An 88,802-nucleotide genomic window follows, 5' to 3' on the forward strand; every position below is an offset into this window, starting at 1 on the left:
TGGGGGGTGAGCCCCCCACCCCCCCCGCTTCCTCTGACGGCGGTTCGCCCGGTGCGGGTGAGCCGCCGTCACCCGTCGGTCCGGCATCGTCGGTGGCAGACCCGGCGAGGCGTACGGAGGGATGCGATGACCACGGCAGCGGCCGTCCGGACCGACGATCGGATACAACGGGACGTGCTCGACGAGCTGGCCTGGGACGCCCAGGTGCAGCCGAACGACATCGGGGTGACCGTCGCCGACGGCGTGGTCACGCTGACCGGTTGGGTGGACGGCGCCGCCCGCAAGTGGGCGGCGCACCGCTGCGCGCAGCGCGTACGCGGGGTGCGGGCGGTCGCCGACGACATCGAGGTGCGCCTGCCCGGCGAGGCGGGGCATACGGACGCCGAGATCGCGATCGCGGTGAGCCGGGCGCTGGAGTGGGACAGCTTCGTCCCCGCCGAGCTGCTGGACGTCACGGTGGCCAACGGGTGGGTGATGCTGCGCGGCGAGGTGGAGTTCGGCTGGCAGCGGCGTACCGCCGAACGGGAGGTGCGCCGGTTGCGCGGCGTACGCGGGGTGACGAACCTGGTCGAGGTGCGCCCCGCCGCCCGTCCGGACGCCGAGCGGATCCGGCGCGACCTGCAGCGGGCGCTGCTGCGGGGGATCGGCACCGAACGGGTGACCGTCGAGCTGGACGGGGACACGGTGATCCTCGGGGGCGTGGTCCGTTCCTGGTGGGAACGGGACGAGGCGGAGCGGCTGGCCTGGTCCGCCGCGGGAGTGCGGGCGGTGCGGGACCGGCTCCTCGTGGGCGGCTGAACGTCCGGCTTGTCCGGTTTAGTCGTGCCGTCACCGGGAAACCGCCATCGATCCCGCCGTGTGGGGTGACCGGCCGGAGCGCATCCGGGTCGGCTGCCCACCTGCGCCACCGACCGACGGGGAGGACTCGTGGCCGTGAACCACCTGACGACCGACCGGGCGGCGGAACGGCCGTTGCGGATCGCGATGGTGGTGCCGCCGTGGCTGTCGATGCCCCCGCCCGGCTACGGCGGGCTGGAACAGGTGGTGACCGGCCTGGTGGAGGCGTTGACCGAACGGGGACACGCGGTGACCGTGTTCGGGGCGGGCCAGGAGCACGGCACCCCCGCCGACTTCGTCTCCACCGTGCCGGAACTGCAGTACGAGCGGCTCGGCGAGGCGCTGCCCGAGCTGGCCCACCTGGCCCGGGTCAACCACCTCGTCGACGCGGCCGACTTCGACGTCGTCCACGACCACACCACGATCGGCCCGCTGGTCGCCGGCCGCCGGGCGGTTCCCACCGTGGCCACCGTGCACGGCAACCCCGTGGGCGAGTACGGCGCCGTGCTCAGCGACACCGACCCGGGCGTCGGGCTGGTCGCCATCTCCCACGCCCAGCGCCGGCTCAACCCGCGACTGCCCTGGGTCGGCACGGTGCACAACGCGATGGACGTCCAGGGCATCCCGCACAAGACCGCGCCCAGCCACGGCCCGGTGCTCTGGCTGGCCCGGTTCAGCCCCGACAAGGGCCCCGACGTCGCCATCCGGGCGTGCCGGGCGGCCGGCCTGCCGCTGGTGCTCGCCGGCAAGTGCAACGAGCCGCCCGAACGTCGCTACTTCGACGAGGCGGTCCGGCCCCTGCTCGGCGAGGACGTCCACGTGGTGCTCGACGCCGACCGGGCGGAGGCGCTGCGGCTGCTGGTCGAGGCCCGGTGCCTGATCATGCCGATCCAGTGGGAGGAGCCGTTCGGCATGGTGATGGTGGAGGCCATGGCAACGGGCACCCCGGTGGTGGCCCTGAACCGGGGGGCCGTGCCGGAACTCGTCCGGCCCGGGGTGACCGGCCTGATCTGCGAGGGCGTGGACGACCTGCCCGACGCGCTGCGTGCCGTGCCCGGCCTCGACCCGGCGGACTGCGTCGCGCGCGTGGCGCAGAACTTCTCCACCGCCCAGATGGCCGCCGGCTACGAGCAGGTGTACCGCCGCTTCATCGCCGACGCGGCCCGGTCCGCCGGGGTCCGGGAGCCGGCCCGGGTGGCCGGGCGTTGACCCCGGTCGACCGTACCTGACCGGCCTCTCCGGCGGCTCGCTCAGCCCGCGCCGTCCGGCGCGCCGGGGCCCGGCCGGCACCGGCACCGGACGGCCGCTTTCCGGCCCGTGCCAGGATGAGGCCATGGCGCGGGGACCGGTGGCGTTCGTGCTCGGGGGCGGGGGAGTCCTCGGCGCGGTCGAGGTGGGCATGCTGCGGGCCCTGTTCCGGGCCGGGATCCGGCCCGACATGGTGCTCGGCACGTCGATCGGGGCGGTCAACGGCGCCCTGGTCGCCGCCGAACCGTCCGAGGCGGTCACCGACCGGCTGGTCCGGCTCTGGGCCTCGCCGGAGGCGAGCGAGGTGTACGGCGACTCGGTGGCCCGGCAACTGCGCCGGTTCGCCGCCCGGACCCACCTGCACTCGCCCCGCCCGCTGCGCAAGCTGCTGGAGAGCGAGCTGGGCGCGGAGACCACCTTCGCCGACCTCCAGGTGCCGTTCCGCTGCTGCGCCGCGAACATCGAGCGGGCCGCCGAGCACTGGTTCGACAGCGGTCCGCTGGTGCCGGCCGTGCTGGCCTCCGCCTCGGTGCCGGGGCTGCTGCCGCCCGCCCAGATCGGCGACCAGCACTACGTCGACGGCGGGATTGTCAACTCCATCCCGATCGGCGAGGCCGTCGCCGCCGGTGCCGGGCGGATCTTCGTACTCCAGGTGGGGCGGATCGAGCGGGAGCTGACCCCGCCCCGGCGACCCTGGGAGATCGCCCAGGTCGCGTTCGAGATCGCCCGACGGCACCGGTTCGCCCGGGAGATGGCGGCCCTGCCCGACGGGGTGGAGGTGCACGTGCTGCCCACCGGCGGGCTGAACCCGCGCGACGACACGCCGTGGGCGTACCGGGACATGGCGGCGGTGGGGCGGCGGATCAGCCGCGCCTACACGGCCTCGCGGCACTACCTGGCCACCCAGGTGGAGCGCTGATGCCCCTGCCGCCGCGGTGGGTGCGTCGAGTGCTCCTGGCCCCCGGCGTGGTGCTGCTCGCCTTCCTGGTGGTGACCACCCTGCCGGTCTGGGCGCTGCTCGCGGCGGCCGCCTCGCCGCTGGTCCCGGGCCGGCTTCGGCCGCTGCGACTGCTCTGGATCGGCTGCGTCTACCTGGTCTGGGACGCGGCGGCGCTGCTCGCGCTCTTCGGGCTCTGGGTCGCCTCCGGCTTCGGCTGGCGGGCCCGCTCGCCAGCCTTCCAGCGGGCCCACTACGTGCTCGCCGGCTGGTTCCTGCGGGTGCTCTTCTGGCAGGCCCGCTGGACGCTGCACCTGAGCATCGACGTGGTGGGCACCGATCCCGACACGGCCCTGCCCGGCCGGCCGGAACTGGTGCTCTGCCGGCATGCCGGCCCCGGCGACTCGTTCATCCTGATCCACGCCCTGGTGAACTGGTTCAACCGGGAGCCGCGGATCGTGCTCAAGGACAGCCTCCAGTGGGATCCGGCGATCGACGTGCTGCTCAACCGGCTGCCCAACCGCTTCCTCGCGCCCGGCCCGGACGGGCGGGGCTCGGTGACCGAGCAGATCGGGCACCTGGCCGAGGGCCTGGACGACGACGACGCCTTCGTGATCTTCCCGGAGGGCGGCAACTTCACCCCGCGCCGCCGGCTGCGGGCCATCGCGCGGCTGCGCGCGCTGGGCCTGGAGCGCATGGCGCTGCGCGCGGAACGGATGCGGCACGTGCTCGCCCCGCAGCCCGGCGGGCTGCTCGCGGCCCTGGACGCCGCCCCCGACGCCGGGGTGATCTTCGTGGCGCACACCGGCCTGGACCGGATGCTCACCGTGGCCGACGTGTGGCGGGAACTGCCGATGGACAAGCGGATCGTCATGCGCTTCTGGTCGGTGCCGCCCGAGGAGGTGCCGACCGGCCGGCAGGAGCGGATCGACTGGCTCTTCGACTGGTGGGCGCGGATCGACGAGTGGATCGCGGCCAATCGGGACGGCGCCGCGTAGGGTGCGCTGGTGGACCAGATCTGCGTGGTGACGACGGTGGTGGACGCGCGGTCGGTCGCCGACGTACTGGCGGCCGCGGCCGTCGCCGGGCGGCTGGCGGCCTGCGCGCAGGTGGGCGGCCAGGTGGACAGCACCTACTGGTGGCGTTCCGGAGTGGAGACCAGCACCGAGTGGTCGGTGCAGTTCAAGACCGCGCCGGACCGGGCCGCCGCGCTGGTGGAGCAGATCCGCGCCAGCCATCCGTACGAGGTGCCGGAGATCCTGGTGACCCGGGTGGACAGCGGCGACCCCGCGTACGCCGCCTGGGTGCACGAGCACACCCGGCCCTGAGTACGCGCACTCTGGGGCGGTGACGGGAGCCGGCCGACAATGGCCGGGTGCACAACACCGGTTACCCCTGTCCCGCCTGCGGCGCGCCGGCCTCCCTCGGTTCCGGCTGCTCCGGTTGCGGGCGACCGCCGTACCCGGCCGCCGCCGAGGTGATCCGGCTCGACCGGGAGATCGTCGCGCTCGGCGGCGAGGTCGAGCGGGCCCGCGCGGCGTACCAGGGGCTCGTCGACCGGCTGGCGGCGAGCCGGCGGCGCCGGGCGGAGCTGGCCGCCGCGATCCGGGCGGAGTTCCCCGGCCCCGCCGCGCGTCCGGTTCCCGCCGCCGTCCCGGCATCCGCGCCGGCCCGCCCGGCACCGGTGTGGCCCGTCGGGGGGCCGGTCGCGCCGGTCCCCGCGCCGGCCGTCGTGGGCGGGGCGGAGACCTCCACCCGGACGGTCCAGAGCCTGCTCTTCGTCCTCGGCGGACTGCTGCTGGGCACCGCGGCGGTGGTCTTCACGGCGGTCGCCTGGGCGGCGGTCGGGGTCGCCGGCCGGGCCCTGATCCTGGCCGCGTTCACCGCGCTCGCCCTGGCCGCGCCGCTGGTGGCGGTGCGGCGGGGGCTGCGCGGCACGGCGGAGACCTTCGCCGCGGTGGGGCTGCTGCTGGTGCTCCTCGACGGGTACGCCGCGTGGACGGTGGACCTGTTCGGGGTGGCCGGCTGGCCCGGCACCCGCTACGCCGCGCTGGTCGGGGGGGCCGGCGCGGCGGTCGCGGCCGGCTACGCCCGGCTCAGCGGGCTGACCGTGCCGTGGTTCGCGGCCCTGGTGACCGCGCATCCGGTGCTGCCCCTGCTCGCCGTCGGGGCCCGGCCGGACGCCGCCGGCTGGGCGGTGGTCTTCGTCGGGGTGGCGCTGCTCGACCTGGCGGTGCTGGTCGCGCTGCGGCCGCGGGGCGGCCCGGCGGGTGGCGCCGCGACCCGGCCCGGCGGGGCACCGACGGTCGCGGCCCCCGGGGCCGGGGCACCCACGCCGGCGGTGGCGGTGCCGGGGCCGACGGTCGCGCCGCCCGGTCCGCCCGTCGCGCCACCCGGTGCGGTGGGCGGACCGGGGGAGCGTCCGGTGGTCATCGCCGGGCGCGTCGTCGCCTGGATCGGGTACGCCGGCGCTCTGGCCGTGGCCGCGAGCTGCGCGCTGGTGCCGCTGGCCCTCGGCCGGGCCGCCGGCACCCCGCTGCTGGCCGGGGGGCCGCTGCTGCTGGTGGCGCTGACGTTGCTCGGCGCGGCGGTGCTCACCGGCGGTCGGGTGTTCCGCGCCGTCGCCGCCGGGCTGCTGGTGCCGGTGCTGGCCGGGGCGGTCGTCCGCCCCGTCGCGGAGCTGGGGGCGGCACCGGTGCTCACGGCGCTGGTCGTGGTGGCGCTGGCCGGCGCGGTGCGGCTGCTGCCCGCCGGCTGGCGGACCGGTCCCCGGGTCGGCGCGCTGCTGGTGGCCGGGGGGACCGCCCAGCTCGCCGTGTTGGGGGCCGTGGTGCTCGCCGGCGGTGCGGTCGGTCGGTCGCTGCCGCCGTGGCACGGCGCCGCCGCCGGGCCGGACATCGCCCGGGGTTGGCAGTTGCCCGTGGTGATCGCGCTGGCCCTGGCGGCCGTGGGGCTGCTGCTGCCCCGGGCCGCCCGGCCGGCGCTGGCCGCGTTCGCCGTGGCGGCCACCGTGCTCGCCGTGCCCGCCGGCTGGCCGTCGCCGTGGCCCGCCGTGGTGGCCCTGGACCTGGCGGCGGGGGTGGGCCTGCTGGCCGTCGGGGTGGGGCGGCCCGGTGCCCGGTCCGGGACGGCGGTGACGGCGGCGGCGTCCGGAGCCCTCCTGCTCGGGCACGGGCTGCTGGTGGGGCTCGCCGCCCCCGGCGGGGCGGGGGCGGCGCTCGCGGTGGTCCTGGCCGCCGGGCTCGCCGTGGCCGCCGCCGGGCGGCGCGGCACGGCCGTCCAGCGCGGGATCGCCGGGGTGTCCCTGGCCGTCGCGTCGCCCGCGGTGCCGGCCGTCGCGGCCGTCGCCCTGATCGCGGCCGGGGCGCCGGCCTGGTGGCAGGCGCGGGCGGCGCTGGCCGCCGTCGCGGTGCTGCCGGTCGGGCTGCTCGCGGTCCGCCGGCACTGGCCCGACCTGCGGGCGTACGCCTCCGTCGGGCTCGCCGTGGCGGTCGCGCCGGTCGGGTTGGTGCCGGTGGTCGTACCGGCCGACGAATCGGTGGCGCTCTACGCCGCCGTGGCGGTCCTGCTGGTGACGCTGAGCGGTGCGGCGCGCTCCGACACGGTCCTGCGGGTGGCCGGCGTCGGGCTGCTGGTGGTCTCCCTCGCCGCCGCCGCGCCGGTGGCGTTGACGGCGCTCCTCGCCCCGTACGGCGGGGTGTCGCCCTGGTCCGGGGCGCCCGCGGTCGAGCCCGTCCCGGAGGCGTTCCCGGTCGGCGTGGCGCTGGCAGCGCTGGCGGTGGCCGCGCTGCTGGCGGCGGGGCCCGATCGAACTGTCCCGGGCGCGGTCCGGCCCGGCGCCGGCGGGTCCGGCGCCGTCGGGGGCGGTGCTGGCACGCCGGGTGCGTTCGGGTCCGGTGCCGGCATGCCGGGTGCCGTCGGGGCCGGCGGCGGAGCATCGGCGCGCGGCGGGTGGTGGCGGGCGGCGCTCGTCGCGCTGCCGTTCGCGGCGACCGCCCTGCCGGTGCTGCTGGTCGCCGCCGGCGCGCCGTGGCCGGTGGCGCCGGCCGCCACGCTGGCCGTCGGGGTGGTCGCGGTGCTGGTCGCCGCGCTGGCCGCGCCGCGCCCGCTGCTCGCCCCGGTCGGGGTGCCGGTGGGGCTGGCGTTGACGGCCTCCGGGCTGCTCGGGCTGGTGGCCACCAGGGCGGGCACGCTCGCCGGCCTGGGCGTGCTGGTGGTGGCGGCGACCGTGGTCGGTGTGGCCGCCCGCCGGGACGACGCCCGGCTCGTCGGTCGCCTGGTCGCGGTCGCCGCCGCGACCGGCCTCGCGGTCACCGCACCGCTGGCCGGCGGGCTGCCGCTGCGGGCGGCCGCGTTCAGCGTGCTCGCCGTCGCGGTGCTCACGCTGGCCGCCGCCGCCCTGCTCGGCGGCCACCGGGCGCCGGTCGGGGCCGCCCCGGCCCGCCAAGGGTCCGCCCCGGCGGCGGTGCTGGACGCGGCCGCCCAGGCGGTGGCGCTGGTCGCGCTGCTGCTCGCGGTCGGGGCGCTCCGGCACGCGGCGGCGGTCTGCGTGCTGTGGGGCGCTGCCGTCGCGCTGCGGGTGCTGCGCCGGGGCGAGCCGGCGGGCCGCCGCTGGGCGTTCGCGGGCATCGCCGGCGGCAGCGAGCTGCTCGGCGGCTGGCTGCTGCTGGCCGCCGGGGGAGTGGCGGTCCTGGAGGCGTACACGGTGCCGGCGGCGGCGCTGGCCCTCGGGGTGGGCGTGGCGGCGCTGCGCACCCGGCCCGGGCTGACCAGCTGGCTGGCGCTCGGCCCGGGGCTCGCGGCCGCGCTGCTGCCGAGCCTGGTGTCGGTGCTGGTGGCGCCGGATCCCCAGCCGTGGCGGCGGCTGCTGCTGGGGGCCGCCGCGCTCGGCACGGTGCTCGCCGGGGCGACCCGTCGCTGGCAGGCGCCGGTGCTGCTCGGCGGGGTCACCCTGGCGCTGCTCGCGCTGCACGAGCTGGTCCGCGGGTGGGACCTGCTGCCCCGGTGGATCTTCCTGGCCGTCGGCGGGTTCGTGCTGATCGGCCTCGCCGCCACGTACGAGCGACGGCGACGGGACCTGGCCCGGCTCCGGGCCGCCGTCGGGCGGATGGGCTGACCGCCGGGTTCCGCGCCCGGCGGCCGGGGGTAGGGCCTTCCCTACCCCCGCTCGGGGGGTGGACAGGGTTACTTAGCGCAACCGTGCTCGGGAGACTGGACGGCAGGGGCGCGCCGGCCGGCGCGGTATCCGAGATCGAGGAACGGGAGCCGCAATGGTGCTCGCAGCGGTGGCGGACCCGCCGGTAAGGCGGGGCAGTGACTACTCGCAGTTGTCCCGGCGGATCAGCGGGGCGGGGCTGCTGGAGCGGCGCCCGGGCCGGTACGTGACGCGGATCGTGCTCACCCTGGGCGTCTTCGCGGCGGGCTGGGTCGCGGTCGGGCTGGTCGGGGACTCGTGGGCGCAGCTCCTGGTCGCCGTGTTCCTGGCCGTCGCCACCACGCAGGTCGCGTTCCTCGGCCACGACGCCGGCCACCGGCAGATGTTCCGCCGGCGCGGGCCGAGCGAGGCGGTGGGCCTGCTCACCGGCAACCTGGCGGTGGGGCTCAGCTACGGCTGGTGGGTCGACAAGCACAACCGGCACCACGCCAACCCGAACCACGAGGACGAGGACCCGGACGTCGGGGCGGGCGCGTTGGTCTGGACGTACGAGCAGGCCGCCGCGACGCGCGGCGTCAACCGCTGGCTCGCCCGCCGACAGGCGTGGCTGTTCTTCCCGATGCTGCTGCTGGAAGGGCTCGCCCTGCACGTGGCGAGCGTGCGGGCGGTCGTCGGGCGGGAGCCGGACGGCGGGTTCCGCACCCCGATGCGGCACCGGAGGGTGGAGGCGCTGCTGCTGGGCCTGCACGCGGTGGGCTACCTCGGCGGGCTGCTGCTGGCGATGTCCCCGGGCAAGGCGCTGCTGTTCGTCGCCGTCCACCAGGGACTCTTTGGCCTCTACATGGGCTGCTCGTTCGCCCCCAACCACAAGGGCATGCCGATGCCGACCGCCGACGACGACTTCGACTTCCTGCGCAAGCAGGTGCTGACCTCCCGCAACGTCCGGGGTGGCCGGTTCGTCGACGTCGCGCTCGGCGGGCTCAACTACCAGATCGAGCACCACCTGTTCCCGAACATGCCGCGGGCGAACCTGCGCCGGGCCCAGCCGATCGTGCGCGCGTACTGCGTCGAGCGGGGCATCCCGTACGCCGAGACGGGGCTGGTGGAGTCGTACCGCCAGGCGCTCGCGCACCTGCACGAGGTGGGCCGGCCGCTGCGCGGCTGAGACGCGCGGCGGGGGCGGCGCCGACCGGCGCCGCCCCCGCCTCCGTGCGGTCGGGCTCAGGAGCCCATGGACTCGATCAGCTCCTGCGGGGCCTCCTGCGTGTCGCCCGCGGCGGGCTTCTTCACGGTGACCGGGGCGCCGAAGTCCGAGTAGGTGGTGGTCATCATGCCCAGCGACTCGTGCAGCACGCTGGTGTCGATGGCGAACTCGACGAGCCGGCCCTGGTCGTCCACCTTGGCGGTGAACGGGACGGCCTTGGCCTTCTCGCCGAGGGCCTTGATGGACGGGTCGTCGGCCTTCGTGCGGGTGTAGTCGAGGGTGCCGGCGTAGCTGCCCGTGCCGGTCTTCTCGACGTCCACCACGCTCTCGATCATCTGCTTCGCGCCGCCCGGGTCGCCCTCGGGCATCAGGTTGAACTGGCCGCTCTTACCGAGCTTGGTGGTGTCCATGTGCAGCCACTTCTTCGGCATCCCCTGCATACCGGTGATCTTCAGGTAGGCGTCGTCGCCGAGCAGCAGGATCCGGAAGGTGCCCTCCGCGCCCAGCTTCATCGTCATGTCGCCGGTCTTGGTGGCCGGGTCCATCACACCGCTGCCGTTGACGACCGCCGACTTCAGTTCCATCCGGACGCTCTGCTGGTTGAGCTTCTGCGCGGCGGCGCTCAGCTCGGCGCGGGCGTCCGCCGGGGCCGAGCTGGCGGGTGCCGCGCCCGTGCCGTTGCCGGCCGGAGCGTCCGCGTCCGTCTTCGTGCCGCACCCGGTGAGACCGAGGCTGAGCGCGGCGACGATAGCGACCCCCGTGGTCGCCAGCCGTCGAGTGTTCATGCTGAGAATCTCCTCTGGCAGGGTGGGCCGGGGCGACGCCGGTCGCGGCCCGGCCGGGCCGCCGGTCAGCCTAACGTCCGCCGTCCACAGCCGCGGATCTATGCCCCGCCCCGCCGCCTGCCGGGTGGGACACACCTCCCGCCGCTGGTCGGCGTCGTTCCGGCCCCTCCCGGTAGGGTCTCCCCATGGCAGACGTGCTCACCGCCGAGGCGGTGCGAGACGAGCTGGGCGGGCTGACGGGCTGGTCGGGAGACCCGACCGGGATCACCCGCACCGTGGAGCTGGCCAGTTTCCCGGAGGCCATCGCGGTCGTCGACCGGGTCGCCGTGACGGCGGAGGAGCTGGACCACCACCCCGACATCGACATCCGCTGGCGCACCCTGACGTTCCGCTGCGTGACGCACTCGGCGCGCGGGGTCACCCGGCGTGATCTGGAACTGGCCCGGCGGATCGACGAGATCGTGGGGAGCGTCCGATGAGATTCGAGATCAGCAAGGTGCTCGACGCCATCGAGGGGCGGGTCTGCACCGACCCGTCGCTGGCCCGGGCCGTCCTCGACCTGGCCGAGGTGATCCGCTACCAGGACCTCGACGGCGGCCGGCCGGCCAGTCTGCTCCGCCTCGGCATGGTGATCGACGCCCTCGCCCGGGAGTTGGAGGAGGACAGCGTCCCCGTCTACGCGGTCGTCCACCGGGCGCTGCTCTCCGACGCCGACCTCACCTCCAACGAGCGGATGGTGGTCCGCCGGTGGGCCGACGACGGGCTGGTCGAGGTGCTCGACAACCCGGGCGACCGGATGGTGGAGGTGGCCGACCTGCTCGGGCTGCCGGTGCTCACCCGGGTGCGGACGGACGGCCTGCGCGGGCGCTACCCGTGGCTGGTCGAGCAGCCCGGCCGCGTGCTCGCCCCGGTGCCGGGCGCCGGCGGGCCGGCCTTCGTCGCCCACGTCGGCGGCGGGCACACCCCGGTCTCCGGCGACCGGTCGCCGGCCGGCGTGAAGCTGCTCTCCCGGCAGTGGCGCTGCCCGGAGCCGGGCTGCGCGCTCTTCGGCGGCGGGGGCGGCGGGTCCTTCGCCGACCTGGCCCGGGTGGAGCGCAGCCCCGCCGCCCAGCCTCCGCCCTCCCTGCGCGGTGGCGCGCCCACCTGCCCGCGGCACGGCGTCCGGCTCGGCGACGCCGGTCCGCGACCGCGCAGCGAGGTCCTGGCCGTCCGCGTCGGCGGGCTGATCCGGCGCCGCTTCGTGCTGACCGAGGACCGGCCGGCGCTGGTCGGCCGGGCGCCCGACCAGGCCGGCGGGATCGTGCTCGGCCAGTGGCTCAACGACGAGGCGCGCCGTTGGATCAGCCGCAGCCACGTCCGGTTCGAGCTGCGGGTCGGCGAGGTGATCGTGACCGACGTGAGCACCAACGGCTCCGGCATCCGGCCGGGCGGGTCGATGGCGGAGAGCGACCGCGTCCCGCTGGCGCCGAAGCAGTCGCGGGTGGTGGCCGAGGGCGACATGGTCGAGCTCTACCCCGGGGTGCAGATCGGCCGGCCCGGCGAGCTTCCCGCCGGCGCGCCGTACACGCCGAACTCGGTAATGGCCGAGGCCCCCACGATGGCGATGCGCCTGCCCCGCTGACCGCCGGCAGACGACGGCGGGCGCCGGGACCGTGGTCCCGACGCCCGCCGCTGTCGTACGGGGTCAGCCGGCCAGCACGGCGGCGAGCTGGGCCACCGCGTGGTCGATCTCCTCCTCGGTGATCACCAGCGGCGGGGCGAGCCGGATGGTGGAGCCATGGGTGTCCTTGGCCAGCACGCCGCGCTCGGCGAGCCGCTCACACGCCTCCCGGCCGCTCATCAGCGCCGGGTCGATGTCCAGCCCCGCCCACAGTCCGCGGCCCCGCACGGCGACCAGGCCCTTCCCGACCAGCGACTGGAGGCCGGCGTGCAGCCGGGCGCCCAGCTCGGTCGAGCGGCGCTGGAACTCGCCGGTGGCCAGCAGCCGGACCACCTCGGTGGCGACGGCGCAGGCCAGCGGGTTGCCGCCGAAGGTCGAGCCGTGCTGGCCCGGCTTCAGCACACCCAGCACGTCGGAGTTCGCGGCCACCGCGGAGACCGGCACGATGCCGCCGCCCAGCGCCTTGCCGAGCAGGTACATGTCCGGCACGACGCCCTCGTGCTCGCAGGCGAAGGTGGCGCCGGTGCGGCCCAGGCCGGACTGGATCTCGTCGGCGACGAAGAGCACGTTCCGCTCGGTGCAGACCCGGCGTACGCCCGGCAGGTAGCCCTCCGGCGGCACGACGACGCCCTGCTCGCCCTGGATGGGCTCGAGCAGCACCGCGACGGTGTTCTCGTCGATGGCGGCGGTCAGCGCGTCCAGGTCGCCGTAGGGCACGACCGTGAAGCCCGGGGTGTACGGCCCGAAGTCGGCGCGGGCGTCCTCGTCCGTGGAGAAGCTGACGATGGTGGTCGTGCGGCCGTGGAAGTTCCCCTCGGCGACCACGATGTTGGCCTGGCCCGGCGTCACGCCCTTGACCTGGTAGCCCCACTTGCGGGCCACCTTGATGCCGGTCTCCACCGCCTCGGCGCCGGTGTTCATCGGCAGTACGAGGTCCTTGCCGCAGAGCTCGGCCAGCTCCCGGCAGAAGTCGGCGAACTGGTCGTGGATGAACGCCCGGCTGGTGAGGGTCAGCTTGTCGAGCTGCGCGTGCGCGGCCGCGACGAGCTGCGGGTGCCGGTGCCCGAAGTTCAGCGCGGAGTAGCCGGCCAGGCAGTCGAGGTAGCGGCGGCCGTCCACGTCGGTCAGCCAGGAGCCCTCGGCGGAGGAGATGACCACCGGCAGCGGGTGGTAGTTGTGCGCGGTCCACCGCTCCGCGTCGCGGACCGCCTCCGGCGTCCGCAGCATGTCCTCGATCACTTGCTCGCCTTTCCCTGACGGAGTCGCAACGTGCAGCACTTCGGCCCGCCGCCGGCCTTCCGCAGCTCGGACAGGTCGACGCCGATGGTCTCGTAGCCCCGGTCGCGCAGCTTCGCGGCCAGGCCGGTGGCCTGCGCGGGCAGCACCACGTGCCGGCCGTCGCTGACCGCGTTCAGCCCGAAGACCTCGGCGTCGGCCAGCGTGGCGTGCACCGCGTCCGGGAAGAGCCGGCGCAGTACGGCCCGGCTGCCGGGCGAGAACGCCTCCGGCAGGTAGGCCACGGTCCGCTCGTCGAGCACGGTGAGCGCGGTGTCCAGGTGGTAGAAGCGCGGGTCGACCAGCTGCATGGTGACCACCGGGTAGCCGAAGACCTCCTGGAGCTGCGCGTGCGAGGCGTGCGCGGTGCGGAAGCCGGTGCCGGCCAGCAGGAAGTCGCCGGCCAGGAGGATGTCGCCCTCGCCCTCGTTGACGTGCTTCGGGTCGTGCATCTCGAAGCCGGCGGCCTCGAACCAGGCGCGGTACGCGGGGGCCTCGTCGGCGCGCTGCGGGTCGCGGAACTGCACGGCCATCGCCTTGCCGTCGATCACCGTGCCGCCGTTGGCGGCGAAGACCATGTCGGGCAGCCCGGGCACCGGAGTGATCTCCTCGACGGTGTGGCCCAGGTCCCGGTAGATCTGGCGCAGCTGCTCCCACTGCCGGACGGCGAGGTCGGCGTCGACCGGGGCCGTCGGGTCCATCCACGGGTTGATCGCGTAGTCGACGGCGAAGTACGTCGGCCGGCACATCAGGAAGCGCTGGCTGGTGGCGTCCATCGTCATTGTCCTGCTCCCAGGGTCGGGCGCGCCCCGGCCATCTTCGGCCCACGGGGCTGGCGCCGTCCGTCAACGCTATGCGGGCCGGGCCGACAGGATCCACCGGTGATGGTTGCGTGGGGCGGACGATCGTTGCGTATGAGGACGTGCAGCCGTCGAATCGTTGCGTCCTGGCGGGAGAGGTCCGCGGTCGCCGCCCGCCCGTCCCCCGGCCGCCCGGGTCCCCGACCCCGGACGCACTTCGGGGGCGGCGAACCGCCGCCCCCGAAAGGATGTGCCCGGCTGGTGAACCACCAGGCTGGTCGGGCGTCGCCGATGAACCACCGGCACTGCCGGCGCACCGCCGGCGAGCCCGACAGTGCCCGCTAGAGGCGGTCCGCAAACTGTGAGTCGAGCCACTCCCGCAGGCGCCCCACCCAGTCGCCGTCGGTGGTCGGCCAGTCGAACTGGCCGGTGATCGCGAGCACGCCCAGGACCACCGCGCCGAGGCCGAACGCGATGCCCAGCAGGGCGTCGGTCTTGCCCGCGATGTGCCGGCGCCGGGTGGCCACGAGACCCAGCACGGCGAGGACCGCGCCGACCGCACCGAGCCCGATGCCGTACCCGGCGAGGGTGCCGGTGAGCACGAAGAGGGCGCCGGCGACACCGACGACCAGGCCGAGCGTGGCGAGCAGGCTGGCCCGGGGCTTCGGGCCGGCGACCGCCGGCCGCTCCGGGGTGCGGTCGGCGACGCCGTCGCCGTCCCGGTCGACGGGGTGGTCCACCCGGCGGTCCCGATCCGTCCCGGCGGCCCGCGCCGCCGCCGCGTCCCGGTCCAGGTCGACCGTCCGGCCGTCGACGGTCCGTTCGAGGGCCGGGTCCGCGTCGGCGATCCGGGGGTTGCGCCGGGTGTCGTCGTCGGCCGGCCGGGCGGTGGCCGCCCGCGCGACCGCGGCGCGCTCGGCCGCCCGCCGCTCGGCGTCGCCGCCCCGCCCGTCGGGTCCGGTTGCCCGACCGTCGGCTCCCGCCGCGGCGCTGCTGCGGTAGGTCGCCTGGTCGCTGTCCCGGGCGGACACCACCGGGCGGTCGGCCCGGCCCGTGTCCTCGGCCCGGTCCCGGGCGCCCGCGTCGTCGTCCGTCGGCACCGGCTCCGTCCGGCGCGACAGGGAAGGAATCTTGACCACAACACACCTCCTGATGAATGCGCGGCGGCCGATGGAGCGGGTGGCGCCCGCGCGGTAACGAACCCGACGTACCCAGCCGCGACCTCCGCGACACCCGGCCGCGCCGGCGCCGGCCCCGTCCCGGCTACCGTTGCCGGCGTGCCCGAGGGACACACCATCCACCGACTCGCCGCGCGGCACGCCGAGCTGTTCGCCGGCGACAAGCTGCACGCCGCCAGCCCGCAGGGCCGCTTCGCCGAGGGCGCGGCCCGGCTCGCCGGCACCGTGCTGGAGGCCACCGAGGCGTACGGCAAGCACCTGCTGCACCACCACGCCGGCGAGCTGACGCTGCACGTCCATCTCGGGCTCTACGGCACGTTCACCGACGGCGCGGGGGAACCGCCGGAGCCGGTCGGCCAGGTGCGGCTGCGGCTGACCAGCGACCGGCACTGGCTCGACCTGCGCGGCCCGGCCGCCTGCGAACTGCTCACCCCACCCGAGGTGGCGGCGCTGCGCGGCCGGCTCGGCCCCGACCCGTTGCGCGCCGACGCCGACCCCGACCGGGCGTACGCCCGGATCTCCCGCAGCCCCACGCCGCTGGCCGCGCTGCTGCTGGACCAGTCGGTGGTGGCCGGCACCGGGCTGATCTTCGTCACCGAGGCGTTGTTCCGGGCCGGGCTGCCGCCGACGCTGCCGGGGCGGCGGCTGCCCCGCGCCGGCTGGGACGCACTCTGGGCCGACCTGGTGACGCTGATGCGGCAAGCCGTCGCGCGCGGCCGGATCGACACCGTCCGCGACGCGCACCTGCCCGAGGCGATGGGCCGCGCCGCCCGGGTCGACCGGCACGGCGGCGAGGTGTACGTCTACCGCCGCCCCGGCGCGCCCTGCCACGTCTGCGGCACGCCCGTGGGCCGGGGCGAGCTGGCCGGCCGCAACCTCTACTGGTGCCCCACCTGCCAACCGGCCTGACGCCCGCCGCGCTCACCCTGAACCGAGCAGCCAGCGGACCACCTCGACCTGTTGCGGGAAGACCTGCCCCTCGCCGATGCTCCACGCCAGCGTCTGCCCGACCGTCCAGCCCCGCACCCGCTCCCGGTCCAGCCCCAGCTCCGCGCTCAGCCGGTCCAGCCGGTGCCGGACGGCGTCCGGCGAGTGCCCCAGCTCCGCCCCGCGCACCAGCGGCACGACGCCGAACTCCCGCTCGCCGGCCAGCGGCTTCGGGTCGATCACCAGCCACGGCTCCCGGGTCGCCCGCAGCACGTTGCCGGCGTGCAGGTCCTGGTTGACCAGCACCTGCTCGCCCTGACTGCCGACGAGGTCGCCGAGGAGCCCGAGCGCCGCGTCGAGGAGCCGCCGCTCGTACGGCCGGCCGGCCCGTTCCCAGTTCGCCGGCAGCCGCTCGCACCACCCGGCGGCCTCCTCGGCGAGCGGGGTGAACGGTGGGCCGGCCGGTCGCCACAGCCGGGGCAGCAGCCCGACCGCCACGTCCAGCGCCGCGTCGGCGGGCAGCTCGTGCAGCGGCGTGCCGGGCACGCACCGCTCCACCAGCAGCGCCCGCCGGTCCGGGTCGTGCGCGAGCAGCCGGGCCGCCCCCGCCCCGGCCCAGTGTCCGAGCGCCGTCGCCTCGTGCACGCTGTCCGGGTCCGGGTACTGGAGCTTGAGCACCGCCGGCGTGCCGTCGGGCAGCGCGGCCGGCAGGGCCAGTGACGCGAAGGCGTACGGGAAGGGGCGTCCCACCCGTAGCTGCCAGCGTTCGACGCACTCCGCCAGCCGGGCCGGCAGCACCGCCCGCCACGCCCGGCCCGCCTCGACCTCCTCGGTCCAGCGCAGCCCGTCGGGGATCTCCAGGTCCACGGCCATCCGGTCATCCTCGGCCACGCCGGCTTGTCGCGTACAACCGCTTCCGGGCCGGGGCCGTCTGGAACAGGGGCTGGGCGGTGCGCTGGAGCTGCCGCTGACGGGCCGCCGGCCTGCCGCTGAACCGGTCCGGGGGCGGTCCCGCACCGCCCCCGGACCGGAGTCGTCACCGCAGCCGGCGGATGTCGCCGTACGCCCGGTAGAAGCCGCCCCGGCCGGATTCGCGGACCTGGGTGACCAGGTAGCGCGCGCCCGGCTCGCGGATGCCCTTGGGGAACTGCACCGACCAGTCCTGGCGGTAGCCGGGGGAGAGCACGTGCACGCGCAGCCGGCCGCGGTCCTCGACGCACTGCACCACCACGCCGCCGTCGACGTCGCTGGTCACCTCGACAGTCGTCCACGCCGCCGGCTCCGGCAGCCGGGGCGGGGCCTTGACGTCGACCACCTCCGGCACGCTGCCGGCCTCCGCCGCCCGGATCGCCGGCTCGCTGGCGTCGACGCACGCCAGGTAGCCGCCGGTGGTGACCACGTAGAGCCGCTCCTCGTGGTACTGCATCGAGTAGGCCGAGCCGCAGCCGGTGCCGAGCTTCCACAGCCGGTTGCCGGCCGCGTCGAAGCAGTAGATCGAGGACTGGCTGTCGCCGGCGAAGACGAACCGGCCGCCCTCGGCCGTGGCGCAGGAGAAGACCGGGGCGTCGCAGCGGTAGGTGCGCTCGGTGCGGCCGTCCTTCGCCAGCCGCACCACCTCCCGGGTGCCGGTGCCGGCGAACACCGCGCCGGGCTCCTGCCAGCCGAAGAGCACCGAGCCGGTGCGGGTGTGCCACAGCTCCTGCCCGGTGCGCCAGTCGTAGCCGGTCACCCCCTGCGAGTGGCCGTGGTAGACCGCGTCGGCGTCGCAGCGCACCATCCAGGCCGACCGGCCGCGCCCCGCCCGGCGCCAGAGGAACTCGTCCTCGTGGTCGACGGCGGCGATTCCGCCGTCCGCGTCGGAGACGCCCAGCACCCCGTCGTGGATGTCGAGCCAGTAGATGTCGATGTCGGGGGCGATCGCGTACGCCACCCGGGGCACCTTGCCGGACAGGTCGTAGACGTTGCCGTCGTCGCACCCCGCGTAGATCCAGGCGTCGTCGGCGACGATGCACTTCACCCCGTCGGGGAGGCGAACCTGGTCCAGCACCCGGGCGTCGTGACCGAGGGTCGTGATGACCCCGCGCTCGTTGCCGACCATGCAGGTCTGCCCGTCGACGAAGATGCCGAAGGCCGGGGCGCCGGAGTCGTAGCGCCAGAGCACCGGGGCGGTGCGGGCGGTGGAGCGGGTGCTGACGATCTGTCGCCGGGAGACGGCGCGCTTCTGCCGGGCGCCGCGCACGGCCGGCGCGTATCCCTTGCGGACCTTCTCGCCGATCTTCTTGGCGGCGGCCGCGCGGGCCCGGGCGTTGTCCGGGTACGCCGTGGTCTTGACCTGGCCCTGGTCGCCGATCCGGCCGTAGCGGACGGTCAGCGCGGCGTCGTCGACCACGACCTCGTAGAACTTGTGCGCGCCACCGTCCACTTCGGACAGTTCGAGGTAGGTCGTCTCCTGCGACAAGGGGGCCTCCGAGGGGTCAGCGACCGGCCCGACGTGGCCGGCGCGGCGACAGCGGGCACACGGTAACCGCCACCCCCGACAAGCTGCCCGAGACAGGGACGAAGCCCTCCTCCACCTCAGGCGGAAAGGTACGCCTACCGATCGGTGGCGGACAGGGCGTCGACGGCCTTGCGGGCGGCGATCAGCACCGGGTCCCAGACCGGGGCGTACGGCGGGGCGTAGCCGAGGTCGAGGGCGGTCATGTCGTCCACCGTCATGCCGTTCCACAGCGCCACCGCGAGCGTGTCGATCCGCTTCGCGGCCTCGGACCAGCCGACGATCTGCGCTCCGAGCAGCCGGCCGCTGGGCTTCTCCGCGATCAGCTTCACCGTCATCGGGCGGGAGCCCGGGTAGTAGCCGGCGCGGTTGGTGGACTGCGCGATCACGGAGACGAACTCGAAGCCGGCCGCCCTGGCGTCCCGCTCGCGCAGCCCGGTGCGCCCCACCTCCAGCTCGCAGACCTTGGTGACGGCCGTGCCGATCACGCCGAGGAAGGTGGCGTACCCGCCGCCGATGTTGATGCCGGCCACCCGGCCCTGCTTGTTGGCGTGGGTGCCCAGCGGCACGTGCACCGGCATCCCGGTGACCCGGTGCACGGTCTCCACGCAGTCGCCGGCTGCCCAGACGCCCGGCACGCCGGCCACCCGCATGCGGCGGTCCACCCGGACCCCGCCGGTGACGCCCAGCGGCAGGCCGGCGGCCTCCGCGAGCGCGGTGTTGGGGCGTACGCCGAGACCGAGGACGACCAGGTCGGTGGGGATCGGCCCCTCGGCGGTGACCACCGCGGAGACCCGGCCGTCGGTCTCCTCCAGCCCGGTGACGGCGAGGCCGGTGCGGATGGTGATGCCGATCGCGCGCATCGCGTCCGTGACCAACTCGGCCATGTCCGGGTCGACGGTGGACATCGGCTGCTCGGCCTGCTCCACCAGCGTGACGGAGAGCCCGCGCTGGATCAGCGCCTCGGCCATCTCCACGCCGATGTAGCCGCCACCGACCACGACCGCCCGGCGCGGCCGGGGCTCGGACTCCAGCCAGGCGCGCAGCGCCGCGCCGTCGTCGAGGGTCTGCACGCCGAACACCCCGCCGGTGTCGGTACGCGCCCAGTCCGGCTTCGTCGGCACCGCGCCGGTCGCGTACACCAGGGTGTCGAACCGCTCGCGGACCTCGCCGCCGCTGCCGAGGTCCCGCGCGACCACCTCGCGCCGCTCGATGTCGATGGCGGTGACCTCGTGCCGCATCCGCACGTCGATGGCGAACTTCTCCCGGAACGTCGCCGGGTCGCGGGCGATCAGCTCGTCCCGCTCGGGCACCAGCCCGCTGATCCAGTAGGGGATGCCACAGGCCGAGTACGACGTGAAGTGCCCGCGCTCGAACGCGACGATCTCCAGATCGCCGCGGTCGCGGCGGCGGCGCGCCTGGGACGCCGCCGCCATGCCCGCCGCGTCGCCACCGATGATGATCAGCCGTTGCGCCACGGGGACCATCCTGTCACGGGCGACCCGCCCCGCGGGTCTGTCGCGCGACGTCGGAGACCACGTCCACGAGCGTGCCGCCGCGGGCGAGGACGGCGCGCTGCCGGGCCGCCCCGCTGCCGTGCCGGCGCAGCCCGCCGACCAGGTCGGTCACCTCGTCCAGGTCGCCGTGCCGCTCCAGCGCCGGGCGCAGCCGCTCGACGAGCTGGTCGAAAAGCTCCCACGCCGGGCGCAGCTCCCCGTCGGTGAGGTCGACGCCGTCGCCCTCCAGCCCGTCGTGCGCCGCCCGCCAGTGCGCGGCGACCAGCAGGTGGTGGTCGGTGCGGATGGCGGGCCGGCCGGCGGCCATGTCGTCCAGCGCGGTCGCCACCATGGCCCGGACCAGCGCGGCGACGAGCACCGCGTCGTCCACCGACGGGCAGACGTCGCCGATCCGGATCTCCACGGTCGGGTACCTGGCCGACAGCCGGGCGTACCAGTAGAGCATCCCCTCGTCGAGCATCACGCCGCTGGCGACGAGCTGCCGGATCAGCCGTTCGTAGTGCTCGTGCGACTCCAGGAACGGGGTGGGCGCCACCGACGGCCAGCGCTCCCACTCGATCGACCGCCAGCTCGCGTACCCGGTGTCCTCGCCCTTGGCGAACGGGGAGTTGACGGTCACCGCGTGCAGCACCGGCAGCCAGGGCCGGACGTGGTTGAGCACCTGCACCCCGGTCTCCGGGTCGGGCACCCCGACGTGCACGTGCATGCCGTTGTTGCCGGGGCCGGGGACCAGCAGGCGGAACCGCTCGACCATCCGGTCGAAGCGCGGCTTGTCGACCACCGGGGGCACCGGCCCGTCCACCGGCCCGGTGCCGATGGCGAGCAGCCGTACGCCGGCCCGCTCGGCGGCGTCGGCGAGCGCGGCTCGCAGCATCCCGAGGGAGTGCCGGATGGAGGAGAGCTCCAGGCCGGGCGGGCTGCCGATCTCGATCTGGCTGGTCTGGAACTCCCGCTCCACCTGGCCGCGCAGCTCGGGCGGCACCTGCTCCATGACGAGGTCGACGGCGGGCACCGCGGCCCCGGTGTGCGGGTCGACGAGCAGGAACTCCTCCTCGACACCCACCGTGAGCAGATCCGTCCCCTCGGCCGCCGCGCTCGGGGCCTCCGCCACCTGGCCGGTCATCGCCACCACCGTCCGTTCGCGCCCGGCCGCGGTCCGTCCGTGCCGGGTCGGCCGGTGGTTACCCACCGTGCCGACGTCCGGAAACGCGGCCCGGCGCGTCGACCGGCGTGTCGCCCGTCGCGTGCGGGCCCGCCCGGCGTCACCGCTGCCGGCGGCAGGCCGCGCGGAGCGGTCGCCGGCGGCCGTCCTCGCCGCCGGGCCGTCACCGTCTGCGGTCGTCCTCGCCGTCCTGCACCATGGCGCGGACCCGGCGCAGGGTCGCGTCCTGGGCCAGGATGGCCTCCCGCCACCGGTCCAGCGTCCGGCGCAGGTCCCAGACCGTGGCCCGGAGCTGCTGCACCTGTTCGCGGGTCGCTTCGAGTTGCGCCCGGGTGACCAGGGCGGTCTCCTCCAGTTCGGCGACCCGGGTGCGCAGCGGCTGCACCAGCGTGAGGGCGGCGTCGGTGAGGGTGTCGGCGGCGTCCGCCTTGAACTTGCCACGCTGCACCACCACGGTCGCGATGGCGGCGAGACCGCCGGCGCCGCCGAGGACCCCGAGGACGGAGAGCAGGACCTGCACCCACTGCGGCGCGCTCGGCGCGGACACGTTCACGTTCCACCTCCGGTGGAGGCCACGCCGCCGCCCAGTCCGGCGGGCTGGGCCGCCTGGGCGGCCCGGGTGAGGGCGCGCAGGTCGCGCACGATCTGTGCGGCGCGCCAGCCCGACCCGATGGACACCGCCCCGACGAAGGAGGTCGCGGCGACCCCCTGCTGCCCGGCGACCACCGCCACGGCGACGGCGTACATGCCGGTGACCGTGCCGAGCATCAGCACCGAGGCGAGCTCGATGCCGAGGGCGGTGGAGAGCCGGCCGGGCCAGAAGATGCCGAGCAGCCCGGCGACGCCGGCGACGACGAGGCCGAACTCCCACCCCACCTGGATGGGACCCGGCATCGCCATCTCCACCGACTGCGGCCGGACCCCCAGGGCGATCAGGAGGACCCCGCAGACGGGGGCGGTCGCCATGACGGCGATCTCGAAGGGCTGGTGCCGCGGGCGGATGCGGGTGTGGGGCACGGCGGCTCCTTGGCGGTGATGGCCCACCACCTCGTCGAGGCGGCCCGTCGGGCCGGGCGGGCGCCCGGCCGTGAGGGGTGTGCCGGGAGGGCCCGCTCCCGCTGGCCCGGTCGGCTCGGCGGCCTGCCCGACGGGTCGGACTGCGCATCGGTGACCGGGAGTGACGACAGGCCGGCGTTGGCTCGTCGATGCCCCAAGTCGTACCACTCCCACGGAGGCTCCGTCCACCCCGGATCTGTCGTAAAACAGCAGGTCAGGGCGTTCGGGAGTCGCCGATCGGGCCGGCCGGCGTGACAGCGGGCCCTAGGCTGGTCGGCGTGCCGGGAGCGTGGCGGATCGTGGTGGGGACGTGGGCGTACGCGCTCACCCACCTGGCCCTGCTCGCCGACCGTCCGGCCGGGCTGCTCGCCGGGGCCGCACTGACCGCCGTCGTGCTGCTCGCCGCCGTGCTCGCGCTGCACGCGGCGGGCCGCGTCGGCGCTCCCCGGGCCGGCCGCGCCGCCGCCCTGCGAGCCCGGGCCCGCCGCCGCCGGGTGCCCCGGCAGGTCGATCCGGACGCCGCCGGGCGTCCCCGCCCCCGGGCGCCCGGGGCCGTTCCCTCGGCCGCGTAGCGCCGCCGCCGCGCGGCCGATTCCGTCGTCACCCGAGGCTCGACGACGCCCTGTCGTCCCGTCGGGCCGTCACCCGGAATCGGAACGAGGGATCACCATGCTCGCCTTCGCACCACTGCACGACGCCGTCGGCGCCGCCGGCCGCGCGCTCTCCTGGCTCACCACCCTGCTCGAACCGCTGGCCGGCGGCGCGGCCACCGCCGCCGCGATCGTCGTCCTCACCGTGGCCGTCCGGCTGCTGATCTCGCCGCTGACCCTCGCGCAGGTTCGCGGGGAGCGGCGTCGCGCGGCGCTCGCCCCCGAGGTCCGCGACCTCCGGCGGCGGTACGCGCACGACCCCGCCCGGTTGCAGGGCGAGTTGTTCGCGCTCTACCGGGCCAACGGCGCCAGCCCGGTCGCCGGCTGCCTGCCGATGCTGCTCCAGGCGCCGGTCCTGCTGGTCATGTACCGGCTCTTCACGACCGCCGACGGCGGCACGGGGCTGCTCGCCGAGCGGCTCGCCGGGGTGCCGCTGGGTCACCACCTCGGCGACGGCCTGGGCGGGGCGGTGCTGCCGCTGTTCGGCGTGCTGCTGGCAGCCCTGCTCGCCCTCGCGTGGTGGACGTCGCGGCGGATGCGGCGTGCCGCGGCCGCGACCGGCACGGTGGCCGGTACGCCGACGGAGGGACCGGGGGCGGCGGTGCTCGGCCGGCTGCTGCCGCTGCTGCCGTACGCGACCGTGCTGGTGGCGCTGGTGCTGCCGCTGGCCGCGGTGATCTACCTGGTCACCACGACCGCCTGGTCGGAGCTGGAGCAGGCGGTGCTGCGCCGCCCGCAGGTCGCGCCGGCAGGCATCGATCGACATTGACATCTGTCGGGTCGGCACGTACAACTCGTGAGAGAGCGCTCTCTCGACCCGTCACCGCAGAGAGGCACGTCCATGACACCTACCCCGGCGGCCCCCGCCGCCCCGCCCCCACGACGCCGGCCGGCCCTGGCGTCGGCCCTGCTCGCCGTTGTCGCCACCACCGCCCTGGCCGGGGTGACCGTGACCGCGAACGCCGCCGTGCCGGCGCCCGCGCCCGGCTGGAGTCTGGTGTGGAGCGACGACTTCACCGGCGCGGCCGGCACGCTGCCGTCCGCCGCGAACTGGATCATCGACACCGGCACCAGCTACCCCGGCGGCCCGCCCAACTGGGGCACCGGCGAGATCCAGACCTACACCGACAGCACCGCGAACGTCAGCCACGACGGCGGCGGCAACCTGCGGATCACCCCGCTGCGCGACGCCTCCGGCCGCTGGACCTCCGCCCGCATCGAGACCGTACGCAGCAACTTCAAGCCCCCCTCCGGCGGCGTGCTCGCCATCGAGGGCCGGATCCAGATGCCGAACGTGACCGGGGCCGAGGCGGCCGGCTACTGGCCGGCGTTCTGGGCGCTCGGCTCGCCCTACCGGGGCAACTACCAGAACTGGCCGGGCATCGGCGAGTTCGACGTGATGGAGAACGTCAACGGGATCAACTCGGTCTGGGGCGTGCTGCACTGCGGCGTGGCCCCCGGCGGGCCGTGCGACGAGTTCAACGGCATCGGCGCGTCCCGGCCCTGTCCCGGCAGCACCTGCCAGTCCGCGTACCACACGTACCGCTTCGAGTGGGACGCCTCGGTCAGCCCGCAGCAACTGCGCTGGTACGTCGACGGCCAGCTCTACCACACGGTGAGCCAGTCCCGGGTCGGCGAGCCGTACTGGTCGCAGATGACCGGCCATGCCGGCTACTTCCTGCTGCTGAACGTGGCGATGGGCGGGGCCTTCCCGAACGGGGTCGCCGGTTCGGCCACGCCGACGGCGGCCACCGTCCCCGGCCGGCCGATGCTGGTCGACTACGTGGCCGTCTACAGCCGGGGCGGCGGCACCACCCCGCCGCCGACGACCCCGCCTCCCGGTGGCGTGCGGGACGCGTACGCGACGATCCAGGCGGAGTCGTTCAGCGCGCAGAACGGAGTGATCGTCGAGGCGTGTGCCGAGGGCGGCCAGAACATCGGCGCGCTGCGCAACGGCGACTGGGTGCGCTTCGACAACGTCGAGTTCGGAGCCACCCCGCCGCGCGACTTCGTCGCCCGGGTCGCCTCCGGCGCGGCGGGCGGGGTCAGCGGCCTGGTGGAGGTCCGGCTGGACAGCCCGACCGGCCCGCCGATCGGCAGCTTCGCGATCGCCAACACGGGGGGCTGGCAGAGCTGGCGCTCGGTGCCCGGCAACGTCGCCGGCCCGACCGGCCGCCGGACGGTCTACCTGACCTTCACCAGCGGCCAGCCCGCCGACTTCGTCAACGTCAACTGGTTCACCTTCCGCCGCTGAGCCGCGGGGAACCCGGGCGGCGAACGCCCGGGTTCCCCGCCCGGCCACCCCTGGACAGAAACAGTTAACAGTCCTAATAATAGGCGTCAATGTTGATGCTGATGGATGTCGTCCGGGTGTGGAGGGTGCTGTGAAACGGTCCAGATCTCTGGTGTTGTCGCTGGTCACCGCCGTGGTCGCGGCGGTCGGAGCGGTGTGGGTGGCGATGCCGGCGTTCGCCGCCGGGGCCACCGCGAGCTTCGTCAAGACGTCCGACTGGGGGTCGGGCTGGGAGGGGAGGTACACGATCACCAACGCCGGCGGCACCACCGTCGACGGCTGGACCGTCACCTTCGACCTGCCGGCCGGGACGACCGTCGGCTCGTACTGGGACGCCCTGCTGACCTCGTCGGGCCAGCGGTACACCTTCACCAACCGGTCCTGGAACGGCAGCATCGCCCCGGGCGCCTCCGTCTCGTTCGGCTTCCTGGGCAACGGGCCCGGCGCCCCGGCCAACTGCCAGCTCAACGGCGCGTCGTGCGGTGACGGCACCACCCCGCCCACCACCGCGCCCCCGACGACGGCGCCGCCGACCACGCCGCCCCCGACCAGCCCGCCGCCGAACACCGGGCTGCCGAAGCACATCCTCACCGGGTACTGGCACAACTTCGACAACCCCGCCGTGGAACTGCGGCTGCGCGACGTGCCCGCCGAGTACGACGTGGTCGCGGTCGCGTTCGCCGAGGCCACCGCCACTCCCGGCGCCGTCACCTTCGCCGTCGACCCGGGGCTCTCCGCCGCCCTCGGCGGCTACACCGACGCGGACTTCTCCGCCGACGTGCGCGCCCTCCAGTCCCGGGGCAAGAAGGTGATCATCTCGGTGGGCGGCGAGACGGGCCGGGTGGCGGTCAACGACGCCGCCTCCGCCGCGGCGTTCAGCGACAGCGTCCACGCCCTGATCCAGCGGTACGGCTTCGACGGCGTCGACATCGACCTGGAGAACGGGCTGAACCCGACCTACATGGCGCAGGCGTTGCGCTCGCTGCGGGCCAAGGTCGGCAGCCGGCTGATCATCGCGATGGCCCCGCAGACCATCGACATGCAGTCCCCGGGCAGCAGCTACTTCAAGCTCGCGCTCGACATCAAGGACATCCTCACCGTCGTGAACACCCAGTTCTACAACTCGGGGGCGATGCTCGGCTGCGACCGCAACGCCGCGTACACCCAGGGGACGGTGAACTTCGTCGTCGCGCTGGCCTGCATCCAGTTGGAGGCCGGGCTGCGTCCCGACCAGGTCGGTCTCGGCCTGCCGGCCGGGCCGGGCGCGGCCGGTGGCGGCGTCGTCGCGCCGAGCGTGGTGAACGCGGCGCTGGACTGCCTGGCCCGCGGCACCAACTGCGGCAGCTTCCGCCCGCCGCGCACCTACCCGGGCATCCGCGGCGCGATGACCTGGTCGGTCAACTGGGACGTGACCAACGGCAACGCCTTCGCCCGCACGGTGGCCCCCCACCTCGCCACCCTGCCCTGACGGCCCGGGTCAGCGGGTGGCGGCGCCGGCGCGGTCGCGGTGGCGGGCGCGCCGGCGGCGGGCCTTCTTGACCGCCCACCAGACGATCATCACCACGAGGACGGCGACGATGCCGTAGTCGAACCAGTCGCTGTACCGCTCGATCTGCTGCCAGCGGGAGCCGAGGGCGTAGCCCAGGCCGACGAAGAGCGAGTTCCAGACGCCGCTGCCCAGCGTCGTGAAGGCGACGAACTCGGGCAGCGGCATGCGGTTGGCCCCGGCGGGGATGGAGACCAGGCTGCGCACCACCGGGATCATCCGGCCGAAGAGCACCGCCCACCGGCCGTGCCGCTCGAACCAGCGGTCCGCCTTCTCCAGGTCGTCCCGGTCGACCAGCGGCAGCCGGTCCAGCCAGCGCTTGAGCCGGTCCTCGCCAGCGACCGCGCCCAGCCAGTAGAGGACGAGCGCCCCCACCAGGGAGCCGGCGGTGGCGGCGAGCACCACCAGCACCACGTTGAACCGTCCCTCGCCGGCCAGGTAGCCGGCCATCGCCAGGACGATCTCGCTCGGGATCGGCGGGATGATGCTCTCCAGGGCGACCAGCAGCGCCACGCCGAACGCGCCGGCGGCATCGATGATCCCCGCCACCCATCCGGTCAGCCCGCCGAGCCGGGTCGGGTCGACGTTCTCGGCGAGTGCCATCGCGATCCTTTCGCCGGGTCCGGGGGATCAGAGTCCTCTACCCCGCGACCCGCCGGTCACACCTGCCCGTGTCCGGAAGCCACGCCGGCTCAGCCCTCCGGGTGCAGCGCCGCGTCGGCGGGCCCCCGCCGCCACCCGGTGAACCGGACCCGCAGCCCCGCCCGGGTGGGGGAGCAGCAGTACGGCCCGGCCGTCGCCACCGCCTCCGGCGGCAGCGGGGCGAGCCGGACCAGCCGCCACGGCTCGCCGCCGGCCCGGGCCCGCACGGTGAGCGCGTCCCGGTCGCGGCTGACCCGGACGGTGACCTCCCGCCCGGCCCACTCCGGCACCGGGGCGACCGACCAGTCGGACACCTCCCGGGTCACCACGGCGCCGACCTGCGGCAGGCCGTCGCTGACCTCCACCCCGGCCTTCACCCAGTTCCGCTCGTCGACGCGGACCAGCGCGCCGGCCTGGTCGAACTGGGCGCCGTAGTCGAGGTGGAAGGCCACCTCCACCGCGTCGCCGACGGGCAGCGGCGCGAGCAACGCCGGGGCGTCGTCGTGCACGAAGCCGTACGAGGTGTGCCGCCACAGGTCGCTGCCCCCGGCCGGTTCCACCAGCAGCTCGCCGGCCGGCCCGTGCTCGACCCGCACCGGCTCGTTCCACCACTCGCCCTCGGCCCAGTCGACCGGCTGCTTCGCATCACCCATGTCGGCGACCGTATCGCCGGTGACGCATTGGAACTAACGCGACGGTCAGGGGGGCTAGCTAGAGTTATAGCTAGCTAGGTAGCATACGACCATGCCGACATCGGAAGTACGGATGACGCTGGCTACACAGCGGGTGCTGCAGGTACTCCTGGACAGGCCTGCCCAGGAGAAATACGGCTTGCAGATCTGCGAGGAAGCCAACCTGGCCAGCGGCACCATCCATCCGATCCTTGCGCGGCTCGAGAAGGTCGGATGGCTGGAGTCGCACTGGGAGAACGTGGATCCGCATCGCGCCGGACGACCGCGCAGGCGCTACTACCGGCTGAGCCCCGACGGTGCGCAGCAGGCCCGTTCCGCCCTAGCGGCAGTCGAGGCCCGGCGCTTCCGTGGCGCCGATCCGGCCTATCCGGGCAGCATCGCATGATCAACTTAATGTGGGAGGCGGCGTTGGATCTCATTCGCGACCTCGAAGTCCTCGCCGTCTCCTCTGAAGACGTGGCACAAAGGATCCCCGAAGGTCGCCCGATAGCCGACGTGCTCGCCCGACTGAACAAGGAAGGCCCGGCAATTTTCCGGGACCTGCGTACCTACGATGAGCGCCGCGCGTACCGGTGGGTGGGTGACCTGGTCGAAGCGCTTGCCCGAGAGCGTGCCGCGGCACTGACCCTCCTCGAAGGAGCTGCGTGCGGGCAGGACGACAACGCGGCTCGTGTCCAGTTCCTAATCCGGAACTTCAACCTCGCCTACCACCTCGCCTACCGCCTCGCCGACGAGCTGCAACTCCGTCTCGCATGGCAGCACGCGGGCGGCGTCGACGTCGAGATCAGCGTCAGACTCGACCGTGACCTCGCCGGGGATCTCGCCGACAACACCGAGTCGCAGGTGACCGATGACGTCGCGTCGGCCCTCGACCTCCGACCAGGAAGACAGGCGCTGCGGCTGGTCGACGTCATCGTCCGGTTCCTCCCGCCCGGCCAGCGGGAACGGTACGGCGAGGAACTCCGCGCCGAACTGTACGGGCTCGCGGAGAGGAACCGGCCGTACGGGGCGCAACTGCTCTACGTCCTGAGGCAGTTCAACCGAGTGTTCGAACTCAGGCATGAGCTGCGCCGTCCGTCGCCCCGGAGGCTGAGCCCATAAGGGCCATGTGTTCCGACGCTCGCTCGGAGCCAGTGACGGGAGAGTTGGCGAGAGTGGGTTCCCGACAGCCAGCCGACGTCCGGAGGCCGGTGCTGCCGGTGACTCCGTATCGACGCGGTCCGACCAGACATACCAACCAGGAGACGGAATGAACGTACCCACACCCCCGGAACACGTCGATGCTGACGCCTGGCCGGCGTCGGATCGCGTGGCCCCTGAGACACGGCCGCCTGACGCCGATGCTCACGATCGGCAGCACCGGCGTCGGATCGAGTTGATCACGGTTCTTGTCTCGCTCGTCGTTGCGGTGGCTGGGCTCATCACCGCGCTCAAGTCCTAGGGACGGACGCCGACCTGCGAACGGGCCGGTCGGCGTTTGCCGGACGCGGGGACCGGAGACATTAGGTCGGCATGGCTGACAGGTGGTATTCCGAGGCCGTCGTCTACTGCCTCGACATCGACACGTACGCGGACTCCGACGGCGACGGCGTCGGCGACATCCGGGGCCTGATCGGCAGACTCGACTACCTCGCCCGGCTGGGTGTCACCTGCCTCTGGCTGCACCCCGTCCACCCGTCGCCCAACCGCGACGACGGCTACGACGCGACCGACTTCTACAACGTCGACCCGCGCTTCGGCACCCTCGGCGACTTCGCCGAGCTGCTGCACCAGGCGCAGAACCGCGGCATCCGGGTGATCATCGACCTGGTCGTGAACCACACCTCGGACGAGCATCCCTGGTTCCAGTCCGCCCGCTCCTCGCCGGACTCGCCGTACCGCGACTGGTACGTCTGGGCCGACCACGAGCCGGACGACCGGCACCAGGGCATGGTCTTCCCCGGCGAGCAGCACGAGACCTGGACCTACGACCGGACCGCCAGGGCCTGGTACTACCACCGGTTCTACAAGTTCCAGCCGGACCTCAACTTCGCGAACCCGCAGGTGCGCGAGGAGGTCAAGAAGATCGTGTCGTTCTGGCTCCAGCTCGGCGTCTCCGGCTTCCGGATGGACGCCGTGCCGTTCATCATCGAGCTGACCGAGCCCGGCAACCCGGACTCCCCGAAGGACTTCGAGTTCCTCACCGAGCTGCGCCAGCACGTCCAGTGGCGCCGGGGCGACGCCGTCCTGCTCGCCGAGGCCAACGTGGAGCCCGACCAGCTGCCGACCTTCTTCGCCGACGCCGGCGGCTCGTCGAACCGCCTGCACATGCTCTTCGACTTCATGCTCAACGGGCGGCTGATGCTCGCCCTGGCCCGGCAGGACCCGGAGCCGATCATCGAGGCGTTGCGGGACACCCCCGCGCTGCCCGAGGGCGGGCAGTGGGCCACCTTCCTGCGCAACCACGACGAGATCGACCTGTCCCGGCTGACCGCCGAGCAGCGCAACCAGGTGTACGCGGAGTTCGGCCCCGACGAGGACATGCGCATCTACGACCGGGGCATCCGCCGCCGGCTCGCCCCGATGCTCGGCAACGACCGCCGGCGCATCGAGCTGGCGTACTCGCTCCAGTTCTCGCTGCGCGGCACGCCGGTGCTGCGCTACGGCGAGGAGATCGGCATGGGGGAGGACCTGTCGCTGCCCGGCCGGGAGGCGATCCGCACCCCGATGCAGTGGTCGTACCGGCCGAACGCCGGGTTCTCGACGGCCGACCCGGAGAAGCTGGTCCGCCCGGTGGTCGACAAGGGCGACTTCGGCTACGAGAAGGTCAACGTGACCGCCCAGCGCAGCGACCCCAGGTCGCTGCTCGCCTGGTTCGAGCGGATGATCCGTACGCTCCGCGAGGCCCCCGAGGTGGGCTCGGGCTCGACCACGCACATCGACGTGGCGATGCCGCCGGGCGTGCTGGCGCACCGGGCCGACGGGCGGACCGGGACGATGGTGTTCCTGCACAACCTCGGCACCTCCGACGCGGAGGTCGACCTGAGCACGCTGGAGCCGGAGGCGGACCTCCCCGTCGACGTTCTCGCCGACCGCAACTACGGCGGGGTGGGCAAGCTGGACCGCCTCAAGCTGGCCGGCCACGGCTACCGGTGGATCCGCCTCTGCCGTGGTCGCGGCCTCTAGCCCGGCCCCATGTCGACCGTCGTCCACCCCACCTCGGCGGACGACCGGTCACTCCCGCCAGCCGGCCAGTTCGACCCCCTTGGCGAGTTCGACCCGGAAGCCCATGGTGATCTCGCCGCTCTCGCCCGGCCCGAGCCGCAGCCGCCAGGTCAGCTCGCCCAGCTCGGTACGCTCGGCCGGCGGCGGGACGACCGTGGCTTCCCGGACGACCACCGCCTCGTCGCGCGACACCGGAAGCTGGTCGCGTACCTCCACCGTCGCCGTCTGGGGCGTGTGGTTGGCGACGCTGATCCGGTACTCCACCTCCCGTCGCCGGGTCGAGCCGAGCGTGGCCCGGGTGTCGGCGCGCCGGCCCAGCTTCCGCTCCACCCGTACCCGGTCGTCCACCCCGAGCGCCAGTTCGGTCTCCTCGCCGGGCGACCACGTCGACAGCCGGGTGGCCGCGACGAAGTCGGCGCCGTGGAAGACCGCCGCCGGGCCGGGGAGCAGCGTGTGCGCCGAGGTGTTGCGGACCGTCGCCCGCAGGTGCGCCTCGGCCGCGCGGACCGGCGCGGTCACGTGGTCCAGCCGGGCCGGCAGCTCCAGCACGGCGATGGTGGCCCGGTGCGCGCTGCCGTCCGCCGGCACCGCGACCGGGCGGGCCGGCCGGTAGGTGGCGGCGGTGACCCCCTGCTCGACCGTGGCCACGCTCTCCCGCACCGTGGGGCGCGGCGGGGCGGACCGGGCCGTACCACCCGCGGCGGCCGGCGCCGCGCCGGGCGCCGGCGGTGGCGGCAGCGCGCCGAAGCTCGCCGTCGACATGGGCATCCGCGGTACCTGCCGGACCCGGTCGAGATACCAGGGCGACAGTTCGGGTACGCCGGTCGCCGCTGCCGGGCGGGCGGTCGAGAGCTGGAGTTCGCACTCCGGCCAGTCCTCGCCGGTGTCCTGGCTGACCAGGCCGAACCAGGTGACGGTCATGGTGTCGTCGACCAGCCGCAGGTCGTAGGAGGGCTGCCAGCGGGCCCCGTCGACCAGGTAGGTCAGCTCCAGGTCCAGCTCGGCGTCGTCGGCGTCCACCGCCACGGTCACCTCGGCGGCCAGCCGGTCCGGTTCCCGCTTGCCGTTCGCCGCCGCCAACTGCCGCTCGACGGCCGCCAGCTCCTCGGTCAGGTCGGCACGTCGCCGGGCCAACCCGCGCCGGCGGCTGCGGGAGTCGGCGAGCTGGCCGGCCACCGAGTCGGCGAAGCCGGCGACGTCGGTCGGGGCGGCGTCACCGGAGGCCAACGCGCGGGCGTACGTGCCGCCGGCCCGCTCGGCCAGCCGGCCGATGAACTGCCCCCGCTGCGCCTCGATCTCGTCCGCGTCGTCGACCTCGGCCAGCTCGTCGGCCAGCTCGCGGCTCCGCTGCTCCAGCTCGCGGACCTGTCCGTCGGTGCTGCGTGCCTGCCGCCACGTCGTCACGTCCACGCCGAGCACGGTGACCGCGCCCCGGCCGCCGACCCGTACCGAGTCCCGCCGCAGGCCCAGCGGCAACGGGGCGACACGTACGCGGTGCTCGCCGGCGGCCAGCCGGGTGCTGCCCCGGCGGGTGACCCGGGCCCGGTCCGGGTAGACGGTGACACCGACGACGGGTGCTTCGATCTCCACTGCGTTCACGGCGGCGACGGTAGCCGAACCGCGCTCGTAACCCCGGCAGGCCGCGGCGGGGTGTCGGCCGGACCGGCGTCCCGCGCCCGGCCGGCACGCCGTACGCCTGGGTTAAGCTCCTCCGATCGAGCGGAAGTTACCGGGAGGTAGGAATGTCGGAGGAGCAGCGGGTCGCCATCGTCACGGGGGCGGCGCGGGGGATCGGGGCGGCCACCGCCCGCCGGCTGGCCGCCGACGGCCTCGCGGTCGCGGTGGTCGACATCGACGAGTCGGCGACCAAGGACACGGTGGACGCGATCGCCGCCGCCGGTGGCCGGGCGCTCGGCGTCGGCGCCGACGTGTCCGACCGGGCCCAGGTCGAGGCGGCCGTGGAGCGGGTCGCCGCCGGGCTGGGCGCGCCGACCGTGCTGGTGAACAACGCCGGCGTGCTGCGCGACAACCTGCTGTTCAAGATGAGCGACACCGACTGGGACACGGTCATGGGCGTGCACCTGCGCGGCGCGTTCCTGTTCAGCCAGGCGGCCCAGAAGCACATGGTCGAGCAGAAGTGGGGTCGGATCGTCAACCTCTCCAGCACCTCCGCGCTGGGCAACCGGGGCCAGGCGAACTACTCCGCCGCGAAGGCCGGCCTCCAGGGCTTCACCAAGACGCTCGCCATCGAGCTGGGCCCGTTCGGGGTGACCGTCAACGCGGTCGCGCCCGGCTTCATCGTCACCGACATGACCGCCGCCACCGCCGCCCGGATGAAGGTCGACTTCGACGACCTCCAGAAGCACGCCGCGGCGGAGATCCCGGTCCGCCGCCCCGGCCGGCCGGAGGACGTCGCGCACACCATCTCGTTCCTGGTCAGCGAGGGAGCGTCCTTCGTCTCCGGCCAGGTCATCTACGTCGCCGGCGGCCCCAAGGACTGACCGCGCCCCCACGTCCCACCCCGTCCGGCGAGGCGGGGTGGGTCAGGTGCGGGCGGTGCGGGTGCGCCAGAGCCAGAGCAGGCCGAGCACCGGCAGGACCAGCGGGATGTAGCCGTACCCGCTGCCGAACCGCGACCAGACCGTCTCGTCGGGGAACAGCTCCGGGTCGGCCACGCTGAGGATGCCGACGCCGAGCACCCCGGCCAGTTCCACCGTGCAGCACGCCAGGGCGACGCGCCGGCCGGCGGCACCCGCGCGCGCCAGCCCCACCGCCGCGACGATGTAGATGGCCGCGGCGAGCGCCGAGAGCAGGTACGCCACCGGGGCCTCGTCGAACCTCGTGGCGATCTGGAGGCCGGCGCGGCTGGTGGCGGCGATCGCGAAGAGCAGGTAGACAGCGATCAACAGCCGACCCGGGCCGGCGTTGGTCCGAGTCCGTTCCGGGGCCCGCACCTCAGCCACCCAGCACCTCCCACGTCTGTTGCAGCCGCACGACGACCACCGGCGTGACCAGGCAGACCGCGCAGACGATGGCCGAGCCCCAGCGGGTCGGCTCCATCCGGGCCAGCACCCAGGCCAGCGGCGGCAGGCAGACCAGCGTCGCCAGGTAACCGAAGAAGGCCCCCGGCTCCCCGGGGCGCTCGCCGCCGCCGAGGGCGACCCCCGCCACCACCGCGAGCACGAGCAGCGCCGCCTCCAGCAGCGCCAGACCGGCGAACTGCACCCGGTCCGGCGCGCGATGGCGCAGCGTCGCCACCAGGGCCCAGGCGGCGACGAGGAGCGAGAGCACGATCGAGGCGGTCGCGAGGAGCCCGTCCACCGGCGAACCGGCCGAGGCTGCGCTGGTCATCGGGGCCACCCGGGGCTCGGTTCGGTCACCGGCACAGCCTACTAACCCGCGTAGTACACCCCGCCACCCGCCGCCCCGGACACCCGGAATAGGCCCGGTCACGCCGGCGGGCGCCGGGGCGGGCGACTAGCGTGGACCGGGGCCGCGGGGTGCTGCCGTGGCGAGACGACGACGGTGGGGGTTCTCGTGGTGCGGTTCGGGTTGTTCGGCACCGGTCACTGGGCGGCGGAGACGCACGGCGCGGCGCTGCACGCGCACCCGGGGGCCACGATCGCCGGGGTGTGGGGCCGCGACCCGCGCAAGGCCGCCGGCCTGGCCGACCGCTACGGGGCGCCGGCGTTCACCGACGTCGACGCGCTGCTCGACGCCTGCGACGCGGTCGCGGTGGCCCTCCCGCCGGACATCCAGGCCGACATCGCGGTCCGCGCGGCCGCCGCCGGTCGGCACCTGCTGCTGGACAAGCCGCTCGCGTTGAGCGTCGCCGAGGCCGACCGGGTGGTCGACGCCGCGCAGGCGGCCGGCGTCGCCTCGGTGGTCTTCTTCACCGGCCGCTACCAGCCGGACATCGCCGCCTTCCTGGCCTCGACCGCCGCCGTCGGCGGGTGGCACACCGCGAAGGCGGTCCGGTTCGGCTCGATCTTCCAGCCGAGCAGCCCGTACGGCGCCTCGCCCTGGCGGCGGCAGCACGGCGCGCTCTGGGACATCGGCCCGCACGCGCTGTCGGTCATCCTGCCGGTGCTCGGCCGGGTCACCCGGGTCGCCGCGATGGACGGGCCGCGCGGGCTCGTCCACCTGCTGCTCACCCACGACGGGGGAGCGACGAGCACGATCTCGCTGACCCTGGACGCCCCGCCCGAGGCGGTGAGCCGGGAGTTCGTCTTCTACGGCGAGAACGGCATCGAGACCGTCCCGGCCGGCGAGGGCGACTCGGCCACCGCGTTGGGGGTGGCGATCGACCAGTTGCTGGAGGAGATCGGGTCGGGCACCCGGGACCACCGCTGCGACGTGCGCTTCGGCCGCGAGGTCGTCGCCGTGCTCGCCGCCGCCGAGACCGCCCGCGCCGAGGGCCGCACCGTCGACCTCCCGGGTTGAGGGCCGCACCGTCGGCCTGCCGGCTGAGGCGGAAAAGCGGTCGCCGGGCGGCGACGACGGAGCTAGGGTCGCGGGCATGTCCGCGCACGCTCTGATCGAGGGGGTCGGCACGCCGGCCGCCTTCGGGCCACTGCTGGCCCGCCTGCGAGTCCGGCGTCCGGCCCTGGCCGACGCGACCCGCGACTGATCCCGCACCGCACGCACGGCGCCCTCCGCCCGGTCCTGGCCGGGCCCTCGGCGCCGTCCCACCGCCGCCCGGGTGACACCCCGGGGTGAGTGCCGCCGTCGGCGCCACCCCGGTCACCCGCCCGGGTGACGTGCCGCGCGCGCCACCCCCGTCTCCGGCCGGGCGGTGGCGTGCCGCGCCGCCTCCGGTCTCCGGCCGAGCGGTGGGTGCCGCCGTGCGCCGCCGACCCGCAGTCCCCGCGCCACGCCCAGGGCCGTCCGAGTCCACTCTTCCCCCGGACAGGCCCCTTTCCCCTGCCTGTCCGCTCCGTCGCCGCACGGCGACAGACAGGACGACGACCCGTGGCGCCCCGCCGTACCCGAGCAACCGAACGCGACCGCTCCCGGCGCGTACTCTCCCAGAACTTCCTCGTCGACCCGGCCGCGATCGCCCGGCTGGTGCACGCCGCCCGACCCCGGCCCGACCGGCTCCTGCTGGAGGTGGGCGCCGGCCGGGGCCAGCTCACCCGGCCGCTCGCCGCCCGCTGCCGACACCTGATGGCGTACGAGGTGGACCCCGCCGCCGGCGCCGAGCTGGCCGGGATCTGCGCCGGCCTGCCGAACGTCACCCACCGCCAGGCCGACTTCCTGACCGCGACGCCCCCGCGGGAGGAGTTCGACGTGGTCGGCAACATCCCCTGGTCGCTCACCTCGGCCGTGGTGCGGTGGTGCCTGGCCGCGCCCGGGCTGCGCGCGGCGACCCTGCTCACCCAGCTCGAGTACGCCCGACGGCGCAGCGGCGACTACGGCCGGTGGACCCGGCTCACCGTCCTGACCTGGCCGGAGTTCGGCTGGCGGCTCGCCGGGCGGGTGCCCCGCACCGCGTTCCGCCCGGTGCCCGGGGTGGACGCCGGCATCCTGCGCGTCGAGCGGCGGCCGGAGCCGCTGCTGGCCGCGGCGGCGCTGCCCGCGTACCGGCGGATGGTGGAGATCGGCTTCGACGGGGTCGGCGGCTCGCTCGCGGCCTCGCTGGGCCGGCACCACCCGCGCGCGCGGCTGTCGGCGGCGCTGCGGGCGACGCGGCTCGACCCGGCCACCCCGGTCGGGCACGTCTGGCCGGAGCAGTGGCTGGTGCTGTTCCGGCTGCTGCACGCCAGGTGAGCCGGCCAGCCGCTGGAGTGTGGCGTGCAGGTCGTGCCGCGGTCAGGCCAGCGTGTTCAGGGCCTCGCTCAGCTCGGCGGGGGAGTCGAACTCCTCCCTCGGCAGGGACCGGAGCATCTGGAGCATCTCCGTGCTGACCCCGTTCTCCTGGCCCCAGCGGACCAGGTCCTCCCGCGAGACCGGGTAGTCGAGTCCGGCCAGGTACTCCTGCAACTGCACGCCGGTGACGGTCATGCCGACGGGCTACCCGCTCAGCCCGCCGGCACACCGCCCGTGCCTCGCGGGTCCCGGCCCCACGCCCCGCTCGGGTCCGCCCCCGCGCCCCGGGGTCCCGCTCCGTGCCCGGTCGGTCCGGTCCCGCGCGGCCCACGTCGCGCGGGACCGGCGGGGTGGCCGCCCCGCGCGACGGCCGGCGGTTTGCCCGGCGACACGCCGGGTAGCCGCCCGCCATGCTGGTTCAGCGGCTCGGCGCGCCGAGCGACTTCGACCCGTTGCTGGAGCGCGTCCGGGACGCCCGGATCGTGATGATCGGGGAGGCGACGCACGGCAGCTACGACTACTACCGGCTGCGCGAACAGCTCACCCGCCGGCTGATCGCCGAGTGCGGCTTCTCCTTCGTCGCCGTGGAGGGGGACTGGCCCGACTGCGACCGGGTGCACCGATCCGTGACGGGCGCCCCGGGCGGGGCCACCGAGCCGCGCATGGCGCTGGAGCGCTTCGAGCGGTGGCCGACCTGGATGTGGGCGAACGCCGAGGTGTCCCGGTTCTGCAGTTGGCTGCGGGCGTGGAACGTCGAGCGGCCCGAGGACGCCCGGGCCGGCTTCCACGGCCTGGACGTCTACAGCCTGTGGGAGTCGATGCAGGCGATCTTCGACTACCTCGGCGAGGAGGACCCGGCGTCGCTGGAGGCGGCGCAGGACGCGTACCGCTGCTTCGAGCCGTACGGCAAGCGGGTCGAGGAGTACGGCGCGGCCAGCCGGTTCGTCTCGGCGCGCTGCGAGGAGGAGGTCGTCCGGCTGCTGGCGCGTACCCGCGAACAGGCCGCCGCGGACGGCCCGGACAGCTTCTCGGCCTGGCAGAACGCGGAGGTGGTGGCCGGCGCGGAGCGCTACTACCGGGCCATGGTCCGGGGCGGCCCGGAGTCGTGGAACATCCGGGACACCCACATGGCGGACACGCTGGACCGGCTGCTGGACCGCTACGGCCCGGGCTCGCGGGGGATCGTCTGGGCGCACAACACACACATCGGGGACGCCCGGGCCACCGACATGGCCGCCGACGGGTTGATCAACATCGGTCAGTTGGCCCGTGAGCGGCACGGGGCCGACGACGTGGTCCTGGTCGGCTTCGGCGGCTACCAGGGCACGGTGATCGCCGCGCCGCGCTGGGGCTCGCCGGCCGAGGCGATGGTGGTGCCGCCGGCCCGCCCGGGCTCGGTCGAGGGCCGGCTGCACGAGCTGATGCCGGAACGGGCGGTGCTCGTCTTCGGCGGCGCCGACCAGCCGGGCTGGGTCACCGACACCGCCGACCACCGGGCGATCGGGGTGGTCTACGACCCGTCGTTCGAGTCCTGGGGCAACTACGTGCCGACCCGGCTGGGGGAGCGGTACGACGCCTTCGTCTGGTGCGACGAGACCACCGCCCTGCACCCGCTGCCCGCCCTGACCACGCCCGGCGAGATGGAGACCTACCCGGCCGGCGTCTGACCGGCCGGGTAGGCGTCGGGCGGGTCAGGCGCGGGGGGTCACCGGGGTCTTCTCGTCGAGGTGGGCGCGCAGGCCCTCGCCCTCGATGTCGACGTTCGGCAGGGCCCTGTCCAGCCAGCGCGGCAGCCACCAGGCTGCCCGGCCGAGCAGCGACATCACCGCCGGGACGATCGTCATCCGCACCACGAACGCGTCGATGGCGACGCCGATCGCGAGCGCGAAGCCCATCGACTTGATCACCGGGTCGTCGAGGAACACGAAGCCGCCGAACACCGAGATCATGATCAGGGCGGCGGCGGTGACCACCCGGGCCCCGTGCCCCATCCCGTTGATGGTCGCCTGCTGCGCGGTGTCACCGTGCACGAAGTCCTCCCGCATCCGGGAGACCAGGAAGACCTCGTAGTCCATCGCCAGCCCGAACAGGATGCCGATCAGCAGGATCGGCAGGAAGCTGACCAGCGGGCCGGGCGTGTCCAGGCCGACCAGGTCGGCGAGGTGGCCCTGCTGGAACACCGCCACGGTGATGCCGAACGTCGCGGCGACGGTGAGCAGGAAGCCCAGCGCGGCCTTGACCGGCACCAGCAGCGAGCGGAAGACCAGCATCAGCAGCAGCACCGAGAGCCCGACCACCAGCAGCAGGTAGACCGGCAGGGCGTCGGAGAGCTTCTCGGAGACGTCGATGCCGATGGCGGTCGCGCCGGTCAGCAGCACGTCCACGTCGCGGAACTCGCCGACCGCGGCCCGGACGTCGTTGACCAGGGTCTCCGTGGCCTCGTCGGTCGGCCCCGTCTTCGGCACCACGCCGAGCAGCGCGGTGCGGCCGTCCGGGCTGAGCTGCGGCGGGGCCACCGCGAGGACGTTCTCGGTGCGCTGGATCAGCGCGGTGACCTGCGGGACCGCGGCCGAGGTGGCCTGCGGGGTGTCCCCGGCGACCACCACCGCGAGGCGGCCGGTGAAGCCCGGCCCGAAGCCCTCGGTGATCAGGTCGTTGGACGCCCGGGCGGGCGAGCCGACCGGCGCGGTGCCCGCGTCCGGCAGCGCCAGCCGCATGTCCGGCGTGGGCAGCGCGAGCAGGCCCAGCCCGAGCAGCCCGACCAGGATGACGGGGATCCGGAACCGGGTGACGGCGCGCGCCCAGCGGAACCCGAGCCCGGAGCGGTCCTCGGCGGCCGGCGCCGCGGCGCCGGCGACCGCCCCGTCCCCGGCCGGCACGGACGAGCGCAGCCTGCGGGGGAGCACCCGGCGGCCGGCGAAGCCGAGCAGGGCGGGCTGGAGCGTGATCGCGACCAGCACCGCGACGGTGACCGTGGCGGCGGCGGCCAGACCCATCACGGTCAGGAACGGGATGTTGACCACGGCCAGGCCGGCCAGCGCGATGACCACGGTGGCCCCGGCGAAGAGCACGGCCGAGCCGGCGGTGCCCACCGCGCGGCCCACCGCCTCGTCCGGCGGCAGGCCCTCGATCAGGTTCTGCCGGTAGCGGGAGGTGATGAACAGCGAGTAGTCGATGCCGACCGCGAGGCCGAGCATCAGGGCGAGGATCGGCGCGGTGCTGGTCAGGTCGACCACGCTGCTCAGCGCGAAGAGGCCGGCCATGCCGACGCCCACGCCGATCAGGGCGTTCAGCATGGTCATCCCGGCCGCCACCAGCGACCCGAACGTGACCACCAGGACGATCGCGGCGATCGCGACACCGATCGCCTCGGTCGAGCCGACCTCCGGCACGGCGCTGAGCACCTCGCCGCCGGGCGCGACCTCCCAGCCCTGCGCCTCGGCCCGCGCGCCGACCTGCTCGTACGCGTCGCGCTGGGCGTCGGTCACCTCGTCGGCTCCGGTGGCGAACTGGACCTGGACCAGCGCGTACCGGCCGTCGGGGGAGACCGCCCCCACCTGGAACGGGTCGACGGCGCCGACCACCCCGGGCAGCGTCGCGGCCTCCTGGGCGAGTTCCTTCACCACGGCCTGCCCCTGCGGGCTGCCGAGCGCGCCGTCGGCCGGTGCCTTGACCGCGATGGTGCCGGTCGCGCCGCTGGCCGCCGGGAACTGCTCGGCGAGCAGGTCCAGGGCGCGCTGGGACTCCGTGCCGGGCATGGTGAAGTTGTCCGCCATCGGGCCGCGCAGGGTCGCGGCGGCGAGGCCGAGTCCGACGAGTACGACGAGCCAGATCGCCGCGACGAGTCGCCGCCGGCGCATCGAGCCCCGGCCGAGCCGGTAGAGCAGGGTCGCCATGAGTTCCTTGTCCTCGGTCGTGGTGGTTGGGAACGAGTCAGTCGACGGGCTCCAGCGCCCGTCGTACGAGTGCCAGCAGGGCGGCGCGCAGCTCCTCGTCGGGTACGTCGACGAACTCGCCGCACGTCTCGGAGATGCCGGCGAGCAGCACCAGCGCGGTGATCCGGGCGGAGGGGCGGTCCGGATGCCCGGCGAACGCGTCGATAAGCCGCTCGGAGATCCGCTGGACGTGCGCGAAGGCGGGCTGCTGGAGCAGCTCCGGGAACTCGCCCCGGAGCAGGGCGATCTCGCGCCGGAACCGGACCGCGAGGTCGACGAAGCCCTCGGCGGCGACCCGCTGGGCGTCCGCCCCCCGGTGCGCGGCGATCCGCTCGTCGAGCGCCTCGAGGACCTCGATGGGTCGGGCCATCAGCTCGGTGAGGATGGCCTCCTTGTTGGCGAAGTGGTAGAGCACCGCCGCCTTGGAGCAGCCCACCTCGCGGGCGATGTCCTGCAACGAGGTGCCCCGGTAGCCGGTCACCGCGAAGCGTCGCGCCGCCGCCGCCAGGATGTCGTCGTGTGTCTCCGGTACCGCCCGCGCCATGCCGGTCCACCTCCCGAACCAGCATGCCTGACCGATCGGTCAGAGCCTGACCGATCGGTCAGATCGAAGGCGTGGCGTTCCCCACAGGCGCCGGGGTGTGCCGCGGGCCGACGCCCTCCGGCACCGGTCCGGCCGAGGTTCAGCGGGCGCCGGACCCGGGCCAGGGTCGTCGCCTAGCCCGCCTCGCCGTGCGCCCGGTCGTACGCGTCGCGCGCGTCGGCGATCGCGGTGCGGTGCCGCTCGGCCCAGTTGGTCAGGGTGACCAGCGAGTCGTAGAGCTCCAGCGCGATGGGGGTGGCGGTGTACTCCACCTTCGGCGGCACGGTCGGATAGACCGTCCGGCGCAGCAGGCCGTCGCGTTCCAGGTTGCGCAGGGTCAGGGTGAGCATCCGGCGGCTGATCCCCTCCACCGTGCGCTCCAACTCGGTGAAGCGCACCGGCCCCTGGGAGGCGGCGACCAGGATGCCGATGCTCCACTTGCCACCCACCCGGTCGAGCACCTCGCGGACCGTGCACGCCCTGGCCTGGCCGGGGGTGAACGGCGCGTCGCCGGCCGCGCACGCCTGGACCCCGTCCACGGGCACATCGGTGTTCCCCTGGGACATGAAAGTGCCTCCTTACGCTCCGCCTCATGGTCACAGAAGATGGCTCCGGTAACAAAACGTGCACCTAGGAGGCGTCCGTGTCCATCCGTACCGTCGGATCCCGCTGGCCGGCGCTGCTCGTGCTCTGCGCCGGCAGCCTGATGATCATCCTGGACGGCAGCATCGTCGCGGTGGCGCTGCCCGCCGTCCAGCGGGACCTGGGCTTCACCGCGACCGGCCTGGCCTGGGTGGTCAACGCGTACCTCGTCGCCTTCGGTGGGCTGCTGCTGCTCGCCGGACGCCTCGGCGACCTGCTCGGCCGGCGGGCGGTCTTCCTGGCCGGCGTCGCGCTGTTCACCGTGGCCTCGCTGTTCTGCGCGGTGGCGACCGGCCCGGAGGTGCTGGTCGTGGCCCGCTTCCTCCAGGGCGTCGGCGGGGCGCTCACCATGGCGGTGAGTCTCGGCATGATCGTCCGGCTCTTCCCGGAGCCCGCCGAGCGGGCACGCGCGATCGCGGTCTTCAGCTTCACCGGAGCCGCCGGGGCGTCGATCGGCATGCTGGCCGGGGGCGTGCTCACCGACCTGGCCGGCTGGCCCGCCATCTTCGCGGTCAACCTGCCGATCGGGCTGCTGATCCTGCTGGCCGCCGTACGCCTGCTCGACGCCGACCCCGGCGTCGGCCTGCGCGCCGGCCTGGACCTGCTCGGCGCGGCGCTGGTCACCGGGGGCCTGATGCTCGCCGTGCTGGCGATCGTCGGCACCGGCGAGCACGGCTGGGCCTCGGCCCGGACGCTCGGCGCCGCCGCGCTCGCGGCGGTCCTGCTCGCGGCGTTCGCGTTGCGGCAGCGGTCGACCGCGACCCCGCTGCTGCCACCGCGGGTGCTGCGCACCCCCGGCCTGGTCGCCGCCAACGTCGTGCAGTTCCTCATGGTCGCCGCGTTCTTCGGCTTCCAGTTCCTGCTCGCGCTGGAACTCCAGCTCGTCCTGGATCTCGACCCGACGGCCACCGGGCTGGCCTTCCTGCCCACGCCGGTGACGATCGCGGTGGTCTCGCTCGGCCTCGCGGGCCGGCTGATCGCCCGGTACGGCGCGCGGGCCCTGCTGGTCACCGGGCTCGCGCTGGCGGTGGCCGCGTTCCTGCTGCTCGCCCGGCTCCCGGTCGACGGCGGCTACCTGCCCGACGTGCTCCCGTCGATGCTCCTCTTCGGCGTCGCCGGCGGGCTCACCCTGCCGGCGGTCACCACCCTGGCGATGGCCGGCGCCGACCCGGCCGACGCCGGGCTGGCCTCCGGGTTGGTCAACACCACCCAGCAGGTCGGCGGCGCGCTCGGGCTGGCCGTGCTCGCCACGCTGGCCGCCAGCCGCGCGGACGGACTGCGGGACGTCGGCTGGGCCGAGGCCGACGCGCTCGCCGCCGGCTACCGGACCGCGTTCACCGTGGCCGCCGCCCTCGTCGCGGCCGCCCTCCTGGTCGCCGTGGTCACCCTCCGCCGCCGGCCCGCCCCGGCCAGCCGCCCGGCCGCCGAGCCGGCCCCGGCCCGCCGGTCGGCCGCCTGACCGGCTACCGGCGGGCGCGACGAGAAGCAGGCCGGACCGGGGCGGAAGCGCCAGCCCGCGCCGAAGGAGCCGGACCGCGCCGAAGGAGCCAGCCCGCGGCCTCTTCCTCGCGTCGACGATCTCGCACCTGCGGCGCGTGGGATGCGTGACCTGTCCCCTTCCGTGGAAGCAGGAAGTGCGAGATCGCGCACCACGGGAGCGGCGGCGACCCGTTCGTCGGGGAGCACACCGCCGCGTCCGGTTGACCGCCGGCCGTCGGGCCGGGAAGGTGGTCGGATGAGTCGCGCTGACGAGACCCGGGACGGCGTGTCGCTGACCAACCTCGACCAACCGCTGTCCGACGGCGACGACGCGACCAAGCGGGACCTGGTCGACTACCTCGACGCCGTCCACGAGCGGATCCTGCCGCCGCTGCGCGGCCGGCCGCTGTCGGTGATCCGGGTCCGGCCCGGACAGCCGGCGTTCATGCAGAAGAACCTGCCGAAGTACACCCCGGACTGGGTGCGCCGCACCTCCGTCTGGGCCGAGGCGTCCCACCGCGAGGTCTCGTACGCGCTCTGCGACGACCGGCGCACCCTGCTCTGGTTCGCCAACCAGCGCGCCGTGGAGTACCACCCCACCCTGGCCACGGTGGACGACCTGCACCGCCCCACCCATCTGGTGCTCGACCTCGACCCGCCCGAGGGGGACTCGTTCGGGCTGGCGGTGGCCGCCGCCCTGCTGGTCCGGCAGGCGCTCGCCGACGCCGGGCTCACCGGCGCGGTCAAGACCAGCGGTGCCAAGGGCGTGCACGTCTTCGTGCCGGTCGCGGAGGGCGCCGCCGTGGAGGACATGGCCGCCGCCACCCGGGCGGTCGCCGCTCGCGCCGAACGGCTGGACCCGGCGCTGGCCACCACCGCCTTCATCCGCGAGGACCGGGGCGGCAAGGTCTTCGTGGACTCGACGCGGGCCGGCGGGGCGACCGTGGTGGCCGCCTACAGCCCGCGGCTGCGGCCGGGGGTGCCGGTGTCCTTCCCGGTGGACTGGGCCGACCTGGCCGACGTCGCCCCGGCGGACTTCACGATCCGCACCGTCCCGGCGCTGGTCGCCGACCGCGACCCGTGGGCCGAGCGGATGCCCGCGCCGCAGCAGCTCCCGGCGGACCTGGTCGCGGAGGGGCACACCATCCCGATCGCGCGGGTGCAGGCCATGCACGAGGGCAAGCGCCGGGCCCGCGCCCGCCGCGCCGCCGGCTGACGTACGCGCCGCACCGCCGGTGACCGGCGGCCGGCCGAAGGCCCGTCGTCGGCCGGCGGCCGGCGGGCAGCTGGAGGTTCGTCGTCGGCCGGAGGTGTCGTCGGCGTGGCGCTACCGCTCGCCGGGTCGGACGAGCCCGCTCTCGTAGGCGATCACGACGAGCTGGGACCGGTCGCGGGCGTGCAGCTTGGCGAGCAGGCGACTGACGTAGGTGCGGGCGGTGTCCGGGCTGAGGTGCAGGGCGGCGCCGATCTCCGCGTTGGACCGCCCGGCGCCGACCTGGGCGAGGACGTCGCGTTCCCGCTCGGTGAGCCCGGCGAGCCGGGTGCCGTCGGGCACGGGGGAGCGGGCGGCGGCGGCGAGCACCCGGCGGGTGACGGCGGGCGACAGCAGCGCGTCCCCGCCGGCCACGGTGCGTACGGCGGCGCGCAGGGCGTCGGGCGCGGTGTCCTTGAGCAGGAACCCGGCCGCCCCGGCGCGGATGGCGTCGAAGAGGTACTCGTCGTCGTCGAAGGTGGTCAGCATGACCACCTGTACGTCGGCGAGGCCGGGGTCGGTCAGGATGCGCCGGGTGGCCTCGATGCCGTCGGTGCCCGGCATGCGGACGTCCATGAGGACGACGTCCGGCCGGTGGGCCCGGACGGCGGCCAGGCCGGCGGCGCCGTCGGCGGCCTCGGCGACGACGGCGATGTCCGGGTCGCGTTCGAGCAGCGCGCGGAGCCCGGCACGGATGAGGTGCTGGTCGTCGACGAGGACGACGCGCAGGGGCGTCACGGCCGGGGCCCGGACAGCGGCAGTCGGACGGACACCCGGAAGCCGCCCGTCCCGGCGGTGCCGGTGTGGACGGTCCCGCCGAGCAGGGCGACCCGCTCGGACATCCCGCGCAGCCCCTGGCTCCCGCCGCCCTGCTGGCTCAAGCCGCCCGGTGCCTGGCCCCCGCCGAGCAGCCCATGGCTGCCGCCGCTCCGCACCGGGCTCCCGTCGCCGTCCCCGGGTGGCGCGGCGGCGCCCCGGCCGTCGTCGACGACCTCCAGCGTCAGGTGGGAGCCGGTCGCCCGGACGGTGACGTCGACCCTCGTGGCCCGCGCGTGCCGCAGCGCGTTGGTCAACGCCTCCTGCACGACCCGGTAGGCGGTGGTGCCCACGACCGCCGGCAGCGCGCCGACGTCGCCGTCGACGCGCAGCTCGACGGCGAGCCCGCTGCGGCGGACGCCCTCCGCCAGGGCGGCGAGCTGGTCGACCCCCGGCGGTGGTCGGCGGACGCCGGCGTCGCCGCGCAGGGTGCCCAGCGTCGCGCGCAGCTCGGCCATCGCGCTGCCACCCGCCGACCGGATCGCCGCCAGCGCCACGTCCACCCGCTCCGGCGCCCGGTCGGCGAGCGCCTCCTGCGCCACCGCCGACTGGAGTGTGACCACGGACATCGTGTGCCCGAGGGTGTCGTGCACCTCCCTGGCGATGCGCAGCCGCTCGGCCTCGACCTGCCGGGCGGCCTCCCGCCGCCGCTCCTCGGCGGCCACGACCACCTGCCGGGCCAGCTCGGCCCGCAGCGAGCGCCGGTGACGGACGGCGTCGCCCAGCGCGACGACGGCCAGCATCAGCGCCGCCTCGGACCCGAGGCCGAAGCCCAGGACGATGCCGGCGTCGTCGCCCTCGGCGAGCCGCGACGCCACCGACGCCGCCAGCAGCGACCCGCCGACCACCGCCGCCCACAGCGCGCGGCCCCGCTCCGCCGCCGCGTACAGGACGGCGGCGGCCGGCGCGGCCAGGCCGATCGGCGGCAGGTCCAGCGTGTAGTACGCCGTGATGCCGAGCGCGGTCGCCAGCAGCGCCGGCACGGGCCAGGCCCGGGCGACCAGCAGCAGGGCCCCGAAGCCGACCGCGAATCCGTACGCCGCCGGGGCACTCGGGGCGTCGCCGGTGGCCACGGCCGCCGCGACCAGGCAGAAGGTGGCCAGGCCGAGCAGGGCGTCGGTGCGGGTGGGGCGGGATACCGGCACGCCACGAGCGTAGGACCAGACCGGGTGCCGGCGCTGTCGCCCAGGCGCGTCCGTCGGCGGCTGTCGGCTACGTCGGGAAGCGACCTCGACCGCGCGGGTGGGCGACCGGGCGGCGTCGGCGCACGCCCGGAAGCGACCCGGGTTCGCGCTCCTGGACGGCAGACCGGCGACGGCGGCCGGCCTAGCGTCGACGACGACCAGGCGTACGGCGTCGGAACGGCGCGACGGATCGGCAGGAGGACTCATGACCCGCAACAGGCTGACCTGGGCGGTGCTCGTCGCTCTCGTGTGGACGGCGATGATGTCGTTCGGCGGCGTCGCCGCCGAGACCGTGATGCTCTACCCGAACATCTTCGGCGACCCGCCGGCGTCGCTGGACCGGGCGCGCGAGTTCCTGGTGGCGGGCGGCCCGAGTGACTACTTCCCGCCGCTCGGCGCCACCGTCGTCCTCGCGTCCCTCGCCGCGACGGTGCTCACCTGGCGTGACCGCCGGCTGCGCTGGTGGATCGTCGGCGCGGCAGCGGTGTTCGTCGCCTGCGAGTTCCTGTTCTCCGTGTTCTTCTTCTGGCCGCGCAACGAGATCATGTTCGTCGACCCGGTCGGCACGCACTCCCCGGAGTACCTGCGCCAGGTCGCCGCGGAGTTCGTCGCCGGGCACCGGGTGCGTCTGTTGGGCGGTGCGGTGACCGCCGTGCTGGCGTTCACCGCGCTGCTGCGCTGGGCCCGGTCCACCGCGCCACGGACCTGACGTGAGACGGGCAACGGGGGCGGACGTCGACGCGTCCGCCCCCGTACGTGTTCGGTGTGGCGGACCGGGCAGGATTCGAACCTGTGCCCCGCCTCCGGCCGATGTACTCGCCCTGTGGCGACCATGATCCGGTAGGTACTCTCTCGCTCATGATCGCGTTGCCCTCGCCTCGCGTTCACGGCGGCTCCGCGCCGCCTTCGCCGTCGTGTCATGCCTCGTGGTTTCCTTCGACAAGCCGCCGTGCGGGCGGCCGAAGTGGCCCCGGCGGTTGCTGACGGGAACGAACTGCCATTTGAGGGGGAGTTGAGTGGTCAAGGCCAATCTGAAGGTGCTGGCCCTGATTGTTGGTGCGCTTCTCGTCTCATCGAGCCTGTCCGGATGCATGAAGAATGAGGAAGCAGGCGGGGAGACGAAGATCTTCGAGATCGACAACACGGAGGAAGTCTTCGGTAAGCCGGACGAGCGGGTGGTGACTGTCAGGAAGCACTACATGATCCTGAATCCACCCGGAGGTCTGGTGGAACTGAAAGAGCTGGTCGAGGAGTACGCCAAGGCTCACCCGATCGAAGGGGAGGCCCAGGTGGCAGAAGGCAAGGTCAGGGCCTTCTACATGTACTTCTACCGGGAGAGCGGCGACCTGCCGAGGGACTGGCAGCCTGATGAGGGTTACCTGGACACGGATCGGCTGGAGCATCACAAGAACGATCTGATCGTATCGATACTTTGGTCGGACGACGATCCGCAGAAAAGATACTCGATCTATGACAAGAGCAAGGAAGGGAAGATCCTGAAGCGGATGCAGTTTATCGACGATCGGCTTGTCGAGTAGTGCTGAACCGAACAGGTGTGCAGCCGGGTGCGCCGACACGGGTCGGCCGGCGGATCACCCGCGGAGACGTGCGCGGTCCCGGTTGATGGGAGGCCCGGCACTCGTGTGCGGTCCGTCCCGTCTGGAGATCCCGATGGCATCGGGAGAGCGTTCGGCCGTGGCCGGGGGCGCGCCGGAACTTCGGCACAGACGCCCGCCGCCGTCGCCGACGGCCGGACACACGACAAAGGCCGCTGACCGGGTTGCCTGGTCAGCGGCCTTTCGTGGTGCTCATCGATGGTGCCCCCGGCAGGATTCGAACCTGCGCCCCCGCCTCCGGAGGGCGGTGCTCTATCCCCTGAGCTACGGGGGCTCAGCGACTTGAGAAGACTAGCAAACGCCTCCCCGGAACGCCGAATCGGTATCGGATGATCGAGTCCGTGTCGCCGGGCCAGGGTGCGGGCGGGCCCGGAACGCCTGGTCGGCCCGCTCAGGCTGGTCGGCCCGGTCGGGCCGGCCGACTCCGGTCGGGCTGACCAGCCCGGTCAGGCTGGTCGGCACGGTCTCGCTGGCCGCGCCCGCTCAGGCGGCGACGGCGCGGCCGCAACTGGGCAGCGGGTGCAGCACGATGCGGCGGGGCAGCCGGCGGGGCCACTCGTTGCGGGGCCAGGAGCCGTCGACGATCAGGTGCACCGTCCGCTGCTCCTCGCCGCTGAGCCGCAGCACGAAGTCGCGGGGGAGCGGCGGGTCGACCGACGGCGTGGTGATCATGAAGCGCACCCGGCCGCGGGACGAGACGGCGGAGATGACGTCCGCCGCCGGCATGGTGCCGCGCAGGCGTACCCGGCCGATCCAGTAGACCTCCGCGAGGTGCTCCTGCGCGGCCCGGGTGATGGCCGGGTACTCGCTGCGTACCCAGCGCTCCACCGCGCCCACGCAGAGCCCGCAGGCCCGCTCCCGGGGCTCCCGCGGGCCCAACCCCCAGGCCCGCAGGTACGCCCCGACCGCCCCGGCGTCCATCGGCAGCTCGAAGCGGCGCTGGATGAGCGTGTGCAGGCTCTGCCGCGTCCACAGCTCCTCGTCCAGGCCCAGCTCGTCGGGGTAGACGCCCCGCAGGACGTCGATCAGTTCGAGTTCCTGTTCGCGGCTGAGCGTTCCCGGCTCGCCCTGCCGCTGTCCGCGACGGACGGCTGCCACCGCCCCGTCACCGCCGATGGTGTGGCGTCGGCACCAGCTGGTGACCGAACGCCGTGCGTCTCTCAGTGCAACCCCCACGTCCTGCGCAACGAGCCCGAATCGCAACTGGTCACGATATGTGTGGAGAAAACTCCCTTAGTGAGGTAATCGGTCGGACCGGTCTTCAGCTCGCGTATACTGCCAAACCGGGCATAGGCTCCGGCGGGAACGGCGAGAGGTCCGGGCCGGCCGGGGTGAACCGGCGCGACGCGGACCTCTCGACGGATGAGCGGTGCGGTGGGGACTGGATCAGCCGCCCAGGCGCTTCAGCGCGTTCTGGAGGTTGGTCAGGTCCTTGCGCTGGGTGTTCTTCATGGTCTGGGCCGTCCGGACCACGTCGGGCTCGTCGCTGGCCTCGAGGATGCCGTCGATCATGTGGATGCCGCCCAGGTGATGCTTGATCATCATTTGCAGGAACAGGACGTCCAGCTCCCGGCCCTCGGCCGCGTGCAGCTTCGCCATCTCCTCGGGGGTGGCCATGCCCGGCATCAGCCCGTTCTTGACCATTCCGGTGCCGTCGGGCATCCACGACATCGACGGCTCGCTGCCCGCCGGGTCGAGCTCCCACGAGCGCAGCCACGCCTGCATGATGCCGAGCTCACCCTGCTGGGCGGTGGCGATGTCGCCGCCGATGCTGCGGACCTCCGGGTCCGTGCCCCTGTCGAAGGCGACCAGGCCCATCTCCACCGCCTGCGCGTGGTGGGTCGTCATGTCCCGGGCGAAGCCCGCCTCCGCCGAGGTCTCGCCCGGCCGGGTCAACCGGGGCGTCAGCAGGCCGCCCGCGTACCCGAGGAGCAGCCCGACCACGACGGCGAGAGCCAGCGCGGCGGTGCCCCAGCGGCGCGCGGACGGCCGCCCCTCCTCCGGAGCGGGGCTGGCCGGCTCGGCGGTATCGATCATGGTCGGGGTGCTCATCGTTCTCCTCAGCCCATCTGGTTGCCGTCACGCGGCGCGGTGCCGGTGGCGGTGATGCCCTGGCTGCACAGCGCGGTCGGGCCCTCGATCGAGGCGTTGACCCGCAGCGCCTTGATGAAGTCGTCGATCCGGCTGTCGTCGGCCTTGTCAACCTTGAGCTGGTAGCCCCAGGCCTGCAGGGAGATCGGCTTGTCCAGCCCCTCGAACGGGCTGAGCATCATCTTCTCCTTGCCCTGCACCTTCTCGGTCAGCTTCGCCACCTGGTCGGCGGGCAGGTCGGGGCGATAGGTGATCCACACCGTGCCGTGCTCCAGGCTGTGCACCGCGTGCTCGTTGGCGACCGGGGCGTCGTAGACGTCACCCATGCAGTTCTGCCAGGCCGCGTTGTGCGGGCCGGCCACCGGCGGCAGGATCGAGTAGGTGATCGGGCCGGTCTGGTGGTTGCCGCCCGAGACGAGCTCCTTGTCCTTCTCGCGGAAGTTGACGATGCCCTGGATGTCGGCTGCCCGGTCCTCCCAGGGCTTGGCGCCCTGGAACGACGCCCAGGCGCCGTAGCCGATGATCGACACGGCGAGCACGCCCACGGCGACGAAGAGCGCGATCGGGCCCCAGGAACGACCCTGGCTCACCTTCACCGGGGTGACCGGCTTGCGGCCCTTGCCCCCGGCGCCGGGGCGGGGACCCGTCGACTTGCCGGCCCCGGCCTTGGCGTTGCCGGACCCGGCCTTGCCGGCGCCCGCGGCCGGCCGGCCCGCCGCCGGCTTCTTGCCGGTGCTGACCGTGGTCGGGCGGCGCTCGGGGCCACCCGGAGTGCTGATGCTCATCGTGCCTCGTCAGGTCGGTCGGTCAGGGGATCCGGCGGGCCGGTTTCACACTCTGGGTCGCCGCCGCGGGGACCGAGTCTACCCCCGATAACATGGATCGGTGACTCCCGCAGAACTCGCCGAGGTCGTCCTCTCCGCAGCCCACGCCGTCTTCACCGAGCGGGGCCTGGACCGCTCCGCACTGCCGGACTCCACGGCGGTGGAGCGACCTCGCAACCCCGAGCACGGCGACTACGCCTCGACGCTGGCGCTCCAGCTCAGCAAGAAGGTGGGCGTCCCGCCGCGCGAGCTGGCCACCGCCCTCGCCGAGCAGCTCGGGCGGGCCCCGGGGGTCAAGTCGGTGGAGATCGCCGGCCCGGGCTTCCTCAACATCCGGCTCGACGCGGCCGCCGCCGGCCAGCTCGCCCGGACGATCGTCGAGGCCGGCGAGGAGTACGGCCGCAGCGAGCGGCTCGCCGGCCAGCGGATCAACCTGGAGTTCGTCTCGGCGAACCCGACCGGCCCGGTGCACATCGGCGGCGTCCGCTGGGCGGCCGTCGGCGACGCGCTCAGCCGGCTGCTGCGCGCCACCGGCGCCGACGTCGGCACGGAATACTATTTCAACGACGCCGGCTCCCAGATCGACCGGTTCGCCCGTTCCCTGCTCGCCGCCGCGAAGGGCGAGCCGGCCCCCGAGGACGGCTACGCCGGGGCGTACATCACCGAGATCGCCGACGCGGTCCGGGGCATCCGTCCGGACGTGCGGGAGCTGGACGACGCCGCCGCCCAGGAGATCTTCCGGGTCGAGGGCGTCGCGCTGATGTTCGAGGAGATCAAGACCTCGCTGCGCGGCTTCGGGGTGGAGTTCGACACCTACTTCAACGAGAAGGACCTGCACGACCGGGGCGAGCTGGACCTCGCCCTCGAGCGGCTGCGCGCGCAGGGCCGGGTGTTCGAGAGCGACGGCGCGACCTGGCTGCGCACCACCGACTTCGGCGACGACAAGGACCGGGTGCTGCGCAAGTCCAACGGCGAGTGGACGTACTTCGCCGCCGACTGCGCCTACTACCTCGACAAGCGCGAGCGCGGCTTCGAGCGGGTCGTGATCATGCTGGGCGCCGACCACCACGGCTACATCGGCCGGATGAAGGCGATGGCCGCGTGCTTCGGCGACGACCCGGAGCGCAACCTGGAGATCCTGATCGGCCAGATGGTCAACCTCGTCCGCGACGGCGCCCCGGTCCGGATGAGCAAGCGGGCCGGCACGGTGGTGACCCTGGAGGACCTGGTCGACGCGATCGGCGTCGACGCCTCCCGCTACGCGCTGGCCCGCTACTCCAGCGACTCCCCGATCGACATCGACGTCGAGCTGTGGACCCGGGCCACCCGCGACAACCCGGTCTACTACGTCCAGTACGTGGCGGCCCGGACGGCCAGCGTGGGCCGCAACGCCGCCGAGGTGGGGCTGACCCGGGGCGACGCCGAGGCGTTCCGTCCCGAGCTGCTCGGGCACGAGAAGGAGAACGAGCTGCTCAAGGCGCTCGCCGAGTTCCCCGCCGTGGTCGCCACGGCGGCCGAGCTGCGGGGGCCGCACCGGGTGGCGCGCTACCTGGAGGAGCTGGCCGGGGCCTACCACCGGTTCTACGACGAGTGCCGGATCCTGCCGCGCGGCGACGAGGAGGCCACCGACCTGCACCACGCCCGGCTCTGGCTGAACGACGCCACCCGCACCGTGATCGCCAACGGGCTGCGCCTGCTGGGCGTCTCCGCCCCCGAGAGGATGTGACATGCGCGCACACGAGGCCGGTGCCCTGCACGGGGACATCGGCAGCCGGGGGCCGGCGTGGCTGCGTACGCCGGTCGACGTCAACGCGCTGGTGCCGCAGCTCTGGCCGCGCAACGTGACGCGCGGCGGCGACGGGGTGCTGACCGTGGCCGGGCTGGGCGTCGGCGACCTCGCGGCCGAGTTCGGCACGGCGGTGTACGTGCTCGACGAGGACGACCTGCGCTCGCGCTGCCGCGACTTCCGCACCGCCTTCGACGGCGTCGACGTCTACTACGCGGGCAAGGCGTTCCTCTGCCGTGCCGTGGTCCGGATGATCGCCGAGGAGGGCCTGCACCTCGACGTGTGCACCGGTGGCGAGCTGGCCACCGCGCTGTCGGCCGGGATGCCGCCCGAGCGGATCGGCTTCCACGGCAACAACAAGTCGGTCGGCGAGCTGGCCCGGGCGCTGGACGCCGGGGTCGGGCGGATCATCCTCGACTCGTTCCACGAGATCGACCGGCTCACCGCGCTGGCCCGGGAGCGGGGCGTCCGGCCGAAGGTGATGATCCGCGTCACCGTCGGCGTCGAGGCGCACACCCACGAGTTCATCGCCACCGCCCACGAGGACCAGAAGTTCGGCTTCTCCCTCGCGGGCGGGGCGGCGGCCGAGGCGGCCTTCCGCGTGCTCGACGAGGGCGTGCTGGAGCTGCGCGGCCTGCACTCGCACATCGGCTCGCAGATCTTCGACGCCAGCGGCTTCGAGGTCTCCGCCCGCCGGGTGCTCGGCCTGCAGGCGCAGATCCGCGACGCGCGCGGGGTGGAGCTGCCCGAGCTGGACCTCGGCGGCGGCTTCGGCATCGCGTACACGACCCAGGACGACCCGGCCGCGCCGCAGGACCTGGCGAAGCGGATGCGCCGGATCGTCGAGTCCGAGTGCGCCGCCGAGCGGCTGGCGGTGCCGCACCTGTCGATCGAGCCGGGCCGGGCGATCGTCGGGCCCGCCGTGTTCACCCTCTACGAGGTCGGCACGGTCAAGGACGTGGACGGGATCCGGACGTACGTGAGCGTGGACGGCGGGATGAGCGACAACATCCGCACCGCGCTCTACGACGCGTCATACTCCGCGACGCTGGCCTCCCGGGCGTCGGCCGCCGAGCCGATGCTCGCCCGCGTGGTGGGAAAGCATTGTGAGTCCGGGGACATCGTGGTGAAGGATGAATTCCTGCCCGCCGACGTGCAGCCCGGAGATCTTGTCGCGGTGCCCGGCACCGGCGCCTACTGCCGGAGCATGGCCAGCAACTACAACCACGTGCCCCGGCCCCCCGTGGTCGCGGTGCGGGCCGGCCAGGCACGTCTGATCGTCCGGCGGGAAACCGAAGAGGACCTGCTCGCATTGGATGTGGGATGACGTCACCTGTGCGCCTGGCGCTGCTCGGCTGCGGCACGGTCGGTAGCGAGGTGGTCCGGCTGCTGCACGAGCAGTCGGCCGACCTCGCCGCCCGGATCGGCGCCCCGCTGGAGATCGCCGGCATCGCCGTACGCCGTCTCGGCCGCGACCGGGGCGACCTCCCGGTCGACCCCGCGCTGTTCACCACCGACCCGCTCGGGTTGATCAAACGCGACGACGTCGACGTGGTGGTCGAGGTGGTCGGCGGCATCGAGCCGGCGCGGAGCTGGCTCGTCGAGGCGCTGCGGGCCGGCAAGAGCGTGGTCACCGCCAACAAGGCGCTGCTCGCGGAGGACGGCGCGGCCCTGCACGACGCGGCGGCCGAGGGCGGCGGCGACCTCTACTACGAGGCGTCCGTCGCCGGGGCGATCCCGCTGCTGCGCCCGCTGCGGGAGTCGCTGCACGGGGACCGGATCAACCGCGTCACCGGCATCGTCAACGGCACCACCAACTTCATCCTCTCCGCCATGGACGCCACCGGCGCCGGCTTCGCGGAGGCGCTGGAGGAGGCCACCGAGCTGGGGTACGCCGAGGCCGACCCGACAGCCGACGTGGAGGGCTTCGACGCGGCGGCCAAGGCGGCCATCCTCGCCTCGCTGGCGTTCCACACCCGGGTCGGCGCGGCCGACGTGCACCGGGAGGGCATCACCGAGGTCACCGCCGCCGACGTGGCCAGCGCCAAGGCGATGGGCTGCACCATCAAGCTGCTCTGCATCGCCGCCCGGGGCGCCGACGCCGCCGGCCGGGAGACGGTCAGCGTGCGGGTGCACCCGGCGATGATCCCGCTGACCCACCCGCTGGCCAGCGTCGGCGACGCGTTCAACGCGGTCTTCGTCGAGGCCGAGGCGGCCGGGCAGCTGATGTTCTACGGGCGGGGCGCCGGCGGCGCGCCGACCGCCAGCGCGGTCCTCGGCGACGTGGTGGCGGTCTCCCGCAACCGGCTCGCCGGGGTGCGCTCGGCCAGCGAGTCCGCGTACGCCGACCTGCCGGTGCGGCCGATGGGGGAGGCGCTCACCCGCTACCACATCAGCCTGGACGTGGCGGACCGGCCGGGCGTGCTGGAGGCGGTGGCCGGCGTCTTCGCCCGGCACGACGTCTCGATCGCCACGGTGCGGCAGGGCCCGGCGGGTGGCGACGCGGCCGGCCGGGGCGAGGACGCTGACCTGGTCATCGTCACCCACGTGGCCCCGGACGCGGCGCTCGCCGCCACCGTCGGCGAGCTGCGCGGGCTGGAGATCGTCCGGTCGGTGGCGAGCGTGCTGCGGGTCGAGGGCGGGGCGTGACGGCGTTCGCGTCTCGCCAGGTGGTTAACGACGGGTGCGCCGCGGGCGGGCCGGGCAGGCTGGTCCACGCTGACGGTGCCCCCGGCCCAGCGGGGCGATAGAGCGAGGAGAGCGACATGTGGCGGGGTCTGATCGACGCGTACCGGGACCGGCTGCCGGTCACCGACGTCACGCCCGTCGTGACCCTGCACGAGGGGAACACCCCGCTGCTGCCCGCGCCGGTGCTCTCCGCCCGGCTCGGCTGCGACGTCCACCTGAAGGTGGAGGGGGCCAACCCCACCGGCTCGTTCAAGGACCGGGGCATGACGCTCGCGGTCTCCAAGGCGGTCGAGGCCGGCAACAAGGCGATCATCTGCGCCTCCACCGGCAACACCAGCGCGTCCGCGGCGGCGTACGCGGCCCGCGCCGGCCTGACCTGCGCCGTGCTCGTGCCGCAGGGCAAGATCGCGCTGGGCAAGCTGGCCCAGGCGCTGGTGCACGGCGCGAAGCTGCTCCAGGTGCAGGGCAACTTCGACGACTGCCTGTCGCTGGCGGCGAAGCTCGCCCAGGACTACCCGGTCGCCCTGGTCAACTCGGTCAACATCGACCGGCTGCACGGCCAGAAGACGGCCGCGTTCGAGATCGTCGAGGCGCTCGGCGACGCGCCCGACATCCACTGCCTGCCGGTCGGCAACGCCGGCAACGTCTCCGCCTACTGGATGGGCTACTCGGAGGAGCTGCGGGACGGCAACGCCACCCGGGCCCCGAAGATGTACGGCTTCCAGGCGGCCGGCGCGGCGCCGATCGTCACCGGCCAGGTGGTCCGCGAGCCGTCCACGATCGCCACCGCGATCCGGATCGGCAACCCGGCGAGCTGGACCAGGGCGCTGGACGCCCGGGACTCCTCCGGCGGCCTGATCGCCGCCGTCACCGACCGGGAGATCCTGGCCGCGTACCGGCTGCTGGCCCGCGAGGTCGGGGTCTTCGTCGAGCTGGGCAGCGCGGCCAGCGTGGCCGGCCTGCTCCAGCAGGCCGCCGCCGGCAGGATCCCGGCCGGCTCGACGGTCGTCTGCACGGTCACCGGGCACGGCCTGAAGGACCCGGAGTGGGCCATCTCCACCGCTCCCGCTCCGATCACCATCGCCAACGACCCGCTGGCCGCCGCCCGCTCGCTCGACCTGGCCTGAACCACGCCTGAACCGGCCCGTCCTGTGGGCGGGACCGGGAGCGGGGGCGGCCGGTGTGCGCCGCAGCCGGTGCGGGAGACTTCTTCCGCCCCGCAACCGTCCTCTCTCCAGGAGTGAGCCACGCCGATGTCGGTGCTCGCCAGATTCAGCCTCGCCAATCGAGGGCTGATCGCCCTCATCGCGGTGGTGACCACGGCGTTCGGAGCGTTCGCCGTGCCGTCGCTGAAGCAGCAACTCCTGCCGTCGCTGGAGTTCCCGGCCGCGTTCATCGTGGCGGCGTACCCGGGCGCCGGCCCGGAGGTCGTCGAGTCGCAGGTCACCGAGCCGATCGAGAACAGCCTCCAGGGCATCCCCGGCCTGGACCGGGTCACCTCGACCTCGCGTGAGGGCTCGACGACCGTCCAGGTGCAGTACGAGTTCGGCACCGACCTGGACGACGTGGTCAACAAGATGGAGACCGCGCTCAACCGGATCGACACGCAGCTGCCCGAGGGGGTCGACCCGCAGGTCATCGCCGGCAGCACGGACGACCTGCCCGCCGTGGTGCTCGCCGCGTCCGGCGGCGCCGACCAGCGCGCCCTCGCGGAGAAGCTGCGTGGGGCGGTCGTGCCGGAGCTGGAGGCGATCGAGGGGGTCCGGTCGGTCGACGTGACCGGTGCCCGGGACGACGTCGTGGTGGTCACCCCGAATCCGGCGAAGCTGGCCGCGACGAAGCTCCAGCCGGCCGCGATCGGCGCCGCGCTGAAGACCAACGGCGTGACGGTGCCGGCCGGCGCGGTGGCCGACGGCACCCGGGCCCTGCCGGTGCAGGTGGGCACCCCGCTCGCCACGCTGGACGACCTGCGCGGCATCGTCGTCGCGCCGGCGGCGGGGAAGGCCGCCCCGGTCCGCCTCGGCGACGTGGCCACCGTCGAACAGCAGCTCGCCCCGGCCACCGCGCTCACCCGGACCAACGGCAAAGACAGCCTCGGCATCGCCGTCACCGCGGCCCCCGACGGCAACGCGGTGGAGATCTCCCACGAGATCCGGGACCGGCTGGCCGAGCTGCGGGAGGCCTCCGGCGCCGAGCTGACCGTGGTCTTCGACCAGGCGCCGTTCGTCGAGAAGTCCATCGAGAGCCTGACCACCGAGGGCCTGCTGGGCCTGGTCATGGCCGTCATCGTCATCCTGGTCTTCCTGCTGTCGATCCGCTCCACCGTGGTCACCGCGGTCTCCATCCCGCTCTCGGTGGTGGTCGCCCTGATCGCGCTCTGGATCGGCGACTACTCGCTGAACCTGCTCACCCTCGGCGCGCTCACCATCGCGGTCGGCCGAGTGGTCGACGACTCGATCGTCGTGCTGGAGAACATCAAGCGGCACCTGGAGTACGGCGAGCCGAAGCGCGAGGCGATCCTCGCCGCCGTCCGCGAGGTGGCCGGCGCGGTGACCGCGTCCACCCTCACCACGGTGGCCGTCTTCGCGCCGATCGCGCTGGTGGGCGGCTTCGTCGGGCAGCTGTTCGCGCCGTTCGCGATCACCGTCACCGTGGCCCTGCTCGCCTCGCTGCTGGTCTCGCTGACCGTCATCCCGGTGCTCGCGTACTGGTTCCTCAAGCCCTCCGGCGGCACGGTGGACGACGCCGCGGTGCGCCGGGCGGCGGAGGAGAAGGAACTGCGCAGCCCGTTGCAGCGGGCGTACCTGCCGGTGATCGGGTTCGCCACCCGCAAGCGGGCCACCCGCTGGATCACCCTGGGGCTCGGCGTGCTCGTGCTGTTCGGCACGTTCGGCCTGTCCCGTCAGCTGGAGACCAACTTCATCGACGACTCCGGCCAGGACACGCTGAGCATGACGCAGGAGCTGCCGGCGGGCACCGGGCTGGCCGGCACCGACGCGGCGGCCCGCCAGATCGAGGCGGTGCTGGAGCGGACCGACGGCATCGAGACGTACCAGGTGACGGCGGGCGGCGGGGACAACCCGTTCGCGGGCGGCGGCAACAACGTCGCCACCTGGTCGCTGGCCCTCGGCGGCGAGACCGACGCCAAGGAGATGCGGGAGGTCCTGCGCCGGGAGATCGACGCGCTCGGCGCGGCCGTCGGCGAGGTCAGCTTCGGGGCCGGACAGGGCGGGGCCGCCGCCAACCAGTTGGAGGTGGTCGTCCAGGCCACCGACCCGGAGTCGCTGAGCCGGGCAGCCGAGGAGGTCCGGGCGGCGATGGCCGGGGTGGCGGGCGTGGCGGACGTCTCCACCAGCCTCGCCACCCGGGTGCCGCGCGTCGACGTCACCGTCGACCGGGTCGCCGCCGGCCGGGCCGGGCTCACCGAGGCCGCCGTCGGCCAGTTGGTGGCGCAGGCGTTCCGGGGTGCGCCGCTGGGCCAGGTGACCCTGGACGGCGGGCAGCGGGACGTGGTGCTGCGGTTCGCGGGCAAGGTGCCGGTCTCCGTCGAGGAGCTGCGCGCGCTGCCGGTGGGGCCGGTGAAGCTGGACGACATCGCCGACGTCACCGTGGCCGAGGGGCCGCAGCAGGTGACCCGGATCGAGGGTGAGCGCAGCGTCTCGGTGACCGGTACGGCCACCGCCTCCAACCTCGGCGCCACCACCCAGGAGCTGCAGAGGAAGCTGGACGCCATCGACGTTCCGGGGGCGACCTTCGCCATCGGCGGCGTCAGCGCCGACCAGGAGGAGGCGTTCGCCGACCTGGGCCTGGCCGTGCTCGCGGCCATCGCGATCGTCTTCCTGATCATGGTGGCGACGTTCCGCAGCCTGACCCAGGCGCTGATCCTGCTGATCTCCATCCCGTTCGCGGCGACCGGCGCGATCGGCCTGCTGCTGGCCACCGGCACCCCGCTGGGCGTGCCGGCGTTGATCGGCGTGCTCATGCTGGTCGGCATCGTGGTGACCAACGCGATCGTGCTGCTCGACCTGATCAACCAGTACCGGGCGCAGGGCATGGGGGTCCGGGAGGCGGTGGTCGAGGGCGGCCGGCGCCGGCTGCGGCCGATCCTGATGACCGCGGTCGCCACCATCTTCGCGCTGCTGCCGATGGCGTTCGGCCTCACCGGGGAGGGCGGCTTCATCTCCAAGCCGCTGGCGATCGTGGTGATCGGCGGTCTGCTCAGCTCGACGCTGCTGACCCTGATCCTGGTGCCGACGCTCTACACGATGGTGGAGCACGCCAAGGAGAGCATCCGCTCCTGGCGGGCGAGCCGGTCCGGCGGCGAGACTCCGGCGGTCCCCGCCGCCGGCGTCCGGGACGCCGGGACGGAGCGGTCCGGCGGGCCGGTCCCGGTGCCCGCGGCGCCGTCGGCCGGCGCGGAGGGGGCCGCCCGGCCGGCGCCGTCGGCCGCGCTGGTGGACGGCACGGACCAGTTCGAGGTGCTGCGGCTGCCGAAGAGCCGCAGGTCGCCGCTGCCACCGGCCGAGTAGCACCCGTACGTCCGTGGGCGCCCCCGGCCGGTCCCGCCCGCCGGGGGCGTCCGCGTTCGGTCAGGTACCCGCCGGACGCCGTGGCGCGCCGGCCACCGCCCGGTAGGGTCCGGACGTGCCGTCCACCTTCTCGGTCCTCGCCCGCAACCGGAACTTCCGCAACCTCGTCCTGGCCGAGCTGGTGGTCTTCGGTGCCGACTGGTTCGTCATGGTGCCGCTGCTGGTGCTCCTGCCGGACCTGACCGGCAGCGGCGTGTGGGGGGCCCTGGTGCTCGCCGTGGACACCGGCATCGTGGCGTTGCTGCTGCCCTACACGGGCACGGTCGCCGACCGGTTCGACCGGCGCAAGATCATGATCGCGGCCAACGTCGCGGCCCTGTTCGGCGTGCTCCTGCTGCTCGGGGTGCGCAGCGCCGGCACGGCCTGGCTGGCGATGGTCGGGATCGGCGTGGTGGCGGTGGCCAAGGCGTTCTACTCCCCGGCGGCCCAGGCCGCCCTGCCCAACGTCCTCGACCCCGACGAGCTGGCCGCGGGCAACGCCGTCGCCGGGTCGGCCTGGGGCACGATGACCATCGTCGGCGCCTCGCTCGGTGGCGTGCTCAGCGCCGCCGTCGGCCCGTACGCCTGCTTCTGGGTGGGGGTGGTCGGCCTGGCGGCCGCGGCGGGCCTGGCCACGCTGATCCGCCGGCCGTTGCAGGCCCCGCGCGACGCCGGACGACCGGCGCAGCAGACCTGGGCGGCGATCCGCGAGGCGCTGGGCTACATCGGGCACCGGCCGAGGGTGTTGGGGCTGGTCACCGTGAAGAGCGCGGTCGGCCTGGGCAACGGCGTGCTGACGGTCTTCCCGCTGCTCGCCGCGGTGTACGGCGTGGGACCGGTCGGCACCGGGCTGCTCTTCGCGGTCCGCGGGGCGGGTGCGCTGGTCGGGCCGATCCTGATGCGTCGGGTGCTGAACAACCGGGCCTGGCTGCTGTCCGGGCTGGCGCTGTCCATGTCCCTCTACGGCCTGGCCTACCTCGGCATCTCGGTCGTCGACTGGTTCCCGCTGGTGCTGGCCCTGGTCTTCGTCGCCCACTTCGCCGGCGGCAGCAACTGGGTGATGTCGAACTTCGCCCTCCAGGGCGAGGTGCCCGACCGGTTGCGGGGCCGGGTCTTCGCCACCGACATGATGCTGGCGACCCTGGCCATCTCGGTCAGCCAGCTCGTGGTGGCGGCCGTGGTGGACACGGTGGACGAGCGGGTGGTGCTGGCCGGCTGCGGCCTGGTCACGCTGGTCTACGCGGTCGGCTGGCGGATCGCCACCCGCCGGCTCTCCCTCACCGACCCGGTCGCGGAGCCGGACCCGACCCCGGCCCGCTGACCCGCCCGCCGGTCAGCGCTGTCCCGCCCCGCCCATGGGCGCGTCCGGCCGGGTCAGGCCGTCCCACTGCGTCGGCGCGTGGCCGGGGACCGCCGTGGGCCACCCCGGCGCGGGCTGCCCGGCCGCGGTCGGCGCGGGCCCGGGGGTCGGTGCGGGCCCGGCGGGCGGCCAGCCGCCCGAGGGGGCGGCCGCCGTGCCGGTCGCCCGCCGCCCGGCGAGCACCGCCGCGATCACCAGGCCCAGCCCGAGGGGGTACGCCACGGCCATCACCACGCTGTACGCCGTGTTCACCACCTGGAACTCGCGCCACCCGAAGTCGGCGCCGTCGGAATATCCGAAGCTGCCGTCGATCAGGCCGGGAGCCAGCAGGATCCAGGCGAGGGTGAGCACCGAGCTGACGAGCAGCACGCCGAGGCCGAACAGGGCCAGCAGCCGGGGCCGTCGGGGCAGCCGCCGCCCCGCCGCCACGGTCAGCACGAGGCCGACCAGCAACACCAGCATCGTGGGCGCCTGCGTGGCCAGCGTCGTCGCCAGGTGTCCGAGCACTCTGCCTCCCGTCGTCGTCGGTCGGGTCAGGCTAGCGGAACAGCGCCGGGCCGGATCACCCACGCGGTGGCGGCGGCGGCCCCGTCCCACCGGGCGGGTGGACGGCCGCGACGTCGGTGCGGAGCCCTAGCATGAGCCGGTGCCGACGACATTCGCCTCCGGTCCGGTCCGGGTCCGGGTTCCCGCCACCAGCGCCAACCTGGGGCCGGGCTTCGACGCCCTGGGGCTCGCCCTGGCCCTCTACGACGACGTGGCCGCCGAGGTCACGGCGGGGGGCGTCACGGTGGTCGTGACGGGGCAGGGCGCCGGGGAGCTGCCGACCGACGACCGGCACCTCGTGGTGCGCGCCATGCGGGCGACCTTCGAGGCGCTGGGCGGCCAGCCGGCGGGCCTGGCGGTGGAGTGTGTCAACCGCATCCCGCAGGCCCGGGGGCTGGGCTCCTCGTCGGCCGCGATCGTCGCCGGCGTGCTGCTCGCCCGGGCGCTGGTGACCGACGGGGAGACCCGGCTGGACGACGACGCCGCACTGCGGCTCGCCGCCGGGATCGAGGGCCATCCGGACAATGTGGCGCCCTGCCTGCTCGGTGGCTTCACGCTGGCCTGGACGGAGCCGTCCGGGGCCCGGGCGGTGTCGCTGCCGGTCGCCGCCGGCGTACGGCCGACGGTCTTCGTGCCTCAGGAGCGCGGCCTGACGGCGGCGGCGCGGGCCGCGCTGCCGGCCACCGTGCCGCACGGGGACGCGGCGCTGAACGCCGGGCGCGCCGCGCTGCTGGTGCACGCGATGACCGCCGAGCCGGCGCTGCTGCTGCCGGCCACCGTCGACCGGCTGCACCAGGACTACCGCGCGGAGGGGATGCCGGGCAGCGCCGCGCTGGTCGGGGCGTTGCGTGAGGTCGGTGTGGCGGCTGTGATCAGTGGGGCCGGGCCGACCGTCCTGGCCCTGGACGGGCTGCCGGAAGGCTATGATCCGGGAACAGACTGGCAGGTCTGGCGGTTGGACCCGGACGGGCACGGAGCACGGGTTGCCCGGGGTAGACTCGGACACGCGGAGCGGGACCCTGTTGCCGCAGGTCGGAAGAGTTGATTACGCTCTAGACTTAGCACAGCCGCGAAGCATGCGATCTTCCTGCGGGTCGGCGCACCCCCGAAGCTTTCGGCGGTCAGCCCGTCACCCCTGCTTAGGCCCACGCCGCACCGCAGTCTTCACAGGTCGCCGCAGACGGCGAGACCTGCTCACCGACGTCGGTGAGTCGGGAAACCGACCGGCTGCTGTGTCACAGACTCCCGCGACGCGTCCATGCGAGGCGGGTGCACCGAGGCCGCCCGGCCACCTTGTTTCGACCCCGGGCAGTCCCGGCCTATCGAGGGAAGGAATCCATTGAGCGACACCACCGACGTGACGTCGGATGTTTCCAACGTCGCTGGCGATGCCACCACCGCCGCCGCCCCCGCCCGTCGTCGGCGCAGCGGCACCGGCCTGTCGGCGATGCTGCTGCCGGAGCTGCAGAGCCTGGCTGCGTCGCTCGGCATCTCGGGCACGGCTCGGATGCGCAAGGGCGAGCTGATCAGCGCGATCTCCGAGCGGCAGGGCGGCGCCACCGCCGGGACCCCTCGACCGCGGGCCGAGGTCGCGGCCGCCGCCGCTCCCGCCCGGGAAGAGGTCCGCGAGACCACCGAGCGGCCCGAGGCCGAGCGGCGGGCCGCGGAGCAGGCCCCGGCGGAGCCGGCGCCCGTCGAGACCGAGGCTCGTCCCCGGACCCGGCGCAGCCGGGCCGCCGCCGCCGAGGCGCGGGCTGCCGAGGCCCGTCCCGCGGAGACCCGCACGGAGGAGGCCGAGGCCGGCGAGCGTGCCGACCGGGGCGAGGGCCGTGGCCGCGAGCGTGCCGAGCGCGTTGAGCGTGGCGAGCGTGCCGAGCGCGTTGAGCGTGGCGAGCGGGCCGAGCGCGTTGAGCGTGCCGAGCGTGGCGAGCGCGGCGAGCGTGGCGAGCGCGTTGAGCGTGCCGAGCGCGGCGAGCGTGCCGAGCGCGGCGAGCGGGGCGATCGCAACGAGCGTGCCGAGCGTGGCGAGCGTGGCGACCGCAACGAGCGCGCCGAGCGGGCCGAGCGGGGCGACCGCAACGAGCGGGGCGACCGGGGCCAGCGCGCCGAGCGCGACGCCGACGGTGACGACGACGGCGAGGGCGGCGGCCGGCGCGGCCGGCGCAGCCGGTTCCGGGACCGTCGCCGCGGCCGTGGCGAGCGGGCCGAGGGCGGCGGCGAGGGCGGGCGCGAGCCGCAGGTCGGCGAGGACGACGTGCTCGTCCCGGTGGCCGGCATCATCGACGTGCTCGACAACTACGCCTTCGTGCGGACCACCGGCTACCTGGCCGGCCCGAACGACGTCTACGTCTCGATGTCCCAGATCAAGAAGTACGGTCTGCGGCGCGGTGACGCCATCACCGGTGCGGTGCGCGCCTCGCGCGACGGCGAGCAGCGGCGGGACAAGTACAACCCGCTGGTGCGGCTGGACACCATCAACGGGATGGAGCCGGACGAGGCGAAGCGCCGGCCGGAGTTCTACAAGCTCACCCCGCTCTACCCGCAGGAGCGGCTGCGGCTGGAGACCGAGCCGCACATCCTCACCACCCGGGTGATCGACCTGGTCATGCCGCTCGGCAAGGGCCAGCGCGCGCTGATCGTGTCGCCGCCGAAGGCGGGCAAGACGATGGTGCTGCAGGCCATCGCGAACGCGATCACGCACAACAACCCGGAGTGCCACCTGATGGTGGTGCTGGTGGACGAGCGCCCCGAAGAGGTCACCGACATGCAGCGGTCGGTGAAGGGTGAGGTCATCGCGGCGACGTTCGACCGTCCGCCGCAGGACCACACCACGGTGGCGGAGCTGGCGATCGAGCGGGCGAAGCGCCTGGTCGAGCTGGGCCACGACGTGGTCGTGCTGCTCGACTCGGTGACCCGGCTCGGTCGGTCGTACAACCTGGCGGCGCCGGCCAGCGGCCGGATCATGTCGGGTGGTATCGACTCCACCGCGCTCTACCCGCCGAAGCGCTTCCTGGGTGCGGCCCGCAACATCGAGAACGGCGGCTCGCTGACCATCCTCGCCACCGCGCTGGTGGAGACCGGGTCCATGGCGGACACGGTCATCTTCGAGGAGTTCAAGGGCACCGGCAACGCGGAGCTGAAGCTGGACCGGAAGATCGCCGACAAGCGCACCTTCCCGGCCATCGACATCCACCCGTCCGGCACGCGCAAGGAGGAGATCCTGCTCGCGCCGGAGGAGCTGGCCATCATCCACAAGCTCCGCAAGGTGCTGCACTCGCTGGACTCGCAGGCGGCGCTGGACCTGCTGCTCGACAAGCTCAAGCAGACCCGCACCAACATCGAGTTCCTGATGCAGATCGCCAAGTCGACGCCGGGGGAGTGACCCTCCCCGGGTGAGACCGACGAGAAGGGCACGGCCACCGCGGTCGTGCCCTTCTCGCGTTCCCGGGCGCCCCGTGCCGTTCGCCCGCCCGCCGTCCGTCCGCCCACGACAGTCGCATGCGGTCACCACGCCCGTCGCGCGCTTCGACGCCGGCCGTGTTGTTGCTTCGGACCGGGTACCGAGGGGTGGAGTTTTCCTTCGGTTTGGTTGACAGGTATTGAAACTTCTATTCACAGTCCGGTTGACTGTGGCCCATGCGTACCCGCAGACGATCAGCCCGTCTTGCCGGCGTCCTGCTGTTGACGCCGCTGCTCACCATGGCCGGCACCGTGCCGGCGACCGCCGGTGCGCCGGATCCGGCCACCGACCCCTCCGCCACCGCGGCCGAGGACGCGCCCCGCGCCTCCTCGTACCCCGCCGACTCCGTCACGCTCTCCGGCGGCATCGAGCCGGCCGGCGGCCTGGAGACCGCCAAGACCACCCGCCCGGTCGCCCCGGGCCTCCAACTCACCTCCTTCGACCGGTACGACGCCGACGGCTGGCTGCGCGCCGACGCGCTCACGGCCGACCTCACCGGCGGCGTCACCGTCGACTACGTGAACTCCGGCGCGGTCAGCCGGGCCGAGCCGCTGCGCCGCGCCGTGGACGCCTCCCGCGCGGTCGCGGCGGTCAACGGCGACTTCTTCGACATCAACAACTCGGGCGCCGCCCAAGGCGTCGGCATCCGCGACGGCGAACTGGTCCAGTCCGCGGTCAGCGGGCATCGCAACGCCGTCGCGATCACCACCGAGGGGCTCGGCCGGGTGATCGAGGTCAACTTCGACGGCACCGCGACGCTGCCCACCGGCCCGGTGACGCTGACCCAGTTCAACAACATGATCCAGGCGAACGGCATCGGCGTGTTCACCGCGCTCTGGGGGTCGTACACCCGGGAACGCGCGGTCGCCGGCGCCGCCCGCGTCACGGAGGTCACGGTGGTCGACGGCCGCGTCGCCACCGTCGGCACGACGGCCGGCAGCGGGCCGATCCCGGCCGGCACCACCGTGCTGCTCGGGCGCGACTCCGGCGCGGACGCCCTCGCCGGGCTGCGCCCCGGCGACCCGGTGACGGTCGCCTGGCAGCCCAAGGCCGCCGACGGCAGCACCCTGCACGCGGCGGTCGGCGGCGGCAACGTGCTGGTCCGGGACGGCGTGGTGCAGAACATCGCCGACGCGTCGCTGGCCCCGCGCACGTCGGTCGGCTTCTCCGCCGACGGCCGGCGCATGATCCTGCTGACCGTGGACGGCCGCCAGGTCGACAGCCGTGGCGTCACCCAGACCGAGATGGGCCGGATGATGGCCGAACTCGGCGCCCACCACGCGCTCAACCTCGACGGCGGCGGCTCGTCCACGCTGCTCGCCCGGGAGCCGGGCGCGGCGGCCGTGCAGGTGGAGAACAGCCCCTCCGACGGCACGGAGCGCGCGGTGCCCAACGGCCTGGCCCTCTACGCGCCCCAGGGCAGCGGCCGGCTCACCGGGTACTGGCTGGAGACCGCCAGCGACCCGACCAGCGCACCCGGCGTCGCGCCGGTGCGCGGCGGCCGCCCCGACCGGGTCTTCCCCGGCCTCACCCGCCGGCTCACCGCCGCCGGCCACGACGAGACGTACGGCCCGGCGGCCGGCGCGCCGAAGTGGCGGGCCAACCCGGCGGCGCAGGGCACCGTCGACCGCGAGGGCACCTTCCGGGCCGGCCTGCCCGGCCGTACCACCGTCACCGCCTGGCGGGACGAGGCCAGCGGCACCCTCGACCTCACCGTCCTCGGCCCGCTGGCCCGGATCGACTCCACCGTGGACCGGGTCGGCCTGGACGGGGCGCAGGGCAGCGCGCTGTTCGGCGTGGTCGGCTACGACGCCGAGGGCAACACCGCCCCGATCGAGCCCGCCGACCTGAAGCTCGACTACGACCGGGACCTTCTCAAGATCACCCCGACCGCCGACGGCAACCTCGCCGTCACCGCGCTGCGGGACACCGGCTCGGCGCTGGTCACCGTGCGCGTGGGCGGCAGCAGCACCGTGCTGCCCGTCACCGTCGGGCTCACCGACGTCCCGGTGGCCACGTTCGACGACGCGGCGGCCTGGAAGTTCAGCCAGGCCCGGGCCAGCGGTGCCGTCGCCCCGGCGCCGGGGCGCACCGGCACCGGCCTGAAGATGACGTACGACTTCAGCCAGTCCACCGGCACCCGGGCCGCGTACGCCGACCCGCCGGCCTGGATCGACGTGGCCGGCCAGCCGCAGGCGTTCGGCATGTGGATCCACGGCAACGGCACCGGGGAGTGGCCCAGCCTGCACCTGCACGACGCGCAGAACACCCAGCACGTCCTGCGCGGGCCACTGATCACCTGGAAGGGCTGGAAGTACGTCGAGTTCGCCGTGCCCGCCGGCGTGCAGTACCCGGTGCGGATCCGCCGGTTCTACGTGGCCGAGACCAACGCCGCCGCCCAGTACCGCAGCGAGGTGGTCATCGACGACCTGGTGGCGAAGGTGCCGCCGACGGTCGACGCCCCGGCCGAGGCGCCGCGCACCGACCGGGTGGTGCTCCGCGACGGCACGGTCGACGGCGCGCCCTGGCGCTTCGCGGTCATGTCCGACGCGCAGTTCGTCGCGGCGGACCCGGACAGCGACCTGGTCGCCCAGGCCCGCCGTACGCTCCGTGAGGTCAAGGCCGCGAAGCCGGACTTCCTCGTGATCAACGGCGACTTCGTGGACACCGCGTACCCGGCCGACTTCGCGCTGGCGAAGCGGGTGCTGGACGAGGAGCTCGGCGGGGAACTGCCGTACTACTACGTGCCCGGCAACCACGAGATCATGGGCGCACCGATCGCCAACTTCCGGGCCGCGTTCGGTGACACCGAGCGGGTCTTCGACCACAAGGGCACCCGGTTCGTCACGCTGAACTCGTCGACCGGCTCGCTGCGCGGCGGCGGCTTCGACCAGGTGCGGATGCTGCGCGAGGCGCTCGACTCGGCGGCCGGCGACCCCGCCGTCGGCTCGGTGGCGGTGCTGCACCACCACCCGCCGCGCGACCCGAGCCCGGCCAAGGCCAGCCAGCTCGGCGACCGGAAGGAGGCCGCGCTGCTGGAGCAGTGGCTGGCCGACTTCCAGCACCGCACCGGCAAGGGGGCGGTCTTCGTCGGCGGGCACGTCGGCACGTTCCACGCCGACCGGGTCGACGGGGTGCCGTACCTGATCAACGGCAACTCGGGCAAGAACCCGTCCACCCCGGCCGACCAGGGCGGATTCACCGGGTGGACCGAGTTCGGGGTGGACCCGGTGAGCCCCGCCGAGGCCGACCGGGCCCGGCGGAACCCGCTCGTGGAGGGCCCGCGCTGGGTCGCCGCCGAGTTCCACGCGCACGTCGACGGGCTCGCGTTGGCCGCCCCGGCCAGCGTCGCCGTCGACGCCCCGGCGACGGTCACCGCCACGGTGACCCAGCCGGGCGGGCGTACGGTGCCGGTGGCGGCGCCGGTGAGCGCGGACTGGTCCGCCTCGCCGAACCTGCACGTCGGCTCGGCCGCCGGGCTGAAGCCCTGGCACGTGGCCCGCTTCGACCCGGCCACCGGCACGCTCACCGCCCTGCGCCCCGGCGCGCAGGTGACGCTGGCGGTGGAGGTCAACGGCGTCCGGGCCGAGGCGACCGTCGCCCTGACCGCCGCCGCCCAGGCCCCCGCCGCCTGAGGGTGAGGAGGGCGCCTTCCTGACGCCCCGCGCACAGGAAGGCCCCCTGCTGGCACCGCCCGAGGCCCGCACCGATCCCGGTGCGGGCCTCGGGTGTCGACAGGGCTCCCCGATCTCAGAAGTCGCCCTCGGCGACCTGGAAGACGGTGAGGCCGAGGGCGCGCCACATCCGCACCACCTGCTGGCGGTCGTCGAAGACGCCGACCACCCGGTAGCGGTCCCTGACCTCGTGCTCGTAGATCTCCTGCTTGACCACGGAGTCCTTGCGGTTGTCGCCGACGGCGCGCAGGTGCAGGTCGAGGTAGGGCACCCGGACGTGCCGGGCCAGCCACGCCTCCGTGGCGGGCCGGGCGGTGGCGTCGCGGCCCGAGCAGAAGACCACCCCGTACCCGGCCGCGTGCATCGCCCGGACCGCCGCGATCACCGCCGGGTTCGGCTCGTCCTCGTCGACCCGGGTCATGTCGTACGGGCTGCGCGAGACGTTCAGCGCGACCGTCCCGTCGATGTCGACCAGCACGATCTCCGGCGGATCGGTCGACGGGGCGTGCACCGTGGCCGGCCGCCCCGTCCGGGCCTGCGGCACCGGCAGCGGCAGCGCGCGCCCCTCCAGGTAGCGCTCGTGCAGCCGGCGGATCCACGCCTCGCCGACCCGGTCGGCCTCCGGACGGGCGGCGTCGCGGCGCAGGCACTCCGCCAGCGGCACGTCGGTGAAGTCGTGCACCTCGAACTCGGCGCCGTGCCGGGCGGCTAGGTCGGCCCAGTCCCGCAGGGTCCGCGACCGCAGGTTGGTGTCGTCGACGCAGACGTCCGCCCGGGCCCGCAGCAGCGCCTCGACCTGCGCCCGCTGCACGACGGTCACCTGCCACTCCGCCCACTGGGTGAACAGCCGCTCGCCGTGCAGCATCCGGCGTAGGTCGTCCCGGTTGACCCGGACCACGGACGGTTGCAGCGTCCGGGCGAACGTGGTCTTGCCGGAGGCGGGGAGTCCCCGGGTGGCGATCAGGCGGGCCATGGCTCCTCCGTGTCGTACGTCTCGGTGGCCGGCGGCGCGTCGCCGCCGTGCCCCGGGCGGGGCACGACCGGCGGGCGGCCGTGCCGGGGTGAATGCCCGGCCAGGCGGCGGGAATGCGGGAGAGGAGGCGCGCGTTGTCGATGCCGGAGCAGCCGTGCGGCCCGATTGCCGGGCCGGCGCCGGCCCATGGCACACTGGTCAATCGGCCACCGGTTCCGGTTCACGCCCGAGCCCGTCGCGCACGAGGCGACGGACACCGACGGCGACCCGGCGACCATCCACGAAAGGACCGAGGCGACATGAAGCCCAACATCCACCCGGAGTACGTGACCACCGAGGTCACCTGCTCCTGCGGCAACACCTTCAGCACCCGCAGCACCGCCAAGGGCGGCTCGATCCACGTCGAGACCTGCAGCGCCTGCCACCCGTTCTACACGGGCAAGCAGCGCGTCCTGGACACCGCCGGGCGGGTCGCGAAGTTCCAGCAGAAGTACGCCAAGGTTCAGGCCAAGAAGGCCAAGTAACTCCTCGTTCGGCGCCCGCGCCCGGTTTCGTGCCGGTCGCGGGCGTCGTCCGTATCCGCCCCGGTTCCGCCTCCCGTCCCGCCGTCGTCGAAGGAGCTTCCCCCGCATGAGCAGTGAGCGCCTGGCCGCCCTCCTCGACGAGTACGCCGAGCTGGAGAAGCGGCTGGCGGACCCGGCCATCCACGCCGACCAGGGCACCGCCCGCCGGGTCGGCCGTCGGTACGCCGAGCTGGTCCCGCTGCACAAGGCGGCCGGGGAGCTGGAGCAGGCCCGCGCCGACCTCGCCGCCGCCCGGGAACTGGCCGCCGAGGACCCGTCCTTCGCCGCCGAGGCGGAGTCGATCGCGGCGAGCCTGCCGGCGCTCGAGGAGCGGCTGGCCGAGCTGCTGATCCCGCGCGACCCGCACGACGCCAAGGACGTGATCGTCGAGATCAAGGCCGGCGAGGGCGGCGAGGAGTCCGCGCTCTTCGCCGGCGACCTGCTGCGGATGTACACCCGGTACGCCGAGCGGCGCGGCTGGCTCACCGAGGTGATCGACGCCCAGGACTCGGACCTCGGCGGGGTGAAGGACGTCTCGCTGGCGATCAAGACCAAGGGCGTGCCCGAGGGCGGCAACGGCGTCTGGTCCCGGCTCAAGTGGGAGGGCGGCGTGCACCGGGTGCAGCGCGTCCCGGTCACCGAGTCGCAGGGCCGGATCCACACCAGCGCCGCCGGCGTGCTGGTGCTGCCCGAGGCCGAGGACGTCGACGTCACCATCGACCCGAACGACCTGCGGATCGACGTGTTCCGCTCGTCGGGTCCGGGCGGCCAGTCGGTGAACACCACCGACTCGGCGGTGCGGATCACCCACGTCCCGACCGGCATCGTGGTCTCCTGCCAGAACGAGAAGTCCCAGTTGCAGAACCGGGAGCAGGCGATGCGGATCCTGCGCGCCCGGCTGCTGGCGGCGGCCCAGGAGCAGGCCGACGCGGCCGCCTCGGACGCCCGCAAGGCGCAGGTGCGCACCGTGGACCGCTCGGAGCGGATCCGCACCTACAACTTCCCGCAGAACCGGATCACCGACCACCGGATCGGCTACACCGCGTACAACCTGGACCTGTCCCTCGCCGGGGACCTGGACGGCGTCCTCGACGCCCTGGCGGAGGCCGACCGCGCCGCCCGCCTGGCCGGCGACACGGAGCTGACCCGCCGCTGACCCGCCGGGCCGAAGACGGCGGGGTCAGGAGGCGCGGGGGCGGGTCTTCGCGCGGAGCATCTCGCGGTCGGCCGCCTCGAAGGCGGCGCTGAGGGCGTCGCGCAGGCCGGGGCCGGTGGCGCCCACCTCCGCGAAGCCGACGCTGACCCCGACCGGCGTGCCGGGCACCAGCGACTCCCAGTCCTCCGCCCGCACCGCGGCGTCGATCCGGCGGCCCACCTCGGCCGCCTCGGGCATCCCGGCGTGGGGGAGCACCACCACGAACTCGTCGCCCCCGTAGCGGGCGACGAAGTCGCCCCGGCGCATCACCCGGTTGATCACCCCGGCGACGCGCTGGAGCACCAGGTCGCCGGAGTGGTGCCCGTGCCGGGTGTTGACCGCCTTGAAGCCGTCCAGGTCGCAGACGCCGATCACCACCCGGTCGCCGCCGGCGACCACCGTGGCGATGTAGCGCTCCAGCCGGCGCCGGTTGGGCAGCCCGGTCAGCGGGTCGGTCAGCGCCTCGCCCTCGAAGCGGGCCGCCTCGCGGCGCATCTCCTCGTGGTCGATGCGGGCGGCGATGCCGTCGATGTAGACGTCCCGGAGCCGGTCGTTGCGCTGCGCGGCCAGCCGGAAAGCCAGCCGGTCGGCCCGGTGGGCCGCCGCGTGGTCGCCGGAGCGGGCCAGGGCGATGCTGCGCAGCCGCGCCGGCTCGGCCGCGCCCAGCGTCTCGCTGGAGACCTGGACGGTGTCCAGCCGGGTGACCGCCTCGATCGGCCGGCCCTCGGCGACGGCGAGGCAGACCTGACCGAGCTGGCGCATGTCCCGGGCCCGGGCGCTGTCCCCGCCGTGGCCGAGCAGCCGCGCCGGGGCGGCGTCCGTGCCGACCTCCAGCCGGTCGCCCAGGGCCCCCCGCCGGGCGGCGGCGTAGCCGTACGCGGCCAGGCTGCTCGGGCGCAGCCTCCCGGCCCGGCCGCTGCGCAGGAACCGGTCCAGGTCGGCGGCGACGTCCCGCAGCACCCGCAGGCAGCCGTCGCTGTCGCCGTTGTGGTCCAGCGCCACCGCGTTGCGCAGCCGGATGCCGGGGGCGGCGAACGTCTCCTCCGGGATCCCGGCGGCCGTCCCGAGCTGCCGGGCCCGCTCGATGGCGCCGAGGGCGTAGCCGTGGAAGCTGAGGTAGGAGTAGGCCATCGCGAGGTCGTGCCAGCCCCACGCGGTGTCCCGGTCGGGATCCGGCACCGCGCCCAGCGCCCGGGCGGCCTTCACCAGGTGTGTGACGCAGCGGTCCAGCGCGCCCTGGTGGTGCGCGGCGAGCGCGGCCAGCGCGTTGAGGTGCCCGTGCAGGTAGGGCTCGGCGAGGTCGCGGACCGCGCCGGAGGCCTCCTCGACCGCCCGGGTGTACTCGGCCGTCCGGCCCAGGTTGATCACCGCCGAGAGGCGCTGCACCAGGGCGTCGGCCCGCGCGTACGGGTCGGTGGTGGTGCCGATGACGCGGTCGAGGATCGCGTACGCCTCGGCGGAACGGCTGGACTCCTGCAACGCCCGCGACCGCGTCAGGGCGTCAACCTGGTCGGTGACCCGGTCGAGCCAACCCACCCGCGACCTCCTGTCGGTGTGCGTCCGGACGCATCCGCTCGTGATGTCCGGGGCGACGCCTCATGATTATCTCGTGACGACCGCGCCGCAACAGCCGTCCGAAGGGACGAGACGACAACGCCCTTCCGTGGCGGTGTCCCGGGCGGCCCGCGCGCTGGCCGAGGCCGGCGTCGAGGCGGCCCGCGCCGAGGCGGAGCAGTTGGCCGCGTACGTGCTGGGGGTGCCCCGGGGGCGGCTCGCGCTGGCCGACGACCTCACCGCCGACCAGCTCGACCGGTTCGACGGGCTGGTCGCCCGGCGGGCCGACCGGGAGCCGTTGCAGCACCTCACCGGCGTCGCCGGCTTCCGGCACCTGGAGCTGGCCGTCGGGCCGGGTGTCTTCGTGCCCCGGCCCGAGACCGAGCTGCTCGCCGGCTGGGGGATCGCGCGGGCCGGGCGCCTGGCCGCCCCGGTGGTGGTGGACCTGTGCAGCGGCTCCGGCGCGATCGCCCTGTCGGTCGCCCAGGAACTGCCGACCGCCCGGGTGGTGGCGGTGGAACGCTCGGCCGACGCGCTGCGCTGGCTGCGGCGGAACGCGGCGACCCGGGCGGCGGCGGGGGACCGGCCGATCGAGGTGGTGGCGGCGGACGTCACCGCCCCGGACCTGCTGGCCGACCTCGTCGGCCGGGTCGACGTGCTGCTCTGCAACCCGCCGTACGTGCCCTCCGACGTGCCGGTGCCGCCGGAGGTGGGGCGGCACGATCCGGCCAGCGCGGTCTTCGGCGGGGCGGACGGCCTGGCGGTGATCCGCCCGGTGGTCGCCCGGGCGGCGGCCCTGCTGCGCCCCGGCGGGGCGCTCGGCGTCGAGCACGACGACACGCACGGCACGGCGGTGCCCGACCTGCTGGCGGCGGACGGCCGGTTCGAGGCGGTGGCCGACCACCCGGACCTGGCCGGGCGGCCCCGCTTCGCCACCGCCTCCCGCCGGGCGGACGGCCCGCACGCCGCCGCCCGCGAGGCGTGGCAGACTGACTCCTCGTGATGCTCTACGACTGCCGGTCGCCCGCCGACCGGGACCGCGGCATCGCTGCGGCCATCGAGGCGGTCAAGAACGGCGAACTCGTCGTCCTGCCGACGGACACGGTCTACGGGATCGGCGCGGACGCGTTCACCCCGTACGCGGTCAAGGCCCTGCTGGACGCCAAGGGCGGCCGGCACGTGCCGCCGCCGGTGCTGATCGGCTCCCGGCACACCCTCGACGGCCTGGTCTACTCGCTGCCCCAGGCCGCGCGGGACCTGGTGGAGGCGTTCTGGCCCGGCGCGCTGACCATCGTCGTCGAGCACTCGCCGAGCCTGCGCTGGGACCTCGGCGACACGTCCGGGACGGTGGCGGTGCGGATGCCGCTGCACCCGGTGGCGCTGGAGGTGCTGCGCGAGACCGGCCCGATGGCGGTCGCCTCGGCCAACAAGACCGGCCAGCCGGCCGCGCTCACCGCCGAACAGGCCCGCGACCAGCTCGCCTACTCGGTGCGGGCGTACCTGGAGGCCGGGCCCTGCCCGGACCCGGTGCCGAGCACCATCGTCGACCTCACCGGCGAGGTGCCGCAGGTCCTCCGCCAGGGCGCCGTCCCGCTGGAGAAGCTGCGCGACGTGGTGCCGGACATCCTCGTCGGCCAGGGGGTCTGAGTGCCGCCGTTCACCGTGTTGCACGTCTGCATGGGCAACATCTGCCGGTCCCCGATGGCCGAGCGGCTGCTGGCCCTCGCCGTCCGGGAGCGGCTGGCCCGGCGGGAGGCCGACCCGGGCCGCGCCGACGAGCTGGTGCACAGCCACAGCGCGGGCACCGGCGGCTGGCACGCCGGTGAGGAGATGAACCCGCCGGCCGCCCGCCAGGTCACCACCCGGGGCGGCAGCACCGACGGCTTCGCCGCCCGCAAGCTCCGCTCGGACCACATCGACGCCGCCGACCTCGTGCTCACCGCCACCGCGGACCAGCAGGAGTACGTGGTGGCGCTGCGCCCCGACGCCGCGGCGCGCACCTTCGTGCTGGGCGAGTTCGGCCGGCTGCTCGCCGCGGTGGACGCGGCCGGGCTGCCTCCGGCCGAGGCCACCCCGGACGGGGTGTACGCGCGCGGCGTGGCGCTGGTGGCGGCCGCCCACGCCGCCCGGGAGGGCACCACCGCCCTGCCCACCGACGATCTCGACGACCCGTGGGGGCGCGGCGACCAGTGCTTCAGCCGGGTGGCCGACGAGATCGAGGAGACCGTCCACCCCCTCGCCACCGCGCTCCTGCCGTAACCGCCCCGCCTCGCCCCGGGCAGCCTCTTGCCGTGGTCGCCCACCCGCACCGCCGGGCTTGTGCCGTAATCCGCCGGAGTTACCCTCGCGCGTGAGTTTCCTGCGGGTTTGGGGGAAAGGGGCGGTGGAGAGGGGCTTTCAGGTCATTCTGGGTGGGTCCTGACCGGCTCCTGCGGGGAGAGCTGATGACCCGGGCACACCTCGAAAGACTGTTCACCGTGCTGCTCGCCGGCGTGCTCGCCGGCCTGGCGCTCGCGGCGGCGGCCCTGCCGACCGCGCTGGTGTTCGGCATCGGGTTCTCGGCGCTCGCCGCGCCGTACTCGGAGCTGCCCAACACGCTGCGCACGCCGCCGACGGCCCAGCGCTCCAACCTCTACGCCGACGACGGCACCACCCTGATCACCTCCTTCTACCAGGAGGACCGGGTGGACGTGCCGCTGGCCGAGGTCGCGCCGGTGATGCGGCAGGCGATCGTCGCCGCCGAGGACGTCCGGTTCCACGAGCACAGCGGGGTCGACCTGCGCGGCGTGGTGCGGGCCTTCACGGTCAACCAGGGCAGCGGGGAGACCCGGCAGGGCGCGTCCACGCTGACCATGCAGTACGTCCGCAACGTGCTCAGCAACGACCCCCGGCTCAGCGAGCGGCAACGCGCCGCCGCCACCGAACTCAGCACCGCCCGCAAGATCCAGGAGATGCGGTACGCGCTGGCCCTGGAGCGGGAGCTGACCAAGGACGAGATCCTCGCCCGCTACCTCAACATCGCCTACTTCGGAGCCGGGGCGTACGGGGTGGCCGCCGCGAGCAAGCGCTACTTCTCCAAGGCGCCGGCGGATCTCACCCTGGCCGAGGCCGCGCTGCTGGCCGGGCTGGTCCGCTCCCCGCACACCGACGACCCGATCAACGGCGACGCGGACGCGGCGCTCGCCCGCCGGGCGCACGTGCTGGACCGGCTGGTCGAGTCGGGGCAGGTCCCGGCCGCGGCGGCGGACCAGGCCCGGGCCGAGCAGTTGCACCTGCGCCCCAGCCAGACCCCGAACGACTGCACGGCGGTGCCGGAGGAGCACGCCGACTGGGGCTTCTTCTGCGACTGGTTCACCCGCTGGTGGAACGCCCAGCCGGCGTTCGGCGCGACGGTCGACGAGCGGCAGCTCACGCTGCGCCGGGGCGGCTTCACCATCGTCTCCTCGCTCGACCCGGCCGTGCAGCGTGCCGCCACCGAGCAGGTCCGCCGGATCTACTCCCTGGACGACCGCCGGGCGGCGCCGACGGCGGTGGTCCAGCCCGGCACGGGTCGGGTGCTCGCCATGGCGGTGAACCGGAACTACAGCGTGGCCGACAACCCGGCCGGGCAGAAGAACCACCCGAACACGGTCAACCAGTTGGTCGCCGGGGGCGGGGCGATCGACGGCTACCAGGCCGGCTCGACGTTCAAGATGTTCACCATGCTGGCCGCGCTGGAGTCCGGGCTGCCGCTGGACACGGAGTTCGACGCGCCGGAGCGGATCGTGACCGACTTCCCGTCGACCGGGGCGGCGAGCTGCGACGGGTACTGGTGCCCCCAGAACGCCAACAGCGACATGGACGGCGAACACACCATGTGGACGGCGTTCGGCAGCTCGGTCAACACCTACTTCGCCTGGCTGGCCGAGCGGGTCGGCGCGGACCGCGTGGTGGAGATGGCCGAGCGGCTCGGGATCGTGTTCCGGGCCGGGGACGACGCCCGGCTGGCCCGCCACGGGGCGCGCGAGTGGGGGCCGTTCACCCTCGGCGTCTCCGCCACCACCCCGCTCGACCTCGCCGGCGCGTACGCGGCGGTGGCGGCCGAGGGGACGTGGTGCGCGCCGCTGCCCGTCGTCTCGGTGACCGACGCGGCGGGCCGGCCGGTGGCCGCCGCGCGGCCGGACTGCCGGCAGGTGGTCGACACGGACGTGGCCCGGGCGGCGGCCGACGCCGCCCGCTGCCCGGTCGGCGACCAGTCGATGTACCGGGAGTGCGACCGCGGCACCGCCGAGGGGCTGCGCCGGCAACTCGGCCGCCCGGTGGCCGGCAAGACCGGCAGCTCGGACGGGTACGCGACCGAGACCGTGGTCGCCTTCACCCCGCAACTGGTGGTCGCCTCGATCGCCACCAACCCCGACGACCCGCGCGACGCGGTCGGCCAGCGGGTGCAGGCGCAACTGGTCGAGGCGGTGGGCGAGACGCTCTCCTTCGCCCTGCGCGACGAGCCGGTCCGGGACTTCGTGCCGCCCAGCGAGGCGACCGCCTTCCGGGTCACCGGCGCCCGCACGGGCAACTGACCCACGGGCAGGGCCAGGGGGTCAGCGGGTCTGCTCGGCGCCCCGGGCGATGTTGCGGGCCATCCCGCCGAAGACCACCGCGTGGAAGGGCGCCACCGCCCCCCAGTACACGTGCCCGGCCAGGCCGCGGGGCAGGAACACCGCCCGCTGGTGGTAGCGGCTGCGGCCGCCGTCGAGCGGGGCCACCCGCATCTCCAGCCAGGCCCGGCCGGGCAGCCGCATCTCGGCGCGCAGCCGCAGCAACTCGCCCGGGACGATCTCCTCCACCCGCCAGAAGTCCAGCGCCTCGCCGACCCGGAGGCGGTGCGGGTCGCGCCGGCCCCGGCGCAGCCCCACGCCGCCCACCAGCCGGTCCAGCCAGCCCCGGGCGGACCAGGCCAGCGGGAACGAGTACCAGCCGTGCTCCCCGCCGACGCCCTCGACGACCCGCCACAGGGCCTCCGGCGGCGCGTGCACGACCCGCTCCCGTACGTCGGTGTAGGCGGTGCCGCCGGACCACTCCGGGTCGCTGGGCAGCGGCTCGGCGGGCGCGTCCGGGACGCTCGCCGTCGACCAGCGGGTCTCCACCTCGCCGTCGCGCACCTTGGCCAGCGCCAGCGCGACCGCCTGGTCGAAGCCGGTCAGCCCCTCCGGCGGGTCCGGAACGTGGGCGGCGATGTCGTGCTCGCGGGCGACGGCCTCGTGGACCAGGCTCTCCACCAGCGGCCGGGCGATCGCGTTCGGCACCGGGGTGACCAGCCCGACCCAGTACGAGGAGAGCGCCGGGGTCAGCGGTCGCACCGGCACGATGATCCGGCGGCGCAGCCCGGCCACCCGCGCGTAGCGCTGCATCATGTCCTGGAAGGTGAGGACGTCCGGCCCGGCGACGTCGAAGGCGCGGTTGACCTCCGGCGGCAGGCTCGCGCAGCCGACCAGGTAGCGCAGCACGTCCCGGACGGCGATCGGCTGGATCCGGTTGCGGACCCAGCGTGGGGTGACCATGCCCGGCAGCCGCTCGGTGAGATGGCGCAGCATCTCGAACGAGGCCGAGCCGGACCCGATGATCACCGCCGCCCGCAGCACCGCCGTCGGTACCCCGCTGTCGAGCAGGATGCGTCCCACCTCGGCCCGGGAGCGCAGGTGCGCCGACGGGACCTGACGGCCCGCGGCCGGCTCCGGCCCGCCGAGGTAGACGATCCGGCGTACGCCGGCGGCGCGGGCCGCGGCGGCGAAGTGGGCCGCCGCCTCCCGGTCGGCGGCCTCGAAGCCGGCCTGCCCGAGCGAGTGCACCAGGTAGTACGCGACGTCCACGCCCTCGAACGCGGCCGCCAGGGTCTCCGGCCTGCGCAGGTCGCCCTCGGCGATCTCGGCGCGCGCCGCCCAGGGCACGTCCCGCAGCCGGCCGGCCCTGCGGGCGAGGCAGCGCACCGTGTGCCCCTCGGCCAGCAGCCGGGGCGCGAGCCGCCCGCCGATGTAACCCGTGGCTCCGGTGACCAGGCATCTCACGGCTTCCAGTGTGCGGCCCAATAGACTCTGGCGCTGTGGCTACTGAGACGGGCACCTTCTGGGGGCCGGACTTCGACCAGCTCCGCGCGACGGACCCGGAGATCGCCGGGGTGGTACTGGGCGAGCTGGACCGGCTCCGGGGCGGCCTCCAGCTGATCGCCAGCGAGAACCTCACCTCGCCGGCGGTGCTGGCGGCGCTCGGCTCGACGCTGACCAACAAGTACGCCGAGGGCTACCCGGGCCGGCGCTACTACGGCGGCTGCGCCGAGGTCGACCGGGCCGAGGAGATCGGCATCGCCCGGGCCAAGGAGCTCTTCGGCGCCGAGCACGCCAACCTCCAGCCGCACTCCGGGGCGAGCGCCAACCTGGCCGCGTACGCCGCGCTGGTGCAGCCGGGCGACACGGTGCTCGCGATGGACCTGCCGCACGGCGGCCACCTCACCCACGGCAGCCGGGTGAACTTCTCCGGCAAGTGGTTCCACACCGTCGGCTACACCGTCCGGCGGGACACCGAGCTGATCGACTACGACGAGGTGCGCGACCTGGCCCTCGCGCACCGCCCCAAGATGATCATCTGTGGCGCGACGGCCTATCCCCGGCTGATCGACTTCGCGCGGTTCCGCGAGATCGCCGACGAGGTCGGGGCGTACCTGATGGTGGACGCGGCGCACTTCGTCGGGCTGGTCGCGGGGAAGGCCGTCCCGTCGCCGGTGCCGCACGCCGACGTCGTCTGCTTCACCACGCACAAGGTGCTGCGCGGGCCGCGCGGCGGCATGATCCTCTGCCGGGAGCCGCTGGCCCAGCGCATCGACAAGGCGGTCTTCCCGTTCACCCAGGGCGGGCCGCTGATGCACGCCGTCGCCGCCAAGGCCGTCGCGCTGCGCGAGGCCGCCCAGCCGGAGTTCCAGGCGTACGCGGCGCAGGTGGTGAGCAACGCGCAGGCGCTCGCCGCCGGGCTGGCCGCCGAGGGCATGCGCCCGGTCTCCGGGGGCACCGACACCCACCTCGCCCTGATCGACCTGCGCGAGGCCGGGGTGACCGGCGCGGACGCCGAGGCCCGCTGCGACGCCGCCGGCATCACGCTGAACAAGAACGCCGTCCCGTACGACCCGCAGAAGCCGATGGTGGCCTCCGGCATCCGCGTCGGCACCCCGAGCGTGACCACCCAGGGGATGCGGGAGGGGGAGATGCGCCGGATCGCCGGGCTGATCGCCCGCGCGGTGCGCACCGATCCCGCCGCCCCGGGGGGCGCCGACGAGCTGACCCGGATCGCGTCCGAGGTGACCGCGCTGGTCGCCGACTTCCCGGCGTACCCCCGTGGCTGAGCCCGGGGTGCGCGAGCCGGCGGCGACCGCGGCGGCCGACCGGCGCTGGCGGCTGCGGCACCTGCCGGTCCTGCTGGCCGCCAGCGGCCTGCTGATCGCGGTGGCCGCGCTGGCGGGGGCGCTGGCCGGCGGCGCGGACGCGGCGCTGGGCGCGGCGGCCGGGGTGGGCGTCACGGCGCTCAGCTACACCCTGACCACGGTGGTGCTGGCCTGGGCCGACTCGGTGAATCCGCAGCTCGTGCTCCCGTTCGGCCTCGGCCTGTACGCGGCGAAGATGACCCTGCTGGGCGTCGTGATGGTGGCCGTGGCGTCGACCGGCTGGCCCGGGCTGATCCCGCTCTGCCTGGGCATCGCCGCCGGGGTGGTGGTCTGGACCGGCGTGCACATCTGGTGGCTCACCACCGTGCACGCCCGCCGTTCCCGCTGAGCCCGCCGTGGTGGCGGAGGCGGTGGGTGTCCCACGGCTCGGGCGGCGCGGAAATGTGTCGGGCACCGGTCATTTCCACGCTGGCGGAAGGGGAGTAGCGTGCCCACAGACGACGCTGCCCGCCACCGGCCCACACAACGACGGTTGTGCGGGGGGCGAGGCACAGCCTCGTATTCCCGGCTGATATCGTTCGCCCCGTCATGGCTGGTGACCAACCCCCCCGACCCAGCGGCGGCCCGGACGACGTTCCGACCGGAGCCGGCCAGGGTTGGACCGCGCTCACATACCTGATCGCGGGCATGCTCGTGTGGGGCTTCATCGGCTGGCTGGTCGACCAGTGGCTCGACACCGGCGGCATCGCCACCGGGATCGGCGTCGTGCTCGGCATGGCCGGGGGGATCATCCTGGTCGTCCGTCGACTCGGCACGCCTACTTAGGAAGGGACGCGGTGTTCGGACAGGCGAACGTCCTGGCAGCGGGCCAGGCGGCATTCCCACCCAGCGTGGAGGACTTCTACCTGCCCAGCATCCTGCCCTGGGGTGCGCACGACTCCTACTGGTTCACCAAGATCACGGCCATGGTCTGGATCGCCGTCGGCGTCCTGATCATCTTCTTCCTGGCCAGCTACCGTAAGCCGCAGCTGGTGCCGACCAAGAAGCAGTGGATCGCCGAGTCGATCTACGGCTTCGTGCGCAACAACATCGCGGTCGACATGATCGGGCACGCGGGTGTGCGGTTCGCGCCGTACTTCACCACGCTGTTCTGCTTCATCCTGCTGACCAACTTCTTCGCGATCGTGCCGCTGTTCCAGATCTCGCCGAACTCGCACATCGCCTTCCCGGCCCTCCTCGCCGTGATCAGCTACGTGCTCTTCATCTACGCGGGCATCAAGCACCACGGCGCCGGGAAGTTCATCAAGAACTCGCTCATCCCGCCGGCGCCCTGGTACATCCTGCCGCTGCTGATCCCGATCGAGTTCTTCTCGACCTTCCTCGTCCGGCCGTTCTCGCTGGCCGTGCGTCTCTTCGCGAACATGTTCGCCGGCCACATGCTCCTGCTGGTCTTCACGCTCGGCGGCTTCGCGATGCTCAACGCCAACGCCTGGCTCGCGCCCGTCTCGGTGCTGTCCTGGGCGATGACCGTCGCGCTCACCTTCCTCGAGTTCCTGGTGATCGTCCTGCAGGCCTACGTCTTCACCGTGCTGACCGCCAGCTACGTGCAGGGCGCGCTCGCCGACGAGCACTGATCCACCTCGCACCAACAGTTGTCGTCCCGCGTGACCGTCACGCGTGATAACCAGGAGGAACCCACTAATGGACATCTACGCCGCGGTAGAGGGCAGCACCGCCGCCATCGGCTACGGTCTCGCGGCCATCGGCCCGGGCATCGGTGTCGGCCTGGTCTTCGCCGCCTACATCCAGTCGACCGCCCGCCAGCCGGAGTCGTCCCGGATGACCCTGCCGTACGTCTGGATCGGCTTCGCCGTCATCGAGGCGCTCGCGCTGCTGGGCATCGCCTTCGGCTTCATCTGGCAGGGCAACCTCTAATCCCGCCCCTCGACCGGGAGGTCTTCCATGTTCCTGCTCGCCGCTGAGGGTGGTGAGTCGACCCACAACCCGATCGTGCCGATCTGGCAGGAGATCGTGGTGGGCGGCATCGCCTTCGCCCTGCTCTGCGTCGTGCTGATGAAGTTCGTCTTCCCCCGCATGGAGCAGACGTTCCAGGCTCGGGTGGACGCGATCGAGGGCGGCATCAAGCGCGCCGAGGCCGCCCAGGCCGAGGCCAACCAGCTCCTCGAGCAGTACCGCGCGCAGCTCGCCGAGGCGCGCACCGACGCCGCGAAGATCCGGGACGACGCCCGGGCCGACGCCGAGGGCATCCGGCAGGACATCCTCGCCAAGGCGCGGGAGGAGTCCGACCGGATCATCGCGGCCGGCAAGGAGCAGCTCGCCGCCGAGCGGGCGACCATCGTGCGCGAGCTGCGCACCGAGGTCGGCACGATCGCGGTGGACCTGGCCAGCAAGATCGTCGGTGAGTCGCTCGCCGACGAGGCGCGTCGCAAGGGCACCGTCGACCGGTTCCTGAGCGGTCTCGAGAGCGCGGGGGCCCGCTGATGCAGGCCGCCAGCCGGGAGTCGTACAAGGTCGCGGCCGAGCGCCTCGACGCGTACGTCCGCGGCGCGGAGCCGTCGGCGGTGGCCACCACCGCCGACGACATCCTCTCCGTCGCCGACCTGCTGCGGCGCGAGCCGCGGCTGCGCCGGGCGCTCTCCGACCCGGCCCGCTCGGGTGCGGACCGCACCGCCCTGCTCGGCGAGCTGCTGCGCGGCAAGATCGGCGCCGAGGCGCTCGACCTGGTCGCCTCGCTGGTCTCCGGCCGCTGGTCGGCGCCGTCGGAGCTGCTCGACGGTGCCGAGCGGCTCGGCGTGGAGGCGCTGCTGGCCAGCGCCGACTCGGCCGGCGACCTCGGCGAGGTCGAGGACGAGCTGTTCCGCTTCGGTCAGGTGGTCTCCGGTCAGTCGGCGCTCTCCAACGCGCTGTCGGACCCGATCGCCCCGGTCGGGCAGCGGGCCGCCCTGGCCCGCGAGCTGCTCGCCGGCAAGGCCCGCCCGGCCACCCTCCGCCTCGTCGAGGCGGCGCTGGGCGGGTTCGGGGGACGCTCCTTCACCGGGGCGCTCACCCGGCTGGTCGAGCTCGCCGCCGACCGGCGGGACCGGCAGGTGGCGTACGTGACCGTCGCGGCCCCGTTGAGTGACGAGGACGAGCGCCGGCTGGGCGCGAGCCTCTCCGCGATATACGGTCGAGAGGTTTCCGTCAAGCAGACGGTGGACCCGGGAGTGCTCGGTGGCGTGAGTGTTCGGGTCGGCTCCGACCTGTACGACGGCACCGTCCTGCGCCGCCTCAACGAGACCCGCAACGCGCTCGCGAAGCGCTGAGACGGCCCTGCCGTCCAGCCGCCTGAGAATAGACGCCATTCGGACCGGTCGGTACTAGGTATCCCGGGCCCCTGATACTTAAGGAAGCAGAGGATGGCCGAGCTGACCATCTCGACGGAGGAGATCCGCGGCGCCCTGGAGCGCTACGTCTCCTCCTACACGTCCGACGTCTCCCGCGAGGAGGTCGGCACCGTCGCCGACACCGGCGACGGCATCGCCCACGTCGAGGGCCTCCCCTCGACCATGACCAACGAGCTCCTGGAGTTCGAGGACGGCACCCTGGGTGTGGCGCTGAACCTCGACGTCCGGGAGATCGGTGTCGTCGTTCTCGGTGACTCCGCCAAGCTCGAAGAGGGCCAGCGCGTCAAGCGCACCGGCCGGGTGCTCTCCGTGCCGGTCGGCGACGCCTTCCTCGGCCGCGTGGTCAACGCGCTCGGCCAGCCGATCGACGGGCTCGGCGACATCGCCAACGAGGGCTTCCGCGAGCTGGAGCTCCAGGCCCCGAACGTGATGGCCCGGCAGTCGGTCGACGAGCCGCTGCAGACCGGTCTCAAGGCGGTCGACGCCATGACCCCGATCGGCCGGGGCCAGCGTCAGCTGATCATCGGCGACCGGAAGACCGGCAAGACCACGGTCGCGCTGGACACCATCCTCAACCAGCGGGAGAACTGGCGCTCCGGCGACCCGAAGAAGCAGGTCCGCTGCATCTACGTCGCCATCGGCCAGAAGGCCTCCACGATCGCCTCGATCAAGGGCATCCTGGAGGAGGCGGGTGCGATGGAGTACACGACCATCGTCGCCTCCCCGGCCTCCGACCCGGCCGGCTTCAAGTACCTCGCCCCCTACACCGGCTCGTCCATCGGACAGCACTGGATGTACGGCGGCAAGCACGTCCTGATCGTCTTCGACGACCTGAGCAAGCAGGCCGAGGCGTACCGCGCCGTGTCGCTGCTGCTGCGCCGCCCGCCGGGTCGCGAGGCGTACCCGGGTGACGTCTTCTACCTGCACTCCCGGCTGCTGGAGCGCTGTGCGAAGCTCTCCGACGAGCTGGGCGGGGGCTCGATGACCGGCCTGCCGATCATCGAGACGAAGGCCAACGACATCTCGGCCTTCATCCCGACCAACGTCATCTCCATCACCGACGGCCAGATCTTCCTCGAGACCGACCTGTTCAACCAGGGCGTCCGGCCGGCCATCAACGTCGGCACCTCGGTCTCCCGGGTCGGTGGCGCCGCGCAGGTGAAGCCGATGAAGAAGGTCGCCGGTTCGCTGCGGCTGAACCTGGCCCAGTTCCGCGAGCTGGAGGCGTTCGCCGCCTTCGCCTCCGACCTGGACAAGGCCTCCCGCGCCCAGCTGGAGCGCGGTTCCCGCCTGGTCGAGCTGCTGAAGCAGTCGAACTACTCGCCGTTCCCGGTGCAGGAGCAGGTCGTCTCGGTCTGGGCCGGCACCGAGGGCAAGCTGGACGACATCCCCGTGGGTGAGGTCCGCCGCTTCGAGTCGGAGTTCCTCCAGTACCTGCGCCACAAGCACGAGGGTGTGCTGGCCGGGATCGCCGACAACAAGTGGGACGACGAGATCGTCGCCTCGCTCGACCGCGCCATCACCGAGTTCAAGCAGCTCTTCCTCGGCAAGGCCGACGAGCGTCGGATCAACGAGGCCCCGGCCACGCCGCTCGAGGGCGAGGAGAACCGCGAGACGGTGACCCGCTTCCGCGACGGCACGACCGACCGCCCGGTCGAGAACCAGTAAGGGCTGATTCATGGCGGCCCAGGTACGCGTTCTTCGTCAACGGATCCGCTCGGCGAAGGGGATGAAGAAGATCACCAAGGCGATGGAGCTCGTGGCGACGAGCCGGATCGCCAAGGCCCAGGCCCGGGTGGAGGCGTCCCTGCCGTACGCCCAGGCCATCACCGGTGTGCTCACGGCGCTGGCGTCCAACGCGCGGATCGACCACCCGCTGCTCACCCCGCGTCCGCGGGTGCGGCGGGCGGGTGTCCTGCTGGTCACCTCCGACCGTGGCCTGGCCGGCGGTTACAGCTCCAACGCGATCAAGACGGCGGAGTCGCTGATCGCCCGGCTCCGCGCCGACGGCAAGGAGCCGGTGCTCTACGTCATCGGGCGCAAGGGCGTCGGCTTCTTCCGGTTCCGTGACCGGCCGATCGAGGAGAACTGGACCGGCTTCTCGGAGCAGCCGACGTTCGCCGACGCCCGCGCCGTGGGCGAGACGCTGATCAAGGCGTTCACGGCCGGCGCGGACGACGTCGACGGCGGCGCCGGGCCGGACGGGGTGCTCGGGATCGACGAGTTGCACATCGTCTACACCGAGTTCCACTCCCTGATGACCCAGACCCCGGTCGCGAAGATCATCGGGCCGATGCAGGTGGAGGACCGTCCCCGGTCCGAGGGTCTGCTGCCGGCGTACGAGTTCGAGCCGGAGGCGGAGGCGCTGCTCGACGCGCTGTTGCCGAAGTACATCAACACGCGGATCTACGCGGCGTTGCTGGAGTCGGCGGCCAGCGAGTCGGCGGCCCGGCGGCGGGCGATGAAGAGCGCCACCGACAACGCCGAAGAGATGATCGAGAAGTACACGCGTGAGATGAACTCGGCTCGCCAGGCCGGGATCACCCAGGAGATCAGCGAGATCGTCGGCGGCGCGAACGCGCTGGCCGCGTCGGGAAGTGAAGTGTGATGACTGCCCCAGTAGAGACCAAGACGGCCACGGGTCGCGTGGTCCGGGTCATCGGCCCGGTCGTCGACGCCGAGTTCCCGCGCGACGCCATGCCGGCCCTGTTCAACGCCCTGCACGTGGACGTGACCCTCTCCGGCGGTGAGAAGACGCTGACCCTGGAGGTCGCCCAGCACCTGGGTGACAACATGGTCCGCGCCATCTCGATGCAGCCGACCGACGGCCTGGTCCGCGGTGCCGAGGTGCGGGACACCGGTTCGCCGATCACCGTTCCGGTGGGCGACGCGGTCAAGGGCCACGTGTTCAACGCGATCGGCGAGTGCCTCAACCTCACCGAGGGCGAGACGCTCAACCCGGACGACCACTGGCAGATCCACCGCAAGGCCCCGGCCTTCGCGGACCTGGAGCCGAAGACCGAGATGCTGGAGACCGGCATCAAGGTCATCGACCTGCTCGCCCCGTACGTGAAGGGCGGCAAGATCGGCCTGTTCGGCGGCGCCGGCGTGGGCAAGACGGTGCTCATCCAGGAGATGATCACCCGTGTCGCCCGGAACTTCGGTGGTACCTCGGTCTTCGCCGGCGTGGGTGAGCGCACCCGTGAGGGCAACGACCTCATCGCCGAGATGACCGAGTCCGGCGTCATCGACAAGACCGCGCTGGTCTACGGCCAGATGGACGAGCCGCCGGGCACCCGGCTGCGGGTGGCGCTCTCCGCGCTCACCATGGCGGAGTACTTCCGCGACGTGCAGAAGCAGGAGGTGCTGCTCTTCATCGACAACATCTTCCGCTTCACTCAGGCGGGTTCGGAGGTCTCCACCCTGCTCGGCCGTATGCCGAGCGCCGTGGGTTACCAGCCGACCCTGGCCGACGAGATGGGCGAGCTCCAGGAGCGGATCACCTCCGTCCGGGGCCAGGCCATCACCTCGATGCAGGCGATCTACGTGCCGGCGGACGACTACACCGACCCCGCCCCGGCCACCACGTTCGCCCACCTCGACGCGACCACCAACCTGGAGCGGTCGATCTCCGACAAGGGCATCTACCCGGCCGTGGACCCGCTGGCGTCCTCGTCCCGGATCCTCGCCCCGGAGTTCGTCGGCGCCGAGCACTTCGCGGTGGCGACCGAGGTGAAGCGGATCCTGCAGAAGTACAAGGACCTGCAGGACATCATCGCCATCCTCGGTATCGAGGAGCTCTCCGAGGAAGACAAGATCACCGTGCAGCGCGCGCGGCGGATCGAGCGCTTCCTGTCGCAGAACACCTACGCCGCCGAGCAGTTCACCGGCGTGCCGGGCTCGACGGTCCCGATCAAGGAGACCATCGAGGCGTTCAAGAAGATCAGCGAGGGCGAGTACGACCACTTCCCCGAGCAGGCCTTCTTCATGTGCGGCGGTCTGGAGGACCTGGAGCGCAAGGCTGCGGAGCTGATGAAGGGCTGACCTGTCGGTCCTGAGAAAGGCGCCCCCCCCCAATTCCGGGGGGGCTTTAGTTAAATATCGGGCGGTATTTTAACCCCTGGCCCCGTACGG

General features: G+C 74.1%; 78 protein-coding genes and 1 tRNA gene. 50 read left to right on the forward strand and 29 right to left on the reverse strand.

Features of this window, described 5'->3' with window-relative positions:
* The first annotated feature begins 126 nt into the window (after nt 1–126).
* The 7 genes from AB0L34_RS03850 to AB0L34_RS03880 all read left to right on the forward strand — a co-directional run bounded on the left by AB0L34_RS03850 (nt 127) and on the right by AB0L34_RS03880 (nt 9,342).
* Complete coding sequence (locus AB0L34_RS03850; protein ID WP_357459394.1) at nt 127–798, forward strand: BON domain-containing protein; 672 nt, start codon at nt 127–129, stop codon at nt 796–798.
* 186 nt (nt 799–984) lie between these two features.
* Nucleotides 985–2,046 carry a glycosyltransferase family 4 protein gene (locus AB0L34_RS03855; RefSeq protein WP_363701749.1) on the forward strand — a complete coding sequence of 354 codons (1,062 nt, stop codon included), beginning with the start codon at nt 985–987 and terminating at the stop codon, nt 2,044–2,046.
* Nucleotides 2,047–2,170: 124 nt separating this feature from the next.
* The gene (locus AB0L34_RS03860) at nt 2,171–3,004 is read left to right on the forward strand and encodes a patatin-like phospholipase family protein (protein ID WP_357459398.1); all 834 of its coding nucleotides are present in this window, start codon (nt 2,171–2,173) and stop codon (nt 3,002–3,004) included.
* Nucleotides 3,004–4,020, forward strand: a complete 1,017-nt coding sequence (locus AB0L34_RS03865) for a 1-acyl-sn-glycerol-3-phosphate acyltransferase (RefSeq protein WP_357459401.1) — start codon at nt 3,004–3,006, stop codon at nt 4,018–4,020. The genes AB0L34_RS03860 and AB0L34_RS03865 overlap by 1 nt, the downstream gene beginning before the upstream one ends.
* Nucleotides 4,021–4,029: 9 nt before the next feature.
* Nucleotides 4,030–4,350 carry a divalent-cation tolerance protein CutA gene (cutA, locus tag AB0L34_RS03870; protein ID WP_350703705.1) on the forward strand — a complete coding sequence of 107 codons (321 nt, stop codon included), beginning with the start codon at nt 4,030–4,032 and terminating at the stop codon, nt 4,348–4,350.
* Between the two features lie 47 nt (nt 4,351–4,397).
* Entirely contained in the window at nt 4,398–8,138 is a 3,741-nt protein-coding gene (locus AB0L34_RS03875) for a hypothetical protein (protein ID WP_363701652.1), read from the forward strand.
* A 154-nt stretch (nt 8,139–8,292) separates the two neighbouring features.
* The gene (locus tag AB0L34_RS03880; RefSeq protein WP_363701654.1) at nt 8,293–9,342 is read left to right on the forward strand and encodes an acyl-CoA desaturase; all 1,050 of its coding nucleotides are present in this window, start codon (nt 8,293–8,295) and stop codon (nt 9,340–9,342) included.
* 56 nt (nt 9,343–9,398) lie between these two features.
* On the opposite strand, the gene AB0L34_RS03885 is transcribed toward AB0L34_RS03880, so the two are convergent.
* Nucleotides 9,399–10,166 carry a hypothetical protein gene (locus AB0L34_RS03885; protein ID WP_363701656.1) on the reverse strand — a complete coding sequence of 256 codons (768 nt, stop codon included), beginning with the start codon at nt 10,164–10,166 and terminating at the stop codon, nt 9,399–9,401.
* 185 nt (nt 10,167–10,351) lie between these two features.
* On the opposite strand from AB0L34_RS03885, the gene AB0L34_RS03890 reads away from it, so the two are divergent.
* Together AB0L34_RS03890 and AB0L34_RS03895 are read left to right on the forward strand one after the other, a co-directional pair.
* Nucleotides 10,352–10,645 (forward strand): 4a-hydroxytetrahydrobiopterin dehydratase, encoded by a 294-nt coding sequence (locus AB0L34_RS03890; RefSeq protein WP_357459411.1) that lies wholly within the window; start codon nt 10,352–10,354, stop codon nt 10,643–10,645.
* Nucleotides 10,642–11,787: an FHA domain-containing protein gene (locus AB0L34_RS03895; protein WP_363701658.1), complete on the forward strand. Its 1,146-nt coding sequence runs from the start codon at nt 10,642–10,644 to the stop codon at nt 11,785–11,787. Before AB0L34_RS03890 ends, AB0L34_RS03895 begins: the two co-directional genes overlap by 4 nt.
* Before the next feature lie 63 nt (nt 11,788–11,850).
* On the opposite strand, the gene rocD is transcribed toward AB0L34_RS03895, so the two are convergent.
* The 3 genes from rocD to AB0L34_RS03910 all read right to left on the reverse strand — a co-directional run bounded on the left by rocD (nt 11,851) and on the right by AB0L34_RS03910 (nt 15,040).
* Complete coding sequence (rocD, locus tag AB0L34_RS03900) at nt 11,851–13,065, reverse strand: ornithine--oxo-acid transaminase (protein ID WP_357698084.1); 1,215 nt, start codon at nt 13,063–13,065, stop codon at nt 11,851–11,853.
* Entirely contained in the window at nt 13,062–13,877 is an 816-nt protein-coding gene (ddaH, locus tag AB0L34_RS03905; protein ID WP_363701751.1) for a dimethylargininase, read from the reverse strand. Before ddaH ends, rocD begins: the two co-directional genes overlap by 4 nt.
* A 365-nt stretch (nt 13,878–14,242) precedes the next feature.
* Nucleotides 14,243–15,040, reverse strand: a complete 798-nt coding sequence (locus AB0L34_RS03910) for a UbiA family prenyltransferase (RefSeq protein WP_363701660.1) — start codon at nt 15,038–15,040, stop codon at nt 14,243–14,245.
* A gap of 138 nt (nt 15,041–15,178) precedes the next feature.
* On the opposite strand from AB0L34_RS03910, the gene AB0L34_RS03915 reads away from it, so the two are divergent.
* Nucleotides 15,179–15,988: a DNA-formamidopyrimidine glycosylase family protein gene (locus tag AB0L34_RS03915; RefSeq protein WP_363701662.1), complete on the forward strand. Its 810-nt coding sequence runs from the start codon at nt 15,179–15,181 to the stop codon at nt 15,986–15,988.
* 12 nt (nt 15,989–16,000) lie between these two features.
* On the opposite strand, the gene AB0L34_RS03920 is transcribed toward AB0L34_RS03915, so the two are convergent.
* From AB0L34_RS03920 to AB0L34_RS03945, 6 genes are all read right to left on the reverse strand, one after another.
* Nucleotides 16,001–16,879, reverse strand: a complete 879-nt coding sequence (locus tag AB0L34_RS03920; protein WP_363701664.1) for an aminoglycoside phosphotransferase family protein — start codon at nt 16,877–16,879, stop codon at nt 16,001–16,003.
* 163 nt (nt 16,880–17,042) lie between these two features.
* Entirely contained in the window at nt 17,043–18,464 is a 1,422-nt protein-coding gene (locus tag AB0L34_RS03925; RefSeq protein ID WP_357459430.1) for a WGR domain-containing protein, read from the reverse strand.
* A gap of 134 nt (nt 18,465–18,598) precedes the next feature.
* Nucleotides 18,599–19,978, reverse strand: a complete 1,380-nt coding sequence (locus AB0L34_RS03930; RefSeq protein WP_363701666.1) for an FAD-dependent oxidoreductase — start codon at nt 19,976–19,978, stop codon at nt 18,599–18,601.
* Nucleotides 19,979–19,991: 13 nt separating this feature from the next.
* Nucleotides 19,992–21,140, reverse strand: a complete 1,149-nt coding sequence (locus AB0L34_RS03935) for a glutamate--cysteine ligase (protein WP_363701668.1) — start codon at nt 21,138–21,140, stop codon at nt 19,992–19,994.
* Between the two features lie 202 nt (nt 21,141–21,342).
* Nucleotides 21,343–21,690 carry a hypothetical protein gene (locus AB0L34_RS03940; RefSeq protein WP_363701752.1) on the reverse strand — a complete coding sequence of 116 codons (348 nt, stop codon included), beginning with the start codon at nt 21,688–21,690 and terminating at the stop codon, nt 21,343–21,345.
* Nucleotides 21,691–21,728: 38 nt separating this feature from the next.
* Nucleotides 21,729–22,196, reverse strand: a complete 468-nt coding sequence (locus AB0L34_RS03945; protein ID WP_363701670.1) for a hypothetical protein — start codon at nt 22,194–22,196, stop codon at nt 21,729–21,731.
* 317 nt (nt 22,197–22,513) lie between these two features.
* Here AB0L34_RS03945 and AB0L34_RS03950 point away from each other — a divergent pair, with 317 nt between their 5' ends.
* The 4 genes from AB0L34_RS03950 (at nt 22,514) to AB0L34_RS03965 (ending at nt 26,646) form a co-directional block, all read left to right on the forward strand.
* Nucleotides 22,514–22,807 (forward strand): DUF6412 domain-containing protein, encoded by a 294-nt coding sequence (locus AB0L34_RS03950; protein WP_363701672.1) that lies wholly within the window; start codon nt 22,514–22,516, stop codon nt 22,805–22,807.
* 97 nt (nt 22,808–22,904) lie between these two features.
* Nucleotides 22,905–23,654, forward strand: coding sequence for a membrane protein insertase YidC (locus AB0L34_RS03955; protein WP_363701674.1), 750 nt, complete (start codon nt 22,905–22,907; stop codon nt 23,652–23,654).
* A 72-nt stretch (nt 23,655–23,726) separates the two neighbouring features.
* The gene (locus tag AB0L34_RS03960) at nt 23,727–25,139 is read left to right on the forward strand and encodes a carbohydrate-binding protein (protein WP_363701676.1); all 1,413 of its coding nucleotides are present in this window, start codon (nt 23,727–23,729) and stop codon (nt 25,137–25,139) included.
* A gap of 130 nt (nt 25,140–25,269) precedes the next feature.
* Nucleotides 25,270–26,646, forward strand: a complete 1,377-nt coding sequence (locus tag AB0L34_RS03965) for a cellulose binding domain-containing protein (RefSeq protein WP_363701678.1) — start codon at nt 25,270–25,272, stop codon at nt 26,644–26,646.
* Nucleotides 26,647–26,655: 9 nt separating this feature from the next.
* On the opposite strand, the gene AB0L34_RS03970 is transcribed toward AB0L34_RS03965, so the two are convergent.
* Nucleotides 26,656–27,327: a DedA family protein gene (locus AB0L34_RS03970; RefSeq protein ID WP_363701680.1), complete on the reverse strand. Its 672-nt coding sequence runs from the start codon at nt 27,325–27,327 to the stop codon at nt 26,656–26,658.
* Between the two features lie 89 nt (nt 27,328–27,416).
* The gene (locus AB0L34_RS03975) at nt 27,417–28,019 is read right to left on the reverse strand and encodes a DUF1349 domain-containing protein (protein ID WP_363701682.1); all 603 of its coding nucleotides are present in this window, start codon (nt 28,017–28,019) and stop codon (nt 27,417–27,419) included.
* A 91-nt stretch (nt 28,020–28,110) separates the two neighbouring features.
* On the opposite strand from AB0L34_RS03975, the gene AB0L34_RS03980 reads away from it, so the two are divergent.
* From AB0L34_RS03980 to AB0L34_RS03990, 3 genes are all read left to right on the forward strand, one after another.
* Nucleotides 28,111–28,443, forward strand: coding sequence for a helix-turn-helix transcriptional regulator (locus AB0L34_RS03980; protein ID WP_363701684.1), 333 nt, complete (start codon nt 28,111–28,113; stop codon nt 28,441–28,443).
* Nucleotides 28,440–29,159 carry a hypothetical protein gene (locus AB0L34_RS03985; RefSeq protein ID WP_363701686.1) on the forward strand — a complete coding sequence of 240 codons (720 nt, stop codon included), beginning with the start codon at nt 28,440–28,442 and terminating at the stop codon, nt 29,157–29,159. Before AB0L34_RS03980 ends, AB0L34_RS03985 begins: the two co-directional genes overlap by 4 nt.
* Before the next feature lie 411 nt (nt 29,160–29,570).
* Complete coding sequence (locus AB0L34_RS03990; protein ID WP_363701688.1) at nt 29,571–31,223, forward strand: alpha-amylase family protein; 1,653 nt, start codon at nt 29,571–29,573, stop codon at nt 31,221–31,223.
* A gap of 48 nt (nt 31,224–31,271) precedes the next feature.
* Here AB0L34_RS03990 and AB0L34_RS03995 read toward each other — a convergent pair whose 3' ends face one another.
* The gene (locus AB0L34_RS03995) at nt 31,272–32,861 is read right to left on the reverse strand and encodes a DUF4139 domain-containing protein (protein WP_363701690.1); all 1,590 of its coding nucleotides are present in this window, start codon (nt 32,859–32,861) and stop codon (nt 31,272–31,274) included.
* Between the two features lie 143 nt (nt 32,862–33,004).
* Between AB0L34_RS03995 and fabG the strand changes: the two genes are divergently transcribed.
* Nucleotides 33,005–33,763, forward strand: coding sequence for a 3-oxoacyl-ACP reductase FabG (gene fabG, locus AB0L34_RS04000; protein WP_357459463.1), 759 nt, complete (start codon nt 33,005–33,007; stop codon nt 33,761–33,763).
* A gap of 42 nt (nt 33,764–33,805) precedes the next feature.
* Here fabG and AB0L34_RS04005 read toward each other — a convergent pair whose 3' ends face one another.
* Both AB0L34_RS04005 and AB0L34_RS04010 read right to left on the reverse strand, forming a co-directional pair.
* Nucleotides 33,806–34,225: a hypothetical protein gene (locus AB0L34_RS04005; protein ID WP_357459465.1), complete on the reverse strand. Its 420-nt coding sequence runs from the start codon at nt 34,223–34,225 to the stop codon at nt 33,806–33,808.
* On the reverse strand, nt 34,218–34,613 hold the full coding sequence (locus tag AB0L34_RS04010; protein WP_350703661.1) for a hypothetical protein: 396 nt from the start codon (nt 34,611–34,613) through the stop codon (nt 34,218–34,220). Before AB0L34_RS04010 ends, AB0L34_RS04005 begins: the two co-directional genes overlap by 8 nt.
* Nucleotides 34,614–34,799: 186 nt before the next feature.
* Here AB0L34_RS04010 and AB0L34_RS04015 point away from each other — a divergent pair, with 186 nt between their 5' ends.
* Both AB0L34_RS04015 and erm read left to right on the forward strand, forming a co-directional pair.
* On the forward strand, nt 34,800–35,705 hold the full coding sequence (locus AB0L34_RS04015; RefSeq protein ID WP_363701754.1) for a Gfo/Idh/MocA family oxidoreductase: 906 nt from the start codon (nt 34,800–34,802) through the stop codon (nt 35,703–35,705).
* 528 nt (nt 35,706–36,233) lie between these two features.
* Nucleotides 36,234–37,031: an ErmE/ErmH/ErmO/ErmR family 23S rRNA (adenine(2058)-N(6))-methyltransferase gene (erm, locus tag AB0L34_RS04020; RefSeq protein ID WP_363701693.1), complete on the forward strand. Its 798-nt coding sequence runs from the start codon at nt 36,234–36,236 to the stop codon at nt 37,029–37,031.
* A 42-nt stretch (nt 37,032–37,073) separates the two neighbouring features.
* On the opposite strand, the gene AB0L34_RS04025 is transcribed toward erm, so the two are convergent.
* Nucleotides 37,074–37,265 (reverse strand): DUF2795 domain-containing protein, encoded by a 192-nt coding sequence (locus tag AB0L34_RS04025; RefSeq protein ID WP_350703658.1) that lies wholly within the window; start codon nt 37,263–37,265, stop codon nt 37,074–37,076.
* 215 nt (nt 37,266–37,480) lie between these two features.
* Between AB0L34_RS04025 and AB0L34_RS04030 the strand changes: the two genes are divergently transcribed.
* Nucleotides 37,481–38,737, forward strand: coding sequence for an erythromycin esterase family protein (locus AB0L34_RS04030; protein WP_363701695.1), 1,257 nt, complete (start codon nt 37,481–37,483; stop codon nt 38,735–38,737).
* Between the two features lie 24 nt (nt 38,738–38,761).
* On the opposite strand, the gene AB0L34_RS04035 is transcribed toward AB0L34_RS04030, so the two are convergent.
* The 3 genes from AB0L34_RS04035 to AB0L34_RS04045 all read right to left on the reverse strand — a co-directional run bounded on the left by AB0L34_RS04035 (nt 38,762) and on the right by AB0L34_RS04045 (nt 42,154).
* On the reverse strand, nt 38,762–40,966 hold the full coding sequence (locus AB0L34_RS04035; protein ID WP_363701697.1) for an MMPL family transporter: 2,205 nt from the start codon (nt 40,964–40,966) through the stop codon (nt 38,762–38,764).
* Between the two features lie 37 nt (nt 40,967–41,003).
* Nucleotides 41,004–41,549: a helix-turn-helix domain-containing protein gene (locus AB0L34_RS04040; protein WP_363701699.1), complete on the reverse strand. Its 546-nt coding sequence runs from the start codon at nt 41,547–41,549 to the stop codon at nt 41,004–41,006.
* 173 nt (nt 41,550–41,722) lie between these two features.
* Entirely contained in the window at nt 41,723–42,154 is a 432-nt protein-coding gene (locus tag AB0L34_RS04045) for a helix-turn-helix domain-containing protein (RefSeq protein ID WP_363701701.1), read from the reverse strand.
* 77 nt (nt 42,155–42,231) lie between these two features.
* On the opposite strand from AB0L34_RS04045, the gene AB0L34_RS04050 reads away from it, so the two are divergent.
* A complete protein-coding gene (locus AB0L34_RS04050) occupies nt 42,232–43,689 on the forward strand; it encodes an MFS transporter (RefSeq protein ID WP_363701703.1) in 1,458 nt (485 codons plus the stop codon).
* A gap of 276 nt (nt 43,690–43,965) precedes the next feature.
* Nucleotides 43,966–44,925, forward strand: a complete 960-nt coding sequence (locus AB0L34_RS04055) for an ATP-dependent DNA ligase (protein ID WP_363701705.1) — start codon at nt 43,966–43,968, stop codon at nt 44,923–44,925.
* Between the two features lie 111 nt (nt 44,926–45,036).
* On the opposite strand, the gene AB0L34_RS04060 is transcribed toward AB0L34_RS04055, so the two are convergent.
* Nucleotides 45,037–45,699 (reverse strand): response regulator transcription factor, encoded by a 663-nt coding sequence (locus AB0L34_RS04060; RefSeq protein WP_363701707.1) that lies wholly within the window; start codon nt 45,697–45,699, stop codon nt 45,037–45,039.
* Nucleotides 45,696–46,922: a sensor histidine kinase gene (locus AB0L34_RS04065; RefSeq protein ID WP_363701709.1), complete on the reverse strand. Its 1,227-nt coding sequence runs from the start codon at nt 46,920–46,922 to the stop codon at nt 45,696–45,698. Before AB0L34_RS04065 ends, AB0L34_RS04060 begins: the two co-directional genes overlap by 4 nt.
* A 244-nt stretch (nt 46,923–47,166) precedes the next feature.
* On the opposite strand from AB0L34_RS04065, the gene AB0L34_RS04070 reads away from it, so the two are divergent.
* Nucleotides 47,167–47,670, forward strand: coding sequence for a DUF1772 domain-containing protein (locus tag AB0L34_RS04070; RefSeq protein WP_350703642.1), 504 nt, complete (start codon nt 47,167–47,169; stop codon nt 47,668–47,670).
* Between the two features lie 307 nt (nt 47,671–47,977).
* Nucleotides 47,978–48,499, forward strand: a complete 522-nt coding sequence (locus tag AB0L34_RS04075; protein ID WP_363701711.1) for a hypothetical protein — start codon at nt 47,978–47,980, stop codon at nt 48,497–48,499.
* A gap of 277 nt (nt 48,500–48,776) precedes the next feature.
* Here the strand turns inward: AB0L34_RS04075 and AB0L34_RS04080 are convergent.
* From AB0L34_RS04080 to AB0L34_RS04095, 4 genes are all read right to left on the reverse strand, one after another.
* A tRNA-Arg gene (locus AB0L34_RS04080) sits at nt 48,777–48,851 on the reverse strand.
* A 209-nt stretch (nt 48,852–49,060) separates the two neighbouring features.
* On the reverse strand, nt 49,061–49,753 hold the full coding sequence (locus AB0L34_RS04085) for a winged helix-turn-helix domain-containing protein (protein WP_350679090.1): 693 nt from the start codon (nt 49,751–49,753) through the stop codon (nt 49,061–49,063).
* A gap of 210 nt (nt 49,754–49,963) precedes the next feature.
* The gene (locus tag AB0L34_RS04090) at nt 49,964–50,614 is read right to left on the reverse strand and encodes a DUF305 domain-containing protein (protein WP_363701756.1); all 651 of its coding nucleotides are present in this window, start codon (nt 50,612–50,614) and stop codon (nt 49,964–49,966) included.
* 23 nt (nt 50,615–50,637) lie between these two features.
* Nucleotides 50,638–51,453 (reverse strand): DUF3105 domain-containing protein, encoded by an 816-nt coding sequence (locus AB0L34_RS04095; protein WP_363701713.1) that lies wholly within the window; start codon nt 51,451–51,453, stop codon nt 50,638–50,640.
* Between the two features lie 100 nt (nt 51,454–51,553).
* Between AB0L34_RS04095 and argS the strand changes: the two genes are divergently transcribed.
* The 6 genes from argS (at nt 51,554) to AB0L34_RS04125 (ending at nt 61,855) form a co-directional block, all read left to right on the forward strand.
* The gene (gene argS, locus AB0L34_RS04100; RefSeq protein WP_363701715.1) at nt 51,554–53,218 is read left to right on the forward strand and encodes an arginine--tRNA ligase; all 1,665 of its coding nucleotides are present in this window, start codon (nt 51,554–51,556) and stop codon (nt 53,216–53,218) included.
* Between the two features lies 1 nt (nt 53,219).
* Nucleotides 53,220–54,605 carry a diaminopimelate decarboxylase gene (gene lysA / locus AB0L34_RS04105; protein WP_363701717.1) on the forward strand — a complete coding sequence of 462 codons (1,386 nt, stop codon included), beginning with the start codon at nt 53,220–53,222 and terminating at the stop codon, nt 54,603–54,605.
* A gap of 8 nt (nt 54,606–54,613) precedes the next feature.
* Complete coding sequence (locus AB0L34_RS04110; RefSeq protein ID WP_357459600.1) at nt 54,614–55,927, forward strand: homoserine dehydrogenase; 1,314 nt, start codon at nt 54,614–54,616, stop codon at nt 55,925–55,927.
* 116 nt (nt 55,928–56,043) lie between these two features.
* On the forward strand, nt 56,044–57,093 hold the full coding sequence (gene thrC, locus AB0L34_RS04115; protein ID WP_350703632.1) for a threonine synthase: 1,050 nt from the start codon (nt 56,044–56,046) through the stop codon (nt 57,091–57,093).
* A gap of 126 nt (nt 57,094–57,219) precedes the next feature.
* Nucleotides 57,220–60,495 (forward strand): efflux RND transporter permease subunit, encoded by a 3,276-nt coding sequence (locus AB0L34_RS04120; RefSeq protein WP_363701719.1) that lies wholly within the window; start codon nt 57,220–57,222, stop codon nt 60,493–60,495.
* A 115-nt stretch (nt 60,496–60,610) separates the two neighbouring features.
* Nucleotides 60,611–61,855: an MFS transporter gene (locus tag AB0L34_RS04125; protein ID WP_350703628.1), complete on the forward strand. Its 1,245-nt coding sequence runs from the start codon at nt 60,611–60,613 to the stop codon at nt 61,853–61,855.
* 12 nt (nt 61,856–61,867) lie between these two features.
* On the opposite strand, the gene AB0L34_RS04130 is transcribed toward AB0L34_RS04125, so the two are convergent.
* A complete protein-coding gene (locus AB0L34_RS04130; RefSeq protein ID WP_363701722.1) occupies nt 61,868–62,401 on the reverse strand; it encodes a hypothetical protein in 534 nt (177 codons plus the stop codon).
* A 139-nt stretch (nt 62,402–62,540) separates the two neighbouring features.
* Here AB0L34_RS04130 and thrB point away from each other — a divergent pair, with 139 nt between their 5' ends.
* The 3 genes from thrB (at nt 62,541) to AB0L34_RS04145 (ending at nt 69,535) form a co-directional block, all read left to right on the forward strand.
* Nucleotides 62,541–63,485 carry a homoserine kinase gene (thrB, locus tag AB0L34_RS04135; protein WP_363701724.1) on the forward strand — a complete coding sequence of 315 codons (945 nt, stop codon included), beginning with the start codon at nt 62,541–62,543 and terminating at the stop codon, nt 63,483–63,485.
* Between the two features lie 294 nt (nt 63,486–63,779).
* The gene (gene rho, locus AB0L34_RS04140) at nt 63,780–65,822 is read left to right on the forward strand and encodes a transcription termination factor Rho (protein ID WP_363701726.1); all 2,043 of its coding nucleotides are present in this window, start codon (nt 63,780–63,782) and stop codon (nt 65,820–65,822) included.
* Nucleotides 65,823–66,076: 254 nt separating this feature from the next.
* On the forward strand, nt 66,077–69,535 hold the full coding sequence (locus AB0L34_RS04145) for a phosphodiester glycosidase family protein (RefSeq protein WP_363701728.1): 3,459 nt from the start codon (nt 66,077–66,079) through the stop codon (nt 69,533–69,535).
* 115 nt (nt 69,536–69,650) lie between these two features.
* On the opposite strand, the gene AB0L34_RS04150 is transcribed toward AB0L34_RS04145, so the two are convergent.
* On the reverse strand, nt 69,651–70,547 hold the full coding sequence (locus AB0L34_RS04150; protein ID WP_357459520.1) for an AAA family ATPase: 897 nt from the start codon (nt 70,545–70,547) through the stop codon (nt 69,651–69,653).
* 299 nt (nt 70,548–70,846) lie between these two features.
* Here AB0L34_RS04150 and rpmE point away from each other — a divergent pair, with 299 nt between their 5' ends.
* On the forward strand, nt 70,847–71,071 hold the full coding sequence (gene rpmE, locus AB0L34_RS04155) for a 50S ribosomal protein L31 (RefSeq protein ID WP_350686436.1): 225 nt from the start codon (nt 70,847–70,849) through the stop codon (nt 71,069–71,071).
* 106 nt (nt 71,072–71,177) lie between these two features.
* A complete protein-coding gene (gene prfA / locus AB0L34_RS04160) occupies nt 71,178–72,266 on the forward strand; it encodes a peptide chain release factor 1 (RefSeq protein WP_357459524.1) in 1,089 nt (362 codons plus the stop codon).
* A gap of 24 nt (nt 72,267–72,290) precedes the next feature.
* Here the strand turns inward: prfA and AB0L34_RS04165 are convergent, their stop codons facing one another.
* Nucleotides 72,291–73,841 carry a GGDEF domain-containing protein gene (locus AB0L34_RS04165; RefSeq protein WP_363701731.1) on the reverse strand — a complete coding sequence of 517 codons (1,551 nt, stop codon included), beginning with the start codon at nt 73,839–73,841 and terminating at the stop codon, nt 72,291–72,293.
* Between the two features lie 73 nt (nt 73,842–73,914).
* On the opposite strand from AB0L34_RS04165, the gene prmC reads away from it, so the two are divergent.
* The 4 genes from prmC (at nt 73,915) to AB0L34_RS04185 (ending at nt 78,415) form a co-directional block, all read left to right on the forward strand.
* Nucleotides 73,915–74,862: a peptide chain release factor N(5)-glutamine methyltransferase gene (gene prmC / locus AB0L34_RS04170; RefSeq protein WP_363701733.1), complete on the forward strand. Its 948-nt coding sequence runs from the start codon at nt 73,915–73,917 to the stop codon at nt 74,860–74,862.
* On the forward strand, nt 74,862–75,506 hold the full coding sequence (locus tag AB0L34_RS04175; protein ID WP_350704136.1) for an L-threonylcarbamoyladenylate synthase: 645 nt from the start codon (nt 74,862–74,864) through the stop codon (nt 75,504–75,506). The genes prmC and AB0L34_RS04175 overlap by 1 nt, the downstream gene beginning before the upstream one ends.
* Nucleotides 75,507–76,118, forward strand: coding sequence for a phosphotyrosine protein phosphatase (locus AB0L34_RS04180; RefSeq protein ID WP_363701735.1), 612 nt, complete (start codon nt 75,507–75,509; stop codon nt 76,116–76,118).
* Nucleotides 76,119–76,303: 185 nt separating this feature from the next.
* Entirely contained in the window at nt 76,304–78,415 is a 2,112-nt protein-coding gene (locus AB0L34_RS04185) for a transglycosylase domain-containing protein (protein WP_357459531.1), read from the forward strand.
* Nucleotides 78,416–78,436: 21 nt separating this feature from the next.
* Here the strand turns inward: AB0L34_RS04185 and AB0L34_RS04190 are convergent, their stop codons facing one another.
* Nucleotides 78,437–79,900, reverse strand: a complete 1,464-nt coding sequence (locus tag AB0L34_RS04190) for an SDR family oxidoreductase (protein ID WP_363701737.1) — start codon at nt 79,898–79,900, stop codon at nt 78,437–78,439.
* A gap of 35 nt (nt 79,901–79,935) precedes the next feature.
* Here AB0L34_RS04190 and glyA point away from each other — a divergent pair, with 35 nt between their 5' ends.
* The 10 genes from glyA to atpD all read left to right on the forward strand — a co-directional run bounded on the left by glyA (nt 79,936) and on the right by atpD (nt 88,712).
* Nucleotides 79,936–81,225, forward strand: coding sequence for a serine hydroxymethyltransferase (gene glyA, locus AB0L34_RS04195; protein WP_363701739.1), 1,290 nt, complete (start codon nt 79,936–79,938; stop codon nt 81,223–81,225).
* A complete protein-coding gene (locus AB0L34_RS04200; protein WP_363701741.1) occupies nt 81,218–81,652 on the forward strand; it encodes a hypothetical protein in 435 nt (144 codons plus the stop codon). The genes glyA and AB0L34_RS04200 overlap by 8 nt, the downstream gene beginning before the upstream one ends.
* Before the next feature lie 200 nt (nt 81,653–81,852).
* Nucleotides 81,853–82,089 (forward strand): AtpZ/AtpI family protein, encoded by a 237-nt coding sequence (locus AB0L34_RS04205; protein ID WP_350703604.1) that lies wholly within the window; start codon nt 81,853–81,855, stop codon nt 82,087–82,089.
* 11 nt (nt 82,090–82,100) lie between these two features.
* The gene (gene atpB / locus AB0L34_RS04210) at nt 82,101–82,898 is read left to right on the forward strand and encodes a F0F1 ATP synthase subunit A (RefSeq protein WP_363701743.1); all 798 of its coding nucleotides are present in this window, start codon (nt 82,101–82,103) and stop codon (nt 82,896–82,898) included.
* 67 nt (nt 82,899–82,965) lie between these two features.
* On the forward strand, nt 82,966–83,199 hold the full coding sequence (locus AB0L34_RS04215) for an ATP synthase F0 subunit C (RefSeq protein WP_088975803.1): 234 nt from the start codon (nt 82,966–82,968) through the stop codon (nt 83,197–83,199).
* A gap of 27 nt (nt 83,200–83,226) precedes the next feature.
* Entirely contained in the window at nt 83,227–83,766 is a 540-nt protein-coding gene (locus AB0L34_RS04220; RefSeq protein WP_350684039.1) for a F0F1 ATP synthase subunit B, read from the forward strand.
* Complete coding sequence (locus AB0L34_RS04225; protein WP_357459545.1) at nt 83,766–84,587, forward strand: F0F1 ATP synthase subunit delta; 822 nt, start codon at nt 83,766–83,768, stop codon at nt 84,585–84,587. The genes AB0L34_RS04220 and AB0L34_RS04225 overlap by 1 nt, the downstream gene beginning before the upstream one ends.
* Nucleotides 84,588–84,680: 93 nt before the next feature.
* Nucleotides 84,681–86,336: a F0F1 ATP synthase subunit alpha gene (gene atpA / locus AB0L34_RS04230; RefSeq protein WP_363701746.1), complete on the forward strand. Its 1,656-nt coding sequence runs from the start codon at nt 84,681–84,683 to the stop codon at nt 86,334–86,336.
* Between the two features lie 10 nt (nt 86,337–86,346).
* Nucleotides 86,347–87,276 (forward strand): F0F1 ATP synthase subunit gamma, encoded by a 930-nt coding sequence (locus AB0L34_RS04235; RefSeq protein ID WP_350703593.1) that lies wholly within the window; start codon nt 86,347–86,349, stop codon nt 87,274–87,276.
* Complete coding sequence (atpD, locus tag AB0L34_RS04240; RefSeq protein ID WP_357459552.1) at nt 87,276–88,712, forward strand: F0F1 ATP synthase subunit beta; 1,437 nt, start codon at nt 87,276–87,278, stop codon at nt 88,710–88,712. Before AB0L34_RS04235 ends, atpD begins: the two co-directional genes overlap by 1 nt.
* Nucleotides 88,713–88,802 lie beyond the last annotated feature (90 nt).

The organism is Micromonospora sp. NPDC052213, from assembly GCF_040679695.1.
Taxonomy (GTDB): domain Bacteria; phylum Actinomycetota; class Actinomycetes; order Mycobacteriales; family Micromonosporaceae; genus Micromonospora.

Bases quoted from the DNA above. Each gene is read 5' to 3' on its own strand.
- AB0L34_RS03850 (WP_357459394.1), top strand. From the start codon at position 127: ATGACCACGGCAGCGGCCGTCCGGACCGACGATCGGATACAACGGGAC.
- AB0L34_RS04175 (WP_350704136.1), top strand. From the start codon at position 74,862: ATGCTCTACGACTGCCGGTCGCCCGCCGACCGGGACCGCGGCATCGCT.
- AB0L34_RS03935 (WP_363701668.1), bottom strand. From the start codon at position 21,140: ATGACCGGCCAGGTGGCGGAGGCCCCGAGCGCGGCGGCCGAGGGGACG.
- AB0L34_RS03970 (WP_363701680.1), bottom strand. From the start codon at position 27,327: ATGGCACTCGCCGAGAACGTCGACCCGACCCGGCTCGGCGGGCTGACC.
- AB0L34_RS03890 (WP_357459411.1), top strand. From the start codon at position 10,352: ATGGCAGACGTGCTCACCGCCGAGGCGGTGCGAGACGAGCTGGGCGGG.
- AB0L34_RS03980 (WP_363701684.1), top strand. From the start codon at position 28,111: ATGCCGACATCGGAAGTACGGATGACGCTGGCTACACAGCGGGTGCTG.
- AB0L34_RS04145 (WP_363701728.1), top strand. From the start codon at position 66,077: ATGCGTACCCGCAGACGATCAGCCCGTCTTGCCGGCGTCCTGCTGTTG.
- AB0L34_RS04095 (WP_363701713.1), bottom strand. From the start codon at position 51,453: ATGAGCATCAGCACTCCGGGTGGCCCCGAGCGCCGCCCGACCACGGTC.
- AB0L34_RS04205 (WP_350703604.1), top strand. From the start codon at position 81,853: ATGGCTGGTGACCAACCCCCCCGACCCAGCGGCGGCCCGGACGACGTT.
- AB0L34_RS04030 (WP_363701695.1), top strand. From the start codon at position 37,481: ATGCTGGTTCAGCGGCTCGGCGCGCCGAGCGACTTCGACCCGTTGCTG.
- AB0L34_RS04090 (WP_363701756.1), bottom strand. From the start codon at position 50,614: ATGATCGATACCGCCGAGCCGGCCAGCCCCGCTCCGGAGGAGGGGCGG.
- AB0L34_RS04010 (WP_350703661.1), bottom strand. From the start codon at position 34,613: ATGACCAGCGCAGCCTCGGCCGGTTCGCCGGTGGACGGGCTCCTCGCG.
- AB0L34_RS04220 (WP_350684039.1), top strand. From the start codon at position 83,227: ATGTTCCTGCTCGCCGCTGAGGGTGGTGAGTCGACCCACAACCCGATC.
- thrC (WP_350703632.1), top strand. From the start codon at position 56,044: ATGTGGCGGGGTCTGATCGACGCGTACCGGGACCGGCTGCCGGTCACC.
- AB0L34_RS04040 (WP_363701699.1), bottom strand. From the start codon at position 41,549: ATGGCGCGGGCGGTACCGGAGACACACGACGACATCCTGGCGGCGGCG.
- AB0L34_RS03865 (WP_357459401.1), top strand. From the start codon at position 3,004: ATGCCCCTGCCGCCGCGGTGGGTGCGTCGAGTGCTCCTGGCCCCCGGC.
- fabG (WP_357459463.1), top strand. From the start codon at position 33,005: ATGTCGGAGGAGCAGCGGGTCGCCATCGTCACGGGGGCGGCGCGGGGG.
- rpmE (WP_350686436.1), top strand. From the start codon at position 70,847: ATGAAGCCCAACATCCACCCGGAGTACGTGACCACCGAGGTCACCTGC.
- atpD (WP_357459552.1), top strand. From the start codon at position 87,276: ATGACTGCCCCAGTAGAGACCAAGACGGCCACGGGTCGCGTGGTCCGG.
- AB0L34_RS04025 (WP_350703658.1), bottom strand. From the start codon at position 37,265: ATGACCGTCACCGGCGTGCAGTTGCAGGAGTACCTGGCCGGACTCGAC.
- AB0L34_RS03855 (WP_363701749.1), top strand. From the start codon at position 985: ATGGTGGTGCCGCCGTGGCTGTCGATGCCCCCGCCCGGCTACGGCGGG.
- AB0L34_RS03955 (WP_363701674.1), top strand. From the start codon at position 22,905: ATGCTCGCCTTCGCACCACTGCACGACGCCGTCGGCGCCGCCGGCCGC.
- AB0L34_RS04235 (WP_350703593.1), top strand. From the start codon at position 86,347: ATGGCGGCCCAGGTACGCGTTCTTCGTCAACGGATCCGCTCGGCGAAG.
- AB0L34_RS03975 (WP_363701682.1), bottom strand. From the start codon at position 28,019: ATGGGTGATGCGAAGCAGCCGGTCGACTGGGCCGAGGGCGAGTGGTGG.
- AB0L34_RS04055 (WP_363701705.1), top strand. From the start codon at position 43,966: ATGAGTCGCGCTGACGAGACCCGGGACGGCGTGTCGCTGACCAACCTC.
- AB0L34_RS03985 (WP_363701686.1), top strand. From the start codon at position 28,440: ATGATCAACTTAATGTGGGAGGCGGCGTTGGATCTCATTCGCGACCTC.
- ddaH (WP_363701751.1), bottom strand. From the start codon at position 13,877: ATGGACGCCACCAGCCAGCGCTTCCTGATGTGCCGGCCGACGTACTTC.
- prfA (WP_357459524.1), top strand. From the start codon at position 71,178: ATGAGCAGTGAGCGCCTGGCCGCCCTCCTCGACGAGTACGCCGAGCTG.
- AB0L34_RS03960 (WP_363701676.1), top strand. From the start codon at position 23,727: ATGACACCTACCCCGGCGGCCCCCGCCGCCCCGCCCCCACGACGCCGG.
- AB0L34_RS03885 (WP_363701656.1), bottom strand. From the start codon at position 10,166: ATGAACACTCGACGGCTGGCGACCACGGGGGTCGCTATCGTCGCCGCG.
- AB0L34_RS03895 (WP_363701658.1), top strand. From the start codon at position 10,642: ATGAGATTCGAGATCAGCAAGGTGCTCGACGCCATCGAGGGGCGGGTC.
- AB0L34_RS03880 (WP_363701654.1), top strand. From the start codon at position 8,293: ATGGTGCTCGCAGCGGTGGCGGACCCGCCGGTAAGGCGGGGCAGTGAC.
- AB0L34_RS03860 (WP_357459398.1), top strand. From the start codon at position 2,171: ATGGCGCGGGGACCGGTGGCGTTCGTGCTCGGGGGCGGGGGAGTCCTC.
- atpA (WP_363701746.1), top strand. From the start codon at position 84,681: ATGGCCGAGCTGACCATCTCGACGGAGGAGATCCGCGGCGCCCTGGAG.
- lysA (WP_363701717.1), top strand. From the start codon at position 53,220: ATGCGCGCACACGAGGCCGGTGCCCTGCACGGGGACATCGGCAGCCGG.
- AB0L34_RS04070 (WP_350703642.1), top strand. From the start codon at position 47,167: ATGACCCGCAACAGGCTGACCTGGGCGGTGCTCGTCGCTCTCGTGTGG.
- AB0L34_RS03990 (WP_363701688.1), top strand. From the start codon at position 29,571: ATGGCTGACAGGTGGTATTCCGAGGCCGTCGTCTACTGCCTCGACATC.
- AB0L34_RS03920 (WP_363701664.1), bottom strand. From the start codon at position 16,879: ATGGCCGTGGACCTGGAGATCCCCGACGGGCTGCGCTGGACCGAGGAG.
- AB0L34_RS04225 (WP_357459545.1), top strand. From the start codon at position 83,766: ATGCAGGCCGCCAGCCGGGAGTCGTACAAGGTCGCGGCCGAGCGCCTC.
- AB0L34_RS04215 (WP_088975803.1), top strand. From the start codon at position 82,966: ATGGACATCTACGCCGCGGTAGAGGGCAGCACCGCCGCCATCGGCTAC.
- AB0L34_RS04035 (WP_363701697.1), bottom strand. From the start codon at position 40,966: ATGGCGACCCTGCTCTACCGGCTCGGCCGGGGCTCGATGCGCCGGCGG.
- AB0L34_RS04185 (WP_357459531.1), top strand. From the start codon at position 76,304: ATGACCCGGGCACACCTCGAAAGACTGTTCACCGTGCTGCTCGCCGGC.
- AB0L34_RS04045 (WP_363701701.1), bottom strand. From the start codon at position 42,154: ATGTCCCAGGGGAACACCGATGTGCCCGTGGACGGGGTCCAGGCGTGC.
- AB0L34_RS04150 (WP_357459520.1), bottom strand. From the start codon at position 70,547: ATGGCCCGCCTGATCGCCACCCGGGGACTCCCCGCCTCCGGCAAGACC.
- AB0L34_RS04120 (WP_363701719.1), top strand. From the start codon at position 57,220: ATGTCGGTGCTCGCCAGATTCAGCCTCGCCAATCGAGGGCTGATCGCC.